Origin of the sequence: Pedobacter sp. PACM 27299 (genome assembly GCF_001412655.1) — a bacterium.
Taxonomy (GTDB): Bacteria; Bacteroidota; Bacteroidia; order Sphingobacteriales; family Sphingobacteriaceae; genus Pedobacter.
Window position 1 is genome coordinate 115,343 of record NZ_CP012996.1, and the last position, 115,343, is coordinate 230,685.

A 115,343-nucleotide genomic window follows, 5' to 3' on the forward strand; every position below is an offset into this window, starting at 1 on the left:
ATGTCTAGCATGTCCAGTTTAATCTTGTTATTTTCCTGCTCCTGAATGATGTTAAAGGGTGCATAGTTTTTTGGGAAAAAGTCTAATTCACCATTTTCATCATAAGCAGTTAAGGCTCTACTTGTATTTAAAGCATAACTGAAAGGGTTGATGTCAAATGAACGGGTATATTTTCCTTCTACTACGTTGCTCGTACGGCCCAACGTTCCTGGTGCATCCTGCTGTCTCAAGGAACCTGTAGCGATTACACCAAGGGAAACACGGTCTGAAAGTTTATAGTCGTTACGTACATTCATGGTGTAACGCTTCACTTTATCAGCAATAGACCAGCCATTGTCATTATAAAAACCGGTAGAGAAATAACTTCTTGCTTTTTCTGTACCCGAAGAGATACTTACCGTATGCTCCTGAACTAATGAATTTTTGAACAAAAGATCAAACCAATCCGTATTGGTATTGACAAATCTACCCAGATAGTTAGCACGATCTTGCGTCGTATTGTTCAAGCCAAACTCACCTGATGTTTTGTCATATCCTTTAATCAACTTCCACATTTTAGTGTATACTCCACCATCTGCATTATTGGCGATACTGATGCCCAGACCTCCCTTGCGGGCGATTTCCGAATACACAGACATCTGATCTGCAGAATTCATGATGTTATAAGTATCATAAGTAGGCTTTAGGAAGGTAGAGAAGTTTCCAGTATAAGAAACGACAGTTTTCCCGATACGCCCTTTTTTAGTCGTGATCACTACCACACCATTCATCGCTCTTGCCCCATATAAAGCGGTTGCAGAAGCATCTTTCAGGATGTTAAAGCTTTCAATATCATCTGCGTTAATTCCTGCAAGAGAAGAACCAATCAGTGTAGAAGCATCACCGCTTGACAGCTGATCGTTGGAGATGTTGACCACATCTTCCAATACCACTCCATCCACTACAAATAGCGGTTTATTCTCTCCAGAGATCGATGTTGCCCCACGAACACGAATTTTTGGTGCGGCACCAAATGTTCCGGAAACGTTCTGAACGGATACACCGGCCACTTTACCTTCCAGCATTCTGGTTACATCAATTACCCCGTCCTGTTTTACATCAGTTCCACTGATACTGGTTGCCGAACCCGTAAATAATTTCTTATTAATAGTCTGATACCCAGTAACGACAACCTCATTTAATTTATTCTGATCTTCTTCCAGAATGATGTTAAACTGAGTTTTTGCAGCAGTTACCTGTGCTTCGATCGATTTATAACCGATATAAGAGAAAACCAAAGTAGCTCCTTCCGGAACGCTGATGCTAAATTCGCCGTTTCCATTGGTAGAAACACCATTTTTAGTTCCTTTTTCCTGTACATTGATTCCTGCAACCGCATCAGCAGCGCCAGAACTTAATTTAAGTTTGACACTTCCTTTTGCCGTAATATTTTTATTCTTAGTGTTGCTGCTGACTGGTCTGATCAGTTTACTCAGGATCACTTTTTTTCCAGTGATCACATAAGCGATACCGCTAGGTTCTAATTGTTTTAAAACCTGGTCAATAGATTTAGATTCGGTATTTACCTCCACACTGGTATTCTTGTTTACTTCTGAGGCATCATAAACAAAGTTCACTTTGTACTGTTTTTCCAGTCTTTTCAGCAGAAATTCCAATGTTTCCATCTTCATCTGCATCTCTCTAAAGGCAAAACCAGTTGAGGAATTGAGTAAAATCAACATGGCTAATAGCCAGGTGATTCCATTCCGTCCCCCTCTTCTTTTGTAGAAGTTTTTAATCATAATTGAAAGTTTAGGTTGGTTAATAGTTAGTTACTGTTTTATTATTATCTGATTATCGTGGTGGTCAATAGTAATTTTATAGGTCATTTTCAAAACATCAAGTACATCGGCCAAGGGGTCATTTTTAAAGTTTGCATTGAGCTTTTTGATATTCGAAATATTCCCTTGAATAGTGATTTTAACGCCATACTGCTGTTCTATTAAGGCGCAGACTTCTGGTAAAGTAGCGTCTACAAAGTTGAGTTCTTTATACAGCCAATTAGAATTGGTTTGTGTGTCCAGTCCTAGATATTTTTGAATTTTACCAGTTTTCTGGTTAAATCGGATCGCCATTCCTTTTTCCAGAATATGGCCGGGATCATGGTCCGTACTTTCGAACATCACCTTTCCTGTTTTAACTTCAAGGGCAATGGTGCTATCAATATTTTGAATGTTAAAGGTGGTTCCCAATACCTGAACGGCTGATTTATTGATCAGCACGGTAAAAGGATGCGCCGGATCTTTGGCGATATCAAAAAAAGCTTCTCCCTTTAAAAGAAAGAATTTTCGCTGCGATTTACTGAAAGTAGTCGCATATTTGATTTGTGTGTGCTTGTTTAAGAATATTTTAGAGCCATCTACCAGCAGTATAGAATCCTGCTGATCATTAGTGCTTCTAAAGATAAAAGCTTCAGATTTTAGCTCTCTATAGCCCCATAAACCTGCCATACCGAACACCAGTACTGCGGCAGCAGCTCTCCACCATAATTTATAGGTTTTTGCAGGGGCAGTATATTGGATTTTTTCTTCTAATCGGGCAGTAAAAGCGGCAACTGCCTGATCAAGATCCCTACCTGTATAGCGTTCTTCTACATTTGCTGATTGCTCCCAAATGCGCTTAATACTTTTATATTCTTCTTCATTAGCTACATTTAATCCTCTCCAGGCCGATAACTGCGCTTGCAAAGCTGTATCTTCCGGATGGTTTAATGCATTTATAATCAGAGAATAGTGATCTTGGTGTTCCATGCCTTTTTTTAGAGATAGACACGGCCAAAATCAAATACCCTTGCTCGGGCTGATTATTTTTTCAATAATTTATTTGACAAGGAAAAAGCAAGCTACTAACCCCGCCGATATAAGCCCCGATAAAGCGAATCTATAGTTCATTGGTTTTTCTTTTTTAAACAGGTGATACCCAACAAAACCAAGAATAAAAACTTGTAATAACATCAATGGAATGGTGACCAGCTCCGCTACAGCACCGACCACAACTGAATTTATGCCCGCAAGAACGCCGCTAAACATCAAAGAGAAATACACAGAAGACAAAATTGCGGCTATAAAGACCTTTTTATCGGCAGTCATTTGAGCAGTTGTGATCATAAATTTAGGATTTAGGTTTAAATACAAGGTATATTTTTTTACCAATATAAAGCACAACACCATACCCTTTAGAAAGTTTTAACTATTTCTCCAATAAGAACCAACTGAGATAGCTCAGCAAGAGGAGTATACCCAACAAGTTTGCCCTTAGAATTTTTAAGGCTTTAGCGATATGCCCTTCCACAGTTTTTTCTGAAATTTGCAGTTCTTCAGCAATCTGACGGTATTTTAGCCCTTCAAAACGGTTCATTTTAAATACCGTTTTACATTGAGGAGGCAGGCTTTCTATGGCCTTGGCTATCTTTCTTTTCAGTTCTTCCTCTTCCAGTAGAGTATTGACAAATTCCGGACTGGCAGCTTTAGAAAACTGGTCATAATGTTTGCTTTGTGTTTTCTGATTGCGGAGTTTATTCAGGGATTCATTGCCCACAGAACGATACAGGTATCTTTCAAATTCTGCAATCTGATCAAACCTGTTTTCATTTTCCCAAAGTCTTAAAAAAACATCCTGAATCACTTCTTCTGCCAAGTAATCATCCCTAACAATCTTTAAGGAGGTCATAAACAGCCTTTTAAAGTAATGACGATATAATTTGGTAAAGACCGCGACGCTATTCTCCCTGTTTTCTCCTAAAAATTCTTCTTCTATCAATAATGAGATAGTTCCCTCGCCGTCCATATTACAATTATAACAGAATTCTGTATATAATTATATTATTTTTTCGTGTCAAATACTTAATACAAAATTAGATAGAGGTACACATAAACCACCGGCGCAGACATTAATAGACCATCGAAACGATCCAAAAGGCCTCCATGACCGGGTAAAATATCTCCAGAATCTTTCACATTCAAACTTCTTTTCAGCATAGATTCTACCAGATCTCCTAAAGTTCCAAAACTGGATATTAAAACTGCCATTCCTCCAAGGGTTAAAAAAGACAGCTCTGTAAAGTAAATAGAAAGGATATAAGCAACTACTACACTCGTAAATACTCCGCCAAAGAAGCCTTCCCATGATTTCTTAGGAGAATGACGTTCAAATAGCCTTGTTTTACCAAATTTAGAGCCGAAAAGGTAAGCTCCAGTATCATTTGCCCACAACATCAGCATGAAAGCCAATGGCAAATGAAAACTATAATCAGGGATATGCCCAATAAAACCTAGCGCATAAAAGAAACAAAAAGGAACGGTCACATACATAAAACCTACAAAGGTGTAAGAGATATTGGCAAAGGGTATTTTATCCTTTTTATAAAGCTCTGAGATAAATACAGCGAAGATCAAAGGGACCAGCAGCAGTAAAAATTTGGTTTCAAACTGCAGGAAATGATAACCGGCAATCATGAAAAAGATCAGCGCTGCGGCAACCATGGCGATATTGCGGTGTGGCCTGATTCCTGTCGTTTTGATGAGTTTAAAAAACTCCCATAAGGCAGCCAGACTCAGCAATAGGTAAAAAGCAGAATAGACGTAAGGTCCTAAAAACATGGATCCTAACATCACTATGGTAAAAAAGAAAGCTGTAATCGCTCTTGTTTTCATGCGTAAAAGTGTAATTGTGGTAATTTATGCGATCTCGTTATCTTTGATATAAGCGTTTGCTTTTTCTACATTATCCGGGTGTACCAGGATGTGAATCGTTCCGAAAACTTTATAAGAAGAGTCTTGCTGATTCATCACCACTGCAGGAATATCATTTTCCGATAGTCCTTGTTTTAAGATTTCTGCGGTAAAAGGATCTTCGGTACTAAATACTTTTGTCCAATTGTTTTCCATCTGCTTTTAATGATTTATTTTTAAAATATTTGAATACCAGGAATGTTAAAATCACACTGATCAGCACCCCATACCATTGAAAATTGGTGGTTTTATTCGCTTCCGACAAAGGTATATTGTTTTTTTGCATATACCATGCTCCGGTTACGGCATAAGCGTTATTTACAAAATGGGCGAACATAGAGTACCACAAGCTCTGCGTCCAGAAGTAAATGTAACCAAAGGCTGCCCCAAGAAGTAAACGCGGTAAAAACCCATAAAACTGGATGTGGATCGCACTAAAAATGAAGGCAGTGAACCAGATTACAAAATGCGGGTTTTGAAACATTCTACCCAGAGATCGCTGAATAGCGCCTCTAAAGATCATTTCCTCGGCAATGGCAGGCAAAATAGCAATCAACAAAATACTGATTAAATAATCCCCAATATCGTTAATCTTTAAAAGATTTACCATGGTTTCCGTGTTCTTATCCTCCTGAGCCCTCATCCATTCTTCCACTGGTTTCAAAAACCCAGGCAGTACCATTTTCATGTTCACCATGGTGACCCATTCCAATATCGGCATAGAAAATACCATCATCAGGATCACTAAAAGCAGTAATTCTACCTTTACTTTCTTGAAACCATAGAACTCAGGAACGCGCTGCTTTTCTCCCCAGGCCAGCACGAGAGCTGGCAATAGAAAAAGTCCGATTTGCTGCATCCCTATAAATATCCTCATGGTGACCAAATTTTTAGGATGACCAGGATTCAGCCAATCAGCATTGAACATTTCTCCATACCAAAAGTACAAGCTCAAAACTGAGGCTAGACTTGCCAGTATAATCCCTGCAATGGCGTATAAACCCAGGGTAAGTAATTGTACATAAGGACTTTTTTCAAGTCTTTCCTGATCAATAAAATTCATTATTTGTAATATTTGTACCTTTGTCCTTTGATTTAAGGTTTGAAGATAGAGAAATGTCTGTAAAGATAGGAAATATAGATCTGGGAGAGTTCCCACTTTTGCTTGCACCAATGGAAGATGTAAGTGACCCTCCATTCCGTTTTGTATGTAAACAAAGCGGCGTGGATATGATGTACACGGAGTTTATCTCTTCTGAGGGCCTCATTAGAGACGCCGCAAAGAGCAGGGCAAAACTGGATATTTTCGAATATGAACGTCCGATCGGCATCCAGATTTTTGGAAGCGAAATTGACCACATGCGCGAAGCAACAGAGATTGCAACACTCGCAGGACCAGACCTGATGGACATTAATTATGGCTGTCCGGTCAAAAATGTAGCCTGTCGCGGAGCCGGATCCGCTTTATTACAAGATATTGACAAAATGGTAAAAATGACGGAGGCCGTAGTTAAAGCAACGCATTTGCCGGTTACTGTTAAAACCCGTTTGGGATGGGATGATACGACCAAAAATGTGGAAGAAGTTGCCGAACGTTTACAAGATATTGGTATTCAAGCTTTAACTATACATGGCAGAACACGTGCACAATTGTACAAAGGTGCTGCCGACTGGACTTTAATCCGTGAAATCAAAAGAAATCCAAGGATAAAGATTCCTATTTTTGGAAATGGTGATGTAGACAGCATTCAAAAAGCAGCAGACTGGCGATTGGAATATGAAGTGGATGGCATCATGATCGGCAGAGCAGCCATCGGATATCCATGGATTTTCAGAGAAATCAGACATTTTTTCAAAACTGGGGAAATTCTTGCAGGACCAACCGTTGAAGAACGTGTCAATGTATGCCGAACACATTTTGAAAAATCTATCGACTGGAAAGGTCCAAGAGTAGGTGTATTTGAAATGAGACGCCATTATGCCAATTATTTTAAAGGTTTACCAGACTTCAAACCTTACAGAATGTTATTGGTCAAAGAAGAAAATATAGAAATTATTCATAGCATTTTAGACGAAGTGGCAGATAAATACCATAACATTTCCCCTGTCGGAGAAATGGCGTGATTTTTGAAAAACACTCTCTAATTAATTAATTAAAATGGTTACAGCAATCACTCAGGGCGTTAAAATATCAGTAGAAACCATGTACCAGGATGAATATTCTAATCCTGGAAATGAACATTTTATGTTTGCTTATCAAATTACTATTGAAAATTTATCTGATTATGCCGTTCAATTGATGAGGAGACAGTGGTTTATTTTTGATTCTAATGGAACAGAGCGTGAAGTAGAAGGTGAAGGTGTGGTTGGTCTTCAACCCGTAATTGAACCTGGTACGAGTTATACATACGTTTCTGGGAGCCATTTAAATACGGATATGGGCTCGATGAAAGGAAATTACCTCATGCACCGCCTCGTTGATCAAACTGATTTCACCGTAGATATTCCAGAATTTAACCTGATTGTGCCTTATCGCCTGAATTAACCAGGACGATAAATATTAATATTTATTGCGTCCGAATAACATGGAAGCATAATAGATTAAATTGGCTAATGCGCCAAGTGCGGCGACTACATAGGTCAATGCTGCCCACCAAAGCGCATCTTTGGCCTGTTTATTTTCTTCCGGCGTATTCATTACCCCATTGTTATTTTTCAGCCAGATCAATGCTCTATGACTCGCATCAAATTCTACAGGCAAGGTAATGATGCTAAAGATTGTCAATAAAGCTAAACCGATTACCCCAATACTCAATACAAAAGGATTTCCTGTAAAGCCAATTAACAATACCCCCAAGATCAATACCCATTGCAATAAGGTAGAAGATATGCTCACTAAAGGCACCATACTTGTCCTCAGTTGCAACCAATGGTAAGATTTGGCATGCTGTACTGCATGGCCGCATTCATGAGCTGCAACCGCTGCAGCAGCCACGCTTCTGCCATGGTATACATCCGTACTCAAATTCACTGTTTTATCTGCAGGATTGTAATGATCCGTTAATTGTCCATCCGCATTCATTACCCTCACATCGTATATTCCGTAGTCGTGAAGCATCTTTTCCGCCACCTCTTTTCCCGAAAACCCCGAGCTTAAACGCATCTCCGTGTACTTTGAAAATTTACTTCTAAATTTCCATTGTACATACATGCTAATCAATAAGATCGGGATAATTAAAAATAAATAAGTTCCCATTTTCGTAATGTATGTTTTTCAATTATTTCAAATCAAAAAACGAGCCTAAATCCTGATCATTAATAAATAATCTTAAAAAGTGTAAAATGAATAACCGTTTATTTACGATGATCACTTGCAGGAACGTTTTAATTTTTTCATTTTTGATAAAAATATTAGTATGGAAATAGCAATCGTCGTATTATTGATCATAATATTAGTAGCAATTATAGTATTGTTTCTAAAAAAACCAGCCAGCGGAAATCAACACATTGCATTGCTAGCTCTAAAAGAAGAAGAGCATCAAAAATCATTAAACTGGTTAAAAGAGGAAAAATTGAGGTTGGAAGATGAGCTGAACGACCTGCGGAGTAATTTCCTTTTAGAGCGCAGTAAAGTAATTAAATCCGAGGAAACACTCGTTGCACAAAGAGACAAACAAGCGGAACAAGAAAAATATATCGCCGAATTACAGCAGCGTTTTAAACTAGAGTTTGAAAATATTGCCAATAAAGTGCTGGAGGAAAAAACAGCCAAATTTACCGAGCAAAACAGAACCAATCTTGACCTCATTCTGAATCCTTTTAAAGAGAATATCAAAGCTTTTGAAGAGAAGGTAGATAAGGTGTATAAATCAGAATCAGATGAAAGAAACATCCTTAAAGGAGTTATTTCGCAACTCATGGACCAGAGTAAGCAAATTCAGGAGGATGCCAACAACCTAACGAAAGCACTCAAAGGAGATGCTAAAAAACAAGGAAACTGGGGAGAGGTGATTCTCGAAAGGGTATTAGAGCGTTCCGGTTTAATCAAAGACAGAGAGTATAGGATACAGGCCAGTTTAAGCGCAGCAGAAGGGAGCAGGATGCAGCCTGATGTGATCATTGACCTTCCAGATGATAAACATGTAGTAGTCGATTCTAAGGTCTCCCTGGTGGCTTACGAACGACTGGTTACCGCTGACACTGATCTGGAAAAAGAAACTTATTTAAAACAGCATTTACTCTCTATAAAAAACCATATTCAAGGATTATCAGGCAAAAATTACCAGGAACTGTACCAGATCAACTCTCCCGATTTTGTACTCCTGTTTATTCCTATAGAATCGTCTTTTGGCATTGCAGTTCAGCAAGATGCAGAATTATTTAACTATGCCTGGGATAGAAAAGTAGTCCTCGTGAGTCCTTCTACTTTACTGGCAACTTTACGTACCATCGCCAGCATCTGGAAACAAGAAAGACAGAATAGAAATGTACTGGAAATTGCCAGATTGAGCGGCAGTATGTACGATAAATTTGTAGGATTTTTAACAGATATGGAGAGTATTGGAAGGAACATCCGACAAAGTCAGGATGCCTATGATAAAGCCTTAAATAAGTTGTCTACCGGAACGGGAAACCTATCCAGTACTTCAGAAAAAATCAAAAAATTAGGTGCCAAAGCAACAAAGCAAATTGACACCAAATTTTTAGATCCTTTAGTTGCTGAGGAGGACAGCTTATAATTTAAATGCGTTCCATCCCTGTGCTTTCAATTCATGAACCACATTGGACTTGGAAATCATTTTACAACCAGAGTTTTTATCCGTGATGTGACCGATAATGCTGATGTCTACATCATTTTTTAACTTCGTGTAATCGTCTTGTTTAATGGTAAATAACAATTCGTAATCTTCCCCGCCATTTAACGCGCAAACCGTTGGATCTAAGCCCAATTCTCTTGCCGTTTCATAGGTCATCGGGTCAATTGGAATCTTTTCTTCGTATAAAGTACAGCCTTTTTCCGACTGCTGGCAGATGTGCATGATCTCTGAAGCCAGGCCATCAGAAACGTCTATCATCGAGGTAGGAATAATTTCCATTTGCGCCAATAAATCAACAATGTCTCTTCTTCCTTCCGGCTTCAGCTGACGTTCAATAATATAGTCTTTCCCTTCCAGATCTGGCTGAATATTAGGGTTTTCCAAAAATATTTGTTTCTCTCTTTCCAGGATTTGCAAGCCCACATAAGCACCTCCTAAATCTCCGGAAACACATAGAAGATCGCCTTCCTCTGCACCACTTCTGTACACAATATCTTTCTTTTCTGCATAACCAATACTGGTTACGCTGATCACCAATCCTTGTTTGCTCGAAGAAGTATCCCCGCCAATCAAGTCAATGTTGAATTTATTACAGGCCAATTCAATGCCTTTATAAATTTCTTCTACCGCTTCCAAAGGAAATTTACTGGAAATTCCAATTGAAACTGTAATCTGAGTCGCAATACCGTTCATGGCATAAATGTCACTCAAATTCACTTGAACAGCTTTAAAACCTAAGTGCATTAAGGGTACATAAGCCAGGTCAAAATGGATGCCTTCCAACAGTAAATCTGTTGAAATCAACATCTCTTTATCTGGAAAACTCAATACTGCTGCATCGTCCCCAACTCCCTTAATACTGCTTTCATGCCTGATCTTAAAGTTCTCAGTCAGGTGTTTTATCAGACCAAATTCTCCAAGTTCTCCGATGTCGGTGCGCTCTTTATTCTCAAACATATATTTTATATCTATTGAATTTTAACTTTCACTATTTACTTATTTTCCTTATAATTATCATTAATCTGCAGGAGAATCGCGTATTTTTAAATTATAAACCCAAAGCTGCGGATATCTCCAGCATTCTTTCAATTGGTTTACGTGCTTGCACAATAATATCAGCAGGAACGGTTACTTCAGGACTTCCATTTTTTAAACATAAATAGAGTTTTTCCAAAGTATTTCTTTTCATATAAGGACAATCATTACAAGCACAGTTATTATTTGGTGGTGCCGGAATAAATGTTTTTGTTGGATTTGCCTTCTCCATCTGGTGGATAATTCCGCTTTCCGTTGCTACAATAAATTCCTGAGCCTCACTTTTTGTACTGTAATTCAATAATCCCGTAGTCGATCCAATGTAATCTGCCAGTTCCAAAACGGCTTCTTCACACTCCGGATGTGCAATAAACTTCGCATTGGGGTGACGAGATTTCAATCTGGTGATTTTTTCTCTTGAAAAAATCTCGTGGACCATACACGCACCATTCCAGAGCACTAAATTTCTGCCTGTTTTCTTAGCCACCCAGGCGCCTAAGTTTTTGTCCGGGCCAAAAATGATCTTCGTGTCCTTCGGAAGACTCTCGACAATTTGTACCGCATTTGTAGAGGTACAAACAATATCGCTCATTGCCTTCAATTCAGCCGTACAATTCACATAGGTAATCACCACATGATCAGGGTGTTTCTCTTTGAATTTTTTAAACAAGTGCGGCGGACAGCTATCAGCCAGCGAGCATCCTGCTTTCAAATCTGGCAGCAAAACCGTTTTCTCAGGCGAAAGAATCTTGGCAGTTTCTGCCATAAAATGAACTCCTGCAAACACAATCACCTCAGCATCAGTTCTTGCCGCTTCTTGTGATAGTCCTAAACTGTCCCCAATGTAGTCGGCAATATCCTGAATATCAGGTTCTTGATAATAGTGCGCCAGCACTATCGCATTTTTCTCTTTTTTTAGTTTTTCGATTTCCACGAAAAGATCAAGTGTAGGATCAATCTTTTCTTCGACAAAACCTTTTCTATTTAATTCCTCAAATGTATCCATTTTCAACAGTTCAATAAATTATAATTATTTAATATAGATAGACTTCTATTGTTTATTAGTGTGTTAATAACGTTTGTAAATTATTTTTTTTTAAGCGATTATTTGAGTTATTCATAAGTTATCCACAAATAAGTTGAATTTTTAAACCAAAATTCCGCTGATTTACAGTATTTTATTTTTCTCCCTCAAAACTTATCCATAGTAATATGTGTATTGTTAGTTTGTGTGTAAAAAGTGGATAACCTCTGCAAAGTTGCTCAAAAATAACTGAAAATATTGTGGCAAATTCCCTTTTTAGCTTAGCTTTAAACATTCAAATTTATTTGTTCTATATGTTTAGACAAGAAATTAACAATTATATCAACGTTGTTAACAAAGTAAGGGAAGTAGCTTAATTTCAATGAGAAAAGTAGATTTTTTAGTAATAGGGTCGGGTATAGCGGGTTTAAGCTTTGCATTAAAAGCAGCTCAGCATGGTAAAGTTTTAATTGTTACAAAATCAAACGAAGATGAGTCGAATACAAAATATGCGCAGGGTGGAGTAGCAGTTGTTGTGGATAAAGATGATTCGTTTGAAAAACATATTGAAGATACATTAATTGCTGGAGATGGACTGTGTGACAGAGAGATAGTGGAAATTGTAGTCAAAGAAGGACCTCAAAGAATCCAGGAAATTATAGATTATGGGATCAATTTTGATAAAAATCAGACTGGAGTTTATGATTTGGCGAAGGAGGGAGGACACTCAGAAAATCGTGTTTTACACTATAAAGACGTCACCGGATACGAAATTGAAAGCGTTTTATTAAAACAGATTCATCAGAACAAAAACATAGAGATATTAACACATTACTTCTGTTTGGAGTTAATTACTCAGCATCATTTGGGTGTGCATGTGGATAAGAGTTCAGAAGATATCCACTGTTATGGTATATATGCCTTTAACACAGAGCGTAACGATGTGGAAAAGATATTGGCGAGTGTGACTATCATGGCTTCAGGTGGAGCTGGGCATGTGTATAGCAGTACTACAAATCCCGTAATCGCTACAGGCGATGGAATGGCTATGGTATATCGCGCAAAAGGAAAAGTAAGGAATATGGAATTTATTCAGTTTCATCCAACCGCTTTATATCATCCAGGAGAATATCCTGCTTTTCTGATTTCTGAAGCAGTTCGTGGCTATGGCGGGGTGCTCAGAAGAAAAAATGGAGAAGAGTTTATGTATGAATATGATCCGCGAGGATCTTTGGCTTCCAGGGATATTGTAGCTCGTGCAATAGATTCTGAAATGAAAAAATCTGGAGAAGACTTTGTCTACCTTGACATCACCAATCGCAAAAAAAGCGAGATTTTAGCTCATTTCCCGAACATTTATGCAAAGTGTCTATCTATAGGTATAGACATGACAAAAGATTTGATACCGGTTACGCCTGCAGCTCACTATATGTGCGGCGGAATTATGGTAGATGAATATGGTCGTTCTTCTATAAAAAATTTATATGCCTGCGGCGAATGTTCGTCTACAGGTTTACATGGCGCCAATCGTTTAGCCTCAAATTCCTTACTGGAAGCTCCTGTGTTTGCGCACCGCATCTATGAAGATGCTATAGCTACTTTCAAAAATACGGTGATCCCTGACCACATCCCTGAGTGGAATGACCATGGGGTAAAGCAATCCGACGAAGATATTTTAGTCACCCATAATTTACGGGAAACACAGAAATTAATGAGCGATTACGTTGGAATTGTACGCTCTGATTTTAGATTAGACCGGGCAATGAGGCGGTTGTTTTTGCTCCATGAAGAAACAGAAGCCTTCTATAAAGCCAATAAAGTGTCTGTAAAACTCTGCGAATTGCGCAATGTAATCCAGGTTGCCTTCACGATTATTAAGTCTGCAAAAGCCAGAAAAGAGAGCAGAGGACTACATTATACGACTGATTATCCAGTGCATTCAGCACAATTAACCGATACAATTTTTTAGAAAATGGCAGTGATATTACCAGTGAAAGATAAGCACCCGAAATGGGCAGAAAATTGTTTTATTGCACCAAATGCGACGATTGTTGGCGACGTAACCATGGGTAGTAACTGTTCTGTCTGGTTTAATGCAGTGATCCGTGGGGACGTAAATAGCATAACTATTGGTCACGATAGTAATATTCAGGATGGCGCAGTAATCCATGCCACCTATTTGAAAGCAGCAACAGTGATTGGAAATAGAGTTTCCATTGGACACAATGCGATAGTTCATGGCTGTATTTTGAAAGACCATATCCTGATCGGTATGGGCGCCATTGTGATGGACAATGCGATAGTAGAAGATTACTGTATTATTGCAGCAGGAGCCGTTGTATTAGAAAATACGCATTGCGAATCCGGGTATATCTATGCCGGTACACCCGCAAAAAAAATAAAGCCCATTACTGAAGAGCAACGGGCTTTACTGAATAAATTGCCAGACAACTACATTATGTATGCGGACTGGTTTAAATAAAGAACCGATCTGCTAAAACAGATCGATCTTTTCTTATTCTTTTGGAATCGTAATGGTTTCATTTCTTTCCCAAAGGGCTCGGATGGAGAGTTCTTTGGGTTCGTTCCAAATCTTTTCAGGCTGCGTACCCAAGGTAACATTGCCAGTATCCCACTTCTTGTTTTTATTATTGTCGTAGGTAATCCTGGTATAGTACTTCCCTGCTTTATAGTTATTAAAAGTAACGGTGGTATCCTTTGTAATGACCATACTATTGACCGCATGTTTATTCGCATCAATTACCTCTACGATATAACTTTTGTCTTTTTCCGGAACGATAAGTTTTAAGACTAAAGTACCATAATCATCTTTACTTCCCAATTTGAAATCTTTCTTAAACTCTTTATTTTTTGTGTTAAAGATGGCTGTAAATGCACCCGCTTCAAACTTGAGTTCATACGATTTTTTAACTCGCCATGGATATTTAATATAGTAAGATAAAAAGTCGGTGCTGTCTTTTTCGAGGGTAAAGTTGGTTCGTTTTACGGAATCTTCCAGCAGTTCTATCTTATTGGCATCCGTGCTTAAAATTGGAAAATTGAAGGTCATTTTGAATGGTCTATTCGGATTTAGGGTACGATCCTCCAGGTTATCCGTTGCGGTCAAGACTCTGGTATAGGTTTCCTTTTTCCCACGGTTCAATATAACGGTTTGCTGTAATTTCCCGTTATCGTTGATATTTACTTTTGCAGAATCGAAACTTAAATCGGTCAGCCAAATTTTTAGGGAGTCATTATTTTTACTAAACTTGGTATATTTTGAGGCATCCAAAGCAGGAGGATCGGTGACTACGATTTCTGGTTTTAGCAATTTCTGGTTGAATGCAAAACTGATACTCCCATCCGCATTGATCCGTTTATCCAATATCCGGAATACCGACGCGTCTTCTTTGAAGACTTGAATATTTACAGAATCTAGGTTCTTTTTTAAGACAATGGGTTCTTTAATAAAACCAATTTCGTCTGTGCTCTGCTGATAGATTTTATCTCCGCCTTTTTCCTTTAAGGCGTAAATTTTATAAGTACCTTCTCTTAAATTGTTCAGACTGTAATGACCCGAGCTATCCGTTAGTGAATAAATTGCTGGTCGGCCTTTTCCGAAAATGGTGTCTCTTTCCAAAGGAAGAATAAATGCGACCGCCTCAATTTCCGGTTCGCCGGTGATGGAATTGGTGACCTTGCCTTTGATGCTCAAAGAATCGAGCTTCGGACCTGTTGAAAATACATAGGAGAAATTCTTTAAGACGTTGTTTTCGTTGATATCCGCAATCAGCTTCCCGAAGTTCAATGTATAGGTAGTATTTTTTTCCAGCGTGTCTGGGAACGAAATATCTAAAAACTTTTTCTTCACCTTGAGTAGGGGGGAACTTTGAGTTCCGGCGAAATCGAAAACTCTTTCGATTCATTCTGAAGTTTGAAATACTCGTCAAATTCCAGAGTGATTTTTTTAGCCTTAAAATTTGTCGTGAAGTTTTTTGGTTCCATGCTCAACACCTTCGGAGGCTCTGTATCCCGAGGACCACCCTGTGGCTGCTGGATGCTTGCACAACCATATATTAGAGAAATTAACAATAGGAGGGATGCAAAAAGCCTGAAGTTCGGTACAATGCTAATTTTGGCCATTTATATGCGTTGTGTTAAGTTTATTACTCTTTTTAATAGATAACATTAAATAATTTTAAAAGGCTCTTAAAACTCATTTAAATGAGTCAGTTAACGGGACAATAAATTTCTAATTAACTGACTCTATATCAGGTATTTATAAATTATTTACTCATGTGTACCATCAGAACGGAGATATCTGAAGGAGAAACCCCCGAAATTCTAGAAGCCTGACCCAAAGTGCGGGGTTTGATCTTCAATAATTTCTCTCTGGCCTCCTTAGAAAGTGATCCTAATTGAGAATAATCAAAATCAGGATTGATGTCTTTGTCTTCCATCTTCTGCATTTTGTTCACAATCTCCTGTTCTTTCTCAAAATAACTTTCGTACTTAATTTTGATTTCAGCCTGCTCTATAGTTTCTTTATCAAATGAACTTAGGTACTCTTTAAATGGAGCACTCATTTCTCTAACGTCTTCAATACCCACTTGCGGTCTGCCCAGCAAGCTGATGATTTTAACATTTTGATTCAGGGTACTGGTTCCTAACTCTTCTAATTTTACGTTGGCCTCTATCATGTCGATGCTTTGTTTTTTTGCAAAGGCAACGATGGCATCGGAGTTGGCTACTTTTTGTTTTACTAGGTCCAAACGTTCGTCACTAATCAAGCCTAGCTGATGGCCGATAGGAGAGAGACGGATGTCTGCATTGTCTTGGCGAAGCAATAACCTGTGTTCAGCTCTGGAAGTAAACATACGGTAAGGCTCTTCGGTTCCTTTAGTCACCAGGTCGTCTATCAGTACTCCAATATAAGATTCAGAACGCTTCATGATCAGCTCATGTAAATCATTTACTTTTTGATGTGCATTGATGCCCGCAATAAATCCCTGACTTGCGGCTTCTTCATAACCTGTAGTTCCATTGATCTGACCAGCGAAATATAAATTGCTGATCATTTTTGTTTCTAAGGTTAAAGACAATTGTGTAGGCGGGAAGAAGTCATATTCTATTGCATATCCAGGACGGAACATTTTAGCGTTTTCAAAGCCTGGAATTTTAGTCAGCGCTCTATATTGTACATCTTCTGGTAGAGAAGTAGAGAAGCCATTGACGTAGATTTCGCAGGTATGTAATCCTTCTGGCTCTACAAAAATCTGGTGTCTCTCTCTTTCAGCAAAGCGATTGATCTTATCTTCAATAGAAGGACAATACCTCGGGCCTAATCCTTTAATTCGACCCGTGAACATCGGAGATTTTTCAAATCCTTCTTTCAGTGTTTCATGTACCTCAGCATTCGTGTATGTGATCCAGCAGCAGCGTTGTTCAGTTGGGCGCTCCACATTGGTATAAGAAAAGCGGCCAGGATTTTCATCTCCCCATTGCTCTTCCATTACCGAGTAATTTAAAGATCTTCCATCTACGCGGGGTGGGGTACCCGTCTTCATTCTGCCCGCTTCAAAACCCAGTTCTACCAATTGCTCGGTTAAACCAGTTGCTGCTCTTTCGGCTGTTCTACCTCCACCAAATTTCTTTTCACCAATATGAATTAATCCATTTAGGAAGGTCCCATTCGTCAGCACTACAGACTTCCCTTTGATCTCAATTCCTAAAGAGGTTTTGACACCAACTACAGTATTGTTTTTAATCACAAGGCTGCTCACCATGTCTTGCCAGAAATCTACATTAGGTGTACGCTCTAATGCCAGTCGCCATTCCTCAGCAAATCTTTTTCTGTCGTTCTGTGCCCTCGGACTCCACATTGCCGGACCTTTAGACAGGTTGAGCATTCTAAATTGAAGTGTGGTCTTATCACTGATGATTCCAGAGTATCCACCCATCGCATCAATTTCTCTTACGATCTGTCCTTTCGCTACACCACCCATGGCTGGGTTGCAACTCATCTGTGCAATGGTTTCCATATTCATGGTGATCAGCAAGACTGAAGATCCAAGATTGGCAGCAGCGGCGGCGGCTTCACAACCTGCATGTCCGGCGCCGACAACTATAACATCATATTCTTTAAACATTACCTGTGTTTTTATATCACTTAAAAATTGTTTCACGTGGAACGCATCAAGATGCCCGCTGTTAAGCGCTGATGTTTCACGTGAAACAATAGGTTAAAATTAATCATTTAATAGTGGAGAGGAGCTAATTCACCTCCCTTTTATTCTTTCTTTTTTTTGTGCTTCCTCATTTAAGAAGTAGCATTTGTATTCTTAATAAGGGCAGTTTTGTAGTTTGAATCGATAGAAAACACTTGATTTTCAAACGACAGCAAGGTTTGTGTTAAAGCAGGACTCAATTTAAAGAATCACTTCAAATGATGCCCGCTTAGTTATTTTTAGAACCTTCAAAAATAGCTTGTTCCAGAGAACATTTTTGAGGTTGATCGTAGGCTTTCAGAGGTTCAGTCAGGATTTTTTAAAGGAACAATTAGGTTTTTAATCTTCTTTGTCCTCTATATTTCAGAGCTGGATAGGAGTTATTTTTCTAGAGACATCCAGTGGATAAACTACATTTTTCATTGCTGTGCATGCAGCACAACTCAGGCTAAACTTGAAACTAAACTACCTGATTAAAGCATTTGTCAAATCTATTTCCCCAAATCAAATTTCCAGCGTCCTACTCATCTTTTATTAGCAACACCATTTGATCTTGTTGAATGTTCTAAAATTAGACCGAAAATAAAGCCCTTTTTTATTTATTTCAGGTCACAATAGCGGGGATAAACCACCATTTTTTTTTATTATAAAAATGAGAAAGAACATTTTGTGGTTAAGAATTACATTTTATATCCTTCTAAAACCGGATAAAATCGATCAGGAATAAATCCTGCCGATAGGAGAGAAAGTAATCAATTGTCCCCGTCTCTAAACTTAAATGAGACGGGGATATTGCTTAGGATTTATTGTTCATATAATGTTAACCAACGTTCAGTAACGGTTTCCAATTCCTGATTTAAGTTTTCAATTGTTTTAGAAACTTCTTGTATTTTGGTATAATCTGAGCTATCGATAGTCAGGAGAGAATGACTCAATTCCTGAATCTTCCCTTCCAATTCTGCGATTTTTGCTTCCGAATCATCCAGTTCTTTTTGCTCTTTAAAGGACAGTTTTTTAACCGGACTTGCTGCTGCTTGCGGAGCAGGTTGTTCCTTCGCTTTTGCTGGTGCCTTTTCTTTTGGTGTTTCTAAACTGATTCTATATTCTGAGTAGTTACCGTTGTAAATTCCTACTTCTCCATTGCCTTCCATAATGAACAATTGCTCACTCATCTTATCCAGCAGATACCTATCGTGGGACACCAGGATTAGTACCCCTGGGAAGTTCTCTAAGAACTCTTCTAATACATTCAGCGTATCAATATCCAGGTCGTTAGTTGGCTCATCCAAGATCAGGAAATTGGGGTTCTGCATCAACACCTTCATCAGGTGTAATCTTTTCTTTTCACCACCACTTAGCTTCTCCACCATGCCATGTTGCTTTTTAGGAGGGAAGAGGAATAAGGTCAGTAATTGTGAAGCAGAGATCGTCTGGCCATCGGCCATTTTGATATATTCTGCATCAGATTTTACGATATCAATTACTCTTTCTTTCTCATTGAAAGCCAAACCACCTTGTTTATAATAACCATAAACAGTAGTTTCGCCAGTACTTACTTTTCCTTTTTCAGGCGTTAAGTAGCCGGTAATGATATTTAACAAAGTAGATTTTCCAGTACCATTTTTACCTGCAAGGCCAATACGGTCTGCACGTTTAAAAGTATAACTGAAATCATTAATGATTGGGTTGCCATTAAAAGACTGACCGATATGGTCCAGTTCCAGGATTTTATTCCCTTGACGTGCCATTTTTACATTAAGCGTAACATTTTGATTGTCAGATCTTTGCTTGGTTTTACTCTCCAGATCATAAAAAGCATCAATACGGGATTGAGACTTAGTAGTACGGGCAGCAGGCATTCTTCTCATCCACTCCAGTTCCTTTTTCAACAGGTTCTTATTTTTCTGGAATGTACTCTCATCGGCCATCTCACGCTCAGATTTCTTCTCCAGGAAGTAAGCGTAATTGCCGTTATAATTGTAAATTTTTCCTCTGTCTAACTCTACAATGGTGTTACAAACATTGTCCAAAAAGTACCTGTCGTGTGTAACTAACAATATAGTTTTATTACCGGAAGTCAATAGTTTCTCCAGCCATTCGATCGTATCAATGTCCAGGTGATTGGTAGGCTCATCCAATACATAGATCTCAGGATCCTCTATCAATAGCTTTGCAAGCGCCAAACGCTTCTTCTGGCCACCAGATAGGGTAGAGATCTGCTGCTGCAGATGAGTGATTCCCATACGGCTTAAAATCGTTTTAATTTCATGCTCGTATTCCCAGGCATTGTGCTCGCTTAATTCTTCATATAAGCGGTTCAATGTTTTTTCATCCGGGTTTGGATCTTCAATCAGTTCCTCATATTCTTTGATCAGTTGCTGCTGTTTGTTTTCTGTAGAGAAAATGAAATCGCTAATCGAGTGACCATCTGGAAAAGAAGGCTCCTGATCCAGGAATCCTATTTTAACAGATTTATTCTTCACGATTTTACCTTCCAGAGGATTAAACCTTTCGGCAAGTAATTTCAGTAAGGTGCTTTTTCCAGCACCGTTTATACCAACCAACGCTACGCGCTGTCCAGGTTGAATCCCCAGGGTCAAATTTTTAAATAGCCATTCATCATGGTAAGCATGGCCTAAGTTTTCGGCTGCAATTAGTGTACTCAAAGTCTGTGTTTAACGATATTTTATGTATGAAATTACTGCAAAAGTAAGCAATAATTCTTAGGTATATAGTTGAGCCTATTGAACATGAAGGGATTTTCTCCATTAAAAATCAGCCAATTGGGTTAAAAATATTCTTTATTGCAGCTGGATTGCGAAAAGTATTTTGCGCATCGGGAGGACGGAAATCTTTAAAAATGACAGAATTGAACAAGCCAGATCTTGAAAAGCAGCAGGTTTAGCGATAGGGGCACGCAGGAATTACCGACACACTACTTTAGAAAAGGCTTGTTTATAGCGCTGAAAATGCAAGATTACTTTATGGTATGCGTTAAAGAAACACTCTTTTCAACTGACTTGATGCCAAACTTTGTTCCGGTCAGGATGATGACGGCGGTGGCGCCAATCAGTATTTTTTTTATGGTGGTTTTCATGGTTCCCTGGTTTTAGGTTCGCGAAAAATCTTTCATTGATAAGACGCAGTCCCAGGAAAAACGTTTCAAAAAATTGACGTTCATTAGACCATCTGTGCTTTAATTTCGACGAACAGACGGATATAACCTATCAACACGAACTACTTTAAAGCGCAGATTCCATTGATTTAAACAAAGCTAAAGATTCATCTTCTTTTTGTGTCATCAATGCTTTTGCGGCTTTACCCTTGTCTTTATAGCCCAAAAGATGCAAGGTCCCATGAGCCATTACGCGGTACAGTTCATCTGCTACGGTATGCTTAAATGTTTTTGCATTTTCCTGAATGCGCTCCAGGCTGATAAATATATCCCCTACAATTATTTTAAGCTCCTCTGAGTTATCAAAAGTGATCACATCAGTATATGTGTCATGGTTAAGGTATTCCTGGTTTATACGCAGTAAATACTCGTCTGAGCATAAGATAAAGTTCAATTCCTGTAATGAATAACCTTCTTTTTCAATTATAGCCTTGATCCAGGCCTTAAGCAAGGTTTTCTTTTTAAGGGTATAACTAAGGTCTTCGGTGAAAAAATGAACTGCTGGTTTTGCCATCTGGATATAGAATTATTGCGCCAAATTTAGCAATTTAAAATACTCCGCAATTTTATTTTTATAATAGTAGTTCAGGCTTGGCGGCAATTTTTGGATCCATTCTGTTTCATTTTTTTGGTTTTTCCGGAATTTTTCCAGCATCTGCTGGTAGGATGGAGGAAACTCTTTTCCTGCTTTACTTTCTCTTTTTGAATCCTGATCCTGCTCTCTTTGCGCATCATTTGCCTGCAGAAGTTTAGTCAGCAGCTCCTTCTGACGGTTCAGCGTTTCCTGCTCCAGGCGCTTATTCACCAGATCAGTTTCTGTGGACTTCATGTCTTTGATCATTTGATTTAGATTGCCCAAACCAGATTTACCATCTTTATTCTCTTCCCGGTTGATCTTTTCCAAAGCTTCCCGGATCATTTGCTGCTGCTGGGCCATTTTAGCAAACTCCTCAGACATTTGTCCTTTTGGCACAGTGCCTTTATTTCCCGATTTTTGCAGTTGATCCTTTGCTTTCTGCATGCTGTTGTTGAGCTGCTCCTGCATTTGCTGCAGCTGTTTCATACTCTGTTTCTGTTTTCCTTTACCGCTGCCACTAGAGTTTTTCTTCATTTTCTGCAGTTGCTCCAGTGCTTCATTGAGCATTAATGAGAGGTTGTTGATGGAAGTCATCGTATACTGCTGGTTCTTATTTGCAGCCGCAGTATTTCTTTCGCCCAGGTTATCCAGACTCTTATCCATGTTGAAATTAATCTTTTGCAGCTCCTCATTAACTGTACTTTCAATCTGTGGAACCCGCTTACTCAATGAAAACAAACTATCGGCAATGGTCTTCATGTTGTCTTTTATGACCCTTTGCTGCTGTACATTGGCCGTATAAAGCGGATCATTATTACTCAGTTTTCTCAGGTTAAGCATTACTTTTTCCTGATCAAAAGAAGTTTTAAGCAAGTTTTCCAGCAATTGGCGCAATTCCTGAACATTCAGATTGTTCTCCATTTCTGCAGATTCCTGCTGCATATCGTCCATCTTTTTAGCCAGTTGTTCCAATTGATCGGCTGCCTTTTGCTGATTTTCAGCCGCTTGCTTGCGGTCGTTCTTTTCCAGATTTTCTTTACTCTCTTTTTGTTGCTGCTGGATATCTTTGGCTTCCTTTTCAGGGTTCTGGAAAGGATTTGGACGTTCCAGCTGCTCATTTTTCTCCTGGAGGCTTTTCAATTCTTTTCGGATGTCCTCAAAAGAAGCACGCTGTTCTTCCTGCTGCTGTTTCAATTCTGAAGCCGTCTTTTTCTGATCTTTACTCTGCTGAGAAAGGGCTTTCTGCTCCTTCGCAAGTTGTTTTATGCGGTCAATATTATTTTGCATACCCTGCTCAAATTCCAATTGCTTGTAAAGCTCCAAAATGCGGTCCAGCTCATTTTTTAAGGATTTATTGTCCAGTTGCATTTTGGAAAGCTCCTGCTGCGTCTGGTCCTTATTATTTTGATCCATCATGCTTTGGAGCTTCTCCAATAAAGCTTTTGTTTTATCATCCAGCACGTTCTTAAACAGTTCGTCGATTTTCTTTTGCTTTTCGAGCAGTTCATCTTTTACCGCTGCATTTTCTTCTTTATCAAAGTTATTCTTCTCATTTAGCTCCTGAAGTGATTTAACGGCTTCTTCCAGCTGTTTCTGCTTGTCCAGCAATTGCTGAATCTGCTTCTTATCGTCAAAATTCAAGGCTTTTTTGTCCAGCAGGGCAGCACCGAGTTTTTTACTTTCTTTCTCTACTGCTGCAGCGAGCTTAATGGCCTCGTCCATTTTCTGTTTAACCGCTAAACTGCCCTGATTGATTTTTTCAGCAACCTGTTGTGCGGAAGGGAGTTCATAAGTTTTTAGCGCAGATTTGGTCGTTTTTGGACCGTTAACGCCATCATTGTCCGCAACTTCAAAGTAGTATTCTAACTGCTGACCAGGCTTAATACCTTCTTTATTTAGGTCCCAGAAGAAGAAGAACGCATTTTCTAATTGTGTCTTTTTAATGGGAATGGACTGGCTGACTTTATTTTTTGCCTTGCCGTTTTCTGAGATCACATAACTGAATTTCAGGGCGCTAAAACCGTGATCATCTGAAACATTTCCAGAGAAGTAAAGTGCTTTACTGCTCAATGAATCCGGGGATTCTGTGACGGTAATGTTAGGATATTCATCTGCGATGATCGCAACCTGATGGACTAAAGAGTCTTTGATGGCCACAAAAAAGCTGTTTTTAGGACTCAATCGGTATTCCCCATTTTTCCTTAAAGTGCTTTTAAAGCTGAAATTATTGTCTTTGGAAAGCAGCAACTGCTCCTTATTGTGCAAAATAAAAGCCAGCTGGTCACTGTTTACGGTTTTTAATTTCCAGGTTACACTGGTGCCATCAGGCAATAGTAAATCACCGGCATTGGCAATGGTTTCGTCCTTTTTTCCCAGGTAAGCTGGGTAATGAAGATCGACGGTCATGGATAGAATTGCCGGACGGGGCTTCACCTCAATGACATAGGGAAGGGAACTAAAACCACCTGCACTAAAGCGAATCTCTTTGTTTTTCTGCAGGTTTTTAAAGGTATATTGAAAAGTAGTCTTGTCCTTTTTTTCTAGCTTATAGGTATTCAGACCATCAGAAAGATACACCTCCTGGGGCAGTTCATTGCCTGTAAGTTTAAGGTTCAAAGTCAGGTCGTCTCCCTGAGCACAAATCAGTTTATTGTTTGTCAATTGAAAAGAAAAAGGAGCTTTGGGTAAGATTTCTCTGTTGTATTGAATAAAGCTGCTGGTACCCTCTCTTAAAATGGAAGGGGCTATTACGGCAATCAACAAAATGATGCTCAGCGGAAACAAGGAATACCGCAAGTACTTTTTATTGTCATTTAATCGAATGGCTGTACTAAAAGGAATTGGTTTTAGGGCATTGATCTTTTGATCAATGCCTGCCATAATGAGCAGGTTGTGCTCCGGGTTCTGATCTGCAAGGGCCTTTAACTGGAGCGTATTTAACAGTTTGTCCTTGACATTAAAAAAGTGGTCACCAATCAGCGTTGCGGCCTCCTCAATACTTAAATTTTTACTCAGCTTGAAATAGGCAAGGGCCGGTTTGATGACCCAAATAGCTATCGCAAACACAGAAAGAGTGATGGAGCCGAAAAACAAAAGCGTTTTCATGGGGATTCCTGGTTGAGCAAAGTAGACCAGTACGAACAGCATTAAGAACAGCGCTAAAAGAAAAGTAGCGGCATAAATGCTGCCACGCAATAGTTTGTTCAGGTAAAACTTTTGCGTAAATTCATTAACTTTTGAAATTAAAAGCTCGTAATTGCTTTTCATGAATTAGCTATAATGACGCTTAAATATAGGGAATGAATCTTGGTTGTGATAAAATAAAGACATCATAACACTAAATTAACGCTGGGATCTCGTCTTTTGTACTATTTATAAACCAATATTAAGATGATCAATTCAATTTACGCCATTGCGATGGCTACGTTATTTACAATGACCGGAATAAAAACTTCTGAAATGGAAAAAACAATAACTCCTGTGCTGCAAAAAACGGAAACCTGGAATAAGAATCAGGTGATTGCGCATCGTGGCGCCTGGAAGAAGAAAAGCCTGCCTGAAAACTCTATTGCTTCCTTAAATGAAGCGATAAAATTAGGCTGTCACGGATCTGAATTTGATGTACAAATGACTTTAGATAGTATTTTGGTAGTCAACCATGATGATGATTTCCTTGGAATGACGATCGCGAGCCATACTTATAAGGAATTATTGGAAAAGAAACTGAGTAATGGCGAAAGTATCCCAACATTGGAAGCTTATTTAAAAGCAGGAAAGAAACAAAAAGGTACCAAACTGATATTGGAATTGAAACCTTCAAAAATCAGTCAAGAAAGAGATCTTCAAATGACCAGTAAAGCATTATCGATGGTAAAAAAACTACATGCTACACCTTGGGTAGACTACATCAGTTTTAGTTATCCAATCTGTCTGGAAATACTCTCATTACAGCCAGGGGCAAAGGTAGCCTACCTCAACGGAGATGCGTCTTTAGAAAAGCTAAAAGAAGCAGGCTTTTATGGTGCCGATTACCATTTCTCGGTTTATAAAAACAACGATTGGTTTACGAACGCCAAAGCAATTGGACTAACTTTAAATGCCTGGACGGTGAACAGTGAAACAGAGATGAACCGTCTCCTGGATCAGCACATCGAATTCATTACCACCAACGAACCAGAACTGTTGTTTGACCTCCTGAAATCCAGGAAATAGGCCAAAGTATTCATCAAAAAAAATCTCTTTAAAACAAAAAAGCATCGCGATTGCTCGCGATGCTGTACAATTATGTTTTTAATAATCTAGATTACTTTAACATTAATCGCATTCAACCCTTTTTTACCGCTTTCAACATCGTATTCAACTTTGTCGTTTTCACGAATTTCATCGATAAGGCCTGTTGAATGTACAAAAATTTCGCTATCTCCGTTAGCTGGAATGATGAATCCGAAACCTTTAGTTACATTAAAAAATTTTACTGTTCCTTCTTGCATTGTATTATTTATTAATAAATTAAGTGTGCAAGATACGTAATATTTTCTATAATACACATAGGCGGAATTTTTCTCAAAACGTCGAATTCAAGCTTTTATTTAGTCTCCTTTTTTCCGGCAACAATCATGTTTATTTCACTGGAATGAGGGATTCCAAGGGTACTCCCCGGGGTAATTTTTAATAGGTTTTGCAGATATACATTGATGATGGCCTCCAATGTTTTTTTCCTTGGCTCATAATTCGCCGGATCCGAAATCCGGAAGGTTCCCAGGTGTATTTTCCCCTTCGCATCCACCACTGCTGTAAACTCGTAACCGAAGTCTTCATAAGCCCTTGAGATGTCAATCCGATATTTCGGAAACAGGTAGTCATAAGCCTCGGTTTTGCCATTAATCCGGTCCACCACATTTAATTTTTCTACCTTGATCATGTCACTTAATGGTTGAAATACGACCGGCTGACGGCCAGCGAAAGCAAGTTTTAGGTCGGAAGGATGCTGGTTAGACGCATCGGCTAATTTTTGAATGTATAACGTATCTGCTTTTGTTGGCTTTTGTAGTTTTTCAGCAGTAGTTTTCAGCACTTTCTGAATGTAATCTTCCGAATAATAAGTGATGTTTACATCCGATCGGATGTCTTTCGCGATTTCCTTTCTCACCACCTGTAAACGCTGCATCAAAATGCTGTCTTTGCTGATTTTCTTGATTCTAAACCATTCTTTAGCAAAATTATAAACGTCTCCATGGTCATATTGTAAGAAAAATGTCTGCATTCTCTGCTTCTGAGGGCTGTAAGCCATGATCGAGTCATTGGACTTGAATTGAATGATCCAGCTGGGTTCCTGTTGGAATCCCATATCATTAAAAGATAAACCAGTACTGAAACGGCGCTTTACCTCATGGTATTTTATGCCTTTTATCGTGTCAAAAGACAATTCTCTGGCGCGATTTCTTCTTTCTTGATTGGTTTCAGCGTTACAGCTCAGCAAAACAGTAATGACAGCTAATAAGATATAAATGAGCTTTTTGGACATGCAAGGAAAATATTGGTAATGGATTAAATCAGATGGCAAAGTTATAAGAATCACCAGATTTTATATTCTTTGTTTCAGTTTTATCACCTTAATGTTGAGCAGGCCCTTCCTTAAGATCGTAACCACAACGGTTCTATCGTTTCCTTCGCGGAAAACCTTATTGATTTCTGTTAAAGAATAACTGCTGGCGGGCAGGAAATTCAAAAAGATGATCTCGTCCTCTGCTTCCAATCCACCTGTTTCTGCAGGAGAGTCGGGTTCAATTCTGCCAATATAATAGCGTTTGAGCTGAGTGTCATCTGAATAGATCTCCATTCCAGCCATATCGTGCTGAAATGGACGGTTAAAGTTCCCGTTTTTTCGAAGGTACATGGCATTGTCGGCATAATCAAAAGTGACATCAAATCGACTCAATATATCAGCGCCCAGATTTCCATTCCGGTCATGGAGCAACACCTTGCCGGCAACGTCCTCGTACTTTGGATAGGAGCTGAGCACCTCTTGCAATTGAAAAGAGCCGATTCTAACGATGGGGACCCTGCCAATGCTCCCGCTAATGGGACCACCAAGGCCCATCCCCAGATTGGCAAGGATGGAAACAGGAGGTAAAGGGAAGGGTTTTTTATCTAGGATTTCCAGAGAGATCGCATGACTGGCGCCATTGTCGACCAACATATTTAAGGTTAAAGCACCTAGTTCCGGGGACTCAATTTCTATTTTTGCATAAGGCTTGTCGTTGATCATTTCCAAAGCAATCCTTTCTCCCTTGATCTTTTTACCATAAGAAGGCAGGTAAAAAACGACTCTTTTATTCGAATATTTAAGTTCTACAATGAAACTTTTGAAAAAGTGATAGCCCAATAATCCATTAATTGGCATACCTACATAGCTGGACAAGCGGAACAAATCTTCTTTTAATACCGCCGTTGGGATATGTTCCAGCGTAGCTTTGCCAATTCTTGCTTCCAATGAAGTGGTTACATACGCTTCAATTTCACCGCCTTTACCCAAGCCGGAGATTTTGATGGTTCTTAAATCTTTGATATTTAAGCTATCGGTTAAACTGGGGTCGGAGATGATCATTGGTCCAACTCCAGTGTCTAGAATGAAGTTAAATGGCCCTTTATTATTGATGTACACAGGGATAATCACCAGATTTTTAATCAGGATCATATTGATGGCATCTTTCTTCCGATCATTTGAAAACTCGAAATTTTGGGCATAACCGGACTTTAAAGTCATAGCGATGGTCAGGAAGAGCAGCAGGATTTTAAGTCCTGTTAATTTCATCGCGCATACTAGCCGTTTCATTGATCTAATTTAATAAATTAGTTCCTAAGAAAATTATATTTAAGCATAAAAACAAAACTTATTTAACAGATAACCGCAGGGATTTTGTCTGGTTCGCTTATCTTTAAGCGAGAACAACATTAGCCTCGTTTAGGGCTGAGATTAAAAGAAATTTTAACACTAATCCGATCACAATGAAACGTTTGTTATTATTACTGCTGCTTTTCACGGCCAGCTACAGTTTACAGGGCCAAACTACAAAAATCTGGATTGTCAGACATGGAGAAAAGAACCTGGAAGACCCTGCAGATAAAGATCCTGCCCTAAGCAAAGCAGGAGAAGAACGGGCAATCGCTCTGTCAAAATACCTGAAAGGAAATAAAATGGCCGCTTTATTTAGTACCGACTATAAGAGGACAAGAGGAACATTGGCCCCTTTGGCAGCAGCACAGCAATTGCCTTTACAGCTGTATAAATCTACCGCTTACCAGGCATTAGCGGATACCATTTTAAATACCTATAAAGGAAAAAACATCGTTATTTGCGGGCATTCTAACCGACTTTTGGGGATCATTGCTGCGTTTAAGGCGACGAGTACATTGAAAGAAATTACTGAAGATGAATACAGCCATATTTTTCTGATCGAGATTAAGGGTGACCGGGTAAAGCTACAAGAAGGACATTTTGGAAAGCTATAACTTTTCAAAAGGAATGTCTAGCAGGTCATAATTTTTATAACCCTGAAAATCAAAATGCCACCACTCGTTTGACAATACACGGAAACCATGGTCTTGCATCACCTTTGTGAGCAGGCTTCGGTTTTTCAATACAGCAGCAGGCAACTGTTGGTAATTTGAGGCAGCCAATGGCGAAAAACTGTCATAAGGAGTTGGCATTTCCAGTTCTTTTCCAGTTTTCAAGTAGACTAATGTGAGGTCGAGGGCGCAGCCTCTATTGTGCCTGGACCCAGTTTTGGGATTGGCGACAAAATTTTTATTGCTCGCTTTCTGGTAGAGGATTTTTGTAGCAGTATAAGGGCGGTAGGCATCATAAATTTTCAAAGTGTATCCTTTTTTTGCTAAAACAGCTTGTACCTTTTTCAACTGCATTACCACAGGTCTTCTGGCAAAAGCTCTCGCTTGTTTATAAACGGCGAGCTTCATGAAATTATTTGTAGTCGCATATCGAATGTCCAGGACCAAGCCTGGAATTTCTTTTTTCAGCTCCAGCAGCTCCTGATTTGGATCCTGCCGATAAATCCGTTCGTAGGCAGTAAAACTATGTACGACTTTTAAAGGTTTTGAAATGGTTTTTTTTTCTGCAGCAGGTTCCTGGCAAAATAACGAACTCCACAATAGAAGACAAATGGATTGTATCATTTTCTATTGATTAGAAACCACCAGGAGTTCAATATCCTTATAGGGAAGGTTAAACATACTGGCCAGGTCTTTATTTGTCAGGTGTCCCTGATAGATATAGAGTGCTTCTCTGATTCCGGGTTTACTCCAGATCACACCGGTCAGGCCGCCAAGGTCGCCGATGTCTAATAAGATTGGAGCAAAAATATTCGTCAGTGCATAAGAGGCTGTTCTTGGTACCCGAGAAGCAATGTTCGGAACACAGTAGTGAATCACCTCATGTTTTCTAAATACAGGATTGCTGTGGTTGGTTACTTCGGAAGTTTCGAAGCAGCCGCCCTGGTCAATGCTCACATCGATGACTACCGAATGTGGTTTCATGCGCATTACCATTTCTTCCATCACAATACAAGGGCTTCGACCATGATTGGCACGAATTGCACCGATCACCACATCACAGGTGGTAATTGCCTTGCCTAAAACGATGGGTTGCATCACCGAAGTGAAGACCCTGCTTCCTAAGTTGTTTTGAAGCCTTCTAAGGCGGTATAGGGAGCTGTCGAACACTTTTACTTCCGCACCCAGAGATAATGCCGTACGCGCGGCGTATTCTCCGACAGTTCCGGCCCCTAAAATGACCACTTCGGTTGGCGGGACCCCTGTGAAGCCGCCAAGCATCAATCCTTTGCCCCCGGTTGCGGAGCTCAGATATTCTGCTGCTATAAAAATCGAGGTTGCGCCAACAATTTCACTCATGGCCCTCACCACACTTAAAATCCCACCTTCATCGCGGAGGTTTTCAAAACAGAGGGCATTGATCTTTTTGTTCAATAAAGCTTTCAGGTAGTTTTCTTTTAATCCACCCATCTGCAAGGCAGAGATAAGCGTTTGCCCTTTATGCATCATGCCAATCTCCTCCAGGGTTGGGGGGGCAATCTTAACCAGTATATCTGCTTCAAATACACTTTTCTTATGAAAAGAAATGGTGGCACCCTGCTCACTGTAATCATTGTCGGAGAAATTAGCGCCAACTCCAGCACCACTTTCAATAATTACCCGGTGACCGTTATTGATCAGCAAAGCAACAGACAATGGGGTTAATGCGATCCTGTTTTCCTGAAATGAAATTTCCTTTGGAATGCCAATATAAAGACTATTGGTTTTTTTGTTGATTTCCGACATGGTCTCTTTGGGCTGTATCAGTCCTTTTTGAGCAATAGAGGCCATTCCTTCCCGTAATCCTGTAGCCATTTTATTTATAGATATATGTCCTCAAATTAAGCAAAATACCTGAAAATAAGTGTATTTACAATTTAAATTTTGGAAATTGATAGTAATCTTTCTGTTTCTCCAGGTGCGGTGATTTCGATTTTAACGTAATGTTCAGGAAGTAATTCTTCCACTTTTTCCGGCCATTCAATCAGGCAGATATTTTCCGAGTAGAAATATTCTTCATACCCGATGTCATAAGCTTCCTGAAGATTTTTGAGCCTGTAAAAATCAAAATGATAGATGATGCCGTCTTTTCCTTCATATTCATTGACAATAGAAAAAGTAGGACTAGATACTACATCAGTGACACCTAATGCTTTCGCCAGCGCTTTGATGAAAGTCGTTTTTCCGGCACCCATATCTCCTTCAAAGATGAAAAAATGCTCATTTTGAGCAAATTCTAATACTTTCTGTGCTGCCTCGTCCAGGCCGGCTATATTTTTAACCTCAATTTCCATTTTATTGTTTTATATCGATCAGGGATATTTCCTTCGCAGCGAATTTCCTTAAATCCAAAACTAAGAATTTTTAGAAGTTTACGGAAATTGTAAGGTAAATCTATGTGTCGATCACAAGTTGCGCTGAAGGTCGTATGGTAGTCGGGAAGAGTATCTATTATAAGGCCCTTCTCTTCCCGAACACTTCCCGTTTTTATTTTGAACTGTAAGTTGCCACTGGAATGATCATTTCCTCCAGAGAGATTCCACCATGCTGGAAAGTCTCATTGTAGTAATTTACAAACTGATTATAGTTGTTCTGATAGACGAAATAACGATCTTCTTTCGCGAAAATATAGTTAGAGCTAATGTTGATCTTAGGCAACTGTGCTTCATGTGGATTTTTAATTAAAAACACCTCTTTTGCATTGTAATTCAGGTTCCTACCTTGTTTGTAGCGCAAGTTTGTATTTGTATTTCTATCGCCGATTACCTTACTGGCATGTTTTACACGAATCGTTCCATGGTCGGTAGTAATCACCAGTTTCACCTTTTTCTGGGCAATTTTTTTCAAGAGTTCCATCAAAGGAGAGTGCTCAAACCAGGACAGGGTAAGCGAACGGTAGGCGGCGTCATCATTGGCCAGCTCACGAATCATCTGCATGTCTGTACGGGCATGAGAAAGCATGTCTACGAAATTGTATACGATGGCATTAAAATCGTTTTGAAGCAGGTTATTCACTTGTTCATTTAAAGCCTTCCCGTCATCATAAGTAAGGATTTTATGATAGCTGTGTTTGTAATCTTTACGCAGCGTTCTTTTGATATTTTCCGTTAAGAAAGTGCTTTCATGTAAATTTTTCCCACCCTCATCATCGTCATTCTGCCATAATTTAGGGAAGCGTTTCTCCATTTCTAATGGCATCAGACCAGAAAATATCGAATTTCTCGCATATTGAGTAGCTGTTGGCAGAATGCTAGAATAGGTATCTTCTTCTTCCAGGCGGAAATGCTCCGTAATTAATGGATTGATAATTTTCCACTGGTCATAACGTAAATTGTCAATCAGGATGAAAAACACGGGCACGTTGCTATCTGTAATGAGAGGAAAAGCTTTTCTTTTCAAGAGTTCATTTGATAATAACGGCGCTTTTTCTTTGCCATTAACCCAACCCAGATAATGGTCTTCAATGAATTTTGAAAACTGTGCATTGGCCTCTGATTTTTGCATCGTCAGGATCTCATGCATCTGTGGATCATCGAGTTTTTCAAGTTCCAATTCCCAGAAAACCAGTTTCTTATAAACGTCTACCCATTCTTCATAACTCAACCTGTCGTTCAAGGTCATTCCTAGTCGACGGAAATCTTGCTGATAGGCCATTGATGTCTTTTCGCTGACTAAACGCTTATTGTCAATGATCTTTTTAATGGTCAATAATACTTGTTTTGGGTTCACTGGCTTAATCAGATAGTCGTCTATTTTAGAACCAATCGCATCTTCCATTAAGTTTTCTTCTTCACTTTTGGTGATCAATACCACTGGTACATCATTTCTGATATTCTTGATGGCGGTAAGGGTTTCCAATCCGGTTAATCCGGGCATATTTTCATCTAGAAACACCAGGTCAAAGTGCTCTTTACCAAAGGCTTCCAGTGCATCGTTGCCATTAGTGAAAGTGGTTACATGGTATCCTTTTTCATTTAGTAATAGTATATGTGGTTTTAATAAGTTGATCTCATCGTCGGCCCATAAAATTTTGGTTTCCTGCATTGCTGTACTTATATAAAATAAAATTAAATCTTTCAAAAAAGTATTTCTCTTTCTTAGTATGGATAAAAATAGCAATTTTTGTACCGTATAATTTTATTTGTAAGGATTGAATAAAAAGAAAATCATAAATGACCCGGTCTATGGCTTCATAAATATCCCCTCTGAAATCGTGTTTGACTTGATCTCACACCCATACTTTCAGCGGTTGCGGTATATCAAGCAATTGGGGATGACCCATTTGGTGTACCCAGGAGCCCTGCACACCAGGTTTCATCATGCGCTTGGCGCAATGCATTTAATGAGCCTCGCTTTGGAAATCCTGAAAAGTAAAGGCCAGGCTATCAGCAGAGAAGAGGAAGAAGCGGCCACAATTGCCATTCTGCTGCATGACATTGGACATGGGCCTTTTTCTCATGCGCTGGAACATACGCTGGTGAACGGAATTCACCACGAAGCCATTTCTATGCTGATCATGGAAAAGCTAAATGTGGAGTTCGGTGGCCGACTAACCATGGCCATCAATATCTTTAAAGGCGATTATCCTAAAAAATTCCTTCCGCAGCTGGTTTCCGGTCAACTGGATCTGGACCGCATGGATTACCTCAACCGGGATAGCTTTTTTACTGGCGTAAGCGAGGGTGTGATCAGTTTCGACCGCATCATTAAGATGTTCAATGTATTGGATGGAGAATTGGTGATCGAAGAGAAAGGCATTTATTCCATTGAAAACTTCCTGATTGCAAGGAGGCTGATGTATTGGCAGGTATATCTTCATAAAACTGTGGTAGCCGGCGAATATTTACTGGTTAGAATACTGGAGCGCGCCAAGGAACTTTCCGGCAGGGGCGAAACGCTTTTTGCCACACCAGCACTGCAGCATTTCCTAAAAAACGATGTTAATAAACAAGAATTTTTCCGGGATGAAGTTCACCTGGAGGCATTTTCCAAGCTAGACGATCAGGATATTTTCACCTCAGTAAAGGTTTGGAGGGAGCAGCATGATCCGATTTTATCGCAGTTATGTACCATGTTTATCAGCCGCAACCTCTATAAAGTAGAGATCAGCTCGGAAGCGCCGGATCCGGAACGCGTTCAAAAACTGAAAGAAAAAGCTGCTGAAAGCCTACAGCTTAACCCTCAGGAGGTCGGCTATTTTGTCTTTACAGATCAGATAGAAAACCGCGCATATAACGCAGGAAGTGGAAATATCAATATCCTGATGAAAAATAATACCATTATTGATATTGCAAAAGCATCAGATTTATCTAATTTAGAATCTTTAGATAAAACTGTAACCAAACATATACTGTGCTATCCCAGAATGATTTAGCATTTTTTAACAAAATAATTAATTTTTAATCCCGTTTTTAGATTGCGCAGAGATAACCTAAATAGGTTTATTTGTTCATATCAATTTAACACTTAACTTTGTACGATGCAATTTACTGCCAAGCAGATAAGCGAATTTATAGATGGCACCATTGAAGGCGATGAAAATGCTAAGGTAACAGAACTTTCTAAGATAGAAAATGGTACTGCTGGGTCTTTATGTTTTTTGTCTAATCCTAAATATGAAAACTATTTATACTCCACGAAGGCTTCAGTTGTCATCGTAGGGAATGATTTTTTTCCGTCTCAGCCTATAGAGAGCACTTTGATTAAAGTGGCTGATCCTTACAGTGCGTTTTCAGTGTTACTGGAGAAATACAATGAAGTGATCAATCAGATGAATGCGCAGTCAGGTATTGAACAGCCATGTTTCATCCATCCTTCTGCAAAAATTGGTAAGAATGTATTTATTGCAGCTTTCAGTTATATCAGTGAAAATGTGGTGATTGGTAATGATACCAAGATCCAGTCGCAGGTATTCGTAGGGGCAGATACCCTAATTGGAAACAATTGTCAGATTTTTCCTGGCGTAAAAATATACAACCGTTCTGTACTTGGCGATAACATCGTTATTCATGCAAATACCGTAATTGGCAGTGACGGTTTCGGCTTTGCGCCGCAACCAGATGGCACATATACGAAGATTGCACAGATCGGAAATGTGGTGATTGAAGACGACGTCGAGATTGGCGCAAATACGGCGATAGACCGGGCAACAATGGGCTCTACTTTCATTAGAAAAGGAGTAAAACTGGACAATCTGATTCAAATCGCACATAATGTGGATGTAGGTGCTCATACTGTAGTGGCCGCACAAACCGGAATCTCTGGCAGCACAAAAATCGGTGAAAATTCGGTTATTGGCGGGCAAGTTGGTATTGCCGGTCACCTAAGCCTTGCAAAAGGAACTCAGATTGGTGCTCAGGCAGGAATCAACTTCAATATCACCACCGAATTTAAACAATGGCATGGCAGTCCCGCACAGCCTTTAAGAGACTGGATGAGGGCTTCAGTGATCTTCAAACAATTGCCAAGCGTTGAAAAACGTATCGGGGCATTAGAAAATACGATCTCAGAACTCAAAGCAATAATTGAACAAAACAGCACAATAGCAAAATAATGAATGTGAAGCAAAAAACCATAAAAGGCGAAGTTTCTGTATCAGGTGTAGGCCTGCATACCGGAGCAAATGTGACGCTTACTTTTTGTCCGGCACCAGAAAATCACGGATTTAAATTTCAAAGAACCGATTTACCGGGTAGTCCGATTGTGGATGCTGATTGTGACAACGTTACGGACACGGCAAGAGGAACTACAATTTCTCAAAATGGCGCTAGTATCAGTACAGTAGAACATGTAATGGCCTCGTTGGTGGGAATGGACCTGGATAACGTTTTGATTAAGTTAGACGGCCCGGAAACGCCAATCATGGATGGCAGCGCGATTATGTTCCTGGAAGCACTGGAAAGTGTAGGTGCCCAGTTACAAAGTGTAGACCGTGAGTATTTCACGATTCCTCATAACATTACTTATACAGAACCAGATAGAAAAGTGGAGATAGTGGCAATGCCATTAGACGATTACAGATTCACCTGTATGATCGACTATAATTCTCCTGTTTTAGGTAGTCAGCATGCTGGAATTTCCAGCATTGCAGAATTTAAGAAAGAAATTGCTTCCTGCAGAACCTTCTGTTTCCTCCACGAATTGGAGTACCAGCTTCAAAATAACCTGATTAAAGGGGGAGATTTGAACAACGCCATCGTGATCGTTGATAAAGAAGTGACTAAAGAAGAGTTAGACCACCTGGCGAAAATCTTCAATAGAAGCGCTATAGAAGTGGCTCCTCAAGGCATTTTAAATAATATGGAATTGCGGTACCAGAATGAGCCTGCAAGACATAAATTGTTGGATATGATCGGCGACCTTGCCTTGGTAGGGGTGCATTTAAAAGGTCATATCATGGCTGCACGTCCTGGACATGCTGCCAACGTGGCTTTTGCGAAGAAAATCAAAGCAGCTATAAAAAAAGAGAAAAATAAAAAAGTACAGCATATCTATGATCCATCTGTAAAACCTCTATATGATGTGGTACAGATTATGGATATTCTGCCACACAGACAACCGTTCCTATTTATCGATAAAATTTTGGAATTGTCTAAAACACACGTAGTTGGTGTTAAAAATGTGACGATGAACGAAGAATTCTTTAAAGGACACTTCCCAGGGGCACCGGTATTTCCGGGGGTAATCCAGATCGAAGCAATGGCACAAACCGGTGGTATTTTAGTATTAAGTACCGTTGAAGATCCAAGAAATTACCTGACTTTGTTTTTGAAAATTGACAATGTACGTTTTAGAGCCCAGGTTTCTCCTGGTGATACGATCGTGTTCAGATGTGACTTAATGGAGCCCATCAGAAGAGGTATCGCTCAGATGAAAGGTGTCGGCATGGTAGGTGGTAAAGTAGTGGTGGAAGCAGAAATGATGGCCCAAATTGTTAAAGTAAAAGAAAGCGAAACCGTATCATGATACAACCCTTAGCGTATATACATCCGCAGGCAAAAATTGCCGATAATGTAGTAATTGAGCCTTTTGCAGTAATACACAAGGATGTAGAAATTGGGGAAGGTACCTGGATCGGGTCAAATGTAGTCATCATGGATGGCGCCAGAATCGGTAAGAATTGTCGGGTATTTCCAGGATCAGTGATCTCTGGAGTACCACAGGATCTTAAGTTTGCAGGAGAAGTAACCACTGCAGAAATTGGCGATAATACCACGATTAGAGAGTGTGTAACCATCAATAGAGGTACAAAAGATAAATGGAAAACGGTGATCGGCAGCAACTGTCTGATTCAAGCGTATTCACACATTGCCCACGATTGTGAGGTAGGTGATCATTGTATTTTCTCTAACAGCACTACACTTGCAGGCCACATCACTATTGGTGATTATGTGGTTCTTGCTGGTTTGGTAGCGATCCACCAGTTTGTAAAAGTGGGTTCTCATGCCTTTGTAACCGGTGGTTCATTGGTGAGGAAAGATGTGCCGCCGTATGTGAAAGCAGCTCGTGAGCCGCTTTCTTATGCAGGGATCAACTCTGTTGGTTTAAGAAGAAGAGGTTTTTCTTCAGAACAAATCAATGAAATCCAGGAAATCTACCGCGTTTTATTTGTGAAACATAACAATGTGAGCAAAGCATTGGATATGATTGAAGCAGAATTCGCACCTACAGAAATCAGAGACGAAATCTTAGAATTCATCAGAAACTCGAACAGAGGGGTGATGAAAGGCTTTGGTTCTGGTAGCTAATACATATTGATGAAAATCAGTTTAGATAAGGCCGGAAGACGGTTCAACCAGGAGTGGATTTTTCGTAACCTCAGTTATGAATTCAAGGCCCCTGGTACTTACGCTATCCTAGGACCAAATGGTTCGGGAAAGTCGACCTTATTGAGCATGATTCTCGGTAATTTATCTCCTTCTGAAGGCTTAATCAGTTATCAGAGGGAGAAAATTGTTCCCGTCGAAAATATCTATCAACACCTCAGTTTCGCCGCACCTTACCTCGATTTAATCGAAGAGTTTACGCTCGAAGAGACGATAGATTTCCATTTCAAATTTAAAGGGCTGTACAAGGACATGACCAAAGAAAAGGTGTTAGCGCTGCTGGGACTGGAGAAGTCGCAGGATAAGGCTTTAAAATACTTCTCTTCGGGAATGAAACAGCGTACCAAACTCGCTTTAGCCTTTTGCAGCAGTACTCCAATTTTGCTTTTAGATGAGCCAACTTCTAACCTTGATCAACAGGGGGTAGACTGGTATTTGCGCTTAATCGCTGATTTTACCGACGAAAGATTAGTCATAGTAGGGTCAAATCAGGAGGTCGAGTATTCATTTTGCGAGCATTTCCTCCAGGTAACTGACTATAAATAATGTCATGTTTTCATTTTTTTTCGCCCTTGAAAGGCATTTAAACGAAGAAAAGCGTATAAATAAATATTTTTTTAAAATACTATTGTGAGATTCAAAAATAGTATTTACCTTTGCAGAACGAAATAACGACCTGAGGGTCAGTAATATTTCAGATAAAATGATAAAATACGAACCTGTGAAAACAGGGGAAATATATAAAGATAATAAAATAAGAATTTTCATAGTTTAGTTTTAGGTTTAGGTTGATTGTGGCTTCGGAGTGGTTCCCGAAGCCATCTTTTTTTACAGGATTTTTTTCTCCAATGGCAGCGCCCATACCGTTCATTTTCTCTTTTTTTGTATCTTGAGCTTCCTAATACAGCTGCTGGGTTTTGGAATCAGCAAAAATAGATATGGATAAAGCGAGCATCAGAAAACAAATTTTGCCCATTAGAAAGGGGCTTTCTCCAGAAAAAGTGCAGGAACTTACTGAACAGTTACTGGAGCAGTTTAAGTTGCTCGACCTATCCAAGGTTAAAACCCTTCATATTTTTCTACCCATTAAGTCCCAGAATGAACCGGATACTTTTTTGATCATCAATTGGCTGAAAGTGCATCATGCGGAGATTAGAATTGTGGTGCCAAGGGCGGATTTTGAAACTTCATTAATGACACATCATTATTTTGAGGGAATGGACGATCTGGAAATGAACGCCTATCAGATTCTGGAGCCTCCGAAGGCAAAAGTTCATGAAGGAGAGATACAGATGGTGATTGTGCCTTTGATTGCGTTTGATCGAAATGGGTACCGTGTAGGGTATGGAAAGGGCTTCTATGACCGTTTCTTACAAGGAATAAGAACGGAAAAGATCGGCCTGTCGTTATTAGATGAATTGGTTGAAATTGACAATGTCAACGAGCATGATGTGCAACTTGATCGTTGTATTACGCCAAATCAGACTTACGTTTTCCCGATATAATGAATTATCTTTTCACCTGCTTTATGCCTCAATGGTGCTGTGACTTGATAAAGTCGGTCACCAGATAAGCAATGGCTTTTGCGGTAGCAGTACTTTCTCTGCCGTCGCTCATTTTGGCGGCACCTTCACATACGTGCATATAGGCGAATTTTTTCTTCGTTTGAAGGATGATCTTCCTGAGGTCGTTAAGATGGAATCCTGAGGGAGTAAAAGCGCTGGAGAGTATGTTTTCTACGCAGTCAAGGTCTATTTCCAATCCAGTGGGATTGGTTAAGCCAGAAAGCATGGGCTGCAATTCAATCAGGTAACTGTGGTCTATACTTAACAAGTCCTCAAAAAACACAGCATTTATATGCTGGTTTTTCGAAATTTCAGTTAAAATAGCGCTGTTGTTATAATTTTGATGCAGGCCGAAAATGGAATAATGCTGTAGAAATCCATGTTTTAAGGCATAACTAAAGCCATTTCCGCTGTGTCTGCCTTTTGCAGGACGAAGATCCGCATGGGCATCTATGTTCAGCACATCCATTTGTTTTTCAAAGCCCATGGAGCATCCTTTAAGAATAGGATATGCATTGTTATGACCTCCGCCGATAATGATGGGCGTTTTTCCTGCTGCTATGATTTTTTGAATGACTGGATAAACTTGTTCATCAATGTCGGCAACCGCGTTTTCAAGCTCGATATTCTCGATATTGGTGTTTTTCAGGCTGATGTTTTCCGAATTGATGTGCTCTAAATTTTTTTTTTCTGGATCTGGAAATTCAAAATGTCCGAGCACCATTAATTCATTTCCTGATAAAAAATGGGTGCTTTGTGTATTTAATAAAGCTTTTAATGCCGGAATCCAGGCTGTAGCTGCACCGGCAATGCCATGGTTGGCGCGAACGCCAATGTCTTCTGGAATACCCAGCAGCACAAAAGAAGCAGGGCTGTCTTTCAATTGCTCCCATCCGGAAAATAGGAGTAACTGTTCGCCAATTTTGCTTTCGCCCGCTCTTGAATTGACCAGCGCTGAAATTCTCGCTTTATCGTATATTTTTAAGGCTTCCATTAGTAGATTTTACCGTTAAGGATGATCTTTTTTATCTGTGATTGCCCGAAACTGTAAGGCAGAAAAGCCAGAGATGATAGTGGCCTGGTAATGATCAGGTTCGCTTTTTTTCCTTTCGTAATGCTACCCGTCAGGGCACTCAGTTCCATTGCTGCCGCTCCGTTTAGCGTACAGGCATTTATAGCTTCTTCTGGCAGCATTTTTAATTTGATACAGCCTAAAGACAGCACAAAATTCATATTGCCCGAAGGGGTAGATCCTGGGTTATAGTCGCTGGCAAGTGCTACAGGGGCATTGGCTTGAATTAATGCACGTGCATTGGCAAATGGAATACCCAGATAAAAAGAACAGGAGGGCAATAGGGTGGCTATGGTGTTTCCTGCAGTCAGGCTTGCGATTGCAGCCTCATCGGTGGCTTCCAGATGGTCTACAGAAACAGCCTGATGCTGTACGCCGATTTGTACACCTCCTGATATGGAAAGCTGATTCGCATGGATTTTTGGTTTGAGGCCATGTTTTGCTGCGGCAGTCAGCAATTGATCTGTCTCCTCAACGGAGAAAAATCCTTGCTCACAAAATACATCCATATAATCTGCCAGACCTTCCTCAGCAATTTTTGGCAGCATTTGATCTATAATCAGTGAAATATATCCCTGATGGTCATTTTTATAAGCAAGGGGAAAGGCGTGAGCGGCTAGAAAACTGGCTTTTACCGGAATCGGAAAACTTTCTTTTAGTCGGCGGATGACCCGCAGCATTTTCAGTTCACTGTCTAAAGACAGGCCATAACCGCTTTTAATCTCCATAGCGCCGGTACCTTGGCGGATCACATCGTTTAAGCGCAGGGAAGCCGCTTCAAAAAGGGCTTCTTCTTCTGCGGTTTGCATTTTTGCTGCGGAATTTAGGATTCCACCTCCCGCGGCAGCAATCTCTTCATAACTTTTCCCTGCAATTTTCATAACGAATTCTTCTTCCCTGGGGGCAGCGAAAACGATATGAGAATGGGAGTCACACCAGGAAGGCAGTACATAACCACCTTCCGCAGACCATGTTTCCAGCTCATTTGGCAATTGAAGCGGGAGGGCATCCATAGTTCCAAAGTCACTGATCAGCCCTTCTTCACAGAGGAGCCAGGCATTTTCCAAAAGAGGAAGCTGTGCCATTTCGGCACCCCTGAGCATCTTTAGCCCTTTAGCATGTAAGCCAACGAGGATTCCGATGTGGGTGATGAGTAATGAAGCCATGGTTAAAGCGGTTAAGTGTTTAGTTCTAACATCACCGGACAATGGTCAGAATGAACGGCATCTGCTAAAATAGTCACGTTTTTTAGTCTTTTCAACATTGGTTTACTTGCCAAATGATAATCGATACGCCAACCCAGGTTCTTTCCTCTGGAACCGGCTCTGAAACTCCACCAGGTATAATGGTGCGGATCCTTGTTGAAATGTCTGAAAGTGTCAATAAAGCCATTTGTCAGGAACATTTCCATCCACTCTCTTTCTTCTGGTAGAAATCCTGAGGAATTTGCGTTAGATTTTGGATTATGAATGTCGATCGCCGTATGACAGATGTTGTAATCTCCGGAAATGATCAGATTGGGATGCTCTTTCTTCAATTCTCCGATATAGTTGTCAAAAAAGCGCATAAATTCATACTTTTTAACCTGTCTATCGTCCCCACTGGAGCCAGATGGCAGGTACACACTCATTAAGGAGAACGTGTCGAAATCTGCGCGGAGAATACGTCCTTCTTTGTCAATCCATTCTTCTCTACAGCCATATTCTACATGATTAGGTTTTATTTTTGTTAAAATGGCCACGCCGCTGTATCCTTTTTTTTCTGCCGGAAACCAGTAATGGTGGTAGCCGAGCTGTTCGATTAAGACCAGGATTTCTGGAATTTGGATCGGCAATGCTTTAACTTCCTGCAGGCAAACCATGTCGGCATCGGTAGTCTGTAACCAGCCAATGAAATTTTTTGTAGTGGCAGAACGTATGCCGTTGACGTTGTAAGAAATGATTTTCATCAGAATTGTTGTGTTATAATGTCTTTGAAGAGACTGCTAAAATTATTTGCTCAGTGTTGTGGATGAGGGGCTGCTTAAAGGACTGTTTAATAAGCCGAAACCCCGGTCATTAATTCTTCCTGCCGTTTCATTTCTTTCTCCAGTTTTTTGGCCTCAGAACGTTTCAAAACAGTAATTGTCATTTTTACATCTACTGTTGGACGGTCATTTTTGTCGGTTTCAACGCCAGCTACCTGGTCAATCAGGTCGATCCCTCTCACCACTTCTCCATAAACGGTATAATTGCGGTCCAGGTGTGGTACGCCGCCAATCGTTTTATAAACTTCGCGCTGATATGCCGGGATTTTTGCTTTTAACCTTTTTGTTTCTGTCATGTCCAATTCCTCATCAGTAAACTTGCGGCCCTGAACCAGGTAAAACTGACTGCCGCTGGAGGCCTTTTCTGGATTGTCGTCGCGGGCAGCCGCTAATACGCCTTTTTTATGGAACAGGCTATCGCGGAATTCCGCAGGAACAGTATAGCCAACGCTTCCTTCTCCAAGCTGCTGTCCGGGTTTCGCATTTTTAGTGCTCGGATCGCCACCCTGAATCATGAAATTCTTGATCACTCTGTGGAATAAAGTGTTGTTATAAACGCCTTTCTTTGTCAATTTCAGAAAGTTGTCCCGGTGCAGCGGGGTCTCATTGTAGAGCATGATAATACATTCTCCCTGGTCGGTTTTTAGCCTTACATATTGGTGTTTTGGCTTTGCAGCAAATGCGGTGCTGAAGCAAAGACACAAGATCAGTATACAGAATTTCTTCATTATTTAGTCAAATTTAGGGCTAAGTTAAGGTAAATCTGCTTTATTAAAAGGGTCAGTCGTTTTCTCTCACAATTATGACTATTTTTGTTAAAACATGAAACTGCGACAAAAACTTACACTGGGCCTATGTGCATTTTATCTGATCACGATGATCGGATTTGCATTGAATATGCACTTTTGTGGGGGCAAACTTTCCGAGATTCGCTGGATAGAAACTGCCAGTTGCAGTGCCTGTAAAGCATCGGAAAAGAAGCAGCTTTCTGGCGATTGCTGTAAGGACAAATCGATTGAAGCGAAGATTAAAGACAGCCATCAGGTAGGGTCGAAAGTCAAGCTTCCAATGGATTTTAGCCTGGAAATGTTCTTTAGTCCAATGATTGCAGAGGTTTTCAGACAATTGCTTCCTACGTTATTCAGCAGAGTAGAAAATAAGGCACCGCCACTTTCTTCCATTCTCTCTCTTCACGCTTTCAACTGCATATTCAGAAATTAAACCAGGAATAATTTATTTTCCTTGCGGCAAGCTTGCCCTGAGGGCTTTGACGCGTTCGTATTTCGCTGTCAACGAGTTTATTATTAACACTAAGTTATATCCACATGAATACTATTAAAAATCTAATCCTATTTTCTATCGTTTTAATCGCAGGTAAAGCATCTGCACAGCAAATTACTACTGCTGAGTTACAGGTAACCGGTTTAACCTGCTCTATGTGTTCTCAGGCTACTGAAAAGTCTTTGAGAACTTTAGATTTCGTAGAAGCGATTGAGCCGGATTTGAATAAAAACCTATTTGCCATTACTTTTAAGAAGGATAAAGCGGTAAACATCGACCAGATTAGAAAGAAAGTAGAAGCTGCAGGATTCTCTGTAGGGAACCTAACTGCCGTTTTCAACTTTAACAATACTAAGGTAGATGATAAAGGACTGGCTACTGCCGGGAACAATGTTTACCAGTTTTTAAATCAGAAAAATCAGATCTTAAACGGACCAGTAACGGCAACGGTGGTCGACAAAAACTTTATTTCTGGTTCGGCATTCAAGAAAAAAGCTGCCCAATTGAAATCTGATACTTATGCGAATGGTGAAGGTCTGGTAAACGGTAAGAAAACACGTATTTATCACTTAAGCACCTAACAGTAAAGCATGAGATTTCTTAAATTTTTACTGGTGCCCATCGCGATTGCGATCGGGACCAGTGCTCAGGCGCAGGAATTATATGTGTTTACCGAGCCTGCCAGCAATATGCCGGCAAAATCCGTTGGATTCAGACTGACTAATGAAGGCCGGGTTAGTCCTGATTTCTCTATTAGAACCACTCCAGAGCTCATGTTAGGTTTCAATAAGAACCTGATGGTGCATGCACAAGGCTTTTTATCCAATATGGATGGCAGCTACAAGGTGGAAGGAGCCAGTTTATATGCGAAATACAGGTTTCTTTCTATAGATGAGATCAAACGTCATTTTCGTGCAGCCGCATTTGGAAGAATCAGTACCAGCAGCAGGCCCACGTTTTCTGAAGACATCAATCTGGAGGGTGATAATTCGGGTATTCAGGGCGGATTAATTTTCACCCAATTGCTGCACAAATTGGCCTTATCGACTACATTAAGCTATACCAGGTCTTTTGAACGCGATAGTAAACAGCAGCTAGGTATGCCTCAGCCAAATCAGATGCTGGGGTATAGCCTTTCTTCCGGCTATCTGGTACTTCCATTTGTCTATAAGAACTACAATCAGCCAAATTTTAACCTTTATTTCGAGGTTTTAGGGAAGACCAATCCTGAAAACGGAAAGTCTTATATAGATTTTGCGCCAGCCGTACAGATGATTATCAACAGCAGGACACGGATAGATTTGGGCTATAGGTTTGAAGTTGCAGGAAATGTGGCCAACCGTTATAATAAAAACATGTACATGATTAGAGCAGAGTTCAACTTTTACAATGTGCTTAAATAGGCTGCCGACGGTATTTCTTATCATACATCAACAATCTGCCTTTTAATTCGTTATACATTTGTAAATCACTAAAATATAGAATTATGAAAAAGGTATTTTTATTACTGGTTGTGCTTTCGATCAGCGTGGCATCTTTTGCACAAACCAAATGGAAGCTTGACCCTATGCACTCTTTCGTGAATTTCTCTGTTGGTCACATGGGAATTTCAGTTGTAGATGGTGCATTTAATAAATTTGATGGCACCATAGAAGATGCGAAGGCAGATTTTACAGATGCTAAAGTCAACTTTACAGTAGATGTAAATAGCGTAGACACACGTGTAGAGCCACGTAATAAACATTTGAAATCGGATGATTTCTTTAATGCCGAAAAATATCCAAATATGACTTTTGTGAGCACGTCTTTCAAAAAATTGAGTGGAAATAACTATGAATTGACAGGAAAACTGACCATTCGTGACGTCACTAAAGATGTAAAGTTCAATGTGGTTTTTGGTGGAACGCATACGGATGATAAAGGAACAACAAAAGCTGGTTTTGCAGCTAATACCACCATTAATCGCCTGGATTATAACATCAAATTTGATCCAACAGGAATGGGCGTAGCTAAAGACGTTAAAATCTCATTGAACCTGGAATTTGTTCAGGCAAAATAAGGACAGGATATTTAGGGGGGATACCCCCTTTTTACGATTTCATGATCATGAACAACTTATCTCAATTCCGAACCTTTAGTCAGCATTTACCTCTTCAGGATTATTTAATGCCCGTTCTATTTATGGGACATGGCTCTCCTATGAATGGGATTGAAGACAATGAGTTCAGTGCAGAATGGGCCAATATGGCGCATAATATTCCTGTTCCAACGGCTGTAATCGTCGTTTCCGCGCATTGGTTTACGAAAGGGACCCATTTAACAGCAATGGATTTTCCGAGTACAATCCATGATTTCGGAGGTTTCCCGCAAGCTTTATTTGATGTCAATTATCCTGCTCCAGGGAGCCCGGATCTAGCTGTCGCTGCTAAAAAACTGATCCAAAGTGTGGAAGTAGGTTTAGACCACGATTGGGGCCTAGATCATGGTGCATGGACAGTTTTAAGGCACATGTACCCAAATGCCAATGTCCCTGTGGTACAATTGAGCATTGATTATACAAAAGATGCCAGGTTTCATTATGAGCTGGCTAAAGAGCTGTATGAACTTCGTAAGAAGGGAGTGCTCATTATGGGCAGTGGTAATATGGTGCATAACCTGAGGATGATGAGCTGGGAAATGATCAATGGCGGTGGTTACGACTGGGCTTTAGAGATCAATGACCAGTTTAAACTGCTAATTCTGAGTAACGAACATCAGCCTTTACAGTCTTATCAGACTTTAGGTAAAGCAGCAATGCTAGCCATTCCTACGCCTGAGCATTACCTGCCGCTGATGTATACCTTAGGTTTGAAAAATGATCAGGAACCGGTTACACTTTTTAATGATAAGGCTGTTGCCGGCTCTTTAACGATGACTTCTGTCAGAATCGGTTAGGGATTTTACATCAATTTTCTCAGCCATTTTAATACCCATTCCTTTTTTTCATAAGGAGGATAAATCAGGTTGCTCATGTCCAATTTGGATTGAAAAACAACTGCTCTTTCATGAGAAAAAGTTTTAAATCCAAATTGACCGTGGCAACTGCCTAATCCGCTGCCATTGACCCCTCCGAAAGGTAATTTAGGATTGCTGATGTGGATCAGCACATCGTTTACGCAGGTTCCGCCAGCGCTGGTACTTTTAATGACCTGCTGAATCTGTTTTTTATTCTGACTAAAGATGTAAAGTGCCAGAGGTTTGTCCATTTTATTGACGAATGCAATGGCCTCTTCCATAGTTTTATAAGGGATAATAGGCAATACAGGGCCGAAAATCTCCTCTTTCATGATGTTTGCATTTTCTGAAAGACCGGTTAATATGGTGGGTAGAATGGTCTGTGTAGACTCATTTCCAGGGCCACCGTAAGGAAGCTTGGCACCTTTTGATACGGCATCGTCTACTAGTCCCTGGATGCGGTTATAATGTTTTTTATTGATGATTTTAGCATAGCTGGAGAGGTTGAGTTCCCCGTCATCTGTAAAGAACATCTGCTGAACTGCCGCCTTATATTTTTCTATGAATACTGCTTGTAACGATTCCTGTATGAGGATATAATCTGGTGCAATACAGGTTTGGCCCGCATTAGTGAGCTTCCCCCAGGCAATTTTGGCGGCGGCGATGTCCAGGTTAGCCGTTTCATCAATGAGTGTTGGTGATTTTCCGCCTAGTTCCAGGGTTAAAGAGGTCAGGTTTTTCGATGCAGCTTCCATAACGATCTTTCCTACAGCAGTACTTCCTGTAAAAAAGATGTGATCAAAGGGTAAACTCAGCAGGTGCGTAGAGAGCGTGGCATCCCCTTCAAAACAGCAAACTTCTGATTCTTCAAAGCATTCTTCAATCACCCGGCAGATAATTGAACTGGTTTCAGAACTTAATTCTGAAGGCTTTAAGATGGCACAATTTCCTGCGGCAATGGCTGAAATTAAAGGGGCCATCATCAGCTGAAAAGGGTAATTCCAAGGTGAAATAATCAGGCAAACACCCTTTGGTTCGTAATAGATCCTGTTTTTGGCCATTAGCGCCGTAATCGTTTTCCCTACTTTTAGGGGACGCATCCAGCTGCTCAGGTTTTTAATGGCATAATCTATTTCGCTGTAAATAAAAACAACTTCGGTAATTGCCGACTCAAATTCGCTCTTTCTTAAATCGCTCTGCAAGGCCGCATAAATCTCCTTTTCATACAGCTGTATACTGCTCTTTAAAGCACTCAATTTATTAATTCGTTGCGTCGCATTGCTATTTCTAAGTGTATATTTATACGCTTGCTGTGCTTTAAAAACGGAGTTAATAGTTTGTATCATAAATGCCGGCTAGGTGATGCTAATGAAAAGGACCTCTGCTGAGGTTACTAAATATACAAAATGAAACGATCTTCTGCTCATATTGAAGCTCGGTATGTAAAATTATCAAGTGATATAATGCTACAGCCAGGAGTAGGCCTTCAGGGATGAAAAAAAATATTTATCCGTTTAATATAAATAACAGACCAACCGACCGGGTAATTAGGTAGCCCCGGTTTAGAACCACCAAAATAGACAAAATGAAAAAATTATTTACCCTCTTACTGCTTGCAGGTGCAAGTGCTCAGGCTCAGCAAAATTCAGCGCTTAGTGTTGAAAAGATCATGCGTGATCAGAAATGGATCGGCGTAGCACCCACAAATTTCCGCTGGGCTGCGGATAGTAAAGTGCTGTTTTTTGACTGGAATCCTGAAAATAAAGATAAGTCAGAAGGTTTTCAAGTACAGGCAGCTTCCTTAAAAAGAGAGCAGTCGGATGAAAAGCTGAAAACTGCAGCTATTGGTGCCGATTATATTTATTCAGGAGACCGGTCGCTTGGTATCGTTGAAAAATCGGGGGATCTGTACCTATATTATCCGAAAACCAAGCAAGAGCAGCGGTTAACCCGCACCATTGAAAGAGAAATTAACCCTCGGTTTTTAAAAGATGGGACGGTAGTTTTTCAGCGTGGTGATAATCTTTTTACACTCCAACTGAAGAACAATGCAATTACGCAGCTGACGAATTTTGTAAAGGGAAAAGCAGGAAATACAGCGGATAAAGGCAAGCCTACCATTCAAAGTACCTGGCTAAAAGACGAACAAACCGAGCTTTTTGACATCATTAAAAAAAGAAACAAAGAAGGAAATCCGGTAAGGGGGCGTTTTGCTAACCTGACACCAGAAAAGCCGGAGAAAACGATAAAACCGATCTATCTGGAGGAAAAGTTCCTGAATGGATTAATCGTCAGTCCAGATGGCAGATATCTGAGCTATAAGCTGATGACGCCTGCTGCTGGCACTATAAATACGATCGTTCCCAATTTCATCACCGCTTCAGGGTATGTAGAAGATATAGCAGGTAGAACTAAGGTGGGGGAGCCTTTGCCAACCTTTCAGAGCTATATTTACGACCAGCAGCGAGATACTGTGTATAGTGTGCATACGGAGCAGATTCCTGGGATTAAAGATCTTCCGGATTACGTAAAAGACTATCCTAAGCAATTGGCAGAACGCCAGAAGAAAAACGAAGATCGCCAGGTGAATCTTAGCGGGCCATATTGGAATGAGGCAGGAACAGCTGCCATCATGCTGGCCGATGCACAGGACAATAAAGACCTTTGGATTTTGAAACTGGATGCCGCCACCGGAAACTTAAGCATCGTAGACAGACAAAGGGATGAAGCCTGGATCGGCGGCCCTGGGATTGGTTGGGGAAATGTAGGCTGGGTAGATCAAAATCGCTTTTATTTCCAAAGTGAAGCTTCAGGATACAGCCATTTGTATTTGGCAAATATCGCCAGCGGAGAGAAAAAACAACTGACTTCCGGGAACTGGGAAGTGCAGAAGCTAGAACTTTCAAAAGACAAGAAAACCTTCTATATCACTGCAAATAAAGACCATCCTGGGATCACGCAGTTCTATAAACTGGATGTAAATGGTGGGCCATTGGTGCAACTAACCAGTATGAAAGGTGGAAATGAAGTGACGCTTTCGCCGGATGAAAAATGGCTGGCCATTAATTATTCTTATATGAATAAACCCTGGGAGCTGTACATTCAGCCTAATAAACCAGGTGCAAAAGCCGTTCAGGTCACCAATTCTACTTCCGAAGAGTTCAAAGCTTACGCATGGAGGGAACCAGACCTGGTTTCTTTTAAAAATCGTTATGGAGCAGCTGTTTATGCCAGGGTTTATCCGGCTAAAAATCCACATCCAAATCGTCCTGCTGTAGTCTTTGTTCATGGTGCAGGTTATTTACAGAATGTGCATTACTGGTGGAGTCAATATTCCAGAGAGTATATGTTCAATAATATGCTGGCCGACAATGGTTATACCGTAATCGACATCGATTATACGGCAAGTTCTGGGTATGGCAGAAATCACCGCACCGGAATCTACAGACACATGGGTGGAAAAGACCTGACCGATCAGGTGGATGGTGTGAAAATGCTGGTAGAGAAATATAATGTAAATCCGAAGCATGTAGGGCTATATGGAGGCTCTTACGGTGGTTTTATCACGCTGATGGCCTTATTTAACGAACCGGATGTTTTTGCCAGTGGGGCAGCTTTAAGGTCGGTTACCGATTGGGCGCATTACAACCATGGCTATACCTCCAATATTTTAAATGAACCATATAATGATGAATTGGCTTATAAACGCAGTTCTCCGATCTACTTCGCCAATGGTTTAAAGGGAAATTTGTTAATGTGCCATGGTATGGTAGACGTGAATGTGCAGTTTCAGGACATCGTAAGGCTCTCTCAGCGCTTCATTGAACTAGGGAAAGACAACTGGGAGCTGGCTGTTTATCCTGTTGAAGATCATGGTTTTGTGGAGCCATCCAGCTGGACGGATGAGTATAAACGCATTTATAAATTGTTCGAAACGACTTTGAAAAAATAAATAGAGAAAAACTAATTCTTGATACTGATGTATAGTTTTTGTCTATATGTATATCAGTATTAAGTATCTGTTATCTCTTGAATTTGGTTGCATTTGAGGGGATATAGCCTTACCTTTGTAGCACGAAATTAAAAAACAAATAATTATGATTAATATAGGTCAACAATTCCCATCATTCTCAAAAACTGCTGTAGTTAGTATCGAAAAAGGTAAAGAATTCGAAACAATTACTTCAGATTCTTTAATCAACGAAAACAACCAGTGGACTTGTATGTTCTGGTGGCCAAAAGATTTCACTTTTGTTTGCCCAACAGAAATTGCTGAATTTAACAATAACTTCAATGAATTCCGTGACCGTGATACTACCTTAATCGGTGCATCTACGGATTCTGAATTCGTTCACGCTGCATGGAGAACTCACCACGATGATTTACGTGATTTGAAATTCCCAATGTTAGCAGATACTTCTAAATCTTTAGCTGAAGCTTTAGATATTTTAGAGCCAAACGAAAAAATCGCTTACCGTGCTACGTTCATCATCGATCCACAAGGTATCGTACGTTGGGCTAGTGTAAATGACTTAAGTGTTGGTCGTAACGTTAAAGAAGTGATCAGAGTACTAGATGCTTTGCAAACTGACGAACTTTGCCCATGTAACTGGGAAAAAGGTCAAGAGACTTTAACTGTATAATTTTACTGTTTAATCCTGAGAATCCCTGTAAAATGCATTTTTGCAGGGATTTCTTTTACCCAAAAATTTATTTATCATGACAGCAGCAACAGAAACTATTCAAGAATTATTAGCCCTAGTAGGTCTTGAAACAGAGTATAGAAATGAAAGTCTTACGCTTTTAGAAAAAGGCAATTCAAGATACGTACGTGATTTAAAATTGAACTTAAGCAGCACTTTTACCTCAAGTCATTTGAGCGATAAAGAATGCGCATTGATCGCATTGAGTATTGCTGTAAATAACAACAATAAAGTATTGATTGATTTCTTTGAGAAATTAGCAATCACAAAAGAAGCGACAGCGGAAGAAATCGCTGAAGCAGTAGGTTGTGCGTCTTTATTGGCCTTAAATAACGTGTTTTACCGTTTCCGTCACTTTACCGGAAAAGAGAAATATACTCAGATTCCTGCGCGTGTACGCATGCAGATTATGAGCAGCCCGGTTACTGGTAAAGAATTTTTTGAGTTGATGAGCATCGCCGTTTCTGCCGTTAATGGCTGTGAAATGTGTGTGAATGCACATGAGCACTCGATCTTGGCTTTAGGCGCTACAGAAGAAAGAGTATTTGATGCGGTCCGTATCGCTTCAATCGTTACTTCTGCAGGAAAAGTAATTTACTAATTTGTTTGTTCCTGAGCAACTGAAGGGTTGATGAGGTCCTAATTAAAAAAGAAGCTTGACTATTCATCGGCTGAAACTTTTTGCGCTAAACAGCACAAAACTTTCTAGGCCGTTTCATAGCAAAGCTTCTTTTTTTGAAATTAAGGTTCGGAAGTCGCAGCGCTTAATGACTTTAACCGCTCTCTTGCATGAGTATTATCTGGATTGACTGTTAAAGACCGTTTGTAGTTTATGATTGATTCATTGATTTGTCCGGCTCCTTCCAATGCCTCGGCATAGCTGTCGAAGGCATTCCAGGACTGTTGGAACTCCGTAGTATTCAATTTGAATATGGCTAAGGCTTCGGCTTTTTTACCTTCTCCTAAAAGATAATAGCCCATGGTGTTTAACTCACCTTCAGCCAGATTGAATTCAAATCTTCTGTTTTTCTCCAGCTTCTCTTTCCTGTAAAATGAAATGCCTACTTCAACGGACCCATTCAGGATTTTAGGGGCCATTGCTTGCACAATCTCCAGCTTTGGTTCTTCATAACTAAGGCCATTAATCACTGAATATATCTTGTTGCTGATGGGGTTAAGGTCTACATTTGTCCCTCCAGGGGCTGTATTGCCTAAGATAATGATCGCTTGCTCTTTATGTTTTTCCCTGACAATTATCGATCTGAAGCCATTGATTGCCCCGGTATGTGAGGAAAACTCAGAAGTAAAAGCGAGACCGGGGATTTTCATCTTGTTGAACATTATCCCGTAGGCATATTTCTCCATATTCGGTTTAAACAGGAGCTCCAGGTTTTTATTTGATAGTAACTGTTCAGTGTACAATGCCCTGTCCCATTTCAGAAGATCCCCAACCGTAGCATACATTCCCCCTGCCGCAAAAATGACCGCATAAAGGTTGATATAATCAGGTTTTGTATATTTTCCATACTGGAGGTTATAACCTGAGGCCTGTTTGCTGAGTACTTCTTTTCTCCTCTCCATGCCTGAGCTGTTCATCCCAAGCACATCCAGTATTCTTTCTTTAAGCACTTCACTGTAGGGCTTAGACCGCAGCGATTCTATGATGGCTCCAAGGATATAATAGCCGGAATTGGAATAACGATAGCGAAGACCAGGATCAGCCTCAAGGTCCGCGCTGCAATACTTCTCTATAAATTCCTGGGGCGTATATTCTGTCTTGCAGATTTCCCAGAAATCCTCTCTGCTGCCAAAATCACCAAGTCCGGAAGTGTGGCTCAACAACTGGTGAATAGTTACTTTTGTACCAATATCCTTTCTGTAATAGGGCAGGTAATCGGAAATATGTCCATCTAGATTGATTTTTCCTTCCTGATAAAGCTGTAGGATTAGCATCGCCGTAAACTGTTTGGTGAGCGAACCAATTCTAAATTTCGTATCGGCAGTATTTGCGGCATTCCATTCCCGGTTTGCCAAACCATAACCTTTGCTAAACACAACTTTACCCTTTTTCGCGACCAGCACAGTCCCGCTAAATTGATCAAGAGCTACAAAGGTCTTTACCAGTTTGTCGATCTGTTGACTTTCTTGATTTGTTTGTGCATGCAGCATCACCGGAAACAACACAAATATACAGAGGTAAATAAAACGGTACGGATTGGTGCTCATAATTGGGGTAGTCCATTAAGTCGGTGTAAGCCATTAACCAGTTTAGTCGTGAAATCCGGTAGCAGGAAGGAGTGTATTGCAGTATCTATAAAAGGAGAACTATGCTTTGAAGACATTCCAATCTTTGCGTTTCAGCAAAGCTTCGGGGATGAAAAGTATAGTTCTCCTTTTTAGTAGCAGTTAAGCGAGGTTTCTTCCCGCGTTTACGATACCATAAACGGTTCTGATAGATAGTTTTTCTAATGACTGCTGTTCTTCCTCAGAAATATTGTCATTTTGAAGCTGTTCTAATGCGTAATGCTGGATCAATACCAATGGCAGTACAATCTTCTCCCTAACGGAAATAGAGCGTTTCTCAACTGGGTAATTCTCCATCAGACTCTCATGTCCGGACAGCTTTAATAAAAGCTCCTTAGAGAGCTCAAATTCGTTGTAAAGCGTAGTCCAGAATGCGCCATATTCTGTATCATTGGCAAAATGGGCAGTAATGGCGAAATCGGCTTTGCTCATAGACATCATACAATTGTCGATAATGGTTTTAAAGTAGCCGGATTCCTGATAAGTTTTAACCACTTTGTCCCAGTTTCCAAGATCTAACTGGCTTTTTAGTGCGGTTCCGATCCCGTAAAAACCTGGTATGTTTTGCTTCAGCTGGCTCCATGCGGTGACGAAACTGATGGCTCTTAAGTCTTCGAGCTTCAATGCTTCTCCAGAATTTCTCTTTACCGGTCTGCTGCTGATCGTAATCTTAGACAATAAGGTAAGCGGAGAGAATTTCTCCAGGTAGCTCAGGAACAAAGGATGTTTACGTAAGGAAACAAAGGCTTCAAAGCTTTCTGTAGCCATTTCATCCAATAGGTTTTTATGTAAAGGATCCAGCAGGATGTTGTGTTTTTCCTTCATGCCGGCAGAAATCCCCGCATTGATCAGTTGCTCCATATTAAATTCGGCACTGTCAATCGATCCGTATTGAGAGCTGATACTTTGACCCTGAACGGTTAACTGGATGTTTTTATTGGCAATTTCCTTACCCATAGAAGCATAGAAACGGTGTGTTTTACCACCACCTCTGGAAGGAGGACCACCTCTGCCATCAAAGAAGGCCAGTTGAATATTATGCTTGTCGGCAGTTTCAGTAAGGGCTACTTTCGCATTAAAGATAGACCAGTTGGCCATCAAATAACCACCGTCTTTGGTACTGTCAGAGAAGCCCAGCATGATGTGCTGTTTACCGCCTCTGTTTTGTAAATGTTTTTTATAGAATGGGTGACTGTACAGCGTTTCCATGATTTCGGAAGCATCTGCAAGGTCATGTACGGTTTCAAAAAGAGGTACGAAATCTATGGTCAGTTCATCTTCTGTCCAGCCATTATATAGGAACAGTTCGATCAGCTGTAAGATATCACTCGCCTGCTGGCAATTACTGATAATAAACCTGTGACAGGCCATTTCTCCATTGATCTGCTGAATTTGCTTGATCTCTGCGATGGTTTGCAGGGTATCTTCCGTTAAAGAGTTTGCTGGTTCCGTGTAATTCACCTTGGCACTTTTAAAGATCATGGCCTTGATCTTCTCCTGCTCATTTAGGTTTTCATAGTTTTCAGGATACAGGGTCGTTAAAGGCTTGCTCTGGCGGCAATAAGTATGTACATCTCTTAGTACCCTGCTGTCTTGGCGGATGTCTAAAGAGGCAAAGTGACTGCCGTAAAGCTCCATCTTGCGGATCAGGTCTGAAACAAGGTCGGCAAACAAGCCGTCATGGTCTTCTAAAAGCGTGGTTTTAATCTTGTTCAGGATCTCAATTAAGCTGGCAGAAATGTCTTCTGTAGCAATATTTGGATTAAAGGCCTGTGCGTATAGCGTTTCTTGTACTAAGGCAATATTTTCTTCTACACCTCTAAAGGTAATACGGCGTTTCAGATTTCTAAAGTCCCTGTAATAACATCTGAAAAGGATCTGACGCAGCATTTTGGACACCTGAATGGTAGAATCGGCATGCACATTAGGATTCCCGTCACGATCGCCTCCTGGCCAGAAGCCAAGTTCGATGATTTTTTTAGATTCCAGGTTATAATCATTTAAGCTTTGGTCAATCTCCGATTGGATATTGGCAGCAGCAAAATAGAATACATTTTCCAGGTACCAGGCCAGGCTCAAAGCTTCATCTACTGGAGTAGGTGATTTTTTGTTAAAGAATGGCGTTTTACCCAATTGCTGCAGCAGCTGATTGATGGTAGAAATGTCATTCGTCTTAATGGCGGTGGTTAAGTCGGTAATGATCGATAGCACACTTCCAGGATAGAACTGGGTAGGGTGGGCGGTCAGTACCAGTCTCAGGGAAAACTCTTCAATTAGTTTCTCAATTTTTTCGGTTAAGGCTGGATTGTCAACCGCCTTCTTCAGATAAACAAGTAAAGCACTGTGTTCTTCTTCTGCATTTAGTTTATTGAAGGAGGCATCTTCAACAGCATCAAACAATACCACCTGGCGTTCGATGTATTGAATGAAGCGGAAAAGTAGGTCGATAATGTCTTTCTTAGAATTATTTTGGGTATACTTTTCAAAAAATGCATTAATGATTCCTGCTGGCGTTTCGTGGTTCTTGACACCATCTTCGCAATACTTAATGAAGAGCGGAAGCAAAGTTCCGGTATCTTTTACTCTGTAGAAGGGAAGGGTAAGGAAAAGGCTGTTGTAAAGTTCAAATCTGGAGACAACCTCATTGTTGAATACGGACTCTCTCTGGCCTTTAGCGCGTTGTTTCTGCATCATCTTTATGGTTCATTTTTTCGCGCTTAAGCTACCAAAAATGATTCGGAAAAGGGAATAATGCGGTTAATTAATTTAATTGCGGTTGTGGACTAAATTTATTAACTTAGAGGTATAGAGGTTATACAAATTCCTTTTAAAGAATTGCCGAGTTTGGCGTATGCGCTGAAATGAGGCAGAATTAATTGTTAATTTTTTGGGGTTAAACAGCCGTTAAGAATATTCTTAACGGCTGTTTTTGTTAGTGTACGTCTACCGGAATGGCAACGTTTTTCTTGAATTTCTGTAAGTACAGCAATGGAATAGAGCACAATAGCACCAATCCTGCCACCCAATAGGCGTCGCTGTAGGTCAGCAGTAAACTTTGTTTGGTTACCGCACCTTCAATTGCTTTCAATGCCAGTGATTTGGCATCCAGGTAATTGTAGCCCTTTGCGATAAAGCCCTGAATATAGCCATTGAAACGCTCTGTAAAGGCCGGGTTGTTTTCGTTGACATTCACCAGTAAGTTACTGCGGTGGAAGCCTTGACGAACGTGGATTAAGGTCGTTAAGGCTGCAATACCAAAAGATCCGCCCAATTGTCTCATCATGTTGTTCAATCCTGATCCCTGTCCGATTTCAGCACCTTTCAGGTCCTGAATCGCCAATGTAGTCAGCGGTACAAATAGTAAGGCCATACCTACACCTCTAATGATCAGTGGCAGGAAGAAATCTCCGGTTCCCGATTGTAAAGTCGAGTTGCTTAGCATAGAACAGAAAACGAAGAAAAGGAACATTCCAATGGTTGCCATAAACTGTGCAGGGATATTTTTCTTGAGCATGATCCCGATAAAAGGCATCATGACAATCGTACAAAGTCCCCCTGGGAATAGCAATTCTCCAGTTTGAAGCGGCGAGAAGCCCAGTAAATTCTGACAAAAAACCGGAAATACAAACACAGAACCATATAATCCGAATCCTAAAATAAAGGAGGTAAACATCCCTACAGAGAAACTACGGTGCCTCATAATTTTAAAATTCACAATCGGGTGATCTGTGCTCAGTTCTCTCCAGATGAAGAGCAATAAGCCCAATACGGAAGCCACAGCCAATGCCGTAATGTATGGTGTAGCGAACCAATCTTCACTTTCTCCTTTTTCTAAAACCGTTTGTAAACTACCTACAGCAATCGCGAGTAACACGATGCCCCACCAATCTACCGGCATTCCTTTTCCTTCTTTTGGTGTTTCCCTCACAAAGGTATAGGTACAGTACGCGGCGAGAATTCCAACGGGAATGTTCACATAAAAGATCAGTGGCCAGGAGCTCACTTCCAGTAAATATCCACCAATAGTTGGACCTACAGTAGGGCCTACTACGGCTCCCAGTCCAAATAATGCGGTGGCAATACCGATATCTTCTCGGGGCCAGGTTTCAATTAAGATGGCTTGTGCGGTAGAAATTAATCCTCCTCCAGCAAGTCCCTGAAGGATACGAAAGGCGATAAGTTCTTCCAGATTGGTCGCATTTCCGCAAAGGAAAGAGGCGATGGTAAAGAGAACAATGGAAAAAAGGAAATAATTTTTACGTCCGAAACGACTCCCCAGCCAGCCGGACATGGGTAAAACGATCACATTCGCGACCGCGTAACCGGTGGATAACCAGGCCACGTCCTCGAGGGTTGCGCCCAGGTTACCCTGTATCTGAGGGATGGCAACGTTCACAATGGTGGTATCAATCAGCTCCAGTAAGGAGGCTGTGATTACCGTGAACGTGATCACCCACTTTTTTAAACCTTTCTCGGCCATCTTGTTAGTCTTTTATAGAAACGGAAACTTTTACACTCATTCCAGGACGAAGTTTTTCCAGGATTTCTTTTGGAGCGTTGGTAATCTTAATCTTTACCGGAATACGTTGCACTACTTTCACGAAATTTCCTGTCGCATTATCTGGAGGAAGAAGCGAACCTTTTGCACCTGTAATCGGCGCGAAATTGTATACTTCACCTTGAACTTCCGCATTTGGATAAGCATCTACTTCTACTTTTACTTTTAAGCCCGGTTTGATGTCTTCCAACTGCGTTTCTTTGAAGTTTGCAGTTACATAAATGCTGTTGTCATTCACGATAGAAAACAAAGATTGTCCAGCTTGAACCAATTGTCCTTTTTGAACATTCTTTTTAGAAACAATCCCTGTTGCAGGAGCTTTAATATCGGTATAAGACAACTGTAATTTCGCGAAATCTACATCTGACTGGCGTTGTGTAACTCCATTATGGCTCACTGCCAGTTGAGATTGTGTAGTTCCTACTTGTTTTACTGCTGCAGCATATTGATCATTTGCAGCTGTAAAAGCGGCTTGTGCAGATTCTTTCTGCGCTTTAGCCTGGTCAAATTGCTGCTGGGTGATTGAACCATCTTTTACCAGATTTGCATAACGCTCATAATCTTTTTGCGCTAGGGATAATTTTACCCTTGCAGCTTCGATATTTGCTCTTGCAGTGCTGGTATTTGCTGCGGTAGCGGCAATCTGAGATTCAGAAACCCCTACACCTGCACTAGCACCCATCTGGCCTGCCTGCGCTTGTTCTAGCTTCACTTTATAGTCGCTGTCGTCAAGTTTCACCAAAACATCGCCTTCTTTTACTCTCGTGTTTTCTTCGAAATTGATGTCTTTTACGTAACCGCCAACACGTGCAACAACCGGACTGATGTCGCCATCAATCTGTGCATCATCCGTGTCTACGTGTTTGCTGTAATAGATGAATTCTTTTACCCCGAAAATCCCGCCTACAATGATCAATACTGCTAATATGATCGGGATTACTATATTCTTTTTTTTCTTTTCAGTTTCCATTGGAATTTATATAAAAGGTTTTTATTGGGAGATTTTTCCCGTTGATTTTAATAAGGTATAATAGGCGAGTCCGGCATCGGCTTTAGCCAGTTCCAGGTTAATTTTAGCCTGGTATAACAGCGTTTCTGCATCAATTCTATCAATGGCAGAGGCCACGTTGTTTTTATATTTTGAAGCCAGTAATTTGTCGTTTTCTGTGGCCTGTGCGATAGAAGTCTCTAATACTTTAATCTTGTTGACCGACAGCTGGTAATTCTGATAATTTCTATTCACTTCAGTTTTCACCTGGTCGGAAAAAACATCTTTCTGAAGTTCTACGTCTTTCTGCTGAATTCTGGCATCAGTTACTTTATGCTTATTGGTCCAAAGTGTACCGATATTCCAAGAAACATTGGCGCCTAAAGTCATAGGTACTAAAAACTGATGAGTTGGCGGGATGAAAGAACCGCTTGGGTTGATATAATACAAATCTGCCCCAACGCCTACGGTAGGCAAAGTATTGGCTTTTACAGACTTAATATTTACCTCGGCTACTTTATTCCTGATGTCAAACTGTCTCAACTCCTGACGGTTTGCGAAGGCCTGATCCAGGTAGCTGCTTAACGCAGGAAGGGTTTTCAGGTTATCGTTAGGATCTGTTGGCAGCAGCTCGGTATCTTCAGAAATCCCTAGCAATACATCCAGATTGTAGTTTATAATCTTTCGGTTGTTTTCAATCTCCATCTCTGTTAAAGAGACGTTTGCTTGTTGCAACTGGAACCTGAGCACGTCATTTTTGGTGACGATACCCTGGCTAAAAAACCTTTCTGCCTGTTTCAGCTGGCCAGCGATGGATTCCAGATTTTGCGCCACCACCTTTTTACTTTGGATGATTTTGTAAAGTGAAAAATAAGTGTTGATCACCGCATAGCTGATCTCCTCCTTATCTTTATCTGCATCTAATCTGGCCACCTCTGTTAGCAAACGAGTGGATTCCTCTGCGTACCTCAGCTTTCCACCACCATAAATCAGCTCTTTTACGCTTGCTGTACCCACAAATGCATCTGCACGTTTTGGCAAATTAATTGGGTCAGCACCGCCGATGATGAGTTGATTGGTTGGAATTTCAGCATGATTGTACAGAAAAGAAGCCTCTGCCGTTGGCAAAGCCATGTCTTTGGCAATGCTCAGCTGATTGATCGCTGCATCTACCTTGTTCTGAGAACGCTTCAGGTTTTTGCTGTTTTCAATGCCGAGCTGTATGGCCTCCGATAAGCTCAGGTTTTTGGTGTTTTGCGCGTAAAGCATTCCCGGCAGGAGCAATGCGATGACGCTGAACTTGATTCTATTTATCATTATTGGGAGTTAAATACACGATGAGAATGTCTTTTAGATGAGCGATTAGACGGTTGGTAATCACGGATTTGTCTTCTTCGTTGTTGATATCGAGAATCGTGCCATAGGTGATTTTTGCAGGAGAGATGGCCACGTTGCTAATGGTGCCCATTACTGTAGCAATAAGCATTCTCACATCTACCTGTCGGAAACTACCTTCTGTAATGCCATCATCAATGATTTGTTCAATCACAACAAGGTTATTGGCCATGGAGTTCTTTACTTTCAGAAACATCTCCGGGCGCTGGGAAAGCGTCAGTTCTCTGTGCATCATTTTATGCAGACCTGGGTTACATAAAATACGCTTCGCATAGTTTTCAACTACTTTCAGTAATTTTTCCATGTGAGAGAGTTTATCCTGACTGATGCTGAGGAGCTGCTCATTGAAACCGAAGATTCTTTTGGACATAATTTCCATGAAAACTCCTTCTTTGGAGCCGAAGTAGTAGTTGATCATGGACATGTTAGCTCCTGATTCTTTCGCGATTTGGCGGGTAGAAGTACCTTCGTAGCCCAATTCTGTAAACAATCGCTCCGCAGCGTCCAGAATACTTGCCTTTTTATCTGCTTTTTCCATTTCTAAATTTGACGAAGCAAAATTAATCAATCGATTGAATAGTTGTAGGGCTGGACTAGATTTCGAGTCTTAATTGACAAACGGTTGACAATATATACGGCAATATTAAGTGGATAGTTCTGTGCTTGCTGCTTCCTATTTTGAAATAAATCAATATCTTTGAGGCCTAAGTATATTAAAAATGACTAACGAAGAAAATAACAACAGTTTTGATTGGGTATATTATGTTTTAGGCCTGTTTTTCGGAACTTTAACAGCAGCAATAATCTCAGGCGCATTTTTATGGTCTGTATTAGGTGGAATTATTGGATTTATTCTTTCCGCAATGTTCTTGAACGGATTGGTTAAAGGACGCGAATACTAGTCTTTTTCCCATTTTTTAATAGGAACTGCTAATCTGAACTGACCGTTTATTCCTAAACGATCCATTTGGAAGCAAGAAGAAAGGACACCATGTCATTTGTGTGACCTGAAATCTGGTTGCTAAGGTTTTGTAAGGTTAGTCAGCATAGTCATTAATATCGGCGTATTACGCAATTCAATTCATTGAAATAACATATAAGTAATATAGAAAATGCCGGATCATCAATTGATCCGGCATTTTTCATTTAAAGCCTTAGTTAAAGTGGTATAAAGGGTGTTTATATAAGGAGTATTGACTGATTTTCTTAAGAAATCCCATTCTCCTGATGGCTATGACGCTTTGTTCGCAGAAAACTGTCTAGATAAGCGAAAGCCAATAGAACATCTACAAATAGAAATATTTTAATGAAAGTGGGCGTGAAGTATTTACTAAAGTCCAGTTGTCCGGAGCTGAATAACTTGCCGAATTTTGCATCCTGAAAAGTAAAATCGCTATTGGCGACAATATAAGTCACTATGGCGAGCATCGAAAAGATGAAAAACCCAGAGATACTATAAATAATGCGTTTGTCTACCTTCGTCTTCATCGATACCGGTGCGATTTCCAGCTTTACCTGCTCCATCACATTTCTTGTAAATGACATGGAAGGTTCTTCCAAACCCAATCCGCTCATCTCTTTATTGATTTCCAGGAACTCCTGATATAGGGAACGGTATACTGGATCTGAGGCAATCTTAGCTTCCACAGCCAATTGCTGTTCCTGGCTGCTGCTGCCATCAATATAATCCCAGATTTCTTCTTCTATAGTGATCATAATAATTCCTTTACTTCGTCTTTTAACAAATATTGTAATTTTTCTTTCAGTCTGATTCTGGCGCGGTGCAATTTTACTTTTACCGTGTTGCTTTCCATATTGAGCGTCTTTCCGATCTCTTCCAGACTTTGTTCGCCCTGATAGAACAGGGTGATGATACTGGCATCATCGGCAGAGAGTAAGGCAATGGCCTGGTTGAGGTACACATAACCCGATCTTTTTTCTACCAGGTCTGAATTGAAGTCAGAAGTATGGTTTTCCAGCTGAAGGATACTCCCTTCATCGTCGATCGATTGTACATCCAGTCGCTTTTTGCGTAAAAAGCTCATGGACGTGGTGTAGGTGATAGTATACAGCCAGGTAGAAAATTTTGCAGTCTGCTTATAGGTACCGAGGGCCTTGTATGCTTTAATGAAACAATCCTGTGCGATCTCTTCTGCATCTTCCCGACGTTTGGAAAAACGCATTGCCAATGTAAATACAAAGCGCTGATGACGTTTTACCAGTTCGGAAAAAACCGCGGTATTGCCCGACAGGACTTCAGTAATTAGCTCGTTATCGGATTGCTTATGCTGCATATATTTTTAGACGCGCGTCTTTTAGATAGTTTTATATAGGGAATTAGGTGGTTCTAGATTTACTGCAGGTATTTCTGCTTGTCTAGCCAGTTTTTTTCCATCGCATAAGAAACGATCAACCCTAATCCTCCGAAAATGCTGAGGCATCCAAAATAAACGGCCACTCCTTCTTCGTCATCTAATCCGATGTTCCTTACAGTGAATAAGGCGACAATCAATCCTAATCCTAATCCAACTAATAGTAAGCCGAATTTTAAACTTACAAAAGGCATTGGTGCACTCGGTCTTGATTTGGCCAGTCCTGGATCCATGCCGCGTTCAATCATGGCCATTTTTTCTTTGTTGGACATATACCTCAACCCAAATACAAGGGCGGTAGTACAAAGGAAGAGTGTGATCGGTACTAATATTTCGTTTCCCATTTTATTAAATTTTATATGTTAAAGATCTGTTTTATTGAACTGATGTTCTGTAAGCTATGACCACATGAAAATGAAACAGGTTACAGGAAAAATAGAAAAAAATAAAAAGGGTGTAAAAAGGCCATTTAAACACGAAAAGCCCGGAATTACCGAGCTCTTCTGATTGCGAATGGATCTGCTTATCCCTGAGGTTTTGCAATAATGGCTACTGTTAAACGGCTTATGCAGTTCATTTTACCTTTATCGTTGTATATTTTTATTTCCCAGACATGGGTTTTTGCGCCAATATGCAAGGGCTTACAAATGCCGGTAACGAGCCCGCTTTTAACCGGTCTGAGGTGGTTCGCATTGATTTCAAGGCCTACAGCCATGAATTTTTCCGGGTCGATGCATAGGTAAGAAGCAATGCTTCCTAAGGTTTCAGCAAGGACTACAGAAGCTCCGCCATGCAGAATTCCTGCTGGCTGATGCGTTCTTTCGTCTACAGGCATGGTCGCTGTTAAAAAGTCGGCACCAATTTCCGTAAACTGGATATCCAGTAAACCTCCTAAATGATTTTTCGGGCGATCATTTAACCCTTCCGGTGTAAATTGGGAGAACCACATTATAAATACCTTTCTTCGATGATACCTGTATGATGAATTACATGACCTGCAATGACAAACAACAAGGCTCTAACACTGATTTGACGCTCAGAGGCGGTACCGCTGCGGTCAAGTTCGTGATCGTTTAAGGACTTAAACAAATATAAATTAGCCTTTCTTAGCAAGGCAAATTCTTCTGAAAAACTCTGCAGACTGCGGTCAGCGAAATGGGCATTCGTCACATAATCATCTTCATCAAAGCCAGGCAAAGCATGCTGTTCTGCACGTGCAAAACAGGTTAAGCGGTATACCAAAATCCTTTCTGTATCCACAATATGTCCTGCCATTTCCTTAATCGTCCATTTTCCTGGCGCATAGGCATAATCTGCTTTCTCTGTCAGGGTATTTAAGAACTCAGGAAAATCAGTCCCTTGTTTTTCTAAGAGATCAAGGATGTCATCACCAGAAATTTTACTGATGTAAGTCTCCGCCCAGGCGGGATACTCATGTGTTTGAGGTCGGTTCATAAGTTATACTGCTTTTTAAAATGATGCGGAAGGTGGTTCCTTTTTCCAGTTCAGAGTCTTTTACAAAAATCTGCCCGTTATGATAGTTCTCGATAATTCTTTTGGTCAATGATAACCCAAGCCCCCATCCGCGTTTACGAGTGGTATAACCTGGTTGGAAAACGGCGTCGAATTTAGATCTGGCAATGCCTCGTCCAGTATCTGTGACATCAATAAAGACTTCTTCTTTGGTTAAGTTTTCAATGATATCTATCGTGATCGTACCCTCATTCTCGATGGCATTTGCTGCGTTTTTCAATAGGTTTTCGGTCACCCAATCAAATAGAGGCACATTCAGCAAGGCCCGAACTTGCTCATCACCGGTAATCTTAAAAATGATTTTATCCGAAGTCCGCAGTTTAAAATACTCTACAAAATTATGGATTACGGTATACACCACATGATCTTCTACCATCGGTTTGGAGCCGATTTTAGAGAAGCGGTCGGTGATGACCTCCAGTCTTTTGATGTCATTTTCCATCTCCGCAATCAATGGGTCGTCCTCTGCATTGAACCGGGATTTCATCAATTCTACCCAGGCCATCAGCGAAGAAATAGGAGTGCCCAGCTGATGGGCGGTTTCCTTGGCCATACCTACCCAAACCTGATCCTGTTCTGCTTTTCTTGCCGAACTAAAGGCCACATAAGCGGTGAGGAGAAACAAACCGATCACGGCGAGCTGGATATACGGGAAATAACGCAGCTGCGTTAAAGTTGGGGAATCTTTGTAATAAACATACCATCGTGTATCGTCAAGCCCTATAATAGGGGTTGGAGGATGCTGTTTTTTCATCATATTCAGCTCCCGCAGAAAATAAGCGGGGTCATAAGTCAGCCCATCTTTCTTTTGTAAATCATAATTGGTTTTCGTAGAATCCAGTCCCTGATAAGAAAGAATTGTCCCTTCCTGATTGATGATCATGATGGGTAATTTGGTATTTGTTCTGATGAGGTCAACCAGATCTGTTGTATTTTCATCGTCATACATGGCCAGTGATTTTTCGGTCACCTTGACGAAGAGCTGAAATTGCATTCTTTCTTCACGTTCCATCTTTTTCACGAAGAAATCGCTATACAATACAGAAGCAGTACCAATCACGATGGCAAAAAATAGTAAAAAGAATTTCCAGCGGCGCTTTTTTTCGTATGGATTCATAGGTTATCCGGGCAAATTACAAAATACCATTCAAAAATAGCGGAATAGAAAGGTAACGGGGTAAAAAATATATCTTTGTAATTCGTATGATGGAAAAGAAAGTAAGAGTAAGATTTGCCCCTAGCCCGACAGGCGGGTTGCATTTAGGTGGTGTACGCACCGCTTTGTTTAATTATTTGTTCGCTAAGCAGCATAACGGAACATTCATCCTTAGGGTGGAAGATACCGATCAGACCCGTTTTGTGGAGGGTGCAGAAGCTTATATCGCTTCCTGCCTGGAATGGTGTGGCATGAAACCGGATGAAAGTCCTGAATTGGGTGGCCCATTTGCACCGTATCGCCAGAGCGAACGTAAATCTACTTATAAACAATATGCAGATCAGCTGATTACTGATGGTTTTGCTTACTATGCTTTTGATACCCCGGAAGAACTGGATGCTAAACGTAAGGAAATTCCTAATTTCACGTATGGCCTGTCTACGCGGGGCGACATGAGGAACTCTCTAACCTTAGCTGATGCTGAGGTAGCCGCACTCTTAGCTGCAAATACGCCTCATGTAGTTCGTATAAAAATCCCAGCTGATGAAACTGTTTCTTTTACAGATTTAATCAGAGGTCATGTGAGTTTTGATACCAATCTGGTAGATGATAAAGTATTATTGAAAGCTGACGGCATGCCAACCTATCATTTAGCGGTAGTTGCAGATGATAAAGCGATGGAAATCAGTCATATTTTTAGAGGTGAAGAATGGCTGCCGTCTGCACCGATTCATGTACTCCTTTGGAGATACCTGGGCTGGGATGATGAAATGCCGCAATGGGTACATTTACCATTAATTCTGAAACCTGATGGCAATGGAAAGTTGAGTAAACGTGATGGAGATCGCTTAGGCTTCCCTGTTTACGCACAAAACTGGACAGATCCTAAAACAGGAGACCTGACTAAGGGATTCAAAGAGCTGGGCTTTATGCCAGAGGCTTTTGTGAATCTTCTGGCCATGTTAGGCTGGAATGATGGTACTGAAAACGAGATTTTCTCTATGGCTGAGTTGATTGAAAAGTTCTCTATTGAACGAATCAGTAAAGCCGGCGCAAAATTCGACTTTGAAAAAGCAAAATGGTACAACCACGAATGGATCAAAAATAGTCCGGCAGCCGCACTGTTGCCAACGGTTAAACAAGCATTTGCTGCGGAGGGAATCGACATCAACGACGAGACCTATTTAGCAACAGTAATTGACCTGATTAAAGATCGCTGTCACCTGTTAACAGATTTTGTTCCTCAAAGTGCTTACTTTTTTGTAGCACCAGTAGAATTTGATCTTCCAGCAGTGCAGCCAAAATGGTCTGCAGAGAAAGCGGCGTTTTTTAATGCTTATGCCGCTGTGATTACTGATGGATTAACTGCCTTAGAATTAGAGGAAAAGTTCAAAGAATTGGCTGCAGCGCATAGTTTTAAACCTGGTGAACTGATGCTGCCTTTCCGCATTATGCTGGTCGGCGGTAAATTCGGTCCGGGTGTATTTGACATCGCTATAGCTCTAGGCGCGACAGAAACTATCCAAAGAATACAGAATGCTTTAACTGCATTTGCATAAAAATAAACTTTTCGTTTAAATTGGTATAACAATTGTCCCAGATTTTTGTAAACCAATTTAAACGGAATTTATATGCAATGGTTCGGTAAAGGAAGTGGAAATATTGAAGACAGACGAGGGATGAGCGGTGGCGCCATCGGTGGTGGTATAGGAATCATCGTCGTGATCCTCGGATTGTTCTTCGGACAAGATCTAACAGGCCTGGTGAGTCAGTTGCCAATTGGAGAAGCGACTCAGGGAACACCTAAAACAGGAGACCCAACAGATCGTGAGGGGAAATTTGTAGATGGCGTACTGGCCTCCACAAATCAGGTATGGGAACAGCAATTCCAGGAAATGGGTAAAGTTTATGAGCAGCCAAAATTAGTCCTATTCACCAATAATGTACAGTCCGCGTGCGGAAGTGCCAGTGCCGCAGTAGGACCGTTTTACTGTCCCGGGGACCATAGAGTATATATTGACCTGAGTTTCTATCAGGAGTTACAAAACCGTTTCGGTGCCGGCGGCGATTTTGCACAGGCCTATGTGATTGCCCATGAAGTAGGACACCATGTTCAGAACCTATTGGGGATCTCAGAAAAAGTGCAGCGCGCCAAATCACAGCTCAGCGAAAAAGAATACAACAGACTTTCCGTAAAACTAGAGTTACAGGCAGATTTCTTTGCAGGTCTATGGGCGAACCACGCTCAAAATTTAAAAGATTTCAAATTGGATGAAGGCGATCTTGAAGAAGCCATTACCGCTGCAAATGCAATCGGAGACGATAAATTGCAGAAACAGGCCCAGGGAGAAGTGGTGCCCGATGCCTTTACTCATGGTACCTCTGCTCAAAGAATGTATTGGTTTAAAAAAGGCTTCGATACCGGCGATTTCCGTCAGGGAGATACTTTTAATTCCTCACAACTTTAAGAGTACTGCAAGTTTTTTGATATAAAGCATGTTTAAACAAGTTTTATTCTTCAAACTTACATAAATTAGCAAAAGACTATTTGCACAATTATGCATTGGCAGCTGAAGATTCAGCCGCTTTATTTATTTAAGAATGATACTAATTGTAGATGATACCCCCGAGAACCTGATCTCATTAAAAAAGGTTCTGGAGAAACATAATTTTGAAGTAGATACCGCATCATCAGGAGAAGAGGCCTTAAAAAAGTTCTTAAAAACGAATACGTCCTGATTATCCTTGATGTACAAATGCCTGGAATGGATGGTTTCGAAGTTGCTGAGGCCATTTCTGGTTATAGTAAAGCGAAGGAAACTGCGATTATCTTCCTCTCTGCAGCGAATACGGAAACGAAGTTTATCACTAAAGGATATTCTTCCGGTGGATTGGATTATATCACCAAACCGGTAGATATGGACATTCTGCTGCTAAAAGTAAAAACCTTTTACCGCATTTATGAGCAAAGCAGAAAGCTGATTGAAATACAAAAAGCTTTAATGGATGAAATTGAGTTCAGAAAACAAGCAGAGCGTAAAAAAGATGAATTCATCAGTATCGCCAGCCATGAACTGAAAACACCGCTCACCAGTGTGAAAGGATATGTGCAATTACTCGAACGAAGCATTGATAAAGGGGATGTCCCCACCTTAAAAAAGCACCTGGCAAAAGCACAGGTACAGCTGGAAAAACTAAATGAACTTATTACCGATCTTCTGGATATTTCTAAAATCGAAAGCGGTAAACTAAAGTTCAATAAGCGACCGTTTATTATAGATGACATGCTGGACAGTGTAATCGAAATTATTCATCAATCCAATCCCGAATTTAAGCTACTGAAAACCGGATCGGTTAAGCGGGAAATCTGTGGGGATGAAATGCGCATTGAACAGGTCGTGATTAACTTCTTAACCAATGCCATAAAATATTCACCAGGGACTTCAGAAGTGCATATCACCGTAGAAGACCGTGGAGAAAGCGTCTATGTAGGTGTGAGGGATTTTGGAATTGGGATCGATGAAGAATTGCAAAAGAATGTATTTGAAAAGTTTTATCGGGTAGAAGAAACCGCAATTCATTTCCAGGGATTGGGAATTGGACTTTATATCTCCGCCGAAATTATCAAAAGACATGGTGGTGAGGTAGGTGTCAAAAGTATCCCTGGAGAAGGGTCCGAATTTTATTTTAATATTCCATTTAATGCTACATCCGAAAAGGATTAAAAAGAAAATTAATTATGCTGCAAAATAAGCAACGATCTTTAAGAGGAAAACTCCGCGTTGGATTAGGCCTGTCGTTACTGGTGCTATTTATTAGTTCTATGGCCTCTTATCAAAGTATTACCAGTCTGATTCGCAGTGCGGATCTGGTGCACCATAGCAATGAAGTCATTACCGGGCTGGAAGAAATTATTTCTACCTTGAAAGATGCAGAAACCGGACAACGTGGCTATCTGCTGACGGGAGAAAGGGTCTTTTTAGACCCTTATGACGGAGCGAAGCAACGCGCAGTTACGCTAATGCAAAACATAGGATATCTCACCAAAGACAATTCCTTGCAGCAAAAACAGATTGCCAAATTGGATGAAATCATCTCAGGAAGGCTAGGTGTTCTTGAAAAAACGATTAAGATCAAGGAAAGAGGTGGAAATGTGAGTGTTTCTGAACTCCTTAATGGTAAAACGTATATGGATAGCGCCCGCGCGGTGATTTCCAGTATGGAAAAGGAAGAAAAACGATTGTTGGAAGAACGTACGGCAAGCATGAACAAGCTTTCCAAATTTACGCCGATGCTTATTGTTCTGGCGGCATTGTTGGCCATCCTGATTACCATCTTCTTTTACCGTAAAGTGATTTTCGATTTCAATGAGCGACTGAAGCTAGAAGAAGAATTGAGAAAGAAAAATGAAGATATTGACCGCAGAATAGAAGAGGTTCGACACATTGCCGGACAAATTTCCAATGGTGATTATGACGTCCGGGCAAATGAAGCCGTTCAGGATGGATTAGGAGGAGTAGCCCTATCGCTCAATGGCATGGCAGAATCTCTAAAATATTCCTTCTCGCTCCTGGCTGATAAGGAATGGTTGCAATCTGGGATTGCCAGTCTGAATGATCAGATGGTGGGCGAAAAAAGTGTTCCTGAGCTTGCGAATGATGTACTGGAAAGCATAGTTGCCCATACCAATAGCCATGTAGCTGCCTTCTATTTATTGGAAGAGGAAAGCCAGCTGGAATTGATCGCAGGCTATGCGCTGCTGGAAAGAGAGCGTCAGCAAACTTTAAGATTAGGAGAAGGACTTGCCGGTCAGGCCTGGAAATCTGCGAAACAGATTTTAATCAACGATATTCCTGATGAAGAATTAACCATCAGCTATGCTGCCGGAAATACCAAGCCGCGAAATGTGGTTGCCGTTCCTGTTTTTCGACATAACGAACTGGTTGGCGTGTTGGAACTGGGCTCTTTAAATACCTATAGCCCTTTACAACTGGATTTCATAAACACGATTTCTACAAATGTAGGTATTGCTATTCACGTGTCTCAAAACCGTAAGAAATTACAAGAATTCCTGGAAGAAACACAGGCGCAAGCAGAAGAATTACAGGCACAACATAGTGAACTGGAAGGTTTGAACGCCGAATTGGAAGCGCAGACTCAGAAAATACAAACCTCAGAAGAGGAGCTGCGGGTGCAGCAGGAAGAGCTTTTACAAAGTAATCAGGAGCTTGAAGAGCGCACCAGCTTACTGGAGGAAAAAAATCAACTGATTCAGGAACGCAACCTGGACATTCAGCAAAAAGCCGAACAGCTGGAGCAAAGCACAAAATATAAATCGGAATTCCTGGCCAATATGTCTCACGAATTGAGAACACCATTGAATTCCATCTTGTTGCTTTCTAAGCTGATGTCTGATAATAAGGATCTGGACGAAGAATATATTGAGTACGCAGAGGTGATTCAAAGCTCTGGACAAGGATTACTGGCCCTGATTGATGAAATTCTCGACCTCTCTAAGATTGAGGCCGGAAAGATGAAACTGGAATTTGCCGAGGTGCCAATGACGGAAGTAGCGGCAGATATGCGCTCCTTATTCTCGCCTTTGGCTGCCGATAAAAAGCTGGAGCTGGAATTAGAACTGGCCCCAGATCTGCCACTGGTAGAAACAGACAAGATGCGACTGGAGCAAGTGCTTAAAAATTTGCTTTCCAATGCCATTAAGTTTACCAGCAAAGGGAAGGTAAGCATGAGCATCAAAAAAGATGAAACGAAGAAATTCTTGTTGTTTAAGGTGTCAGATACTGGGATCGGAATCCCCGCCAATAAACAAGCGATGATCTTTGAAGCGTTTCAACAGGCAGATGGCTCCACACGACGCAATTTTGGAGGAACAGGCCTAGGACTTTCGATTAGCCGTGAGCTGGCGAAATTATTGGGCGGCGAAATACAGTTGAGCAGTCAGGAGCAAGTAGGTAGTGAATTTACCCTGAAATTACCGATCAAACATGCTGATGCCTTGATTTCTGGTTTCGCTGAGTCAGAAGCTGCAGTGATTGCTAAACCCATTTTCGCTGAACCATTCGTGGAAGCACCTATCGCACGTTTCACCGTGCAAAATATCCCTCAGGAGATTGCCGATGACAGGGATGATATTCAGCCAGGTGATAAAGTAATTCTGATCGTCGAAGATGATACTAATTTTGCAAAAACACTGCTGCAATTTACCAGAAAACGTGGCTATAAAGGAATTGTAGCGGTAAGAGGTGACGTTGGTATCGAGCTGGCCAACCTATACAAACCATTGGCAATTTTACTGGACATTCAGCTGCCGGTAAAAGATGGCTGGCAGGTGATGGAAGAATTGAAATCTAATCCCGCAACCAAGCCAATTCCAGTACATATCATGTCCTCTCTGGAAGTGAAAAAGGAAAGCCTGCTGAAAGGTGCGGTTGATTTTATCAATAAACCGGTGGCCCTGGAACAGATCAAGAATATTTTCCAGAAACTCGAAGATGCATTTAGCCGCTCTCCGAAAAAAGTATTGATCGTTGAAGAAAATAAACAGCATGCCGAAGCATTGAGCTTCTTCCTCAGCAATTATAACATTCAAACGGAAGTAGTCAATAATGTAGGAGAAAGTATTGGTGCCTTACATAAAAATGAGGTCGACTGTGTGATCCTTGACATGGGTATTCCGGATAAGAACGCATACGAGACCTTGGAAACCATTAAAAAGAGTGAAGGATTGGAGAATTTACCGATCATCATCTTTACCGGTAAAAACTTGTCGAAAGGGGAGGAAATCAGAATCAAGCAATACGCAGATTCTATCGTTGTTAAAACAGCACATTCTTACCAGAGAATCCTGGATGAGGCTGGTTTGTTCCTTCACCTGGTAGAGGAAAAAGAAACAGAAGGAAGACATAAAAATAAAAAACAAGCTACCGAGCAACTGGGTGGATTATATGAGGTCCTCAATAATAAAACAGTTTTAATTGCCGACGATGATGTTAGAAACATTTTCTCACTCACTAAAGCATTAGAGCAGCATAAGATGAATGTTTTAGCGGCTACGGATGGAAAAGAAGCCCTACAGCTGCTTAAAGAGAATCCAACTGTAGATATTGTCCTTATGGATATGATGATGCCGGAGATGGACGGATATGAAAGTACCAGGGAGATTAGAAAAATTCCAACCTTCAAACAATTGCCTATCCTGGCTGTTACTGCGAAAGCAATGATGGGCGACCGGGAAAAGTGTATTGCAGCGGGTGCTTCCGACTATATTTCCAAACCGGTAGACATCGATCAGCTCATCTCCTTGCTCAGGGTATGGCTTTATGATAAAGCGTAAATTGAAAAAGGTTTAAATGAAATGCTCAATTGTTTTTGATATATGGCAGAGAATAAAATATTAATAGTAGACGACGATAACAGGAATATATTTGCCCTTTCGGCAGTGTTAAAGTCAAAAGGTTTTCAATGTGTTTCGGCAATAGGTGGGGAAGAAGGATTAGATCTGCTGAAAAAAGAGAAAGGAATAGCAGTGGTGTTAATGGACATGATGATGCCCGGAATGGACGGTTATCAGGCCATGGCGCAAATGAGTAGACATCCGGAGCTAAAAGAAATCCCCGTGATCGCCGTAACAGCACAAGCCATGCTGGGAGATCGTGAACGGTGCCTGAATGCAGGTGCCGTTGGTTATGTTTCCAAACCGATCAACGTGGATGAATTAACAGACCTGCTTAAGCTTTATATTTAACCTAATTTGGAACTTCCCGCTGTTAATGACGATCAGGTTGAAATCCTGCTTACAGATCTTCTGGAGCAATATGGCTATGATTTTACGGGGTATTCTAAAGCCTCTTTAAAAAGAAGGATAAACCGTTTATATGCCCTTGATAAATCGCTCAGTTTTGCCGAATTTCGGTACAAAGTAAATAATGATCCGCTTTATTTTAAGCGGTTTGTTGAACAGATTACGGTAAATGTGACGGAAATGTTTCGTGATCCACAGTTTTTTAAAACACTGAGAGAACAGGTACTACCCCAACTGGGCACCTATCCCTTTATTCGGATCTGGCTGGCCGGATGCTCTACCGGAGAAGAGGCCTACTCCATTTCTATTGTTTTAAAAGAGCTCAATTTATTGCATAAATCATTAATCTATGCCACTGATTTAAATCCTGCAGTACTCGAGAAAGCCGCTCAGGGGATGTTTGCATTGGCGCAAATGAAACAATACTCGGAAAATTATATTGCAGCCGGTGGAACGCAGGATTTTTCCAGCTACTACAGTGCAAATTATTCCCTTGCTAAATTTGATGATGAGCTGAAAAGTAAAATCATCTTTTCTACGCATAACCTGGTTTCAGACCATTCCTTCAATGAATTTCAACTCATCCTATGCCGAAATGTTCTGATCTATTTTGACCGGGACCTGCAGAATAAAGTGCTTGAACTTTTTGATGATAGTTTGGAAGATTTGGGTTATCTCGCATTAGGAACAAAAGAAACGATTGAATTTTCGGATATTCACAAACAATATAAACGATTACCAGGAAATAAAATTTGGAGGAAACAACGCTAATGAAGAAGTGTAGAGCATTTATCATCGGAGGTTCCGCAGGAAGCCTGGAAGTACTGTTAAAGGTCCTGCCAGCTGTAAACCCAAGCCTTTCCTTTCCGATTGTTATTGTCATACACCGAAAACATGGAGCCGATTCTTTACTGCCAGGTTTACTTTCCTCAAGAACAACAATGCCCGTTAAGGAAGCTGATGAGAAGGAAATGATGGTTCCTGGAATCATTTATATTGCCCCCTCAGATTATCATTTACTGATTGAAATGGACCGTACTTTCTCTTTAGACTACTCAGAAAAAGTGAACTATTCCAGGCCAGCGATAGATGTGACCTTTCAGACCGCAGCAGAAGCGTTTAAAGAGGAGCTGGTTTGCCTGCTGCTTTCGGGCTCTAATGCCGACGGAGTAAATGGGTTGGCAACCGTAAAACAATGGGGCGGGATAGCTGTTATTCAGCATCCAGACTCTGCTCAAGTAGCCTATATGCCAGAACAGGCAAGGAAAAATGTAGCCATAGATCGTATCTTACGTATCGAGGAAATTGCAGCGTTTATAAATTTACTAAGCTAGAAACAACAATATATATAAATGGGGAATTCGAAAAAGGTTTTTGTGTTTGATGACAATGCGGATATTTTGGAATTGTGTACGATCATTCTGGAGGATGCAGGCTATGAGATTAAAACCTCTGCGACTTCTAACCAGATCATTGATCAGGTAATGGCCTATATGCCAGATATCATCTTTATGGACAACTGGCTGCCGGATGTGGGCGGCATTGACGCGACAAGGGAATTGAAAAGCGATGAACGCTTAAAAAATATTCCTGTGATTTATTTTACCGCTAATAATGATGTGAAATCTCTGGCAGAACAAGCTGGAGCGGATGGTTACTTGTCTAAGCCCTTTGATATTCAAGAGCTGGAAGACATTATTGAAAAACACCTAATGTAGTTTTATAAGTAAAAAGGTCAATAACCAATAGCTGGTTATTGACCTTTTTTTATGGGAAAGATTAGGCCTGTTTATTTTACGCCAAGTACATCTACACCCTGCTCAAAAATTACATCCACAGGAATGCCTTTTTGAGTTAGCTTGTCTAAGTCTTTTTGTAATTCAGGACTAATTACCGCATTCTCTTTTTGAACTTTCGCTACCGCCGCCTTATCACCATTCCCCTGAAGGGTAATGATCAGTTTGCTCAGCTTGTTCATTGCCGTTTCGAATTTAGTGAAATCTACTTTATAGGTGCCGTTCTCATTTCTGATGAAAGCGCCATTCTCTTTGAAGAAGTTGAAACATTGCATATTGGCTTTACCATGAGCACTTGCTGCGCCAAATCTTACTGAACGTAAGATCCCTGCCATATAAGTGGTATAGAAAGTCTTTAAATCACCTTCCAGCTCACCCTTTTTCAGTAATCCTGTGACCATATATAGCCCCAATACATCAGCTTTTCCTTCTTCTAACCAGGAATATTGCTCTTGCAAAGCTTCTTTTACGAAACCTCTACCAGTAACTGTTTTCTTGATTCCTAAACCATGAGCAACCTCATGGAACATCACATTGGCAAAGAAAGCATCGAAATTGATGTATTGCTGCTGGTCTTTGTCGATCAGTTCTTTTGAAATTGGCACCAGGATCTTGTCAAACTTGGCTTTCATCGCATTTTTCAATTGAGAACGTCTTGTTCCTTTTTTCTGTTGAATGATCTCATCATTCGGCAGGTTTACAGCAATTGTTTTTGATCCAGCATTACAGTCTCCAGCATAATAAACAACATCATAAGCGTTCAATTCAGAGTCTGTACCTGGTTTTTCTTTTTTATACTTTGCATCAACTGGTAATCCTTCTTGTAATTGAGGCAGCATGGCTACATATTTAGCCAGGCGCTTGCTCCAAACCTTATCTTTTACCAATACATAAGATTCATAAGAAGCTCTGGCATTGAATAGTTTATCTTCATAATTCTCAATTGGGCCGATGATGATGTCCAGATTATTGGTTTTCATGTCTAACCAGGCATAATCACTTGCGGTAAAATCATCTGAAGTTAAAGCATCTGCACGCAGGTTCAGGTATTTTTTGAATCCTGCATCTTCCGTTAATAAAGCGGCTTGTTTCAATAATGAAGAGGCATTTTGTAATTCTGAAGCAAATAAGACATGGTAAGGAATTTCCGTTAATTTTCCGGTACTGTCTTTTTGGATTACAGAATACTGGTTGAACTTGTCTTTAAGGTCTGATTTTTCCAGCTCTGCTTTCGTCATTCCTGCAGGGTAAAAAGTAGCTCCATCAGGTTTTGTGCCGATGCCGGCAATAAATGGCTTATCTCCGTTTAAGCGATCCCATGGGCCATAATTGATCCATACAAAAGCTTTGGTTTTTTCATCTTTTATAGTACTTAATAAGCTGTCGCGCTGTGGATAAGCCTGTTTCCAGAACAAATCATCCATAATCTGTGCAGCCTGAATCAATAAAGGCAAGATCTTACGGTCGGTAGCAGATAAATCGTTCAGGTTGGTGCTCAATTTCACTTTCTCATAGATGGCAATCCGCTCGTTTACGTAACGTTGCAAGCTGTCTTCACTGGAAGTGACTGCTTTGGCATGGGTATTGGTGTTTCCCTGAGGATTACCACAAGACGAAATCCCTGTAGCGATCGCGCATCCGGCAATAATAAGCGTTAATTTGCTTAAGTTCTTCATATTGATTTTTGTTTTTTTATCGGTAGCAAAGTTACATCAAATGCGGGCATTTTTGTCGTTATCCTGCATTGATATGAGTATAAGATGGCAACTAAATTAGTAAAAAATAGTAATTTTACCACTTCTATCCCCTCTACTATGATACAAACCTTTCAAATTAAAAGCGCGGGCTTAATGATGGGCGCCTTATTTTTTATGGCTTCCTGTTCCACAAATAAGTACGCAGCGACGAATAAAATCTATAAGGATCAGGCTACTGGATTTGCCGAAATTATCAAATCAACCCCCCCGGTAAAGCAGAGCAAAGAGACGCTGGATCCAACGATGCAAGATTGGATTGGTTCTGTAAATTTTGGAATGCGCCGTCCAAACTTTGTGATCCTGCACCATACTGCACAGGACTCCCTGAACCAGACAGTGAAAACTTTTCTGAATAAGAAAGCCGAAGTAAGCGCACATTATGTGATCGGCAGAGATGGTAAAGTGGTTCAGATGGTGAACGAATACCTACGTTCTAACCATGCAGGAGTAGGGAAATGGGGCAATGATACAGACCTGAACTCTTCTTCGATTGGCATTGAGCTTGATAATAATGGTAAAGAGAAATTTGCAGATGCCCAAATAAACAGTCTGGTGACACTTTTAGGCGTACTAAAGAAGAAATACAATATTCCTGCAGCTAACTTTATTGGCCATTCCGATGTTGCGCCTAGGCGCAAAGTAGACCCTTTAAATTTCCCCTGGAAGGTTTTGGCGAAAAAAGGATTCGGACTATGGTATGATGAGGTGTTAAAAATGCCGCCGGTAGATTTTAATACAGAACTGGCATTGAGAGCAATCGGATACAATGTAACCAATGTAAGCTCCGCGATAGTGGCCTTTAAAATTCATTTTGTACAAACGGACATCACACCGGTTTTGACACCAGCAGATAAGCTGATCTTGTTCAATTTATACACTAAATACTTATAGACTCCTTTGCAGGCACTTTCATGGGGAAGGCGTAGGAAAATTCACTGCTGAAAAAAGGCCAGATTCACGGATATTTCCGCGGATCTGGCCTTTAATATTTAACCTTTATTTTAGGGGTTGATGTTATTTTTTTGCTTTCGCCCAGGCATCTTTCAATCCAACCGTACGGTTAAAGATCAAATGATCCGGAGTAGATTCCTGATCTACGCAGTAATAACCTTTACGGATAAACTGGTATCTCGAATCCAGGTCTGCACTGGCTAAATAAGGCTCGATATAGGCTTCCTTAATCACTTCAACGCTATCTGGGTTCAGGTAATCTTTGAAATCACCTTCTTCAGCATCTGGAGATTCTACGGTAAACAAGCGATCATAAGTTCTGATTTCTGCTTTTTTAGCATGTTTGGTACTTACCCAGTGAATCGTTCCTTTTACGTTGATACCGCTGGTATCTTCGCCACTTTTCGATTCCGGAATATAGGTACAATGAACCTCAGTTACGTTTCCTGCTTCATCTTTAACGAAGTTTTCACATTGTACGATGTAAGCATGTTTCAATCTTACGGTAGCACCAGGCGCTAGTCTGAACCATTTTTTAGCCGGTTCTTCCATGAAATCTTCGCGCTCAATCCAAAGCTCATTGCTGAAAGGAATGGCTCTGATTCCACCTTTATCTTCTGCTTCAGGGTTGTTCTCACCATTTAAGGTTTCTTCTTGTCCTTCAGGATAATTAGTAATGATCAGTTTAATCGGGTCTAAAACCGCCATCACTCTATTTGCTATTTTATTCAGGTGCTCACGTACGCAGAATTCTAATAAGCTCAGTTCGATCAGGTTTTCTCTTTTAGCAATCCCGATTCTTTCGCAGAATTCACGGATACTATCAGGAGTATATCCTCTTCTTCTCAAACCGCTGATGGTAGGCATACGCGGATCGTCCCATCCGGTTACCACACCTTCATTTACCAATTGAAGCAATTTTCTCTTACTCATTACGGTATAAGAAAGATTTAAACGGGCAAATTCATATTGTTTAGAAGGGAAAATTTCCAGATGCTCAATAAACCAATCGTACAGTTCACGGTGAGATACGTACTCTAAAGTACAGATCGAATGCGTGATTTGCTCAATGCTGTCACTCTGTCCATGTGCAAAGTCGTACATCGGATAAATACACCATTTATTACCTGTACGGTGATGCTCTGCATGTTTGATGCGGTAAATAATCGGATCCCGCATGATCATATTCGGGCTGGACATATCTGCCTTCGCTCTTAAAATACGTGCGCCATCAGGAAATTCACCAGCTTTCATACGGCCAAACAAGTCCAGGTTCTCTGCAATGCTGCGGGAACGGTATGGGCTGTCTGTACCAGGTTCTGTTGGGGTACCTTTCAAGGCAGCGATTTCTTCCGCAGTACTGTCGTCGATATAAGCCAGGCCTTTTTCAATCAGTTTAACTGCGAAATCGTATAAAGTATCAAAGTAATCTGAAGTATACAGTTCATTTTTCCACTCAAAACCAAGCCATTTAATGTCTTCCTGCTGGCTATCTACGTATTCGGTTTTCTCAGTTACTGGGTTGGTATCATCAAACCTAAGGTTTGTATAGCCACCATATTTCTTAGTCAGACCGAAGTTCAGGCAAATTGCCTTTGCGTGTCCGATGTGTAAATAACCATTGGGTTCAGGCGGAAAACGAGTAACTAGGGTCTCGTATTTTCCACTTTTCAAATCGTTTTCAATGATCTCTTCAATAAAGTTCAATGATCTTTCCTCACTCATAAAAACTGTAAATTTAGTCTTCAAAGTTAACATAAAACCGCTAATTTACTTACATTTACAACCTACTATTCGTATATTTTATGAGCAACACATTAAACAGACCCATTCGGGTTTTAGTGGCTAAAGTTGGATTGGATGGGCACGATAGGGGGGCAAAAGTGATTGCCACTTCCTTACGGGATGCTGGAATGGAAGTGATTTATACTGGCCTTCGACAAACACCCGAGATGGTGGTAAACACCGCTTTACAGGAAGATGTGGACGCAATTGGGGTCTCGATCTTATCCGGAGCCCACATGACCGTTTTCCCCAAAATAGTAGAAATTATGAAACAGAAAGGAGTGACAGATATTTTGCTGACCGGGGGTGGCATCATTCCTGAAAGTGATATGGACAAGTTAAAAGCCATTGGTGTTGGGGAATTGTTTGCTCCAGGAACGACCATGGAGACCATCACTAATTACATCAAAGACTGGGTAACTGAAAACAGAAATTTCTAATCTCCTTAACCGCATAAACAGACCTTATATGGCTCATCAAAATCTTTTATCAGAAATCAAAGAATCGGTATTATATGTGACGATTAACAGAGAACAAAAGCTCAATGCACTCAATAAGGATACTTTGGCCGAATTGGCAGCGGTGATTGCTGATGCTGCACAGAACGATGAAGTGCGTGCAGTACTGCTTACTGGTGCCGGACCAAAAGCCTTTGTTGCAGGAGCTGATATTTCTGAATTTGCTGCTTACTCAGGTGAACAAGGCGAAGCGTTGGCTAGAAATGGTCAGCATCAAGTCTTTAATGCGATCGAAAACTGTCCGAAACCTGTGATTGCCGCGATTAATGGGTTTGCTTTAGGCGGTGGATTGGAACTGGCTATGGCCTGCCACATTCGAATTGCTTCAGAAAATGCAAAATTGGGATTGCCGGAAGTGACTTTAGGGTTGATTCCGGGATATGGTGGCACCCAACGGTTAACGCAGCTGGTGGGAAAAGGAAAAGCCATAGAAATGATCACTACTGCAGATATGATCACCGCTGCAGCAGCAGAGAAAATAGGCCTCGTTAATTACGTCGTTCCTGCAGAAGAATTGCTCGCAAAAGCGGAAGAAATTCTATCAAAAATTAAACAGCGGGCACCACTTGCGATTGGCAGTGCCATCCGCGCTGTTAATGCCGCCATCCGACATGATGAAAATGGCTTCGAAACGGAAATCAAAGAGTTTGGTAAGTGTTTTGATACAGAAGACTTTAAAGAAGGTACTTCTGCATTTTTTGAAAAAAGAAAAGCAGCCTTTTTAGGGAAATAATCACGTTTAAAACATATTTAAGGCCCATTTGATGTTTCTTCAATGGGCTTTTTTAATGGATAAAAACTGACCTTTTTATAGGTCGTAGGATTTAAAAGTGTAGAAAATTTTTCCCATACGAAAAAAGTATATATATTTATCTGGTTATAATACAGTAAACTATTTAATTTCCCTATGAGAAAAATATTGATTGTTGACGACGAAATAAACATCGGTTTATTACTTTCTAAGTTTTTAACCAGAAATTCGTTTAGCGTCTCAACAGCTACAAGTGGTGTTTCAGCGATGGAATATCTGGCAAAGGAAAGCTATGATCTGGTTTTGTGTGACTACCGTTTGGAAGATACGGACGGGAAAGAAATGCTCATCAAGATCAAAGAAAGTTATCCCGGCACTGGAGTAATCATTATTACAGGATATTCAGATATTAAACTAGCTGTAGAACTCATTAAGCTGGGCGCCTATGATTATATCACCAAGCCTTTGTATCCGGATGAAATTTTAAATACCATCAATAAGGCGATTGATACCCAAACTGCTTTGAATGAAAACAGATTGGAAATTCCGGCAGAAACGCCAAAACAAAAGGGCCAGAAGCAGACTTATAGTCATGCCGAGAATTTCGTGATCGGTGCAAGCGGCGCTTCTAAAGAATTGCAAAGGCAGATTCATTTGGTGGCACCCACAACTTATAGTGTCATCCTGACTGGCGAAAGCGGAACAGGAAAAGAGTCGGTGGCCATGGCCATTCATTTGAACAGCCCACGTAAAGATTTACCTTTTGTGGCCATGGACTGCGGTTCATTAACCAAAGAGCTGGCAGGAAGTGAATTCTTCGGCCATGAAAAAGGATCTTTTACCGGGGCATTATATACTAAAATTGGCCATTTCGAAATGGCGAACGGCGGCACTTTGTTTTTGGATGAAGTTGGCAACCTTTCTTATGAAATCCAGGCCGCCTTATTAAGGACGGTACAGGAACGTAAGATCAAAAGAATCGGAAGTACCAAAGAAATTGAACTGGATGTAAGGATCATCGTGGCTACGAATGAAAATCTGGCAGATGCAATTCAAAAAGGAAAATTCAGGGAAGATTTATACCATAGGTTTAATGAGTTTTCTTTGAGCTTGCCGCCATTAAGACAGCGTGGAAACGACATTATGGTATTTGCACATACCTTCTTAAAAGGAGCAAATCAGGAGTTAAACCGCAAGATTCATGGCTTCTCTCCGGAAGTGGAAGAGTGTTTCATGACTTATAACTGGCCAGGGAACGTGAGAGAGCTGAAAAATGTGGTCAGAAGGGCATCATTGCTGACGGAAACGCAGGAAATTCAATTGAAAGCACTGCCATTAGAGATCTCTACTTATGCCAAAGCTTCTGCTATGGAAACTTCTATTGCCCGTACTGAAAAACCTCGTGACCTTAAAAATGCGGCTTTAGAAGCAGAATATGAAGCGATATTGAAAGTATTGAGAGAAGTGAATTTTAACAAAACAAAAGCGGCGAAGATCCTGAATATCGATAGGAAAACGTTGTATAATAAAATGAGAGCTATCAATTTGGAAAGTTAAACGCGAATGTCTTTATTCACCCATAAACAAAGGAATAACATCAACCTGGTGATTATCATCGCCTTGGGTTGTTTAATTGCTTATTCTATACAGGGGATCTTTGGATCAATTTTAAGTACCCTGGTGTTGTTTACGATATTAAGACCCGCGTATATCTATCTGGTAGAAGAGAAGAAATGGAATAAACGCCTTTCTGCTCTTCTGCTATTGTTTGCCTCTGTGCTCGTACTGATTCTTCCTTTCTACGCCTTAAGCACAATGGTGATCGAGAAAATTGCAGAACTGCAAAGCGATCATATCTATTTTAAAAATATGCTCTTCAAGTTAAAGCACCTGATTCCGCTCAACAGCGACTTTCAGAATCTGGTAGAAGAGGGGATGAAAAAAGCAGGAACCTGGGCTACAGAACTTTTTCCTTCTTTAATTTCCGGAGCCTTTAACATCATTCTTGGGCTCATCATCATGTATTTCCTATTGTATTTCATGCTGGTGGAGCGCGAAACCTTTGAAGCTTCATTGATCAAATACGCACCCTTCCGGGAGCAGAACGCCTATCGTTTTGCGGAAGAAATGAGGAATACCACCTATTCCAATGTACTGGGGCAAGGTTTAATCACGATTGTTCAAGGCTCATTGGTCAGCCTGGCATTTTATGTCCTCGGTTATTCTGATCCCTTATTCTGGGGGGTGGTCACGATGTTTATCTCCTTTGTTCCTGTACTTGGCCCCCCTGTAGTTTTTGTGCCTGCTGCTTTATTGCAGCTGGCTAATGGAAACAATTTTGCTGGCTGGGCGATGCTCATCTTTGGGTTCGTGGTGATTATCAATATCGATAATGTGCTGCGCTTCATCATCGCTAAAAAAGTTGGAAATATTCATCCCATTATCACTGTAATTGGCGTAGTTATTGGTGTACCCTTATTTGGAATACTAGGCCTGGTCTTCGGTCCATTGTTGTTGTCCTACTTCGTATTATTGATCAAAATATACGAAAGCAGTGCCATGGCGGCAGAAAGATTGGAAAGAATTAAAACAATTTCTGAAGGGGAATCGTTATAATTACTATATTCCAGCATCAACAAAATAAATATTCAACACAAAATGTAAATGTCATGAATGATAATTCAAAAGTATTAATTGGGCTATTGGCAGGTTTAGCTGCGGGTGCCGCATTAGGATTACTATTTGCTCCAGAAAAAGGCAGTGAAACAAGAGATAAATTAAGCCAGTCGTTGAAAGATCTGGGAGATACCATCAGAGATAGAGCCGCAGATGAAATTAATCAACTGGCAAGCTTAAAAGATAAAGTTGTAGGCACTGTGAAAGAGAAACTTCGTAAAGAAGAAGAAGAATTTGAAGACGATTTAGAACACGCATAGGTAATCCCAAAAGCACATTGTAATGCAGGAAAATAAAGAAAAAGATCTGGAAGGACTGGTTGGAGATGCCAAAGAGTATGTGAATACACGATTGGAGTATACCCGTTTATACCTGATTGAGCGGGGCTCAAAAATGTTCGCCGATTTGGTTACTAATGCCGCAGTTGCAATTTGCTTCCTGCTGGCGTTCCTGTTTGGGACCTTTACTTTAGCCCTGTTTTTATCAGATGTACTGGGCAGTTTTACCAGAGGTTTCGGATGCGTTGCATTGATTTATCTGCTGTTGGCTGTGATCGTTTATTTTACGAAAGAAAAATACATTGAAAAGGCCATCATTAATTTTACCATCAGACGCTATTTTAATAAACTAGCAGATAAGGAGGAGGAGGAAGATGAACCGAAAGTATAACATCAATAACTTCGAGGATTTACACCTGCAGGTGCGGCTGTTGAAATCTGAATATACTTCAAAGGGAGAAGCACTGGTTGGGGATTCTAAAAAATACCTCCATCAGTTTACGATAAGTGGCTTTATTAAGAAATATGCCACCCCATCAGCTTTCCTGAAAATTGATGATAAATTTAACATCAGCAGTAAGGTGCTTTCTATGGCACTTCCTTTGGTGATGAACAGTACCTTTTTTAAGGGCTCTGGTTTAGTCACAAAGGCTTTGGTAGGCTTGGCTTCAGGTAAGCTTGGAAAGTCGCTTGATGCAGAGCATTTATCGGCGATATTTAACTCGGTAACGGGTTGGTTTAGCAAATCAAAGAAAACAAAAGAAAAACCACCGCTGGAAGTCGATTATGGCATTCCACCAGATAGTGAAACTTACTAAGATTACAGATATAAAAAAAGGAAGCCCTAAAGCTTCCTTTTTTTATAACCAATCCACATTGATCGCTATGCAATTTTTATGATCACCCGGCTAAACCACCTAGCCGGGTGTATTACCAGAATTTTCTTGGAAAGGTAATTAAACCGTAGTCTGGATTTTCAATTCTTTCATCTGTTTCTCATCAATAGTCGATGGACTATCAATCATTACATCTCTTCCAGAGTTGTTTTTCGGGAAAGCAATCACATCACGGATACTATCTAATCCTGCGAAAATAGAGCACAATCTATCAAATCCAAAAGCAATACCACCATGTGGAGGTGCGCCAAATTCAAAAGCGTCCATCAGGAAGCCAAATTGTTTCTGTGCATCTTCCGGAGAGAAACCTAAATGTTTGAACATTAAAGCCTGAAGTGTTCTGTCATGAATACGGATAGAACCACCACCGATTTCAGTGCCATTTACCACCATATCATAAGCGTTTGCTCTAACATTTCCTGGATCAGTATCTAGTAAAGCAATATCTTCCGGTTTTGGAGAAGTAAATGGGTGGTGCATCGCATGGTAACGCTCTGTTTCTTCATCCCATTCCAATAGCGGGAAGTCTAGTACCCAAAGGGCGCTGAATTTGTTTTTATCACGTAAACCAAGGCGAGTACCCATTTCAAGACGTAATTCGCTCAATTGCTTGCGTACTTTATCTGTCAGACCTGACATGATCAGCACTAAATCACCCGGTTGGGTATTCATTGCTGCCGACCATTTTTTCAGTTCTTCTTCATTATAAAACTTATCTACAGAAGATTTCAATGAACCATCTTCGTTATGACGCATGTAAATCAGGCCTGTAGCCCCAATCTGCTGGCGTTTTACGAATTCTGTCAATTCGTCCATCTGCTTTCTGGTATAGCTTGCGCAACCAGCAGCATTAATACCGATGATCATTTCTGCACTGTCAAAAACAGGGAAGTCTTTTCCTTTTACCAGCTCCGTCAATTCAACAAACTGCATTTCAAAACGGGTATCTGGTTTATCAGAACCATAGAATTTCATGGCATCTGAATACTGCATTCTTGGAACTTCCGGTAAATCAAAGTCTTTCAGATCTTTGAATAAGGTACGGATCAGTCCTTCGAAAGTATTTAAAATATCTTCTTGTTCAATGAAAGACATTTCACAGTCGATTTGTGTAAATTCCGGCTGCCTGTCTGCGCGTAAATCCTCATCTCTAAAACATTTAACGATCTGAAAATAGCGGTCGAAACCAGACACCATCAGCAATTGCTTGAACGTTTGCGGCGACTGTGGAAGGGCATAAAACTGTCCTTCGTTCATTCTGCTTGGTACCACAAAATCTCTTGCACCTTCTGGTGTGGATTTGATCAATACCGGTGTTTCTACCTCGATAAAGTCCAGATTGTCTAAATAACGACGAACGGCTTGTGCCATTTTATGACGCAGTACCATGTTGTTACGGATTGGATTTCTACGTAAATCCAGGTAACGATATTTCATACGCAAATCGTCACCACCATCAGTTTCATCATCGATCATGAATGGAGGTAATTTTGCTGCGTTCAGTATTTCTAATGCAGTGATTTTAATTTCGACTTCACCTGTAGGCATTTTCAGGTTTTTGTTGGAGCGTTCTACCACTAGACCGCTGGCTTTAATTACAAATTCCCTGCCCAGGCTACGTGCTGCCTCGCATAATTCCCGGTTGTCGTCCATATTGAAAACAAGTTGGGTAATCCCGTATCTGTCGCGGATGTCAATAAAAGTCATCCCTCCTAAATCTCTGGATTTTTGAACCCAGCCACATAAGATTACATTTTCACCTAAATTCTCAATAGTTAGAGCTCCGCAAGTAGTTGTTCTTAACATTATTAAAAGTATTAAGTCCCAAAAATATTGATTTTGAACCGGATATTTCAACCCTCATTGAATTTAGCTTAGTATATTGAAAATATTTTTGTTTGAGATGCAACGTTTTAAAAAATCACCTGTCTTATAATCGAATTGGAAAACATTGGAAACTGTATACATCGATAAACACGTAACACTCGTTCAGGAGTGCCGGCAAGGAAACCGGAAAGCACAATTTGAAATCTACAAATTGTATGCTAAGGCTATGTATAATGTAGCGCTGAGAATAGTGAACTTTGATGATGAGGCAGAAGATGTCTTGCAAGAAGCGTTTCTGGATGCTTTTACTCGGATAGAGAGCTTTAGAGGAGAGACTACTTTTGGCCTTTGGCTGAAGCAGATCGTGATCAATAAATCGATCAATTACCTCAGAAAGCGAAAGGTAGAGTTTGTGAGCCTGGAAGAAGTAGAGGTGGCAGAACCGCAGACGCTGGACGAAGAAGATCTGGAATTGAGGGTAGAGGAGGTGAGAATGGCGATTGCCAAACTGCCAGACCGATACCGTGTGGTGCTCAGCTTATATCTTTTTGAAGGTTACGACCATGAAGAGATTGCACATATTTTGAAAATAGCGGAGAGTACCTCCAGAACACAGTACATGCGAGCGAAAATGAAATTAAATGATTTATTAGTAAAGAGAGGGGTATAGCGATGAACAAGAGGAGTATCGAAGAATACATTAAGGAAAACAAAAAGGAGTTTGACTTTAACACACCATCCGACCAGTTATGGGCGAGGATTGAAGCAGGATTAGACAAAGAGAAGGTAAAAAAAAAATCGGGAATGCCATTTTGGTTAGGTATAGCTGCATCGCTGATCCTGATCATGACGGTTACTTTTATGTATACCTCTCGTAAAGGAGGAAAACAGGAACTGGAAATTGCAGACATTAGCCCGGTTTATGGAAAGAAAGAAATGAAATTTGCTAGCCTGATTGAAGAAAAAAAAGACAGCTTGCAGGTCTTTGCAAAGAAAAATCCAGTGTTATATAAGCAGTTCAGCTCAGATCTGAACCAGCTGGACGGTGATTATGAAAAGTTAAAAAAAGAATTACAGCACAGTCCGAATCAAGAAGTAGTGGTACGGGCAATGGTAAAAAATCTGGAGCTGCAATTACAGGTGATCAATCAGCAATTGTCGATCATCAATGAAGTGAATCAAATCAAAGAGGAGAATCAAATATGAAAAAGTTAGTTTGGGGAATGAGTGGCCTGCTATTGGTCGCCAACTTTGCCGGCGCCCAGTCGGTGGTAAAAGAACTGAACGATGCACCAAGGCTGGCAGTCATGGTTCCTTTGCGGATCAATGTAGCTGTAGAGCCCATTTTGGCCCTGCCGCCATTACCACCTTTGCCTCCTTTGAATCGCCAGGATAGCGATCGTCAGGACGATGCCGATGATCCGGGGAAATCAAAAACTTTCTCTAAAAATTTTTCTGTTGATGCCGGTGATAAATTGAGTATCAGCAATAAATATGGTGCTGTAGTCATCAAAACATGGGATAAAAGAGAAGTAAAGGTGGATGTCGACATCAAAGCCTATAGCAAGGATGCCGATGATGCACAGCGCTTATTGGATGAAACCACTATTGACGCTGGAAAATCCGGTGATCAGGTTTCCTTTAAAACCAATATAGGATCAAGAGATGGCCGCTATGGCAGCAGTGTGAGAAATGGGAAAGTAATCTGGAGAAGGGAAGTTAAGATCAATTACGTGGTTTATATGCCGGCTAGTATGGCATTAACCGTGAACAACCAATATGGTGGATTAAGTATGTCTGATTTTTCCGGCGCACTTTCTGTAAAGCTTCAATATGGTACGTTTACCGCAGGTAATTTATCCAGTAATAACAACTATGTAAATGTGCAATACGGACAAACGGATATTGCCAATATGAACAAAGGTGTGATCAAACAGCAATATGGAGCTTCCTTGAAACTGGGTACGGTAGGTACGCTGGATTTGGATGCACAATATGTGGGCGTAACAATTACTGCAATCAAAGGCGACGCACAGATCAAACAGCAATACGGAAAAGGACTGAACATCGGCTCGGTAAATAACCTGGACCTGAATGCGCAGTACACCAATGTAAATGTGAGTATCGTGAATGGAAATGCTAACATCAGACAACAATACAACAACATTACAATTGGTTCGGTGAATAAACTCAGCATCAATGGGCAGTATACCACCGTTAAGGTAGGTACGCTGAAAGGAGATGGAAATTTCGACCTGGGCTATAATAAGCTGGTTGTTGATAATGTACTTCCAAGCTGTAAAATTTTAACAGTAAATTCTAATTATACCGGAGTTTCAATTGGCTTTGCCAGCAATTACAGCGGTGATTTTGAAGTAAGAGCGAATTATGGCGGCTTTAATCCAGGTAATAATGTGAGTTCTAAACTGGTTTCTGAAAGCGGTAGTTCGAAACATTATGCCGGTAAGATCGGAAATGGCAGCAATGGAAATGTCACTATACGTACAAATTATGGAGGAATCTCCTTTAATTAATTCAGAGAATTACATACTTTAAGGAAGGGCCTGTTGATAAATTCAGCAGGCTTTTTTTATATCTTAGTGGCTTGATTTATTTTATGTCATATGGAAATTTTTAGCAGCCCGGAAGCTTGGATATCGCTCATTACTTTAACCATACTGGAGATCGTACTGGGTATTGACAACATCGTATTCATTTCAATTTTAGCAGGAAAACTGCCGGTAGATCAGCAGAAAAAAGCACGACAGGTCGGTTTAGGCCTGGCAATGATCACCAGAGTGCTGCTGTTATTATCGCTAACCTGGGTGATGAAATTAACCGCACCATTGTTTAATGTAGGCGATTGGATTGGCATTAGCAATGGCGAATGGCTGGAAAAGCTGGCAATTTCTGGAAGAGACTTGATCCTCATCATCGGTGGGTTATTCCTGATTTATAAAAGTACACACGAAATCCACCAGAAGCTGGAAGGCGAAGAAGAGGGAGGTATCAAAGGAAAAGTTCATTCCTTCATGGGCATTATCATACAGATACTGATTTTAGACGTGGTATTCTCTTTAGACTCTGTAATTACCGCGGTTGGGATGGCAGATCATATAGAAATCATGATTGCAGCTGTCATCATTGCCGTATTGATCATGCTGGTATCAGCAGCAACGATTAGTGACTTCGTAAATAAACACCCGACAGTTAAAATGCTGGCTTTATCATTTTTGTTATTAATTGGGGTTTCCCTGCTTGCAGAAGGCTTGGATCAACACATTCCTAAAGGATATATCTATTTTGCCATGGCCTTCTCGGTATTGGTAGAGATGCTGAATCTGAAAATGAAAAAAAGTAATAAACCTGTAGAACTTAAGAATACCCCACACGAAAACAAGTAATTTTACCGCATGATTTCATTTTTTGAAGCCGCACTGGCCGAATTATCTATACACCGCATTGGAAATAAAGCACAGGACGAATTTTATGTCCTTTCTGAAAAGTCTATTCCCCTAAAAGACAATATGCTGAGCAATTTGCTGCAGCAGTACTTTTTAGGGCCCTTTGCGAAAGTGAATGAGATTTATCATTTCACACATCCAAATGCAGATTTAAATCTGAATGAAGTGTATCACTTTGCTTCCAAAATTTTTGAAGATGGTACCACATTTCATGAATACAGCATGGAGCTCGCAAAATACCTGTATGATGTTTCGGGGCATCCAAAAATTAAATCAGGAGAGCTTTATGTCGCTTATTTTGAAAATGTACAGATCGAAGGAGCGCTTCATGATGCCATTGGGATCTTTAAATCAGAGACTAAAGAACCTTTCTTAAAGGTTTATCCGGAAGATGGTGGTTTTGGTCTGGGTTATGAAGAAGATGCGATCAATATCAATAAGCTGGATAAAGGCTGTTTGATCTTTAATACAGATAAAGAAGAAGGTTTCCGCGTTGCAGTGATTGATCAGACCAATAAAAGCGCAGAAGCGGTATACTGGAAAGATGAGTTTTTGAAATTGAAAATTAGAAATGACAACTTTAACCAGACCAATAGCGTATTGGGCGTTTATAAGAACTTTGTAACGGAGAAATTGGATCAGGAATTTGATATTTCTAAAGCAGATAAGATCGATTTACTGAACAAATCCATGAAATATTTCAAGGAAAAAGAGAGTTTCGATCTCGATGAATTCTCAAATGAGGTGATTGGCAATGCCGAAGGAATTGAGTCTTTCAAGAACTATAAAAAGAGTTACGAAGAGGAGTTTGATACCCCTATTGCAGATACTTTTGACATTTCTGGTGCTGCAGTGAAAAAGCAAACCAGGGCTTATAAAAGTGTTCTAAAGCTGGATAAGAACTTCCACATCTATATTCATGGAGATAAAGACCTGATTGAGAAGGGCTATGATGATGATAAGTCAATGAACTACTATAAGGTGTATTTCAGAGAAGAAGAATAACCTTTCTTTTAGTGTCAAATTATAATCAAAAGAACCAAGTACTTTAGAGTCGCTAAAAGATTTGGTTCTTTTTTTGCAAATTACTTTTATTGACAGTTAATAGTTGAGAAATAATAGTAGCTTTAGTTCTGAAGCCAAATTATTTCCTTAACGTATGAACCCGGAATTACAGAAGAACAGTATTTTCAAAGTCATTGGTGCCTCTTCTCTGGGCACATTGATCGAATGGTATGATTTTTACATTTTTGGGAGCCTTGCGACCATCATTGGCGCGCAGCTTTTTCCTGCCGATGCAGGAGCTTCTGCATTGATCAATACACTGGCGATTTTTGCCGCCGGGTTTATTGTGAGGCCTTTTGGAGCCCTGGTATTTGGCCGCCTGGGCGATTTAATTGGCCGTAAATATACGTTTCTGCTGACGTTAGTGTTAATGGGTGGTTCCACTTTTTTAATCGGTCTGATCCCTTCTTATTCCAGTATTGGCTATGCGGCACCGATTTTGGTGCTGATCCTGCGTTTAGTGCAAGGCTTAGCCTTAGGTGGAGAATATGGAGGCGCCGCTACTTATGTGGCGGAACATGCACCCGCAAATAAAAGAGGCTTTTTTACCAGCTGGATTCAGACCACCGCTACAGGAGGATTATTTCTATCCTTAGGCGTGATTGTATTGACAAAAAACCTGTTAGGGGCAGACGACTTTGCGGCCTGGGGCTGGAGAATTCCATTCTTATTGTCGATCCTGCTGGTAGGGGTATCCATCTACATCAGGATGAAAATGCATGAATCTCCAATGTTTACGAAATTGAAAACAGAAGGAAAGGTCTCGAAAAATCCTTTAAAGGAAAGTTTCAATAATAAAGCGAACTTTAAAATGGTACTGCTTGCTTTGTTTGGTGCCACAATGGGGCAGGGCGTAATCTGGTACACCGGACAATTTTATGCGCAATCCTTCATTGAAAACACCTGTAAAGTAGATTTTAACGATTCCAGGTATATTTTGCTCTGGGGCATCGCCTTTGCGACGCCTTTCTTTGTAGTTTTTGGCTCCTGGAGCGACCGGGTAGGTAGGAAATGGATCATGCTGACTGGAATGTTACTGGGAATCATCTTTTACCGGCCCATTTACCAGATATTTTTAGACGATACAGACTTTAGTAAAATCACACAAGAGGATATTTTATCGGTCGATGATCCGGTGGTTACGCGAGGAGCCATAGATGGTGGTGTAGATAGCCTGGTTACGACTACTGCTGTAGTGACTTTGGTGGATGGCAGCAGTTACCATAAAGTGCAATCTCACACGAAATTTGCCGCTGCGGATAAGCCGATTGAAATTCACCCGGAGCTGCTAAAAGATAAAAAACTATCCAGCCCCATATTCTGGAAATTTGTATTTCTGATTTTCTTCCAGATTTTACTGGTGACTATGGTGTACGGGCCTATCGCTGCATTTTTAGTGGAACTGTTCCCTACAAAGATCAGGTATACTTCCATGTCCTTGCCTTATCATGTTGGAAATGGTGTATTTGGCGGATTAGTGCCTTTTATTGCCACGCTGATCGCCAGCTTCTCCGGTTCTACGCCTTTATCCGGCCTCTGGTATCCGATTGGTATTGCCGCTTTAAGCTTTGTGATCGGTGCCGTTTACCTGTCCAACAAAAAACCTGTGGAAGCAGAAATTGAAGATTAACCGCTAAAAAAACACGATTATGAACGGATTAAAAAAAGGATTAGGATTGTTTTGGATGATATTGGGCCCTGCATCGATTATCTTTTTGTTCTTGCAGGCTTATGAAAAAGTAGGCTTGGCTGCGGAAGGGGTGCAAAAGACAAATACGGCCTTGCAGTGGGGGATTATCTTATTCATTTTTATCCCAATCAGCGCAGGCCTGGTGATATTCGGCTATTATGCGCTGAAAGGGGAATATGATCAACGGTCTGAAGGTTCCGAAGAAGCCGCCGACTAAAGTACTCTTAGTAATAAACCTTTCAGGTACTCTCCTTCAGGGAAAGAAACCCTTACCGGATGGTCTTCTGGTTGGTTGAATTGTTTTAGGATTTGAACTTCTCTTCCTGCGTCTAAAGCAGCCCAGGCAATGATTTGCTTGAAGGTTTCCATGTCTACCGCTCCAGAACAAGAGTAAGTAGCCAATAAGCCGCCTTTTTCAAGCAATAACATACCTAATCTGTTCAGGTCTTTATAAGCTCTTGCAGCCCTGTCTAATGCAGAACGGGAAGGTGCATACTTTGGTGGATCCAATACGATAATGTCGAATTTCTTGCCTTCTTCTTTGAAAACACGCAGTTGTTTGTTGACATCTGATTGAATGCTTTCCTGACGTGCAGGATCCAGACCGTTAAGCTCCAGATTGTGTTTTAACGTTTCAATAGCTAAAGCAGAGCTATCCACACTGGTTACATGTGCAGCACCCTTTTTTAAGCTGTTTAAAGTGAAACCGCCACTGTAGCAGAAGCAGTCCAGCACGTTTTTATCTTTGCTGTAAGCAGCAAGAATATCACGGTTATCACGCTGATCGCAGTAAAAACCGGATTTTTGTCCGTCGGCAATATTGATATGATAGGCGATTCCGTTTTCTTTAACTTCAATGAATTCTGGCGGTGTTTCGCCCCAAAGTAAACCCTGTGTCGCTTCTAAATTTTCATGTTTACGCGCACCAGCATCGCTTTTATCAAAAATACCTCTTGGGTTTAACTCTTCAATTAAGATCTCAATTAGTTCCTTTTTCGCATTTTCCATTCCTGAACTCAGAATTTGCAGCGAAAGAAAGTCTGCATATTTATCTACGATTAGTCCAGGAAGGAAGTCGGCTTCACTGAAAACCAGTCTGCAGGTATTGGTATCTTTATTCAGCAAATGCTGTCTGGAAGCAATCGCATCACGAAGTTTCAATTGATACCATGATTTGTCAATGGTTTTACTTTCATCCCATTCCATTAGCCTCAATGCTACCCTGGATTCGGCATTGTAATATGCATAGGCAAGAAATTCTGCTGTTGCAGAACAAACTTTAACGATTTCACCATTTTCTGGTTTTCCCTTAATCTTATCAATTGCTCCTGAAAAAATCCAGGGATGGTGAAGCATTGCCGCTTTTTCTTTTCCTTTTTTAAGTATTACATCAATCATGCTGCAAAGTTAGGAAAAACAATGCTCTTTTTAGTTTGATGGGTTTGGGAATACGTTCGTTACCTACCCTGCTGTTATACTGGGCAAGGAGCAACTACGTTATCCTGTATATTGAACAGGGTAAGGGCCATTTATATGAACATTCCTAAACTCATACTTCGAGGAAAGCGCTTGAGGTTTTGGCAATAAGTTGTAATTTTAGCGGATGGAAGAAATAACCTGGAATGATTTTGAGAAAGTCGAACTTCGTGCAGGAACGGTGCTGGAAGTATTTGATTTTCCGGAGGCGAGAAAACCCGCTTACAAACTGAAAGTAGATTTTGGCGACTATGGTATAAAGATGAGTAGTGCCCAGGTAACGAAACACTATTCAAAAGAAGAATTGGTCGGTCAGCAAATTGTAGGTGTCGTCAATTTCCCTAAAAAACAGATCGGTAAATTTATGTCGGAATTCCTGGTCACAGGTTTCGCTGATGAGGATGGAGATATTGTGCTGACTAAATTAAATGGTACCGTGCCGAATGGCAGTAAAATGATATAAATGAGTTATTTTAATTTTTCAGAAGAAGAGAACCCTGCTGCCGAAGATGAGCATTATATGCGCCTCGCTTTGCAGGAGGCTCAAAAAGCGTACGATGCGGAAGAGATCCCAATCGGGGCAATTATCGTGTGTAAAGGAAGAATTGTGGGCCGTGGATATAACCTCACCGAACAGTTGAACGATGTAACTGCGCATGCAGAAATGCAGGCTTTTACGGCTGCGGCCCAGACTTTAGGCGGTAAGTATCTAAAAGATTGTACTTTATATGTAACGATTGAGCCTTGTGTCATGTGTGCCGGTGCCAGCTACTGGACACAGATCGGACGTCTTGTTTATGGTGCCACCGAGGCAAAACGTGGCTTTACCTCCAAAAATGCCAGCCTTCTTCATCCAAAAACGGAATTGAAAGGCGGCGTACTTGCACAGGAATGCGGGGCGTTGATGACACGTTTTTTCGTTAACAAAAGAGGCTAACTTGACAAAGAATTGAACAAAAACTAACGTTTGAATGTTATATTTGTACAAGAAATAATATTTAACCTTAAAATATAATAATATGGCTTTTGAATTACCTGCGTTACCTTACGCAACAGATGCACTAGAACCGCATATTGATAAACTTACAATGGAAATTCACCATGGTAAGCACCACCAGGCATACGTTACCAACTTAAACAAAGCTTTAGAAGGCAAACCAGAAGCGAATCAAAGCATCGAAGAAATCGTTAAAAACATCTCTAAGTTTCCTGCTGCAGTAAGAAACAATGGCGGTGGTCATTATAATCACTCTTTATTCTGGGAAATTTTAGGCCCAAATAAAGGAGGCGAGCCTAAAGGAGAATTAGCAGAAGCAATCAATGCTGCTTTCGGTTCTTTCGCTGATTTCAAAACTAAATTTGCTGAAGCTGGTGCTACTCGTTTTGGTTCAGGATGGGCTTGGTTAATCGTTACTGCTGATAACAAATTGGCGGTAACTTCTACTCCAAACCAGGATAGTCCATTAATGGATATCGCTGAAGTAAAAGGTACTCCACTATTGGGTATGGACGTATGGGAACATGCTTACTACTTAAAATATCAAAACAGACGTCCTGATTATATTTCAGCTTTCTGGAATGTGGTAAACTGGGATGCAGTTGCTGCTCGTTTCAAAAAAGCATAGTCAACGTGTTTTTCAAAAGAAAAGCCTGTAGGGATCTCCCTACAGGCTTTTCTTTTTCCTTTCAACTTTGATTTTCTGGATCCATTGAGGACCATCATAAAGTATTTTCCCGTTGTTGAGGAGCTTAGATCCCAACTACGTCTTTTCTCTTTTTTTGCTTCATAGCCTTTGGAATTACGGCTAGAATTTCCTCTTTTAAGGCGTTCAGCATACGTTTTTTAATGAAATTCTTGTGGGTAACGAGGCTGATTTCTCGAACAGGCTCAGGAGATCTAAAATGGCGCACTTTGCTGAGTTGTTTAGCACTCAGGTCTGTTAAGGCCAGTTCAGGAAGTAAAGTCGCTCCATTATTCACATCCACCATTCGGATCAGCGTTTCTACGCTTCCGGTATTATATGTTAGTCCCTGAAGGCGATTGTCTTTGGTAGACCTACAAATATTCAATACCTGGGAACGCATACAATGTCCTTCATTTAATAACCAGATGTTTTCTTCTTCCAGGTCATTGGCATCAATTGTTTTCTTTTATACAGCTTGCTGTTCTTGCTGATGTAAGTCACAAAGTTTTCATAATAAAGAGGAAGCTCATTGAGGTGACTGTCGGCAAGAGGAGTGGCTAGGATACCGCAGTCTAATACACCTGTTTTAAGGTGGTGGATGATATCTTCCGTGGTATATTCCCAAATTAAAAGCTTCAGGTCTGGAAATTTTTCCATCATACCTGAGATTACTCTGGGTAATAAATAAGGGGCTACAGTTGGAATAATCCCTACTTTAAGTTCTCCCACAACATCCTGCTGCTGACTGCTGATAATTTCTTTGATCTTTTGACTTTCCTGGAGTACCAATCTGGCCTGTTCAATAATCTGGGCGCCGATTTCTGTAGGGACTACCGGTTGTTTGCTGCGGTCAAAGATCTTGACATTCAGCATTTCTTCTAGCTTTTGTACCTGCATACTTAAGGTGGGCTGCGTCACAAAACATTTCTCTGCGGCGCCAACAAAGCTTCTGTAGGTATCTACGGCAACAATGTATTCCAGTTGAACTAAAGTCATATAGTTTAAATTTATCTAGTTTAACAAAGATATCAATTTAAACTATACGACTTTATGCCGAGCTTGCTTGTGACCTAAATATGTTTGGCTAAAAAGTCCAGGTAGGCTAATTTAATGCCTTCTTCCAGTTCTATTTTATGTTTCCATCCTAATGAATGAAGTTTAGAAACATCCATTAGTTTGCGAGGTGTGCCATCTGGTTTGCTGCTGTCGAATGTCAATTCACCTTCAAAACCGATCACTTTCTTGATCAATAAAGCAAGGTCTTTGATACTCAGATCAACTCCGGTTCCGATATTCAGGAATCCAGCTTCATCATAATTTTGCATCAGGAAATAACAGGCTTCTGCCAGATCATCTGCAAAAAGAAACTCGCGCATAGGTGATCCAGAACCCCAAATGTTTACTTCTTCACCGCCATTTACTTTTGCTTCATGAAACTTACGGATCAATGCAGGCAGCACATGGGAGTTTTGTGGGTGATAATTATCATTATAACCGTATAAATTGGTCGGCATGACAGAGATAAAGTTGCAATTGTACTGCGATCTGTAGGCTTCACACATCTTGATCCCGGCAATTTTAGCAATCGCATAAGGCTCATTAGTTTCTTCCAAAAGACCAGTCAGTAAATAGGCTTCTTTTAATGGCTGAGGTGCTAGTTTCGGATAAATACAGCTCGATCCTAAGAACATCAGCTTAGTAACACCGGTTTTATAAGCCTCATGAATCACATTGTTCTGAATGCAAAGATTTTCATATAAAAAGTCTGCCCGGTAAGTATTATTGGCAATAATACCACCAACTTTAGCTGCGGCAAGAAAAACATATTCCGGTTTTTCTGCTGAAAAAAAGTCGGCCACATCCTGCTGATTGCGTAGATCAAGTTCCGATGAGGTTCTGGTGATCAGTTGAGTATAGCCTTCCTTTACCAGTTTACGATAGATTGCTGAGCCAACCATACCGCGATGGCCAGCTACATATATTTTTGCGTTCTTTTCCAATTACAATTCGATTATAGGAGCAAAATTACGAAATAGTTCGCATCATCTTTAAGAGACTGATTTAATTGTATTTTTGCATAAAAATATTTTAGTAGTGGGTAAAGATAAATTAAGAAAATTTGCAGAGATAGATACTTTTTCCAATGTCTATCAGATGGAAGAAGGAAAACCTTTGAAGGGTAAATGGGGATCAGATCATTTCAAAAATGAAAAACCAATTGTATTGGAACTGGCCTGCGGGAAAGGAGAATATTCGGTTAATATGGCGAAATTCTTTCCGGAGAAAAACTTCATCGGGATTGATTTAAAGGGAAATCGCATCTGGAGAGGCGCGAGAACAGGGGTAGATGAAAAGATTGAAAACCTGGCCTTTCTAAGGATTCAAATCGAAGATCTGACTGAATACTTTGAAAATGGAGAAGTGGATGAAATCTGGATTACCTTTCCTGACCCTCAGCCTCAGGACAGCAGAGAAAAGAAAAGATTAACTTATGATCGCTTCCTGGATATGTATAAAATCTTGCTTAAACCTGGTGGAAGAGTCAACCTGAAAACTGATAATGATGGCTTATATGCGTATACCGTTGAAAAAGTGGAAGAATTAAGCTTGATTTGCCATAAGAAAACAGACCATCTGTATACTTCTGAGTATTATGATGACGTTTTAAAGATTAAAACACATTACGAGCGGATTTACCTGAAACACGATAAAAACATCAATTATATACAGTTCTCATTTGAATAATACCGCTATGAAGTGGGAGGCTCTTTTGAAAAGTTAAAAAATTAAAAATCATCGGATGGAGCAATCATTTTATGACCAGGTTTTTGAATTAGTTAGGCTAATTCCAAAAGGAAGAGTATCTTCTTATGGTGCAATTGCGAAAAGTTTAGGCGCTGGGGGCTCTGCCCGTATGGTCGGATATGCCATGAGTGCTGCCGGTGCCGCGCATCCAGCTGTTCCCGCTCATCGGGTAGTGAATAGTTCGGGACTACTGACTGGTAAGTTTCATTTTAAAACGCCGGAAATGATGCAGGAACTGCTGGAAGCGGAAGGTATTGTGCTGAAGAATGATAAGGTGCAGAATTTTAAAAACCTGCTCTGGGACCCTTTACTGGAACTTTAATCTTTGCTGAAACGCTAAGCAGTTATTATATCAGAGAGAATTCTTTTAACAGAAAGAGGGTTCCGTATTAAAATAATGTTCCTTTGCCAAGAAGATGTTCCTTTTAAATAACGTAAAATAATAAATCTATAGGATTAACTGATTATGGGAAAATTAGTAGAAGAATTTAACGACTATCGTTCTAAAATGAACGATAGGATTATGGAGACTGCAAATACAAATATTAAACGCTTTTTTGCATTAGATACCACCACGTATGCGGAAGGGGCATTAAATGTGAAAACCAAAGAAATGTTAGGTTTAGTCGCTTCGATGGTATTACGCTGCGATGATTGCATTAAATATCATTTGGAAAAATGTTTTAATGAAGGGGTCAGTAATGAAGAAATCAATGAAGTTTTCATGATTGCAAATCTAGTTGGAGGGTCGATTGTAATTCCTCATTATAGAAGAGCGGTTGAATACTGGGACGAATTGAGTCAATAGTATTTAGGAATTTAGACAATGGGTATATCCATTAATAAAGTAGCTTCTAAAGCATAAAAAAGCTTCCAAAGAATAAAAAGAATATTAATCGATCAAAAGATGTCAGAAATTATCAGATGCGGGTGGTGTGGTACCGATCCTTTATATGTAAAATACCATGATGAGGAATGGGGAAAGCCTGTTTATGACGACCAAACTCTTTTTGAGTTTTTAATTCTGGAAGGCGCACAGGCTGGGCTCAGCTGGATCACTATTTTAAAAAGAAGAGCCGGATACAAGGCTGCTTTTGCTGATTTTGACGTTCAAAAGGTTGCCGCTTTTACGGAAGTAGATGAGGAGCGTTTAATGAATGATCCAGGGATCATCAGGAACCGGTTAAAGGTAAAAGCAGCCATCAACAATGCCCGTCTTTTCATAGAAATCCAAAAAGAATTTGGATCTTTTTCCGATTTTATCTGGGGATTTATTCCAGGAAAAAAGCCGATTGTTAACGTAGTCAAGTCTTTAAGTGAGGTTCCTGCACGCACAGAAATATCTGATGCCATTAGTAAAGACATGAAAAAACGTGGATTTAAGTTCTTTGGAACAACGATTTGCTATGCGCATATGCAGGCCACCGGCATGGTTAATGACCATGTTACCGGCTGTATCAGTAAGTAAGTAAGTAAGTAAGTAAGTAAGTAAGTAAGTAAGTAAGTCCGGGTTACAAACAGCCTTTATTTATGCGCTTCATTATAAGCCGTCACAAAAGCGATAATTAACTTTGAATCAAAGTTTTCTGTCGCTTTTATTTTTTCTGCCAGATCCGCATCATCACCTAGTTGTTCTAGCAATACCGTTTTGATCCGCTGATTGTTTTCGGCTAAACCCGCTCCATCAACAGGCATTTCCATTAAGCGGCCTGTCCCTGGCTTCTCCATAAAAAATGTAGCGGGCATCATTTTCTTTACAGGTGGTTCTTGGTTGCGTCCACCCAGAATGGTGATCCCAGCACCAACTCCTACGCCACTACCGAAGGTACCGGTTCCGGCTCCAATACCAATACTTGGTATAATCCGCGTTTTTTTAGGCGCCGGAGCATCAACAAGGACATTTCCTCCTATAGAGTACAAGTTAATGGGTCCATATTCAATGATTTTGAAAAATTTATGCAGTGTTTTTTTGTTAACGACAACGGGCTTACTTACATAAGTTGCACCATTCCAAACAAACTCCTGGATATCTGAGGCTTTGTATTGAACGACAGACTCGTCGTCTTTTACAAAGACTACAGAGGAGTAATCCGTTCCCTGGATGGTTCCTCTAACAAAATTTCCCGGAGAAAACACTATAATATCTTGCGCCATTGCGCCAATACCTGCAATCGTTAGTAAAACAAACAGGCCTAGGGTCTTTATCGTTTTCATCATGATCAAATAACGGAAATTATTTGCTGTTGTTATGGATAATGACAAACAATTATTTAAGTATTAGTACCTTTATCCGATGCGGTTGTTGCTGATACGAATGTAATAGTCCACCAGCTAATCGTCCAATAATAAAGTATACATGTAATGGAGGATCAGCAGCTGATGATCGCTTCCTAATCAATAAAAAACGAATACTGATGAAAAAACTTTTTCTTCTTGACGGCATGGCGCTCATTTACAGAGCACACTTTGCATTGAGTAAAAACCCCCGGTTTACGTCCACAGGGATCAATACATCGGCAGTGATGGGTTTTGCAAACACCTTAATGGAGGTGCTGAAAAAGGAAAAACCAAGTCATATTGCTGTGGTTTTTGACACTGCAGCACCAACAGAGAGACATACCGATTTCGAGGCATATAAGGCTCACCGACAGGCGATGCCGGAAGATCTGTCTGCCGCTTTACCTTATGTCTTTAAGCTGATTGAAGGATTTAAAATCCCGGTCATTACCAAAGATGGTTTTGAAGCAGATGACATCATCGGAACTTTAGCCAAAGAAGGCGAAAAGCAAGGTTTTAAGGTGTACTGTATGACTCCAGATAAAGATTTCGCCCAACTGGTGTCTGAAAATATTTTCATTTACAAGCCTGCTCGTATGGGGAATGAAATGGAAATCATGGGGGTTGATGAGGTGAAAGCAAAATGGGAAATTGAAGATGTAAAGCAGGTGATTGATATCCTCGGTCTATGGGGTGATGCAGTGGATAATATCCCGGGTATCCCAGGAATTGGAGAAAAAACGGCAAAATCATTGATCCAGAAATATGGCTCAATGGAAAACATTATCGCGAATTCCCATGAGCTAAAAGGAAAACAACGTGAAAATGTTGAGGCCTATGCAGAACAAGGGTTATTGTCTAAAAAGCTGGCAACCATCATCCTGGATGTTCCAGTAGAATTTAACGCCGATGAACTGGTATTAGAGTCTCCAAGCCGTGAATTATTAGAGCCATTATTTGCAGAACTTGAATTCAGAACCATCGGTAAACGTGTTTTTGGAGAAGAGTTTAATGTGAATGAGGCGAAAGCACCTGTTTCTCAGCAAATCGACTTATTTGGCAGTCCAGTGGATCAGCCAGCAGGTAAAACCGGTACATTTGTGTCTGCTCCAACCTTCTCTGAAGAAACACCTGCGTCAAAAACAATAGAAAATACCACACACAATTATCAACTGTTAGATACTCCGGAATTGCGTAAGTCCTTGATCGCACAGCTGGAAAAGGAAGAAAGCATTTGCTTCGATACGGAAACTACCGGTACAGATGCAAATCTTGCAGACTTGGTTGGAATTTCTTTCAGCACCAAACCTGGAGAGGGGTATTATATTCCTTTGTCTGCAGATAGAGCAGAAGCATTAGTAATTCTGGAAGAATTCAGAGGAGTTCTTGAAAATGAAAACATTGGAAAAATCGGACAGAACATCAAATATGATATTCTGATCATGAAATGGTATGGCATTAATATCAAAGGAAAACTTTTTGATACCATGCTGGCGCATTACCTGATTGATCCGGATACCAGACACAACATGGATGTCCTTTCTGAAAATTACCTGGGTTACACCCCAATTTCTATCACAAAACTGATAGGAGCAAAAGGAAAAAATCAGGGAAATATGAGAGATGTTCCAGTAGAGCAAGTGGTAGATTATGCTGCGGAAGATGCAGATGTGACTTTGCAGCTGGCGAATGTTTTCAGGCCGATGTTAAAAGAATTGAACGTAGAAGAACTAGCCAGGGATGTAGAAAATCCATTGGTTTATGTACTTGCTGCAATTGAAAAAGAAGGAGTAAGAATCGATGTAGATACCCTTAATAATTATTCAAAAGAACTGGAAATAGACATCAGGAAATTTGAGCAAAATGTTTTCGAAAAATGTGGCGTTACCTTTAACCTCGCTTCACCTAAACAGCTTGGAGAAGTACTTTTCGATAAATTACAACTGGATCCTAAAGCTAAAAAAACTAAAACAGGACAATATCAAACCGGAGAAGATGTGTTATTGGCATTGGCCAGCAAAAGTGACATTGTAAAAGACATCCTTGATTTCCGCCAATTACAAAAGTTGAAATCGACCTACGTAGATGCCTTACCACTGTTGGTAAATCCAAAAACAGGAAGGGTACATACCAGCTATAATCAGGCTGTAGCGGCTACAGGTAGGTTAAGCTCTAACAACCCTAACCTGCAAAACATTCCCATTCGTAGTGATCGCGGTAGAGAAGTTCGTAAAGCTTTTATCCCAAGAGATGAAAACCATGTCTTACTTTCTGCGGATTATTCCCAGATAGAGTTGAGAATAATTGCTGAAATTAGCAAGGAAGAAAACATGCTCGACGCCTTCAACAAAGGAATTGACATCCATACAGCAACTGCTGCACGTGTTTATGGAATCACCATCGAAGAAGTAACCTCAGATCAGCGTCGGAATGCTAAAGCGGTAAACTTTGGAATTATCTATGGTCAATCTGCTTTCGGATTGTCTCAGAACCTTGGCATCCCAAGAAAAGAAGCTGCGGCCATTATTGACCAATATTTTGAACAATATCCAGGAATTCAGCGCTACATGGCAGACACCATGAATTTCGCCAGAGAAAATGGCTTCGTAGAAACCATCCTCGGCAGAAGAAGGTACCTGAGAGACATTAACTCTGCCAATCAAACCGTACGCGGTTTTGCAGAGCGAAATGCCATCAATGCGCCAATTCAGGGTTCTGCAGCAGATATGATCAAAGTAGCCATGCTAAACATCTATAAAGATATTCAGGATCAAGGTTTGCAATCAAAAATGACCATGCAGGTACATGATGAGCTAGTCTTTGACGTGTTAAAAACGGAAGTGGAAGCCATGAAAAAGATCATTACACAACGCATGAAAACAGCCATAAAAACCACTGTGCCGATTGAAATAGAAATCGGAGAAGGAAACAATTGGCTGGAAGCACATTAAATAAAAAAAGGAGATAGGTCAGGAGATTCCTAGGAAATTTTTGTCCTTCTCAGGGTAAAAGGTTCCAGAATCGACGACATATCTCCTTTTTCATAAAAGATAATCATGAATTGGCTCATTCAAAAAGCCTTTATCGGCCTTACAGGTCAATCGTCTCACCAATTGCTGGCAATAACAACACTTTATTCTCTCTGTTGAACTTTGCAACCGCTTCCTCTGTGTCAATAGTAATTACTGGGAATGTATTGTAATGTACCCCAATCACTTTATTACAATCAAAGTATTTCGTAGCGATGAGTGCGTCATCAACATCCATCGTGTAATTTCCACCAATCGGTAAAATCGCATAATCTAAATCGTAAAGTTCTGCAAGTAATTTCATTTCTACCGTCAGAGAAGTATCCCCGGCGAAATAAATGGCTTTTCCACCGGTTTCCAGTACAAATCCGGCAGGATTTCCACCATAACTGCCATCAGGCATAGAGCTGGAATGCGCGGCCCATACCATTCTTAACTTACCGAACCCAAATTTCTGAGCACCATAATTCATATCGTGTGTATTGGTTACGCCTTGTGCTTTCGCCCAGCCAATCACTTCTGGCATCGCAATCACTACGGCATTTGTTTGTTTAGCCAGACTCACCAAGTCGGCTACATGATCACCATGCCCATGACTCACCAGAATGTAATCTGCTTCGATCGTGGTCGTATCAATGTGTTTCGCCAGTCCATTCGGACTAATAAATGGATCAAAAAGAAATTTCTTGCCATCTGCTTCTAATAAAAAGCAAGATTGACCATAATAAGTATACTTCATGAGGCTATGAAATTAAGGTTTAAAACGAATGACTATTGGCCGAACAGACCGCCAAGACCACCCATCATCGACTGTGTAGCGGCTTGCATTTCATGCGCGCTTACTTGCTCTGCTTGCGCTAAAGCCTTGTTGATCGCTGTTAATAGCAGTTCTTCTAATTCTTCTTTATCTGCTTGTTTGTAAAATTCTTCTTCGATTTCTACTGCAGTAATGGCTTTATTAGCTGTTGCTGTAATGCGGATGGCACCACCTTCTACTTCACCAAAAACAGAAACCGTATCTAATCTCTTTTTTATCTCTTCGGCTTGCTTTTGTGCAGCCATTAATTTATCGAACATAAGCTTGTTTATTTATTACAACAACGAAATTAAGGGAAATTGGTTTAAAGAAATCATTTTATGTAAAGATTTCCTGGGAGAAAAGTAAAAAAAACAGCCGTATCCTATCGGATACAGCTGTAGTCATAAGTAGATAAAAGAAGGTTACATACCTAAACCAACGGTCATTCCGGTTACTGTTCTTGGAAAATCAGTAAGCGAGGTGGCTACACCACTGGTCAGGTTAATTGTATATATTTTATTGACACCGCCAACGGTAAAGATGGCGTAAGCCGTTCCTGAAGCACTGCCAATATCAAAGCCATTGGTGCTTTCCACATTGATGCCCAGGCTCCCAACTTCTACTAAAGTCCCGTCGTTGGGCGGCGTTTGTTTGTACAGTTTATCGGTGGCATGGTCAATGTCGTAAAGGATGGTTTCTGTAGCACCGGCAAAGTTATTCGTATAGGCTGCGGCACTCACAGACGGAGTACCAGGTTTTAAAATCCCATCTATCGCGGCTACAGCGCCAGTTTCTGGATGTAATCGTAAATTCTGACCATCATTGCCGACCACACGAATCCGGTCTACAGTAGGATTGAAATCAAAACCATAGCTGCTGCCGGTTAATAGTGTCGTCAATACCCCAGGACCAACCACTGTAAAGGCCCCTGTTGCGGTATTCACGGTATAAAGTCTGCTGGAGCTGCCTAAAGCATAAATCTGTCCGTTAGCAGGTCTGAAATCAATCCCAAGCACGGTTTCTAAAGGTGCTAATCCTGTGATCGGCTTAGCAACCAGGCTTGCCGGGCTCATCGGATTAAAAATTAAAAAGTTGTTGGCATTGTCTACCGCGTAGGCTACAGGATCTGTAGGAATGGCCAGGCCTTCCACTGGACTAGCAGGTGGGAATTTCCCTGCAAGAGTTGCTTTGCCGGTTTCCAGACTGATAGTATAAAGACTGGAAATACCGGCAATAGTGCCAGCTGCAAGCGCTTTTGTATTGTCTGCTGAAATGTCAAATGCGGCAGTCGTGCCTATTTCTACACCTAAAGCGCCAACTTCTACGAGTTTTCCATCATTTGGTGGATCTTGTTTATACAGCTTTTTGCTGGTCAGGTCGATGTCGAAAAGGATAGTCGTTGCGGCTCCGGCTTTGCTGTTGGTATAAGCTGCACCGGAGATGTTTGGATTGGTCACGCCATTGATATTGCCATCTGTAGCGGCTACAGCACCGGTTTCAGGATGAAGTCTAAGGTTTTGTCCGGTATTGGTGATCAGACGGATACGGTCTACTGTTGGGTTAAAATCGATGCTCACTGCAGTTCCGTTAATCGCCGGACTAAAGCCTGTTCCAATGGCTCTGGCTATCCCATTTAGTCGGATCGCAAATAGTTTGCTGGTATTACTTACCCCGTAAAGTTCTCCTGTAGCAGGGCGGAAATCGATGCTCAAAATCTTTTCGTTTAATGCAAGTCCGGTAATGGCAACGGTAGACATGGCTGTGCTGACATCTTTTGCATTAAATTTAAGGAGATTGTTGTTTGATAAGGTGTAGAAAATCTGATCTGGGCCTGAAACAGGAAGTGTCGGCGGATCGATGATGGTGTCTTTGTCTTTCTTGCAAGAGGTGATGCTTGCCGCGACAGCGAGCAGAACCAGGAAGGATTTCTTTAAGAGAATCCCTTTTAAGTTAAAGTTTTTCATAGGTAGGTGTTTTTATGATAGGTTATTGATACCTACGCAAAAAAACTTATCCCGGTTTTGTTGTTCTTGACTCCTTTATGGAGTTAAATGAGGTTAACTGATGGATGGCTCTATTTTATCAAAGCTTTATTAAAGTCAATAAACAACCTGAAAAGATCTTGAAACTTGGTTAAAGGCAAGGTTAAAGATAAATCATTGATGTCGTGATAGGCTGCAATTCCGCCCTGGGTATACAGGAAAAAAGCAGGTACACCTTTCTCTGTAAAAAAATAGTGGTCGCTATTGGCCGCTTTACCTCTGGAATTGATTTTACTCAGGTACTTTTTGTCTTGATTGATTTGCTGCAATAAAGCGAATTCTTTAGGGTGAATCGTAGCGTTGACTACAGTAATGCCATCTTCGCCGGTGCCCACCATATCTACATTCATCAAGAACCGGATGTCATGAAGGTCAATTAAAGGATGCTCCGTGAAATACTTGGAGCCTTGTAACCCGTTTTCTTCACCGGCAAAGCCGATAAAAGCGATGGTATACCGTTGCGGGTTTTTGGCGTAATATTTTGCGAGGTTCAGTAAGAGGGCAGTTCCACTGGCATTATCATTGGCTCCAGGGAAGTACGTATCTTTCCCTAAGCTCCCCAAGTGGTCGTAATGTGCGGTCATTAACAGGATAGAATCCGGATATTGTGTGCCTTTTATCAGGCCACAAACATTGGCCGCCTGAAATTCTGGTAGGAATTTATTTTCAATGTGAACCGATATTTTTTCAGGAACCTCAGTTATTGCTTTCTTGTCGACTTCTATAACCGTATAATCGGCTGCTTCCGGCGCGACAGACCAGGTCAGCTGATCTCTTAGCAGGACGAGCACCCGGTGTTCGATATTGATAAAACTGACACTGTCTTTTTGTGCCAATGTGAGGTTTTCTGCTTTTAATCCTTTACTTTCTGGACTCAGCAAAAAATCCTTTCCAGGAAGGAGTAATTTTCCATTAATACGCAGCATCATTTCGCCAGGAAAAGTGTTTACAGGGTAGTTGAAGACCTGTTTGAAGTCCTTTCCATCCATGGGAACCAAGCCGTAAGCGGCAAATGTTGAACTGATAAAACTGGCCGCTTTGGCCATGCCATCCTTAGTATAGCCCCGTCCCCACATTTCGCTGGAAGTCAGGGTGTCTATTACCTTTCTAGCCATGTCTAAATCTTGCCCGAAGACCGATCTTGTAAAAATAAACAGGAAGATAAACATCAGCTTTTTCATGTGAGGGCAGGAGTTGGAAAACGAATATAAGGGATTTAAACCTGTGGAGGATTAAAACAGATCGTTAAAAGTATTGTTATTGCAGGGAACCCCGATACCTGATCCCCCAAAATATGAATATTCGATCTAATGAACCTTTTTGGTTAGTGAAAAATGGCTTGCTGCATACTTATCCTTCCTTAAAGGAAAATATCATTTGCGAAGTTCTGATTGTAGGAAGTGGCATTACGGGCGCCTTAATGGCGCATTCCATGAGGAAACATGGCTATGATACGGTATTGATAGACAAAAGAGAAATCGCTAACGGCAGTAGTTCAGCAACAACTTCTATGCTGCAATACGAGATTGATGTCCCACTTTATAAGTTGACGGAAATGATTGGGGCACAAGGTGCGATTGCCAGTTATAAAGCTTGCAAAGAGGCCATTTATACCCTAAAAGATTTAGTGGCTGAGATTGCATCGCCCTGCGGATTCGAACGGAAAGAGTCACTTTATTTTGCAGGCAGGCGCAAAGATGTATCCTGGCTAAAAACAGAGTTTGAAGCGCGGAAAACGGCGGGTTTCGGTGTCAGCTGGCTAGAGAAAAAAGAAATTAAGGAACGCTATGGCATCCTGGCAGAAGGTGGGATTTTATCTGAGGATGGAGGAAGCGTCGATGCCTTTTGCCTGGCACACGATCTGCTCCATTACAACGCCAAAAAAGGCCTTCGGGTATTCGACAGGACCACGCTGAAAAAGGTGAAATACGAAAAAAATAAGGTGCTGGTAGAGCTGGAAACCGGGCTGCAGATTACTGCGGAAAAGGTGATTTACTGTACGGGTTATGAAACACAGGCGATGTTACCGGAAAAGGTCGTTTCCCTAAAAAGTACTTACGCAATGGTGAGCGAAAAAGACCATACCTTATCACCGGAATTGGAAAACACCCTGTTTTGGAATACCGATACCCCATATTTGTATATGCGCAGTACCGCTGATGGCCGGTTATTGGTTGGCGGTGAAGATGAAAACTTTAAAAATCCTGGGCTGAGGGATGCGTTGCTCGGCAGAAAAAGAGATCGGCTCATCAAAACGTTAAAAACTTATCTGCCAGATCATCAGTTTGTTGAAGATTTTTGCTGGTGCGGTACCTTTGGTGAAACTAAAGACGGATTACCGTATATCGGAGCCCATCCAAAGTTCCCCAACAGCTATTTCGTCCTGGGCTTCGGCGGAAATGGCATCACTTTCTCTGTAGCAGGAATGGACATCATTCCAGAGATGATGAAAGGCAGGCCTGGCTTACTGTCACATTATTTTAGGTTTGGCAGGTAAAATGTTGTTTTTAAGTCATTTATGTGTTTATTGGTTTTGAAAAATTAATGAAAACTTAATGCTTATAGGGATCATACTTTTAGCTATTAGCTTATTTTTGAACTATAAGATAATATCTGGAGAAACAGATTTAAAATAAACTTGACAGGATATGGCATTTAAAACAGACTGATAAATAGAAAGGGAGGCCAAAAAGAAAAAGCTTGAAAAAGGGGCCTGATATTTGATAATTTATGGCAGCGAAGGAGAGAAAGGCACTCCGTTTTTAATTCCATCTTTTTTTACGTAAAAATGTAAAAAAATTAAAAACGTATTGCACAACTCAATATTTATTTAAACCTTTGCGCCTCAACTATTTTAAAGAAGTATCAGACACAAGAAATGATTAAGCAAATTATACATAAACTTTCTATTGTAGAAGCAAAGAATATTGCTTCCAAAAGTCTGTTTATTGTCCGTTTGCGACCCATATTTTCTGTTACCACTAATCGGCAAAATTTCACGCCCCGGATTTGAATCATTTCTGAGTAACCCTCAGTACATTTCCATAGAGGATTGCCTCTTAAAAAACAATTAATCAGAACATTTATTTTTTTTCGTTAACCTATTAATGAATACAAACGATTTTATAGTGCAAGTTGCACTTCCTGAACATCGTGTCTTTGCCGAAGAAATTTGCGAAGAAATGGCCGAGTCGGCCAAAGCACGTGGTACAGGTATCGCTAAACGCTCTCCGGAGTACGTTGCAGGTAAAATTTCGGATGGAAAATCAGTCATTGCGTTCCATAAAGATGGGACCTGGGCAGGATTTTGCTATATCGAAACCTGGAGTCATGGACAATTTGTGGCCAACTCTGGCCTCATTGTAAGTCCTAAATTCCGAAAGGCCGGGCTCGCTCATGCCATCAAAGAAAAAATCTTCGAACTTTCCAGACAGAAATATCCGAAAGCCAAAATTTTTGGGCTAACGACTGGTTTGGCCGTCATGAAGATCAATTCCGACCTTGGTTACGAACCGGTTACCTACTCAGAACTTACCCAGGATGAAGATTTCTGGAAAGGGTGTCAAAGTTGCGTGAACTTTGAAATCCTGACGATGAAGGAACGTAAAAATTGCATGTGTACCGCAATGTTATACGATCCAGCAACTCAAAAGCACGATGTGGCAAAGAAATTTGCAGAAGAATTAGCGCGCAAGCCGAAATTGTATGAACGCTTTATGCGCATCAAACAAAGATTGGTGTTAAAGCCTAAATCTTCAGGAAAAGGGGGAGTAAAAGCCCTGTTATTATTATTGTTTACCTTTTTATTTAAATAGCTGTTATTTTAAGATGAAGAAAAAAGTTGTTTTAGCTTTTAGCGGAGGTTTAGATACTTCGTTTTGTTGTATTTATTTGGCACAGGATCGTGGAATGGAAGTTCACTCTGTGATTGTTAATACTGGTGGTTTTTCTGAGGAAGAATTACAAGAGATTGAAAAACGTGCTTACGCTTTAGGTGTAGCTTCTCATGCCGTAGTAGACGAAACTGCCAACTATTATGAAGGCTGTATTAAATATTTAGTGTTTGGTAATGTATTGAAAAACGCGACTTATCCACTTTCTGTAAGTGCAGAACGCGTAAGTCAGGCAACGGCCATTGCAAACTATGTGAAAAAAATTGGTGCTGACTATGTTGCTCACGGTAGTACCGGTGCAGGAAATGATCAGGTGCGTTTCGATATGATTTTTAACATCATCATCCCGAACGTAGAAATCATCACACCAATCAGAGATTTAAAATTATCGCGTGAAGCGGAAATAGAATATTTAGCCAAGCATGGCGTAGAATACAGTGCCGAAAAGGCAAGATATTCTATCAATAAAGGTCTATGGGGTACTTCTGTAGGAGGTAAAGAAACTTTAACTTCTCATGAAACTTTACCTGAAGAAGCATGGCCAACACAAGTTTCGGAAACGAAGCCACGTAAATTGGAGCTGACTTTCGAAAAAGGAGAGCTGGTAGGTATCGACGGAGAAACATTAGCTCCAGTTGCAGCCATCCAAAAATTACAAGCCATTGCACAGCCTTATGGTATTGGAAGAGACATTCACGTGGGTGATACCATTATCGGTATTAAAGGTCGTGTAGGTTTTGAAGCCGCAGCACCAATGGTAATCATCAAAGCACACCATGCTTTAGAAAAACATACGCTAACAAAATGGCAGTTGTCATGGAAAGAGCAATTGGGTTCTTTTTATGGAAACTGGCTGCATGAAGGTCAGTTTCATGATCCAATCATGCGTAATATCGAAGCTTTCCTCGCAGATACACAGAAAACAGTGAGCGGAAAAGTATTCGTAGAATTGTTGCCTTACCGTTTCCAAATTATCGGCATCGAGTCTGCACATGATTTAATGAGCAATAAATTCGGTAGCTATGGCGAAATGAACAATGCATGGAGTGGTGAAGATGTGAAAGGGTTCTCTAAGATTTTTGGTAACCAGGTAATGATCTGGCACAAAGTGAACAGCGATGAGAGTTAGAGCAGGAATCGTTGGCGGTGCCGGTTATACTGGGGGAGAGATGCTGCGTTTGCTAATCAACCACCCTTCGGTGGACATTGTTTTTGTAAATAGCAAAAGCAATGCAGGAAACCTGATCTCTGACGTACACACGGATCTTTTTGGAGATACGGACATTCGTTTTACCGGAGAACTATCATCGGATATCGACGTGTTGTTTTTATGTGTCGGTCATGGAGATGCGAAAAAATTCTTAGACGCGAATCCGGTTGCTGCAGGGATCAAAATCATTGACTTGAGTCAGGATTTTAGATTGAAAGCAGCAGCAGGACAAGATTGGGTTTATGGTTTACCAGAACTGAATCGTGATCGCATTAAAACTGCGAGTTATATTGCAAATCCAGGTTGTTTTGCCACCTGTATCCAGTTGGGATTATTGCCCCTGGCAGCTAAAGGCTTGTTAAAAGGGGAAGTTCATGTCAACGCGACTACCGGTTCTACTGGCGCCGGACAAAGTTTATCACCAACTTCTCATTTCAGCTGGCGCAACAATAACCTGTCGGTTTATAAGGCTTTTGAACACCAGCACCTGAATGAAATCGGCGAAAGCCTGATACAGATGGACCCGGATTTTGATGGCGTCCTGAATTTCATCCCGCAGCGTGGAGATTTTCCAAGGGGGATTTTGGCTTCCATGTATGTGGAAAGCGACCTGACAGCTGAGGAAGCACAAACCTTATATGAGGATTATTATGCGGCACATCCTTTTACGCATGTGAGTAAGAAAAATATAGATTTGAAACAGGTGGTGAACACAAATAAAGCATTGGTACATGTAGAAAAGCATGGTAACAAACTATTTGTAATCAGTATCATTGATAATTTATTAAAGGGGGCGAGCGGACAAGCGGTGCAGAATATGAATTTGATTTTTGGACTGGAAGAGCGGCAGGGTCTGTCGCTTAAAGCGGCAGGATTTTAATTAAAATCCCGCTGTGCTGAACTTAGTTCAGGAACTGTTTAATCTTTTAATCACTTCTTCAAACCTTCAAAAAATGAACTTATTTGACGTATACCCGTTAAACAATATTGAAATCGTAAAAGCTGCAGGCAGTACCGTTTGGGATGCCGCAGGTCAAGAATATTTAGACCTTTATGGCGGTCATGCCGTGATCTCTATCGGTCATACGCATCCTCACTATGTGAAAAGACTGACTGATCAGTTGAATAAAGTAGGATTTTATTCTAATTCCGTGTTAATTCCTTTACAGGTAGAACTGGCTGAAAAGCTGGGGAAAGTATCTGGAAAAGTAGATTACCAGTTATTTTTATGTAATTCAGGCGCAGAAGCAAACGAAAACGCATTGAAACTGGCTTCTTTCTATAACGGACGTAAAAAAATTATAGCCTTTAAAGGCGCCTTCCACGGAAGAACATCATTGGCAGTTTCTGCTACTGATAATCCAAAAATTATTGCCCCGGTAAATGAAACGGAAAACGTTGTTTTCCTTCCTCACAATGATGAAGCAGCCTTAGAAGCCGCTTTCGCAGCTTATGGTAACGAAGTCTGTGCGGTCATTATTGAAGGTATTCAAGGTGTTGGCGGGATTAAAGAAGCTTCAATTAGCTTCCTTCAAAAAATCCGTTCACTCTGCAATCAATATGATGCGCTTTATATCGCAGATAGCGTACAATGCGGTTACGGCAGAACAGGGAAATTCTATTCTCATGACTATGCTGGCGTTGATGCAGACATATATACCATGGCCAAAGGGATGGGCAATGGTTTTCCTGTAGGGGGAATCTCAATCGCTCCGAAATTTAAACCTTGGCATGGGATGTTAGGGACTACTTTCGGTGGTAATCACCTGGCTTGTGCCGCTGCATTAGCTGTATTGGAAATCATGGATCAGGACCAGCTGATGAAAAATGCAGAAGAAGTTGGTACTTACCTGATCTCGGAACTGAAAAAAATTGAAGGTGTTGTTGAGGTTCGCGGCCGTGGATTAATGATCGGTATCGAACTTCCGGCAAGCTTGCCAAACGTGAAGAAAGACCTGCTGTTTAAGCACCATATCTTTACCGGTGAGGCAAAACCGAATGTCATCAGATTATTGCCAGCTTTAAACTTAACAAAAGCACAGGCAGATCAGTTTTTAACCCATTTTAAAACAGCTTTAACAGGATCATAAGATGAAACAATTCACTTCAGTAAATGATGTTGAAGACATCAAAGAGTTAGTAGAAGCGGCATTGGCCTTGAAAAAGAGCCCTTACGCGCATCAGGAATTAGGAAAAAATAAGACTTTAGGGCTGGTTTTTCTAAACCCTAGCCTGCGCACCCGCTTAAGCACGCAAAAAGCAGCGCTGAACCTTGGGATGAATGTGATGGTGATGAATATGGACAAGGAAGGCTGGGCATTGGAAACACGTGATGGTGTAGTGATGAACGGCACCACTGTAGAACATATTAGAGAGGCTGCAGCAGTAATGGGGCAGTATTGTGATGTGTTGGGTTTGCGTTCTTTTCCGAAATTAGTAAACAGAGACGAGGATTATAACGAAGAGTTTTTTAATAAATTTATTAGCTTTTGCGGTGTTCCGGTAGTGAGTTTAGAAAGTGCCACGCGTCACCCTTTACAAAGTCTGGCAGATCTGGTAACGATCAAAGAAACCTGGAAAGGGGCCAAAAAACCTAAGGTGGTTTTAGCCTGGGCACCTCACATCAAGGCTTTGCCGCAGGCAGTGCCAAATTCATTTTCGGAATGGATGTGTAAAGCACAGGAAGAAGGAATCCTGGATTTCACAATCGTACAGCCAGTAGGTTATGAGCTTTCTAAAGACTTTACGCCAGGGGCGAATATTAGTCATAACATAGATGAGGCCCTACAAGATGCCGATTATATCTACGTGAAAAACTGGTCGAGCTATAAACAATATGGAAAGGTA

General features: G+C 40.6%; 109 protein-coding genes and 2 pseudogenes (2 of these 111 running past the window's edge). 60 read left to right on the plus strand and 51 right to left on the minus strand.

All coding sequences use genetic code 11. From position 1 onward, the window contains the following. The 7 genes from AQ505_RS00375 to AQ505_RS00405 form a co-directional block, all read right to left on the minus strand. Positions 1–1,781 carry the start of a SusC/RagA family TonB-linked outer membrane protein gene (locus AQ505_RS00375; RefSeq protein ID WP_062546346.1) on the minus strand. It extends 1,840 nt beyond the left edge of the window, so the window shows 1,781 of its 3,621 coding nt (coding positions 1–1,781); the start codon lies at positions 1,779–1,781; its stop codon lies off the left edge, out of view. A gap of 30 nt (positions 1,782–1,811) precedes the next feature. Next, positions 1,812–2,789: a FecR family protein gene (locus AQ505_RS00380; protein WP_062546347.1), complete on the minus strand. Its 978-nt coding sequence runs from the start codon at positions 2,787–2,789 to the stop codon at positions 1,812–1,814. A 69-nt stretch (positions 2,790–2,858) separates the two neighbouring features. Further along, entirely contained in the window at positions 2,859–3,146 is a 288-nt protein-coding gene (locus AQ505_RS00385) for a hypothetical protein (RefSeq protein WP_157262159.1), read from the minus strand. Positions 3,147–3,228: 82 nt separating this feature from the next. Then, positions 3,229–3,825 carry an RNA polymerase sigma-70 factor gene (locus AQ505_RS00390; RefSeq protein ID WP_062546349.1) on the minus strand — a complete coding sequence of 199 codons (597 nt, stop codon included), beginning with the start codon at positions 3,823–3,825 and terminating at the stop codon, positions 3,229–3,231. Positions 3,826–3,881: 56 nt separating this feature from the next. Then, a complete protein-coding gene (locus AQ505_RS00395; protein ID WP_062546350.1) occupies positions 3,882–4,691 on the minus strand; it encodes a phosphatidate cytidylyltransferase in 810 nt (269 codons plus the stop codon). Positions 4,692–4,715: 24 nt separating this feature from the next. Further along, complete coding sequence (locus tag AQ505_RS00400) at positions 4,716–4,925, minus strand: putative signal transducing protein (protein WP_062546351.1); 210 nt, start codon at positions 4,923–4,925, stop codon at positions 4,716–4,718. Then, entirely contained in the window at positions 4,897–5,832 is a 936-nt protein-coding gene (locus AQ505_RS00405) for a CPBP family intramembrane glutamic endopeptidase (RefSeq protein WP_062546352.1), read from the minus strand. The genes AQ505_RS00400 and AQ505_RS00405 overlap by 29 nt, the downstream gene beginning before the upstream one ends. Before the next feature lie 53 nt (positions 5,833–5,885). Between AQ505_RS00405 and dusB the strand changes: the two genes are divergently transcribed. Both dusB and apaG read left to right on the plus strand, forming a co-directional pair. Next, the gene (gene dusB, locus AQ505_RS00410; protein WP_062546353.1) at positions 5,886–6,893 is read left to right on the plus strand and encodes a tRNA dihydrouridine synthase DusB; all 1,008 of its coding nucleotides are present in this window, start codon (positions 5,886–5,888) and stop codon (positions 6,891–6,893) included. Positions 6,894–6,927: 34 nt separating this feature from the next. Further along, positions 6,928–7,314, plus strand: a complete 387-nt coding sequence (gene apaG / locus AQ505_RS00415; RefSeq protein WP_062546354.1) for a Co2+/Mg2+ efflux protein ApaG — start codon at positions 6,928–6,930, stop codon at positions 7,312–7,314. A gap of 15 nt (positions 7,315–7,329) precedes the next feature. Here the strand turns inward: apaG and AQ505_RS00420 are convergent, their stop codons facing one another. Next, positions 7,330–8,025 (minus strand): zinc metallopeptidase, encoded by a 696-nt coding sequence (locus AQ505_RS00420; protein ID WP_062546355.1) that lies wholly within the window; start codon positions 8,023–8,025, stop codon positions 7,330–7,332. 160 nt (positions 8,026–8,185) lie between these two features. Here AQ505_RS00420 and AQ505_RS00425 point away from each other — a divergent pair, with 160 nt between their 5' ends. Continuing rightward, a complete protein-coding gene (locus AQ505_RS00425; protein ID WP_062550832.1) occupies positions 8,186–9,508 on the plus strand; it encodes a DNA recombination protein RmuC in 1,323 nt (440 codons plus the stop codon). On the opposite strand, the gene thiL is transcribed toward AQ505_RS00425, so the two are convergent. Together thiL and nadA are read right to left on the minus strand one after the other, a co-directional pair. Beyond that, positions 9,503–10,543, minus strand: coding sequence for a thiamine-phosphate kinase (thiL, locus tag AQ505_RS00430; RefSeq protein ID WP_062546356.1), 1,041 nt, complete (start codon positions 10,541–10,543; stop codon positions 9,503–9,505). The two genes, AQ505_RS00425 and thiL, sit on opposite strands and share 6 nt — an antisense overlap. A 91-nt stretch (positions 10,544–10,634) precedes the next feature. Further along, positions 10,635–11,627: a quinolinate synthase NadA gene (gene nadA, locus AQ505_RS00435; protein WP_062546357.1), complete on the minus strand. Its 993-nt coding sequence runs from the start codon at positions 11,625–11,627 to the stop codon at positions 10,635–10,637. Positions 11,628–12,027: 400 nt separating this feature from the next. Here nadA and nadB point away from each other — a divergent pair, with 400 nt between their 5' ends. Further along, entirely contained in the window at positions 12,028–13,614 is a 1,587-nt protein-coding gene (gene nadB / locus AQ505_RS00440; RefSeq protein ID WP_062546358.1) for an L-aspartate oxidase, read from the plus strand. 3 nt (positions 13,615–13,617) lie between these two features. Next, complete coding sequence (locus AQ505_RS00445; RefSeq protein ID WP_062546359.1) at positions 13,618–14,127, plus strand: gamma carbonic anhydrase family protein; 510 nt, start codon at positions 13,618–13,620, stop codon at positions 14,125–14,127. 33 nt (positions 14,128–14,160) lie between these two features. On the opposite strand, the gene AQ505_RS00450 is transcribed toward AQ505_RS00445, so the two are convergent. The 6 genes from AQ505_RS00450 to AQ505_RS00470 form a co-directional block, all read right to left on the minus strand. Next, entirely contained in the window at positions 14,161–15,516 is a 1,356-nt protein-coding gene (locus AQ505_RS00450; protein WP_231634996.1) for an Ig-like domain-containing protein, read from the minus strand. Then, positions 15,513–15,788: an Ig-like domain-containing protein gene (locus tag AQ505_RS27175; RefSeq protein ID WP_335337986.1), complete on the minus strand. Its 276-nt coding sequence runs from the start codon at positions 15,786–15,788 to the stop codon at positions 15,513–15,515. Before AQ505_RS27175 ends, AQ505_RS00450 begins: the two co-directional genes overlap by 4 nt. A 143-nt stretch (positions 15,789–15,931) precedes the next feature. Next, complete coding sequence (gene mnmG / locus AQ505_RS00455; RefSeq protein WP_062546360.1) at positions 15,932–17,794, minus strand: tRNA uridine-5-carboxymethylaminomethyl(34) synthesis enzyme MnmG; 1,863 nt, start codon at positions 17,792–17,794, stop codon at positions 15,932–15,934. 881 nt (positions 17,795–18,675) lie between these two features. Then, positions 18,676–20,538, minus strand: coding sequence for an ABC-F family ATP-binding cassette domain-containing protein (locus tag AQ505_RS00460; protein WP_062546361.1), 1,863 nt, complete (start codon positions 20,536–20,538; stop codon positions 18,676–18,678). A gap of 576 nt (positions 20,539–21,114) precedes the next feature. After that, positions 21,115–21,561 carry an rRNA maturation RNase YbeY gene (gene ybeY / locus AQ505_RS00465; protein ID WP_062546362.1) on the minus strand — a complete coding sequence of 149 codons (447 nt, stop codon included), beginning with the start codon at positions 21,559–21,561 and terminating at the stop codon, positions 21,115–21,117. A gap of 12 nt (positions 21,562–21,573) precedes the next feature. Beyond that, positions 21,574–24,891: a DUF4175 family protein gene (locus AQ505_RS00470; RefSeq protein ID WP_062546363.1), complete on the minus strand. Its 3,318-nt coding sequence runs from the start codon at positions 24,889–24,891 to the stop codon at positions 21,574–21,576. Between the two features lie 123 nt (positions 24,892–25,014). Between AQ505_RS00470 and AQ505_RS00475 the strand changes: the two genes are divergently transcribed. After that, positions 25,015–25,836 carry a glycerophosphodiester phosphodiesterase gene (locus AQ505_RS00475; protein WP_231634997.1) on the plus strand — a complete coding sequence of 274 codons (822 nt, stop codon included), beginning with the start codon at positions 25,015–25,017 and terminating at the stop codon, positions 25,834–25,836. An 86-nt stretch (positions 25,837–25,922) separates the two neighbouring features. Here the strand turns inward: AQ505_RS00475 and AQ505_RS00480 are convergent, their stop codons facing one another. From AQ505_RS00480 to AQ505_RS00490, 3 genes are all read right to left on the minus strand, one after another. Then, positions 25,923–26,114 carry a cold-shock protein gene (locus AQ505_RS00480; RefSeq protein ID WP_008241764.1) on the minus strand — a complete coding sequence of 64 codons (192 nt, stop codon included), beginning with the start codon at positions 26,112–26,114 and terminating at the stop codon, positions 25,923–25,925. Positions 26,115–26,209: 95 nt separating this feature from the next. After that, positions 26,210–27,148 (minus strand): hypothetical protein, encoded by a 939-nt coding sequence (locus AQ505_RS00485; protein ID WP_062546364.1) that lies wholly within the window; start codon positions 27,146–27,148, stop codon positions 26,210–26,212. A 60-nt stretch (positions 27,149–27,208) separates the two neighbouring features. Continuing rightward, entirely contained in the window at positions 27,209–28,459 is a 1,251-nt protein-coding gene (locus AQ505_RS00490) for an aspartyl protease family protein (protein ID WP_062546365.1), read from the minus strand. 173 nt (positions 28,460–28,632) lie between these two features. Here AQ505_RS00490 and AQ505_RS00495 point away from each other — a divergent pair, with 173 nt between their 5' ends. Continuing rightward, a complete protein-coding gene (locus AQ505_RS00495) occupies positions 28,633–29,136 on the plus strand; it encodes a SixA phosphatase family protein (protein WP_062546366.1) in 504 nt (167 codons plus the stop codon). On the opposite strand, the gene AQ505_RS00500 is transcribed toward AQ505_RS00495, so the two are convergent. The 4 genes from AQ505_RS00500 to AQ505_RS00515 form a co-directional block, all read right to left on the minus strand. Next, entirely contained in the window at positions 29,131–29,817 is a 687-nt protein-coding gene (locus AQ505_RS00500) for a M15 family metallopeptidase (RefSeq protein WP_062546367.1), read from the minus strand. The two genes, AQ505_RS00495 and AQ505_RS00500, sit on opposite strands and share 6 nt — an antisense overlap. A 3-nt stretch (positions 29,818–29,820) precedes the next feature. After that, entirely contained in the window at positions 29,821–31,047 is a 1,227-nt protein-coding gene (locus AQ505_RS00505) for an alanine dehydrogenase (protein ID WP_062546368.1), read from the minus strand. Positions 31,048–31,109: 62 nt separating this feature from the next. Then, on the minus strand, positions 31,110–31,526 hold the full coding sequence (gene tsaE, locus AQ505_RS00510; RefSeq protein WP_062546369.1) for a tRNA (adenosine(37)-N6)-threonylcarbamoyltransferase complex ATPase subunit type 1 TsaE: 417 nt from the start codon (positions 31,524–31,526) through the stop codon (positions 31,110–31,112). 193 nt (positions 31,527–31,719) lie between these two features. After that, a complete protein-coding gene (locus AQ505_RS00515; RefSeq protein WP_062546370.1) occupies positions 31,720–33,276 on the minus strand; it encodes a T9SS response regulator signal transducer PorX in 1,557 nt (518 codons plus the stop codon). A gap of 106 nt (positions 33,277–33,382) precedes the next feature. Between AQ505_RS00515 and AQ505_RS00520 the strand changes: the two genes are divergently transcribed. The 6 genes from AQ505_RS00520 (at position 33,383) to AQ505_RS00545 (ending at position 39,562) form a co-directional block, all read left to right on the plus strand. Continuing rightward, positions 33,383–34,606: an HD domain-containing protein gene (locus tag AQ505_RS00520; protein ID WP_062546371.1), complete on the plus strand. Its 1,224-nt coding sequence runs from the start codon at positions 33,383–33,385 to the stop codon at positions 34,604–34,606. 105 nt (positions 34,607–34,711) lie between these two features. Beyond that, positions 34,712–35,785 carry a UDP-3-O-(3-hydroxymyristoyl)glucosamine N-acyltransferase gene (lpxD, locus tag AQ505_RS00525; RefSeq protein ID WP_062546372.1) on the plus strand — a complete coding sequence of 358 codons (1,074 nt, stop codon included), beginning with the start codon at positions 34,712–34,714 and terminating at the stop codon, positions 35,783–35,785. Next, positions 35,785–37,197, plus strand: a complete 1,413-nt coding sequence (locus AQ505_RS00530) for a bifunctional UDP-3-O-[3-hydroxymyristoyl] N-acetylglucosamine deacetylase/3-hydroxyacyl-ACP dehydratase (RefSeq protein ID WP_062546373.1) — start codon at positions 35,785–35,787, stop codon at positions 37,195–37,197. Before lpxD ends, AQ505_RS00530 begins: the two co-directional genes overlap by 1 nt. Then, positions 37,194–37,979, plus strand: a complete 786-nt coding sequence (gene lpxA, locus AQ505_RS00535; RefSeq protein WP_062546374.1) for an acyl-ACP--UDP-N-acetylglucosamine O-acyltransferase — start codon at positions 37,194–37,196, stop codon at positions 37,977–37,979. The genes AQ505_RS00530 and lpxA overlap by 4 nt, the downstream gene beginning before the upstream one ends. A gap of 9 nt (positions 37,980–37,988) precedes the next feature. Beyond that, the gene (locus tag AQ505_RS00540) at positions 37,989–38,603 is read left to right on the plus strand and encodes an ABC transporter ATP-binding protein (RefSeq protein ID WP_062546375.1); all 615 of its coding nucleotides are present in this window, start codon (positions 37,989–37,991) and stop codon (positions 38,601–38,603) included. Between the two features lie 392 nt (positions 38,604–38,995). Then, positions 38,996–39,562 carry a 5-formyltetrahydrofolate cyclo-ligase gene (locus AQ505_RS00545; RefSeq protein WP_062546376.1) on the plus strand — a complete coding sequence of 189 codons (567 nt, stop codon included), beginning with the start codon at positions 38,996–38,998 and terminating at the stop codon, positions 39,560–39,562. 28 nt (positions 39,563–39,590) lie between these two features. On the opposite strand, the gene AQ505_RS00550 is transcribed toward AQ505_RS00545, so the two are convergent. From AQ505_RS00550 to AQ505_RS00565, 4 genes are all read right to left on the minus strand, one after another. Next, a complete protein-coding gene (locus AQ505_RS00550) occupies positions 39,591–40,616 on the minus strand; it encodes a formimidoylglutamase (protein WP_062546377.1) in 1,026 nt (341 codons plus the stop codon). After that, a complete protein-coding gene (gene hutI / locus AQ505_RS00555; protein ID WP_062546378.1) occupies positions 40,616–41,860 on the minus strand; it encodes an imidazolonepropionase in 1,245 nt (414 codons plus the stop codon). Before hutI ends, AQ505_RS00550 begins: the two co-directional genes overlap by 1 nt. 11 nt (positions 41,861–41,871) lie before the next feature. Continuing rightward, complete coding sequence (locus AQ505_RS00560; protein WP_062546379.1) at positions 41,872–42,642, minus strand: exodeoxyribonuclease III; 771 nt, start codon at positions 42,640–42,642, stop codon at positions 41,872–41,874. A gap of 86 nt (positions 42,643–42,728) precedes the next feature. Next, the gene (locus AQ505_RS00565) at positions 42,729–43,448 is read right to left on the minus strand and encodes a peptidylprolyl isomerase (protein ID WP_082461368.1); all 720 of its coding nucleotides are present in this window, start codon (positions 43,446–43,448) and stop codon (positions 42,729–42,731) included. A 94-nt stretch (positions 43,449–43,542) separates the two neighbouring features. On the opposite strand from AQ505_RS00565, the gene AQ505_RS00570 reads away from it, so the two are divergent. The 5 genes from AQ505_RS00570 to ygiD all read left to right on the plus strand — a co-directional run bounded on the left by AQ505_RS00570 (position 43,543) and on the right by ygiD (position 46,935). Then, a complete protein-coding gene (locus tag AQ505_RS00570; protein ID WP_062546381.1) occupies positions 43,543–43,941 on the plus strand; it encodes an HYC_CC_PP family protein in 399 nt (132 codons plus the stop codon). Positions 43,942–44,045: 104 nt separating this feature from the next. After that, entirely contained in the window at positions 44,046–44,582 is a 537-nt protein-coding gene (locus AQ505_RS00575) for a heavy-metal-associated domain-containing protein (RefSeq protein WP_062546382.1), read from the plus strand. A gap of 9 nt (positions 44,583–44,591) precedes the next feature. Then, the gene (locus AQ505_RS00580) at positions 44,592–45,404 is read left to right on the plus strand and encodes a hypothetical protein (protein ID WP_062546383.1); all 813 of its coding nucleotides are present in this window, start codon (positions 44,592–44,594) and stop codon (positions 45,402–45,404) included. A gap of 83 nt (positions 45,405–45,487) precedes the next feature. Continuing rightward, a complete protein-coding gene (locus AQ505_RS00585) occupies positions 45,488–46,060 on the plus strand; it encodes a YceI family protein (protein WP_062546384.1) in 573 nt (190 codons plus the stop codon). A gap of 47 nt (positions 46,061–46,107) precedes the next feature. Beyond that, on the plus strand, positions 46,108–46,935 hold the full coding sequence (ygiD, locus tag AQ505_RS00590; RefSeq protein ID WP_062550834.1) for a 4,5-DOPA dioxygenase extradiol: 828 nt from the start codon (positions 46,108–46,110) through the stop codon (positions 46,933–46,935). Between the two features lie 5 nt (positions 46,936–46,940). Here ygiD and AQ505_RS00595 read toward each other — a convergent pair whose 3' ends face one another. Next, a complete protein-coding gene (locus AQ505_RS00595; protein ID WP_062546385.1) occupies positions 46,941–48,341 on the minus strand; it encodes an aldehyde dehydrogenase family protein in 1,401 nt (466 codons plus the stop codon). A 239-nt stretch (positions 48,342–48,580) separates the two neighbouring features. Between AQ505_RS00595 and AQ505_RS00600 the strand changes: the two genes are divergently transcribed. The 3 genes from AQ505_RS00600 (at position 48,581) to AQ505_RS00610 (ending at position 52,299) form a co-directional block, all read left to right on the plus strand. Next, entirely contained in the window at positions 48,581–50,947 is a 2,367-nt protein-coding gene (locus AQ505_RS00600; protein WP_062546386.1) for a S9 family peptidase, read from the plus strand. Positions 50,948–51,092: 145 nt separating this feature from the next. Beyond that, positions 51,093–51,638, plus strand: a complete 546-nt coding sequence (locus tag AQ505_RS00605) for a peroxiredoxin (RefSeq protein WP_062546387.1) — start codon at positions 51,093–51,095, stop codon at positions 51,636–51,638. 76 nt (positions 51,639–51,714) lie between these two features. Beyond that, positions 51,715–52,299: a carboxymuconolactone decarboxylase family protein gene (locus AQ505_RS00610; protein ID WP_062546388.1), complete on the plus strand. Its 585-nt coding sequence runs from the start codon at positions 51,715–51,717 to the stop codon at positions 52,297–52,299. A 140-nt stretch (positions 52,300–52,439) separates the two neighbouring features. Here the strand turns inward: AQ505_RS00610 and AQ505_RS00615 are convergent, their stop codons facing one another. The 6 genes from AQ505_RS00615 to AQ505_RS00645 form a co-directional block, all read right to left on the minus strand. Continuing rightward, complete coding sequence (locus AQ505_RS00615; protein ID WP_082461369.1) at positions 52,440–53,924, minus strand: serine hydrolase domain-containing protein; 1,485 nt, start codon at positions 53,922–53,924, stop codon at positions 52,440–52,442. 180 nt (positions 53,925–54,104) lie between these two features. After that, positions 54,105–56,696 carry a phosphoenolpyruvate carboxylase gene (locus AQ505_RS00625; RefSeq protein WP_062546391.1) on the minus strand — a complete coding sequence of 864 codons (2,592 nt, stop codon included), beginning with the start codon at positions 56,694–56,696 and terminating at the stop codon, positions 54,105–54,107. 238 nt (positions 56,697–56,934) lie between these two features. After that, on the minus strand, positions 56,935–58,482 hold the full coding sequence (locus tag AQ505_RS00630) for a DHA2 family efflux MFS transporter permease subunit (RefSeq protein WP_062546392.1): 1,548 nt from the start codon (positions 58,480–58,482) through the stop codon (positions 56,935–56,937). A gap of 4 nt (positions 58,483–58,486) precedes the next feature. Beyond that, the gene (locus tag AQ505_RS00635; protein WP_062546393.1) at positions 58,487–59,530 is read right to left on the minus strand and encodes an HlyD family secretion protein; all 1,044 of its coding nucleotides are present in this window, start codon (positions 59,528–59,530) and stop codon (positions 58,487–58,489) included. 21 nt (positions 59,531–59,551) lie between these two features. Next, complete coding sequence (locus AQ505_RS00640) at positions 59,552–60,865, minus strand: TolC family protein (protein ID WP_062546394.1); 1,314 nt, start codon at positions 60,863–60,865, stop codon at positions 59,552–59,554. Further along, positions 60,855–61,481, minus strand: a complete 627-nt coding sequence (locus tag AQ505_RS00645) for a TetR/AcrR family transcriptional regulator (protein ID WP_062546395.1) — start codon at positions 61,479–61,481, stop codon at positions 60,855–60,857. The genes AQ505_RS00640 and AQ505_RS00645 overlap by 11 nt, the downstream gene beginning before the upstream one ends. A gap of 181 nt (positions 61,482–61,662) precedes the next feature. Between AQ505_RS00645 and AQ505_RS00650 the strand changes: the two genes are divergently transcribed. Continuing rightward, positions 61,663–61,845, plus strand: coding sequence for a hypothetical protein (locus AQ505_RS00650; protein ID WP_062546396.1), 183 nt, complete (start codon positions 61,663–61,665; stop codon positions 61,843–61,845). Positions 61,846–62,149: 304 nt separating this feature from the next. On the opposite strand, the gene AQ505_RS00655 is transcribed toward AQ505_RS00650, so the two are convergent. From AQ505_RS00655 to AQ505_RS00680, 6 genes are all read right to left on the minus strand, one after another. Further along, positions 62,150–62,659: an anti-sigma factor family protein gene (locus tag AQ505_RS00655; RefSeq protein ID WP_062546397.1), complete on the minus strand. Its 510-nt coding sequence runs from the start codon at positions 62,657–62,659 to the stop codon at positions 62,150–62,152. Next, the gene (locus AQ505_RS00660) at positions 62,656–63,237 is read right to left on the minus strand and encodes an RNA polymerase sigma factor (protein ID WP_062546398.1); all 582 of its coding nucleotides are present in this window, start codon (positions 63,235–63,237) and stop codon (positions 62,656–62,658) included. Before AQ505_RS00660 ends, AQ505_RS00655 begins: the two co-directional genes overlap by 4 nt. Before the next feature lie 59 nt (positions 63,238–63,296). Further along, a complete protein-coding gene (locus AQ505_RS00665; RefSeq protein WP_231634998.1) occupies positions 63,297–63,659 on the minus strand; it encodes a DUF6249 domain-containing protein in 363 nt (120 codons plus the stop codon). Between the two features lie 179 nt (positions 63,660–63,838). Next, positions 63,839–64,264, minus strand: coding sequence for a hotdog fold thioesterase (locus AQ505_RS00670; protein WP_062546400.1), 426 nt, complete (start codon positions 64,262–64,264; stop codon positions 63,839–63,841). Next, positions 64,264–64,770, minus strand: a complete 507-nt coding sequence (locus AQ505_RS00675) for a DinB family protein (RefSeq protein ID WP_062546401.1) — start codon at positions 64,768–64,770, stop codon at positions 64,264–64,266. The genes AQ505_RS00670 and AQ505_RS00675 overlap by 1 nt, the downstream gene beginning before the upstream one ends. Continuing rightward, complete coding sequence (locus AQ505_RS00680) at positions 64,748–65,965, minus strand: sensor histidine kinase (RefSeq protein ID WP_062546402.1); 1,218 nt, start codon at positions 65,963–65,965, stop codon at positions 64,748–64,750. The genes AQ505_RS00675 and AQ505_RS00680 overlap by 23 nt, the downstream gene beginning before the upstream one ends. Before the next feature lie 89 nt (positions 65,966–66,054). Between AQ505_RS00680 and gltX the strand changes: the two genes are divergently transcribed. From gltX to AQ505_RS00720, 9 genes and pseudogenes are all read left to right on the plus strand, one after another. After that, positions 66,055–67,563, plus strand: a complete 1,509-nt coding sequence (gene gltX / locus AQ505_RS00685) for a glutamate--tRNA ligase (protein ID WP_062546403.1) — start codon at positions 66,055–66,057, stop codon at positions 67,561–67,563. Positions 67,564–67,635: 72 nt separating this feature from the next. Next, positions 67,636–68,472: a KPN_02809 family neutral zinc metallopeptidase gene (ypfJ, locus tag AQ505_RS00690; protein ID WP_062546404.1), complete on the plus strand. Its 837-nt coding sequence runs from the start codon at positions 67,636–67,638 to the stop codon at positions 68,470–68,472. A gap of 133 nt (positions 68,473–68,605) precedes the next feature. Continuing rightward, positions 68,606–68,886, plus strand: a pseudogene (locus tag AQ505_RS27295) (response regulator); the annotation flags it as partial. Positions 68,887–69,006: 120 nt separating this feature from the next. Continuing rightward, positions 69,007–69,729, plus strand: coding sequence for a sensor histidine kinase (locus AQ505_RS27300; protein ID WP_442952130.1), 723 nt, complete (start codon positions 69,007–69,009; stop codon positions 69,727–69,729). Positions 69,730–69,743: 14 nt separating this feature from the next. Further along, the gene (locus AQ505_RS00700) at positions 69,744–73,358 is read left to right on the plus strand and encodes a response regulator (RefSeq protein ID WP_062546405.1); all 3,615 of its coding nucleotides are present in this window, start codon (positions 69,744–69,746) and stop codon (positions 73,356–73,358) included. Between the two features lie 42 nt (positions 73,359–73,400). Continuing rightward, complete coding sequence (locus AQ505_RS00705) at positions 73,401–73,769, plus strand: response regulator (RefSeq protein WP_062546406.1); 369 nt, start codon at positions 73,401–73,403, stop codon at positions 73,767–73,769. 6 nt (positions 73,770–73,775) lie between these two features. Further along, positions 73,776–74,597 carry a CheR family methyltransferase gene (locus AQ505_RS00710; RefSeq protein WP_062546407.1) on the plus strand — a complete coding sequence of 274 codons (822 nt, stop codon included), beginning with the start codon at positions 73,776–73,778 and terminating at the stop codon, positions 74,595–74,597. After that, positions 74,597–75,160: a chemotaxis protein CheB gene (locus tag AQ505_RS00715; protein ID WP_062546408.1), complete on the plus strand. Its 564-nt coding sequence runs from the start codon at positions 74,597–74,599 to the stop codon at positions 75,158–75,160. The genes AQ505_RS00710 and AQ505_RS00715 overlap by 1 nt, the downstream gene beginning before the upstream one ends. An 18-nt stretch (positions 75,161–75,178) precedes the next feature. Next, the gene (locus AQ505_RS00720) at positions 75,179–75,544 is read left to right on the plus strand and encodes a response regulator (RefSeq protein ID WP_062546409.1); all 366 of its coding nucleotides are present in this window, start codon (positions 75,179–75,181) and stop codon (positions 75,542–75,544) included. A 71-nt stretch (positions 75,545–75,615) separates the two neighbouring features. Here AQ505_RS00720 and AQ505_RS00725 read toward each other — a convergent pair whose 3' ends face one another. After that, complete coding sequence (locus AQ505_RS00725) at positions 75,616–77,298, minus strand: dipeptidyl-peptidase 3 family protein (RefSeq protein WP_062546410.1); 1,683 nt, start codon at positions 77,296–77,298, stop codon at positions 75,616–75,618. A gap of 138 nt (positions 77,299–77,436) precedes the next feature. On the opposite strand from AQ505_RS00725, the gene AQ505_RS00730 reads away from it, so the two are divergent. Further along, the gene (locus AQ505_RS00730) at positions 77,437–78,270 is read left to right on the plus strand and encodes an N-acetylmuramoyl-L-alanine amidase (protein WP_062550835.1); all 834 of its coding nucleotides are present in this window, start codon (positions 77,437–77,439) and stop codon (positions 78,268–78,270) included. 123 nt (positions 78,271–78,393) lie between these two features. On the opposite strand, the gene AQ505_RS00735 is transcribed toward AQ505_RS00730, so the two are convergent. After that, on the minus strand, positions 78,394–80,055 hold the full coding sequence (locus AQ505_RS00735) for a glutamine--tRNA ligase/YqeY domain fusion protein (protein ID WP_062546411.1): 1,662 nt from the start codon (positions 80,053–80,055) through the stop codon (positions 78,394–78,396). An 80-nt stretch (positions 80,056–80,135) separates the two neighbouring features. On the opposite strand from AQ505_RS00735, the gene AQ505_RS00740 reads away from it, so the two are divergent. From AQ505_RS00740 to AQ505_RS00770, 7 genes are all read left to right on the plus strand, one after another. After that, entirely contained in the window at positions 80,136–80,555 is a 420-nt protein-coding gene (locus tag AQ505_RS00740; RefSeq protein WP_062546412.1) for a cobalamin B12-binding domain-containing protein, read from the plus strand. Positions 80,556–80,583: 28 nt separating this feature from the next. Then, positions 80,584–81,366 (plus strand): enoyl-CoA hydratase/isomerase family protein, encoded by a 783-nt coding sequence (locus AQ505_RS00745; protein WP_062546413.1) that lies wholly within the window; start codon positions 80,584–80,586, stop codon positions 81,364–81,366. Between the two features lie 174 nt (positions 81,367–81,540). Next, positions 81,541–82,941 (plus strand): sigma-54-dependent transcriptional regulator, encoded by a 1,401-nt coding sequence (locus AQ505_RS00750; RefSeq protein WP_062546414.1) that lies wholly within the window; start codon positions 81,541–81,543, stop codon positions 82,939–82,941. A gap of 6 nt (positions 82,942–82,947) precedes the next feature. Continuing rightward, on the plus strand, positions 82,948–84,000 hold the full coding sequence (locus AQ505_RS00755; RefSeq protein WP_062546415.1) for an AI-2E family transporter: 1,053 nt from the start codon (positions 82,948–82,950) through the stop codon (positions 83,998–84,000). A 53-nt stretch (positions 84,001–84,053) separates the two neighbouring features. Further along, positions 84,054–84,320: a YtxH domain-containing protein gene (locus AQ505_RS00760; RefSeq protein ID WP_062546416.1), complete on the plus strand. Its 267-nt coding sequence runs from the start codon at positions 84,054–84,056 to the stop codon at positions 84,318–84,320. Positions 84,321–84,342: 22 nt separating this feature from the next. Next, on the plus strand, positions 84,343–84,729 hold the full coding sequence (locus AQ505_RS00765) for a phage holin family protein (protein ID WP_062546417.1): 387 nt from the start codon (positions 84,343–84,345) through the stop codon (positions 84,727–84,729). Next, complete coding sequence (locus AQ505_RS00770; protein ID WP_062546418.1) at positions 84,713–85,156, plus strand: hypothetical protein; 444 nt, start codon at positions 84,713–84,715, stop codon at positions 85,154–85,156. The genes AQ505_RS00765 and AQ505_RS00770 overlap by 17 nt, the downstream gene beginning before the upstream one ends. A 138-nt stretch (positions 85,157–85,294) precedes the next feature. Here AQ505_RS00770 and aspS read toward each other — a convergent pair whose 3' ends face one another. Continuing rightward, positions 85,295–87,040 (minus strand): aspartate--tRNA ligase, encoded by a 1,746-nt coding sequence (gene aspS, locus AQ505_RS00775; RefSeq protein WP_062546419.1) that lies wholly within the window; start codon positions 87,038–87,040, stop codon positions 85,295–85,297. Between the two features lie 145 nt (positions 87,041–87,185). On the opposite strand from aspS, the gene AQ505_RS00780 reads away from it, so the two are divergent. From AQ505_RS00780 to AQ505_RS00810, 7 genes are all read left to right on the plus strand, one after another. Beyond that, positions 87,186–87,731, plus strand: coding sequence for an RNA polymerase sigma factor (locus tag AQ505_RS00780; protein WP_062546420.1), 546 nt, complete (start codon positions 87,186–87,188; stop codon positions 87,729–87,731). A gap of 2 nt (positions 87,732–87,733) precedes the next feature. Next, complete coding sequence (locus AQ505_RS00785) at positions 87,734–88,267, plus strand: hypothetical protein (RefSeq protein WP_062546421.1); 534 nt, start codon at positions 87,734–87,736, stop codon at positions 88,265–88,267. Beyond that, entirely contained in the window at positions 88,264–89,595 is a 1,332-nt protein-coding gene (locus AQ505_RS00790) for a hypothetical protein (RefSeq protein ID WP_062546422.1), read from the plus strand. The genes AQ505_RS00785 and AQ505_RS00790 overlap by 4 nt, the downstream gene beginning before the upstream one ends. 90 nt (positions 89,596–89,685) lie before the next feature. Then, a complete protein-coding gene (locus tag AQ505_RS00795; RefSeq protein ID WP_062546423.1) occupies positions 89,686–90,465 on the plus strand; it encodes a TerC family protein in 780 nt (259 codons plus the stop codon). Between the two features lie 9 nt (positions 90,466–90,474). Next, a complete protein-coding gene (locus AQ505_RS00800; protein ID WP_062546424.1) occupies positions 90,475–91,530 on the plus strand; it encodes a nucleoid-associated protein in 1,056 nt (351 codons plus the stop codon). A 154-nt stretch (positions 91,531–91,684) separates the two neighbouring features. Continuing rightward, complete coding sequence (locus AQ505_RS00805) at positions 91,685–93,220, plus strand: MFS transporter (RefSeq protein ID WP_062546425.1); 1,536 nt, start codon at positions 91,685–91,687, stop codon at positions 93,218–93,220. A 19-nt stretch (positions 93,221–93,239) separates the two neighbouring features. Further along, positions 93,240–93,497, plus strand: a complete 258-nt coding sequence (locus AQ505_RS00810) for a DUF6814 family protein (RefSeq protein ID WP_062546426.1) — start codon at positions 93,240–93,242, stop codon at positions 93,495–93,497. Here AQ505_RS00810 and AQ505_RS00815 read toward each other — a convergent pair. Continuing rightward, complete coding sequence (locus AQ505_RS00815) at positions 93,494–94,678, minus strand: class I SAM-dependent rRNA methyltransferase (protein ID WP_062546427.1); 1,185 nt, start codon at positions 94,676–94,678, stop codon at positions 93,494–93,496. The genes AQ505_RS00810 and AQ505_RS00815 overlap by 4 nt on opposite strands. Positions 94,679–94,883: 205 nt before the next feature. On the opposite strand from AQ505_RS00815, the gene AQ505_RS00820 reads away from it, so the two are divergent. From AQ505_RS00820 to AQ505_RS00830, 3 genes are all read left to right on the plus strand, one after another. Continuing rightward, positions 94,884–95,219 (plus strand): tRNA-binding protein, encoded by a 336-nt coding sequence (locus AQ505_RS00820; protein WP_062546428.1) that lies wholly within the window; start codon positions 94,884–94,886, stop codon positions 95,217–95,219. Then, positions 95,220–95,693, plus strand: coding sequence for a nucleoside deaminase (locus tag AQ505_RS00825; protein WP_062546429.1), 474 nt, complete (start codon positions 95,220–95,222; stop codon positions 95,691–95,693). An 82-nt stretch (positions 95,694–95,775) separates the two neighbouring features. Then, on the plus strand, positions 95,776–96,381 hold the full coding sequence (locus AQ505_RS00830) for a superoxide dismutase (RefSeq protein ID WP_062546430.1): 606 nt from the start codon (positions 95,776–95,778) through the stop codon (positions 96,379–96,381). Between the two features lie 124 nt (positions 96,382–96,505). On the opposite strand, the pseudogene AQ505_RS00835 reads toward AQ505_RS00830, so the two are convergent. Continuing rightward, positions 96,506–97,437 (minus strand): annotated as a pseudogene (locus AQ505_RS00835) (hydrogen peroxide-inducible genes activator). Positions 97,438–97,511: 74 nt separating this feature from the next. Beyond that, the gene (fcl, locus tag AQ505_RS00840) at positions 97,512–98,441 is read right to left on the minus strand and encodes a GDP-L-fucose synthase (RefSeq protein ID WP_062546431.1); all 930 of its coding nucleotides are present in this window, start codon (positions 98,439–98,441) and stop codon (positions 97,512–97,514) included. A gap of 94 nt (positions 98,442–98,535) precedes the next feature. Between fcl and trmB the strand changes: the two genes are divergently transcribed. The 4 genes from trmB to AQ505_RS00860 all read left to right on the plus strand — a co-directional run bounded on the left by trmB (position 98,536) and on the right by AQ505_RS00860 (position 100,714). Further along, positions 98,536–99,186 (plus strand): tRNA (guanosine(46)-N7)-methyltransferase TrmB, encoded by a 651-nt coding sequence (trmB, locus tag AQ505_RS00845; protein WP_062550836.1) that lies wholly within the window; start codon positions 98,536–98,538, stop codon positions 99,184–99,186. Positions 99,187–99,241: 55 nt separating this feature from the next. Further along, the gene (locus AQ505_RS00850; RefSeq protein WP_062546432.1) at positions 99,242–99,568 is read left to right on the plus strand and encodes an MGMT family protein; all 327 of its coding nucleotides are present in this window, start codon (positions 99,242–99,244) and stop codon (positions 99,566–99,568) included. A 144-nt stretch (positions 99,569–99,712) separates the two neighbouring features. Further along, complete coding sequence (locus tag AQ505_RS00855; protein ID WP_062546433.1) at positions 99,713–100,054, plus strand: carboxymuconolactone decarboxylase family protein; 342 nt, start codon at positions 99,713–99,715, stop codon at positions 100,052–100,054. Between the two features lie 99 nt (positions 100,055–100,153). Then, entirely contained in the window at positions 100,154–100,714 is a 561-nt protein-coding gene (locus AQ505_RS00860) for a DNA-3-methyladenine glycosylase I (protein ID WP_062546434.1), read from the plus strand. 56 nt (positions 100,715–100,770) lie between these two features. Here the strand turns inward: AQ505_RS00860 and AQ505_RS00865 are convergent, their stop codons facing one another. After that, positions 100,771–101,463, minus strand: coding sequence for a hypothetical protein (locus AQ505_RS00865; RefSeq protein WP_231634999.1), 693 nt, complete (start codon positions 101,461–101,463; stop codon positions 100,771–100,773). A gap of 197 nt (positions 101,464–101,660) precedes the next feature. Between AQ505_RS00865 and polA the strand changes: the two genes are divergently transcribed. Further along, positions 101,661–104,474, plus strand: coding sequence for a DNA polymerase I (polA, locus tag AQ505_RS00870; RefSeq protein WP_062546435.1), 2,814 nt, complete (start codon positions 101,661–101,663; stop codon positions 104,472–104,474). Positions 104,475–104,613: 139 nt separating this feature from the next. On the opposite strand, the gene AQ505_RS00875 is transcribed toward polA, so the two are convergent. The 4 genes from AQ505_RS00875 to AQ505_RS00890 form a co-directional block, all read right to left on the minus strand. Next, the gene (locus tag AQ505_RS00875; protein WP_062546436.1) at positions 104,614–105,291 is read right to left on the minus strand and encodes a metal-dependent hydrolase; all 678 of its coding nucleotides are present in this window, start codon (positions 105,289–105,291) and stop codon (positions 104,614–104,616) included. A gap of 32 nt (positions 105,292–105,323) precedes the next feature. Beyond that, positions 105,324–105,629, minus strand: a complete 306-nt coding sequence (locus tag AQ505_RS00880) for a YbaB/EbfC family nucleoid-associated protein (protein WP_062546437.1) — start codon at positions 105,627–105,629, stop codon at positions 105,324–105,326. 144 nt (positions 105,630–105,773) lie between these two features. Continuing rightward, entirely contained in the window at positions 105,774–107,315 is a 1,542-nt protein-coding gene (locus tag AQ505_RS00885) for a DUF4394 domain-containing protein (protein ID WP_062546438.1), read from the minus strand. Positions 107,316–107,425: 110 nt separating this feature from the next. Beyond that, positions 107,426–108,574, minus strand: a complete 1,149-nt coding sequence (locus AQ505_RS00890; protein ID WP_062546439.1) for a M28 family metallopeptidase — start codon at positions 108,572–108,574, stop codon at positions 107,426–107,428. Positions 108,575–108,687: 113 nt separating this feature from the next. Between AQ505_RS00890 and AQ505_RS00895 the strand changes: the two genes are divergently transcribed. The 6 genes from AQ505_RS00895 to AQ505_RS00920 form a co-directional block, all read left to right on the plus strand. Next, the gene (locus AQ505_RS00895) at positions 108,688–109,890 is read left to right on the plus strand and encodes an NAD(P)/FAD-dependent oxidoreductase (protein WP_062546440.1); all 1,203 of its coding nucleotides are present in this window, start codon (positions 108,688–108,690) and stop codon (positions 109,888–109,890) included. A 610-nt stretch (positions 109,891–110,500) separates the two neighbouring features. Continuing rightward, on the plus strand, positions 110,501–111,208 hold the full coding sequence (locus AQ505_RS00900) for an N-acetyltransferase (RefSeq protein ID WP_062546441.1): 708 nt from the start codon (positions 110,501–110,503) through the stop codon (positions 111,206–111,208). 13 nt (positions 111,209–111,221) lie between these two features. Continuing rightward, positions 111,222–112,415, plus strand: a complete 1,194-nt coding sequence (argG, locus tag AQ505_RS00905) for an argininosuccinate synthase (protein ID WP_062546442.1) — start codon at positions 111,222–111,224, stop codon at positions 112,413–112,415. Continuing rightward, positions 112,405–113,376: an N-acetyl-gamma-glutamyl-phosphate reductase gene (gene argC / locus AQ505_RS00910; protein ID WP_062546443.1), complete on the plus strand. Its 972-nt coding sequence runs from the start codon at positions 112,405–112,407 to the stop codon at positions 113,374–113,376. The genes argG and argC overlap by 11 nt, the downstream gene beginning before the upstream one ends. Positions 113,377–113,449: 73 nt before the next feature. Continuing rightward, a complete protein-coding gene (locus AQ505_RS00915) occupies positions 113,450–114,586 on the plus strand; it encodes an aspartate aminotransferase family protein (RefSeq protein WP_062550838.1) in 1,137 nt (378 codons plus the stop codon). A 1-nt stretch (position 114,587) separates the two neighbouring features. Then, positions 114,588–115,343 carry the 5' portion of an acetylornithine carbamoyltransferase gene (locus AQ505_RS00920; RefSeq protein WP_062546444.1) on the plus strand. It continues 207 nt past the right edge of the window, so the window shows 756 of its 963 coding nt (coding positions 1–756); it begins with the start codon at positions 114,588–114,590; its stop codon lies beyond the right edge, outside the window.

Bases quoted from the DNA above. Each gene is read 5' to 3' on its own strand.
- AQ505_RS00625 (WP_062546391.1), bottom strand. From the start codon at position 56,696: ATGATGCAGAAACAACGCGCTAAAGGCCAGAGAGAGTCCGTATTCAAC.
- AQ505_RS00735 (WP_062546411.1), bottom strand. From the start codon at position 80,055: ATGAGTGAGGAAAGATCATTGAACTTTATTGAAGAGATCATTGAAAAC.
- AQ505_RS00855 (WP_062546433.1), top strand. From the start codon at position 99,713: ATGGGAAAATTAGTAGAAGAATTTAACGACTATCGTTCTAAAATGAAC.
- AQ505_RS00565 (WP_082461368.1), bottom strand. From the start codon at position 43,448: ATGAAGAAATTCTGTATACTGATCTTGTGTCTTTGCTTCAGCACCGCA.
- AQ505_RS00880 (WP_062546437.1), bottom strand. From the start codon at position 105,629: ATGTTCGATAAATTAATGGCTGCACAAAAGCAAGCCGAAGAGATAAAA.
- tsaE (WP_062546369.1), bottom strand. From the start codon at position 31,526: ATGGAAATTGAGGTTAAAAATATAGCCGGCCTGGACGAGGCAGCACAG.
- AQ505_RS00445 (WP_062546359.1), top strand. From the start codon at position 13,618: ATGGCAGTGATATTACCAGTGAAAGATAAGCACCCGAAATGGGCAGAA.
- AQ505_RS00595 (WP_062546385.1), bottom strand. From the start codon at position 48,341: ATGATACAAACTATTAACTCCGTTTTTAAAGCACAGCAAGCGTATAAA.
- AQ505_RS00885 (WP_062546438.1), bottom strand. From the start codon at position 107,315: ATGAAAAACTTTAACTTAAAAGGGATTCTCTTAAAGAAATCCTTCCTG.
- AQ505_RS00830 (WP_062546430.1), top strand. From the start codon at position 95,776: ATGGCTTTTGAATTACCTGCGTTACCTTACGCAACAGATGCACTAGAA.
- AQ505_RS00760 (WP_062546416.1), top strand. From the start codon at position 84,054: ATGAATGATAATTCAAAAGTATTAATTGGGCTATTGGCAGGTTTAGCT.
- AQ505_RS00475 (WP_231634997.1), top strand. From the start codon at position 25,015: ATGATCAATTCAATTTACGCCATTGCGATGGCTACGTTATTTACAATG.
- AQ505_RS00470 (WP_062546363.1), bottom strand. From the start codon at position 24,891: ATGAAAAGCAATTACGAGCTTTTAATTTCAAAAGTTAATGAATTTACG.
- argC (WP_062546443.1), top strand. From the start codon at position 112,405: ATGAGAGTTAGAGCAGGAATCGTTGGCGGTGCCGGTTATACTGGGGGA.
- AQ505_RS00630 (WP_062546392.1), bottom strand. From the start codon at position 58,482: ATGGCCGAGAAAGGTTTAAAAAAGTGGGTGATCACGTTCACGGTAATC.
- AQ505_RS00900 (WP_062546441.1), top strand. From the start codon at position 110,501: ATGAATACAAACGATTTTATAGTGCAAGTTGCACTTCCTGAACATCGT.
- AQ505_RS00850 (WP_062546432.1), top strand. From the start codon at position 99,242: ATGGAGCAATCATTTTATGACCAGGTTTTTGAATTAGTTAGGCTAATT.
- AQ505_RS00380 (WP_062546347.1), bottom strand. From the start codon at position 2,789: ATGGAACACCAAGATCACTATTCTCTGATTATAAATGCATTAAACCAT.
- thiL (WP_062546356.1), bottom strand. From the start codon at position 10,543: ATGTTTGAGAATAAAGAGCGCACCGACATCGGAGAACTTGGAGAATTT.
- AQ505_RS00610 (WP_062546388.1), top strand. From the start codon at position 51,715: ATGACAGCAGCAACAGAAACTATTCAAGAATTATTAGCCCTAGTAGGT.
- AQ505_RS00425 (WP_062550832.1), top strand. From the start codon at position 8,186: ATGGAAATAGCAATCGTCGTATTATTGATCATAATATTAGTAGCAATT.
- AQ505_RS00485 (WP_062546364.1), bottom strand. From the start codon at position 27,148: ATGTCCAAAAAGCTCATTTATATCTTATTAGCTGTCATTACTGTTTTG.
- AQ505_RS00765 (WP_062546417.1), top strand. From the start codon at position 84,343: ATGCAGGAAAATAAAGAAAAAGATCTGGAAGGACTGGTTGGAGATGCC.
- polA (WP_062546435.1), top strand. From the start codon at position 101,661: ATGAAAAAACTTTTTCTTCTTGACGGCATGGCGCTCATTTACAGAGCA.
- AQ505_RS00560 (WP_062546379.1), bottom strand. From the start codon at position 42,642: ATGAAAATCATTTCTTACAACGTCAACGGCATACGTTCTGCCACTACA.
- AQ505_RS00680 (WP_062546402.1), bottom strand. From the start codon at position 65,965: ATGAATCCATACGAAAAAAAGCGCCGCTGGAAATTCTTTTTACTATTT.
- AQ505_RS00745 (WP_062546413.1), top strand. From the start codon at position 80,584: ATGGCTCATCAAAATCTTTTATCAGAAATCAAAGAATCGGTATTATAT.
- AQ505_RS00580 (WP_062546383.1), top strand. From the start codon at position 44,592: ATGAGATTTCTTAAATTTTTACTGGTGCCCATCGCGATTGCGATCGGG.
- ygiD (WP_062550834.1), top strand. From the start codon at position 46,108: ATGAACAACTTATCTCAATTCCGAACCTTTAGTCAGCATTTACCTCTT.
- AQ505_RS00705 (WP_062546406.1), top strand. From the start codon at position 73,401: ATGGCAGAGAATAAAATATTAATAGTAGACGACGATAACAGGAATATA.
- hutI (WP_062546378.1), bottom strand. From the start codon at position 41,860: ATGGCTTCATTACTCATCACCCACATCGGAATCCTCGTTGGCTTACAT.
- AQ505_RS00660 (WP_062546398.1), bottom strand. From the start codon at position 63,237: ATGCAGCATAAGCAATCCGATAACGAGCTAATTACTGAAGTCCTGTCG.
- AQ505_RS00815 (WP_062546427.1), bottom strand. From the start codon at position 94,678: ATGATTGATGTAATACTTAAAAAAGGAAAAGAAAAAGCGGCAATGCTT.
- AQ505_RS00895 (WP_062546440.1), top strand. From the start codon at position 108,688: ATGAATATTCGATCTAATGAACCTTTTTGGTTAGTGAAAAATGGCTTG.
- AQ505_RS00820 (WP_062546428.1), top strand. From the start codon at position 94,884: ATGGAAGAAATAACCTGGAATGATTTTGAGAAAGTCGAACTTCGTGCA.
- AQ505_RS00570 (WP_062546381.1), top strand. From the start codon at position 43,543: ATGAAACTGCGACAAAAACTTACACTGGGCCTATGTGCATTTTATCTG.
- AQ505_RS00640 (WP_062546394.1), bottom strand. From the start codon at position 60,865: ATGATAAATAGAATCAAGTTCAGCGTCATCGCATTGCTCCTGCCGGGA.
- AQ505_RS00605 (WP_062546387.1), top strand. From the start codon at position 51,093: ATGATTAATATAGGTCAACAATTCCCATCATTCTCAAAAACTGCTGTA.
- AQ505_RS00385 (WP_157262159.1), bottom strand. From the start codon at position 3,146: ATGATCACAACTGCTCAAATGACTGCCGATAAAAAGGTCTTTATAGCC.
- AQ505_RS00500 (WP_062546367.1), bottom strand. From the start codon at position 29,817: ATGATACAATCCATTTGTCTTCTATTGTGGAGTTCGTTATTTTGCCAG.
- AQ505_RS00400 (WP_062546351.1), bottom strand. From the start codon at position 4,925: ATGGAAAACAATTGGACAAAAGTATTTAGTACCGAAGATCCTTTTACC.
- AQ505_RS00635 (WP_062546393.1), bottom strand. From the start codon at position 59,530: ATGGAAACTGAAAAGAAAAAAAAGAATATAGTAATCCCGATCATATTA.
- AQ505_RS00490 (WP_062546365.1), bottom strand. From the start codon at position 28,459: ATGAAACGGCTAGTATGCGCGATGAAATTAACAGGACTTAAAATCCTG.
- AQ505_RS00585 (WP_062546384.1), top strand. From the start codon at position 45,488: ATGAAAAAGGTATTTTTATTACTGGTTGTGCTTTCGATCAGCGTGGCA.
- AQ505_RS00390 (WP_062546349.1), bottom strand. From the start codon at position 3,825: ATGGACGGCGAGGGAACTATCTCATTATTGATAGAAGAAGAATTTTTA.
- AQ505_RS00505 (WP_062546368.1), bottom strand. From the start codon at position 31,047: ATGGCTACAGGATTACGGGAAGGAATGGCCTCTATTGCTCAAAAAGGA.
- AQ505_RS00740 (WP_062546412.1), top strand. From the start codon at position 80,136: ATGAGCAACACATTAAACAGACCCATTCGGGTTTTAGTGGCTAAAGTT.
- AQ505_RS00865 (WP_231634999.1), bottom strand. From the start codon at position 101,463: ATGATGAAAACGATAAAGACCCTAGGCCTGTTTGTTTTACTAACGATT.
- AQ505_RS00825 (WP_062546429.1), top strand. From the start codon at position 95,220: ATGAGTTATTTTAATTTTTCAGAAGAAGAGAACCCTGCTGCCGAAGAT.
- AQ505_RS00615 (WP_082461369.1), bottom strand. From the start codon at position 53,924: ATGAGCACCAATCCGTACCGTTTTATTTACCTCTGTATATTTGTGTTG.
- nadB (WP_062546358.1), top strand. From the start codon at position 12,028: ATGAGAAAAGTAGATTTTTTAGTAATAGGGTCGGGTATAGCGGGTTTA.
- AQ505_RS27175 (WP_335337986.1), bottom strand. From the start codon at position 15,788: ATGGCCAAAATTAGCATTGTACCGAACTTCAGGCTTTTTGCATCCCTC.
- AQ505_RS00420 (WP_062546355.1), bottom strand. From the start codon at position 8,025: ATGGGAACTTATTTATTTTTAATTATCCCGATCTTATTGATTAGCATG.
- AQ505_RS00655 (WP_062546397.1), bottom strand. From the start codon at position 62,659: ATGATCACTATAGAAGAAGAAATCTGGGATTATATTGATGGCAGCAGC.
- apaG (WP_062546354.1), top strand. From the start codon at position 6,928: ATGGTTACAGCAATCACTCAGGGCGTTAAAATATCAGTAGAAACCATG.
- nadA (WP_062546357.1), bottom strand. From the start codon at position 11,627: ATGGATACATTTGAGGAATTAAATAGAAAAGGTTTTGTCGAAGAAAAG.
- AQ505_RS00890 (WP_062546439.1), bottom strand. From the start codon at position 108,574: ATGAAAAAGCTGATGTTTATCTTCCTGTTTATTTTTACAAGATCGGTC.
- AQ505_RS00650 (WP_062546396.1), top strand. From the start codon at position 61,663: ATGACTAACGAAGAAAATAACAACAGTTTTGATTGGGTATATTATGTT.
- AQ505_RS00750 (WP_062546414.1), top strand. From the start codon at position 81,541: ATGAGAAAAATATTGATTGTTGACGACGAAATAAACATCGGTTTATTA.
- aspS (WP_062546419.1), bottom strand. From the start codon at position 87,040: ATGTTAAGAACAACTACTTGCGGAGCTCTAACTATTGAGAATTTAGGT.
- ybeY (WP_062546362.1), bottom strand. From the start codon at position 21,561: ATGGCAAAACCAGCAGTTCATTTTTTCACCGAAGACCTTAGTTATACC.
- AQ505_RS00795 (WP_062546423.1), top strand. From the start codon at position 89,686: ATGGAAATTTTTAGCAGCCCGGAAGCTTGGATATCGCTCATTACTTTA.
- AQ505_RS00540 (WP_062546375.1), top strand. From the start codon at position 37,989: ATGAAAATCAGTTTAGATAAGGCCGGAAGACGGTTCAACCAGGAGTGG.
- AQ505_RS00800 (WP_062546424.1), top strand. From the start codon at position 90,475: ATGATTTCATTTTTTGAAGCCGCACTGGCCGAATTATCTATACACCGC.
- AQ505_RS00515 (WP_062546370.1), bottom strand. From the start codon at position 33,276: ATGCAGGAAACCAAAATTTTATGGGCCGACGATGAGATCAACTTATTA.
- AQ505_RS00730 (WP_062550835.1), top strand. From the start codon at position 77,437: ATGATACAAACCTTTCAAATTAAAAGCGCGGGCTTAATGATGGGCGCC.
- mnmG (WP_062546360.1), bottom strand. From the start codon at position 17,794: ATGTTTAAAGAATATGATGTTATAGTTGTCGGCGCCGGACATGCAGGT.
- AQ505_RS00550 (WP_062546377.1), bottom strand. From the start codon at position 40,616: ATGGAAGCCTTAAAAATATACGATAAAGCGAGAATTTCAGCGCTGGTC.
- AQ505_RS27300 (WP_442952130.1), top strand. From the start codon at position 69,007: ATGGATGAAATTGAGTTCAGAAAACAAGCAGAGCGTAAAAAAGATGAA.
- AQ505_RS00405 (WP_062546352.1), bottom strand. From the start codon at position 5,832: ATGAATTTTATTGATCAGGAAAGACTTGAAAAAAGTCCTTATGTACAA.
- AQ505_RS00860 (WP_062546434.1), top strand. From the start codon at position 100,154: ATGTCAGAAATTATCAGATGCGGGTGGTGTGGTACCGATCCTTTATAT.
- AQ505_RS00790 (WP_062546422.1), top strand. From the start codon at position 88,264: ATGAAAAAGTTAGTTTGGGGAATGAGTGGCCTGCTATTGGTCGCCAAC.
- AQ505_RS00545 (WP_062546376.1), top strand. From the start codon at position 38,996: ATGGATAAAGCGAGCATCAGAAAACAAATTTTGCCCATTAGAAAGGGG.
- AQ505_RS00805 (WP_062546425.1), top strand. From the start codon at position 91,685: ATGAACCCGGAATTACAGAAGAACAGTATTTTCAAAGTCATTGGTGCC.
- AQ505_RS00480 (WP_008241764.1), bottom strand. From the start codon at position 26,114: ATGCAAGAAGGAACAGTAAAATTTTTTAATGTAACTAAAGGTTTCGGA.
- AQ505_RS00530 (WP_062546373.1), top strand. From the start codon at position 35,785: ATGAATGTGAAGCAAAAAACCATAAAAGGCGAAGTTTCTGTATCAGGT.
- AQ505_RS00875 (WP_062546436.1), bottom strand. From the start codon at position 105,291: ATGAAGTATACTTATTATGGTCAATCTTGCTTTTTATTAGAAGCAGAT.
- AQ505_RS00670 (WP_062546400.1), bottom strand. From the start codon at position 64,264: ATGTGGTTCTCCCAATTTACACCGGAAGGGTTAAATGATCGCCCGAAA.
- gltX (WP_062546403.1), top strand. From the start codon at position 66,055: ATGGAAAAGAAAGTAAGAGTAAGATTTGCCCCTAGCCCGACAGGCGGG.
- ypfJ (WP_062546404.1), top strand. From the start codon at position 67,636: ATGCAATGGTTCGGTAAAGGAAGTGGAAATATTGAAGACAGACGAGGG.
- AQ505_RS00700 (WP_062546405.1), top strand. From the start codon at position 69,744: ATGCTGCAAAATAAGCAACGATCTTTAAGAGGAAAACTCCGCGTTGGA.
- AQ505_RS00600 (WP_062546386.1), top strand. From the start codon at position 48,581: ATGAAAAAATTATTTACCCTCTTACTGCTTGCAGGTGCAAGTGCTCAG.
- lpxD (WP_062546372.1), top strand. From the start codon at position 34,712: ATGCAATTTACTGCCAAGCAGATAAGCGAATTTATAGATGGCACCATT.
- AQ505_RS00675 (WP_062546401.1), bottom strand. From the start codon at position 64,770: ATGAACCGACCTCAAACACATGAGTATCCCGCCTGGGCGGAGACTTAC.
- AQ505_RS00720 (WP_062546409.1), top strand. From the start codon at position 75,179: ATGGGGAATTCGAAAAAGGTTTTTGTGTTTGATGACAATGCGGATATT.
- dusB (WP_062546353.1), top strand. From the start codon at position 5,886: ATGTCTGTAAAGATAGGAAATATAGATCTGGGAGAGTTCCCACTTTTG.
- AQ505_RS00785 (WP_062546421.1), top strand. From the start codon at position 87,734: ATGAACAAGAGGAGTATCGAAGAATACATTAAGGAAAACAAAAAGGAG.
- AQ505_RS00715 (WP_062546408.1), top strand. From the start codon at position 74,597: ATGAAGAAGTGTAGAGCATTTATCATCGGAGGTTCCGCAGGAAGCCTG.
- AQ505_RS00810 (WP_062546426.1), top strand. From the start codon at position 93,240: ATGAACGGATTAAAAAAAGGATTAGGATTGTTTTGGATGATATTGGGC.
- AQ505_RS00755 (WP_062546415.1), top strand. From the start codon at position 82,948: ATGTCTTTATTCACCCATAAACAAAGGAATAACATCAACCTGGTGATT.
- AQ505_RS00575 (WP_062546382.1), top strand. From the start codon at position 44,046: ATGAATACTATTAAAAATCTAATCCTATTTTCTATCGTTTTAATCGCA.
- argG (WP_062546442.1), top strand. From the start codon at position 111,222: ATGAAGAAAAAAGTTGTTTTAGCTTTTAGCGGAGGTTTAGATACTTCG.
- AQ505_RS00665 (WP_231634998.1), bottom strand. From the start codon at position 63,659: ATGGGAAACGAAATATTAGTACCGATCACACTCTTCCTTTGTACTACC.
- AQ505_RS00495 (WP_062546366.1), top strand. From the start codon at position 28,633: ATGAAACGTTTGTTATTATTACTGCTGCTTTTCACGGCCAGCTACAGT.
- AQ505_RS00395 (WP_062546350.1), bottom strand. From the start codon at position 4,691: ATGAAAACAAGAGCGATTACAGCTTTCTTTTTTACCATAGTGATGTTA.
- AQ505_RS00725 (WP_062546410.1), bottom strand. From the start codon at position 77,298: ATGAAGAACTTAAGCAAATTAACGCTTATTATTGCCGGATGCGCGATC.
- AQ505_RS00915 (WP_062550838.1), top strand. From the start codon at position 113,450: ATGAACTTATTTGACGTATACCCGTTAAACAATATTGAAATCGTAAAA.
- AQ505_RS00770 (WP_062546418.1), top strand. From the start codon at position 84,713: ATGAACCGAAAGTATAACATCAATAACTTCGAGGATTTACACCTGCAG.
- AQ505_RS00645 (WP_062546395.1), bottom strand. From the start codon at position 61,481: ATGGAAAAAGCAGATAAAAAGGCAAGTATTCTGGACGCTGCGGAGCGA.
- lpxA (WP_062546374.1), top strand. From the start codon at position 37,194: ATGATACAACCCTTAGCGTATATACATCCGCAGGCAAAAATTGCCGAT.